Annotated in this window: 110 protein-coding genes and 7 pseudogenes (2 of these 117 running past the window's edge); 56 read left to right on the top strand and 61 right to left on the bottom strand. The window is 66.1% G+C overall.

Going from position 1 to position 110,922, the window contains the following annotated elements; genetic code table 11:
* A protein-coding gene (locus ROSELON_RS09320) for an Lrp/AsnC family transcriptional regulator (RefSeq protein ID WP_025312139.1) crosses the window boundary here: on the bottom strand, positions 1 to 449 show its 5' portion. It extends 52 nt beyond the left edge of the window; only the first 449 of its 501 coding nucleotides appear in the window; the start codon lies at positions 447 to 449; the stop codon falls past the left edge of the window.
* A gap of 251 nt (positions 450 to 700) precedes the next feature.
* Between ROSELON_RS09320 and trxB the strand changes: the two genes are divergently transcribed.
* On the top strand, positions 701 to 1,717 hold the full coding sequence (gene trxB / locus ROSELON_RS09315; protein ID WP_025312138.1) for a thioredoxin-disulfide reductase: 1,017 nt from the start codon (positions 701 to 703) through the stop codon (positions 1,715 to 1,717).
* Positions 1,718 to 1,949: 232 nt separating this feature from the next.
* Entirely contained in the window at positions 1,950 to 4,025 is a 2,076-nt protein-coding gene (locus ROSELON_RS09310; protein WP_025312137.1) for a bifunctional sulfate adenylyltransferase/adenylylsulfate kinase, read from the top strand.
* A 152-nt stretch (positions 4,026 to 4,177) separates the two neighbouring features.
* On the opposite strand, the gene ROSELON_RS09305 is transcribed toward ROSELON_RS09310, so the two are convergent.
* A complete protein-coding gene (locus ROSELON_RS09305) occupies positions 4,178 to 5,644 on the bottom strand; it encodes an MORN repeat-containing protein (protein WP_084613867.1) in 1,467 nt (488 codons plus the stop codon).
* A 169-nt stretch (positions 5,645 to 5,813) separates the two neighbouring features.
* On the opposite strand from ROSELON_RS09305, the gene ROSELON_RS09300 reads away from it, so the two are divergent.
* Positions 5,814 to 7,478, top strand: a complete 1,665-nt coding sequence (locus ROSELON_RS09300) for an NAD+ synthase (protein WP_025312135.1) — start codon at positions 5,814 to 5,816, stop codon at positions 7,476 to 7,478.
* Between the two features lie 48 nt (positions 7,479 to 7,526).
* Here ROSELON_RS09300 and ROSELON_RS09295 read toward each other — a convergent pair whose 3' ends face one another.
* On the bottom strand, positions 7,527 to 7,754 hold the full coding sequence (locus ROSELON_RS09295) for a DUF1150 family protein (RefSeq protein WP_025312134.1): 228 nt from the start codon (positions 7,752 to 7,754) through the stop codon (positions 7,527 to 7,529).
* A gap of 14 nt (positions 7,755 to 7,768) precedes the next feature.
* Positions 7,769 to 8,194 (bottom strand): Hsp20 family protein, encoded by a 426-nt coding sequence (locus tag ROSELON_RS09290; protein WP_025312133.1) that lies wholly within the window; start codon positions 8,192 to 8,194, stop codon positions 7,769 to 7,771.
* A gap of 211 nt (positions 8,195 to 8,405) precedes the next feature.
* Between ROSELON_RS09290 and ROSELON_RS09285 the strand changes: the two genes are divergently transcribed.
* The 3 genes from ROSELON_RS09285 (at position 8,406) to ROSELON_RS09275 (ending at position 10,310) form a co-directional block, all read left to right on the top strand.
* A complete protein-coding gene (locus ROSELON_RS09285; RefSeq protein ID WP_025312132.1) occupies positions 8,406 to 8,624 on the top strand; it encodes a YdcH family protein in 219 nt (72 codons plus the stop codon).
* A gap of 131 nt (positions 8,625 to 8,755) precedes the next feature.
* Positions 8,756 to 9,244, top strand: a complete 489-nt coding sequence (gene purE, locus ROSELON_RS09280) for a 5-(carboxyamino)imidazole ribonucleotide mutase (RefSeq protein WP_025312131.1) — start codon at positions 8,756 to 8,758, stop codon at positions 9,242 to 9,244.
* Positions 9,237 to 10,310 (top strand): 5-(carboxyamino)imidazole ribonucleotide synthase, encoded by a 1,074-nt coding sequence (locus ROSELON_RS09275; protein WP_025312130.1) that lies wholly within the window; start codon positions 9,237 to 9,239, stop codon positions 10,308 to 10,310. The genes purE and ROSELON_RS09275 overlap by 8 nt, the downstream gene beginning before the upstream one ends.
* 121 nt (positions 10,311 to 10,431) lie before the next feature.
* On the opposite strand, the gene ROSELON_RS09270 is transcribed toward ROSELON_RS09275, so the two are convergent.
* Positions 10,432 to 11,172 (bottom strand): lipase family protein, encoded by a 741-nt coding sequence (locus ROSELON_RS09270; RefSeq protein ID WP_025312129.1) that lies wholly within the window; start codon positions 11,170 to 11,172, stop codon positions 10,432 to 10,434.
* A gap of 77 nt (positions 11,173 to 11,249) precedes the next feature.
* Here ROSELON_RS09270 and ROSELON_RS09265 point away from each other — a divergent pair, with 77 nt between their 5' ends.
* Positions 11,250 to 11,702 (top strand): NUDIX domain-containing protein, encoded by a 453-nt coding sequence (locus ROSELON_RS09265; protein ID WP_025312128.1) that lies wholly within the window; start codon positions 11,250 to 11,252, stop codon positions 11,700 to 11,702.
* On the opposite strand, the gene ROSELON_RS09260 is transcribed toward ROSELON_RS09265, so the two are convergent.
* The 8 genes from ROSELON_RS09260 to groES form a co-directional block, all read right to left on the bottom strand.
* Positions 11,672 to 12,550, bottom strand: a complete 879-nt coding sequence (locus ROSELON_RS09260; protein WP_025312127.1) for a DMT family transporter — start codon at positions 12,548 to 12,550, stop codon at positions 11,672 to 11,674. The two genes, ROSELON_RS09265 and ROSELON_RS09260, sit on opposite strands and share 31 nt — an antisense overlap.
* A complete protein-coding gene (locus ROSELON_RS09255) occupies positions 12,547 to 13,368 on the bottom strand; it encodes an alpha-D-ribose 1-methylphosphonate 5-triphosphate diphosphatase (protein ID WP_342665276.1) in 822 nt (273 codons plus the stop codon). The genes ROSELON_RS09260 and ROSELON_RS09255 overlap by 4 nt, the downstream gene beginning before the upstream one ends.
* Entirely contained in the window at positions 13,280 to 13,678 is a 399-nt protein-coding gene (locus ROSELON_RS19050) for an amidohydrolase family protein (protein ID WP_342665275.1), read from the bottom strand. The genes ROSELON_RS09255 and ROSELON_RS19050 overlap by 89 nt, the downstream gene beginning before the upstream one ends.
* A 39-nt stretch (positions 13,679 to 13,717) precedes the next feature.
* A complete protein-coding gene (locus ROSELON_RS09250) occupies positions 13,718 to 14,899 on the bottom strand; it encodes a hypothetical protein (protein ID WP_025312126.1) in 1,182 nt (393 codons plus the stop codon).
* Positions 14,900 to 15,061: 162 nt separating this feature from the next.
* Positions 15,062 to 16,030, bottom strand: coding sequence for an NAD(P)-dependent oxidoreductase (locus tag ROSELON_RS09245; protein WP_156945914.1), 969 nt, complete (start codon positions 16,028 to 16,030; stop codon positions 15,062 to 15,064).
* Entirely contained in the window at positions 15,919 to 16,689 is a 771-nt protein-coding gene (locus tag ROSELON_RS09240) for an SDR family NAD(P)-dependent oxidoreductase (protein WP_025312124.1), read from the bottom strand. The genes ROSELON_RS09245 and ROSELON_RS09240 overlap by 112 nt, the downstream gene beginning before the upstream one ends.
* 128 nt (positions 16,690 to 16,817) lie before the next feature.
* Entirely contained in the window at positions 16,818 to 18,461 is a 1,644-nt protein-coding gene (gene groL, locus ROSELON_RS09235; RefSeq protein ID WP_025312123.1) for a chaperonin GroEL, read from the bottom strand.
* 66 nt (positions 18,462 to 18,527) lie between these two features.
* Positions 18,528 to 18,815: a co-chaperone GroES gene (gene groES, locus ROSELON_RS09230; RefSeq protein ID WP_025312122.1), complete on the bottom strand. Its 288-nt coding sequence runs from the start codon at positions 18,813 to 18,815 to the stop codon at positions 18,528 to 18,530.
* 236 nt (positions 18,816 to 19,051) lie between these two features.
* On the opposite strand from groES, the gene ROSELON_RS17460 reads away from it, so the two are divergent.
* Complete coding sequence (locus ROSELON_RS17460; protein WP_025312121.1) at positions 19,052 to 20,497, top strand: Hint domain-containing protein; 1,446 nt, start codon at positions 19,052 to 19,054, stop codon at positions 20,495 to 20,497.
* A gap of 94 nt (positions 20,498 to 20,591) precedes the next feature.
* Positions 20,592 to 21,515 (top strand): manganese-dependent inorganic pyrophosphatase, encoded by a 924-nt coding sequence (locus ROSELON_RS09220; RefSeq protein ID WP_025312120.1) that lies wholly within the window; start codon positions 20,592 to 20,594, stop codon positions 21,513 to 21,515.
* A 524-nt stretch (positions 21,516 to 22,039) separates the two neighbouring features.
* Here ROSELON_RS09220 and ROSELON_RS09215 read toward each other — a convergent pair.
* On the bottom strand, positions 22,040 to 22,642 hold the full coding sequence (locus tag ROSELON_RS09215) for a methyltransferase family protein (RefSeq protein WP_025312119.1): 603 nt from the start codon (positions 22,640 to 22,642) through the stop codon (positions 22,040 to 22,042).
* A gap of 164 nt (positions 22,643 to 22,806) precedes the next feature.
* Here ROSELON_RS09215 and ROSELON_RS09210 point away from each other — a divergent pair, with 164 nt between their 5' ends.
* The 5 genes and pseudogenes from ROSELON_RS09210 (at position 22,807) to ROSELON_RS09190 (ending at position 26,722) form a co-directional block, all read left to right on the top strand.
* Positions 22,807 to 23,679 (top strand): TIGR01459 family HAD-type hydrolase, encoded by an 873-nt coding sequence (locus tag ROSELON_RS09210; RefSeq protein WP_025312118.1) that lies wholly within the window; start codon positions 22,807 to 22,809, stop codon positions 23,677 to 23,679.
* Positions 23,680 to 23,809: 130 nt separating this feature from the next.
* The gene (locus ROSELON_RS09205) at positions 23,810 to 24,253 is read left to right on the top strand and encodes a MaoC family dehydratase (RefSeq protein WP_025312117.1); all 444 of its coding nucleotides are present in this window, start codon (positions 23,810 to 23,812) and stop codon (positions 24,251 to 24,253) included.
* 49 nt (positions 24,254 to 24,302) lie between these two features.
* Complete coding sequence (locus tag ROSELON_RS09200) at positions 24,303 to 25,229, top strand: bifunctional riboflavin kinase/FAD synthetase (RefSeq protein ID WP_025312116.1); 927 nt, start codon at positions 24,303 to 24,305, stop codon at positions 25,227 to 25,229.
* Positions 25,226 to 25,672, top strand: coding sequence for a YcgN family cysteine cluster protein (locus tag ROSELON_RS09195; RefSeq protein ID WP_025312115.1), 447 nt, complete (start codon positions 25,226 to 25,228; stop codon positions 25,670 to 25,672). Before ROSELON_RS09200 ends, ROSELON_RS09195 begins: the two co-directional genes overlap by 4 nt.
* Positions 25,669 to 26,722, top strand: a pseudogene (locus tag ROSELON_RS09190) (threonine aldolase family protein). The gene ROSELON_RS09195 and the pseudogene ROSELON_RS09190 overlap by 4 nt, the downstream one beginning before the upstream one ends.
* Before the next feature lie 143 nt (positions 26,723 to 26,865).
* On the opposite strand, the gene ROSELON_RS09185 reads toward ROSELON_RS09190, so the two are convergent.
* Positions 26,866 to 27,633 carry an alpha/beta fold hydrolase gene (locus ROSELON_RS09185; RefSeq protein WP_025312114.1) on the bottom strand — a complete coding sequence of 256 codons (768 nt, stop codon included), beginning with the start codon at positions 27,631 to 27,633 and terminating at the stop codon, positions 26,866 to 26,868.
* Entirely contained in the window at positions 27,630 to 28,229 is a 600-nt protein-coding gene (locus ROSELON_RS09180; protein ID WP_025312113.1) for a 2-hydroxychromene-2-carboxylate isomerase, read from the bottom strand. Before ROSELON_RS09180 ends, ROSELON_RS09185 begins: the two co-directional genes overlap by 4 nt.
* Before the next feature lie 143 nt (positions 28,230 to 28,372).
* On the opposite strand from ROSELON_RS09180, the gene ROSELON_RS09175 reads away from it, so the two are divergent.
* Positions 28,373 to 29,401 (top strand): ribose-phosphate pyrophosphokinase, encoded by a 1,029-nt coding sequence (locus ROSELON_RS09175; RefSeq protein WP_025312112.1) that lies wholly within the window; start codon positions 28,373 to 28,375, stop codon positions 29,399 to 29,401.
* A 16-nt stretch (positions 29,402 to 29,417) separates the two neighbouring features.
* Here ROSELON_RS09175 and ROSELON_RS09170 read toward each other — a convergent pair whose 3' ends face one another.
* The 8 genes and pseudogenes from ROSELON_RS09170 to ROSELON_RS09135 all read right to left on the bottom strand — a co-directional run bounded on the left by ROSELON_RS09170 (position 29,418) and on the right by ROSELON_RS09135 (position 36,500).
* The gene (locus ROSELON_RS09170) at positions 29,418 to 29,792 is read right to left on the bottom strand and encodes an H-type lectin domain-containing protein (RefSeq protein ID WP_342665274.1); all 375 of its coding nucleotides are present in this window, start codon (positions 29,790 to 29,792) and stop codon (positions 29,418 to 29,420) included.
* A gap of 139 nt (positions 29,793 to 29,931) precedes the next feature.
* Positions 29,932 to 30,348, bottom strand: coding sequence for a F0F1 ATP synthase subunit epsilon (locus tag ROSELON_RS09165; RefSeq protein WP_025312110.1), 417 nt, complete (start codon positions 30,346 to 30,348; stop codon positions 29,932 to 29,934).
* Positions 30,349 to 30,411: 63 nt separating this feature from the next.
* Positions 30,412 to 31,836, bottom strand: a complete 1,425-nt coding sequence (gene atpD, locus ROSELON_RS09160) for a F0F1 ATP synthase subunit beta (protein WP_025312109.1) — start codon at positions 31,834 to 31,836, stop codon at positions 30,412 to 30,414.
* A 53-nt stretch (positions 31,837 to 31,889) separates the two neighbouring features.
* Entirely contained in the window at positions 31,890 to 32,402 is a 513-nt protein-coding gene (locus ROSELON_RS09155; RefSeq protein ID WP_025312108.1) for a hypothetical protein, read from the bottom strand.
* A gap of 4 nt (positions 32,403 to 32,406) precedes the next feature.
* Positions 32,407 to 33,288 carry a F0F1 ATP synthase subunit gamma gene (locus tag ROSELON_RS09150; protein ID WP_025312107.1) on the bottom strand — a complete coding sequence of 294 codons (882 nt, stop codon included), beginning with the start codon at positions 33,286 to 33,288 and terminating at the stop codon, positions 32,407 to 32,409.
* Between the two features lie 31 nt (positions 33,289 to 33,319).
* Complete coding sequence (gene atpA / locus ROSELON_RS09145; RefSeq protein ID WP_025312106.1) at positions 33,320 to 34,858, bottom strand: F0F1 ATP synthase subunit alpha; 1,539 nt, start codon at positions 34,856 to 34,858, stop codon at positions 33,320 to 33,322.
* The gene (locus tag ROSELON_RS09140) at positions 34,859 to 35,425 is read right to left on the bottom strand and encodes a F0F1 ATP synthase subunit delta (RefSeq protein WP_407059653.1); all 567 of its coding nucleotides are present in this window, start codon (positions 35,423 to 35,425) and stop codon (positions 34,859 to 34,861) included.
* A gap of 317 nt (positions 35,426 to 35,742) precedes the next feature.
* Positions 35,743 to 36,500 (bottom strand): annotated as a pseudogene (locus ROSELON_RS09135) (methyltransferase domain-containing protein).
* A gap of 80 nt (positions 36,501 to 36,580) precedes the next feature.
* On the opposite strand from ROSELON_RS09135, the gene gloB reads away from it, so the two are divergent.
* From gloB to ROSELON_RS09120, 3 genes are all read left to right on the top strand, one after another.
* Positions 36,581 to 37,363, top strand: a complete 783-nt coding sequence (gene gloB, locus ROSELON_RS09130; protein WP_038650346.1) for a hydroxyacylglutathione hydrolase — start codon at positions 36,581 to 36,583, stop codon at positions 37,361 to 37,363.
* A 236-nt stretch (positions 37,364 to 37,599) separates the two neighbouring features.
* Positions 37,600 to 39,939 (top strand): ATP-dependent Clp protease ATP-binding subunit ClpA, encoded by a 2,340-nt coding sequence (clpA, locus tag ROSELON_RS09125; protein WP_025312103.1) that lies wholly within the window; start codon positions 37,600 to 37,602, stop codon positions 39,937 to 39,939.
* Positions 39,936 to 40,904 (top strand): M23 family metallopeptidase, encoded by a 969-nt coding sequence (locus ROSELON_RS09120; protein WP_038650344.1) that lies wholly within the window; start codon positions 39,936 to 39,938, stop codon positions 40,902 to 40,904. The genes clpA and ROSELON_RS09120 overlap by 4 nt, the downstream gene beginning before the upstream one ends.
* A gap of 6 nt (positions 40,905 to 40,910) precedes the next feature.
* Here the strand turns inward: ROSELON_RS09120 and ROSELON_RS09115 are convergent, their stop codons facing one another.
* The 3 genes from ROSELON_RS09115 to ROSELON_RS09105 form a co-directional block, all read right to left on the bottom strand.
* Entirely contained in the window at positions 40,911 to 43,121 is a 2,211-nt protein-coding gene (locus tag ROSELON_RS09115; protein ID WP_025312101.1) for a peptidoglycan -binding protein, read from the bottom strand.
* 5 nt (positions 43,122 to 43,126) lie between these two features.
* Positions 43,127 to 44,371: a hypothetical protein gene (locus tag ROSELON_RS09110; RefSeq protein WP_025312100.1), complete on the bottom strand. Its 1,245-nt coding sequence runs from the start codon at positions 44,369 to 44,371 to the stop codon at positions 43,127 to 43,129.
* Positions 44,372 to 44,450: 79 nt separating this feature from the next.
* On the bottom strand, positions 44,451 to 45,002 hold the full coding sequence (locus ROSELON_RS09105) for a gamma-glutamylcyclotransferase (RefSeq protein WP_407059681.1): 552 nt from the start codon (positions 45,000 to 45,002) through the stop codon (positions 44,451 to 44,453).
* 74 nt (positions 45,003 to 45,076) lie between these two features.
* Between ROSELON_RS09105 and ROSELON_RS09100 the strand changes: the two genes are divergently transcribed.
* A complete protein-coding gene (locus ROSELON_RS09100) occupies positions 45,077 to 46,078 on the top strand; it encodes a DUF2125 domain-containing protein (RefSeq protein ID WP_025312098.1) in 1,002 nt (333 codons plus the stop codon).
* Between the two features lie 84 nt (positions 46,079 to 46,162).
* On the opposite strand, the gene ROSELON_RS09095 is transcribed toward ROSELON_RS09100, so the two are convergent.
* The 4 genes and pseudogenes from ROSELON_RS09095 to ROSELON_RS09080 form a co-directional block, all read right to left on the bottom strand.
* The gene (locus ROSELON_RS09095; protein WP_025312097.1) at positions 46,163 to 47,110 is read right to left on the bottom strand and encodes an extensin-like domain-containing protein; all 948 of its coding nucleotides are present in this window, start codon (positions 47,108 to 47,110) and stop codon (positions 46,163 to 46,165) included.
* Positions 47,107 to 48,050: pseudogene (locus ROSELON_RS09090) on the bottom strand (prephenate/arogenate dehydrogenase family protein). The gene ROSELON_RS09095 and the pseudogene ROSELON_RS09090 overlap by 4 nt, the downstream one beginning before the upstream one ends.
* Positions 48,047 to 49,132, bottom strand: a complete 1,086-nt coding sequence (gene hisC, locus ROSELON_RS09085; protein WP_025312096.1) for a histidinol-phosphate transaminase — start codon at positions 49,130 to 49,132, stop codon at positions 48,047 to 48,049. The pseudogene ROSELON_RS09090 and the gene hisC overlap by 4 nt, the downstream one beginning before the upstream one ends.
* Positions 49,133 to 49,200: 68 nt before the next feature.
* Positions 49,201 to 51,393: a primosomal protein N' gene (locus tag ROSELON_RS09080; protein WP_025312095.1), complete on the bottom strand. Its 2,193-nt coding sequence runs from the start codon at positions 51,391 to 51,393 to the stop codon at positions 49,201 to 49,203.
* 75 nt (positions 51,394 to 51,468) lie between these two features.
* Between ROSELON_RS09080 and fsa the strand changes: the two genes are divergently transcribed.
* Positions 51,469 to 52,122: a fructose-6-phosphate aldolase gene (gene fsa / locus ROSELON_RS09075; protein ID WP_025312094.1), complete on the top strand. Its 654-nt coding sequence runs from the start codon at positions 51,469 to 51,471 to the stop codon at positions 52,120 to 52,122.
* 69 nt (positions 52,123 to 52,191) lie between these two features.
* Here fsa and ROSELON_RS09070 read toward each other — a convergent pair whose 3' ends face one another.
* A complete protein-coding gene (locus ROSELON_RS09070) occupies positions 52,192 to 53,259 on the bottom strand; it encodes a YeeE/YedE family protein (RefSeq protein ID WP_025312093.1) in 1,068 nt (355 codons plus the stop codon).
* A 359-nt stretch (positions 53,260 to 53,618) separates the two neighbouring features.
* Between ROSELON_RS09070 and ROSELON_RS09065 the strand changes: the two genes are divergently transcribed.
* Genes ROSELON_RS09065 through ROSELON_RS09055 form a run of 3 tightly spaced genes read left to right on the top strand, consistent with a single transcriptional unit; the run spans position 53,619 to position 56,035 of the window.
* Positions 53,619 to 54,350, top strand: a complete 732-nt coding sequence (locus ROSELON_RS09065; RefSeq protein ID WP_025312092.1) for a DUF484 family protein — start codon at positions 53,619 to 53,621, stop codon at positions 54,348 to 54,350.
* A gap of 4 nt (positions 54,351 to 54,354) precedes the next feature.
* Positions 54,355 to 55,290 carry a tyrosine recombinase XerC gene (locus ROSELON_RS09060; RefSeq protein WP_025312091.1) on the top strand — a complete coding sequence of 312 codons (936 nt, stop codon included), beginning with the start codon at positions 54,355 to 54,357 and terminating at the stop codon, positions 55,288 to 55,290.
* A 52-nt stretch (positions 55,291 to 55,342) separates the two neighbouring features.
* Positions 55,343 to 56,035, top strand: a complete 693-nt coding sequence (locus ROSELON_RS09055; protein ID WP_025312090.1) for a CDP-alcohol phosphatidyltransferase family protein — start codon at positions 55,343 to 55,345, stop codon at positions 56,033 to 56,035.
* Here the strand turns inward: ROSELON_RS09055 and ROSELON_RS09050 are convergent.
* From ROSELON_RS09050 to ROSELON_RS09035, 4 genes are all read right to left on the bottom strand, one after another.
* Complete coding sequence (locus ROSELON_RS09050) at positions 56,032 to 56,298, bottom strand: hypothetical protein (protein WP_038650342.1); 267 nt, start codon at positions 56,296 to 56,298, stop codon at positions 56,032 to 56,034. The genes ROSELON_RS09055 and ROSELON_RS09050 overlap by 4 nt on opposite strands.
* Positions 56,299 to 56,375: 77 nt before the next feature.
* Positions 56,376 to 57,173 (bottom strand): inositol monophosphatase family protein, encoded by a 798-nt coding sequence (locus ROSELON_RS09045; protein WP_025312088.1) that lies wholly within the window; start codon positions 57,171 to 57,173, stop codon positions 56,376 to 56,378.
* Positions 57,174 to 57,301: 128 nt separating this feature from the next.
* A complete protein-coding gene (locus ROSELON_RS09040; protein WP_025312087.1) occupies positions 57,302 to 58,081 on the bottom strand; it encodes a glycerophosphodiester phosphodiesterase family protein in 780 nt (259 codons plus the stop codon).
* Positions 58,078 to 58,983 (bottom strand): LysR family transcriptional regulator, encoded by a 906-nt coding sequence (locus ROSELON_RS09035; protein ID WP_025312086.1) that lies wholly within the window; start codon positions 58,981 to 58,983, stop codon positions 58,078 to 58,080. Before ROSELON_RS09035 ends, ROSELON_RS09040 begins: the two co-directional genes overlap by 4 nt.
* Positions 58,984 to 59,076: 93 nt before the next feature.
* On the opposite strand from ROSELON_RS09035, the gene metF reads away from it, so the two are divergent.
* The 5 genes from metF (at position 59,077) to ROSELON_RS09010 (ending at position 64,263) form a co-directional block, all read left to right on the top strand.
* Complete coding sequence (gene metF, locus ROSELON_RS09030; RefSeq protein WP_025312085.1) at positions 59,077 to 59,943, top strand: methylenetetrahydrofolate reductase [NAD(P)H]; 867 nt, start codon at positions 59,077 to 59,079, stop codon at positions 59,941 to 59,943.
* A 225-nt stretch (positions 59,944 to 60,168) separates the two neighbouring features.
* Entirely contained in the window at positions 60,169 to 61,359 is a 1,191-nt protein-coding gene (locus tag ROSELON_RS09025) for an aspartate aminotransferase family protein (protein WP_025312084.1), read from the top strand.
* Positions 61,360 to 61,393: 34 nt separating this feature from the next.
* Complete coding sequence (gene argF / locus ROSELON_RS09020) at positions 61,394 to 62,320, top strand: ornithine carbamoyltransferase (RefSeq protein ID WP_025312083.1); 927 nt, start codon at positions 61,394 to 61,396, stop codon at positions 62,318 to 62,320.
* A gap of 46 nt (positions 62,321 to 62,366) precedes the next feature.
* Entirely contained in the window at positions 62,367 to 63,332 is a 966-nt protein-coding gene (locus ROSELON_RS09015) for an alpha/beta hydrolase (protein WP_025312082.1), read from the top strand.
* Positions 63,325 to 64,263 carry a DMT family transporter gene (locus ROSELON_RS09010; RefSeq protein WP_025312081.1) on the top strand — a complete coding sequence of 313 codons (939 nt, stop codon included), beginning with the start codon at positions 63,325 to 63,327 and terminating at the stop codon, positions 64,261 to 64,263. Before ROSELON_RS09015 ends, ROSELON_RS09010 begins: the two co-directional genes overlap by 8 nt.
* On the opposite strand, the gene ROSELON_RS09005 is transcribed toward ROSELON_RS09010, so the two are convergent.
* Positions 64,241 to 65,293 carry a serine hydrolase domain-containing protein gene (locus ROSELON_RS09005; RefSeq protein WP_025312080.1) on the bottom strand — a complete coding sequence of 351 codons (1,053 nt, stop codon included), beginning with the start codon at positions 65,291 to 65,293 and terminating at the stop codon, positions 64,241 to 64,243. The two genes, ROSELON_RS09010 and ROSELON_RS09005, sit on opposite strands and share 23 nt — an antisense overlap.
* 38 nt (positions 65,294 to 65,331) lie before the next feature.
* A pseudogene (locus tag ROSELON_RS09000) lies at positions 65,332 to 66,119 on the bottom strand (ABC transporter permease).
* 180 nt (positions 66,120 to 66,299) lie between these two features.
* Between ROSELON_RS09000 and ROSELON_RS08995 the strand changes: the two are divergent.
* Positions 66,300 to 66,914, top strand: a complete 615-nt coding sequence (locus ROSELON_RS08995; protein ID WP_025312079.1) for a GcrA family cell cycle regulator — start codon at positions 66,300 to 66,302, stop codon at positions 66,912 to 66,914.
* A 24-nt stretch (positions 66,915 to 66,938) separates the two neighbouring features.
* Here the strand turns inward: ROSELON_RS08995 and ROSELON_RS08990 are convergent, their stop codons facing one another.
* The 4 genes from ROSELON_RS08990 to ROSELON_RS08975 form a co-directional block, all read right to left on the bottom strand.
* Positions 66,939 to 68,060 carry a hypothetical protein gene (locus ROSELON_RS08990; RefSeq protein ID WP_156945913.1) on the bottom strand — a complete coding sequence of 374 codons (1,122 nt, stop codon included), beginning with the start codon at positions 68,058 to 68,060 and terminating at the stop codon, positions 66,939 to 66,941.
* A gap of 344 nt (positions 68,061 to 68,404) precedes the next feature.
* A complete protein-coding gene (locus ROSELON_RS08985) occupies positions 68,405 to 68,827 on the bottom strand; it encodes a hypothetical protein (RefSeq protein ID WP_156945912.1) in 423 nt (140 codons plus the stop codon).
* Positions 68,828 to 68,943: 116 nt separating this feature from the next.
* Positions 68,944 to 69,444, bottom strand: a complete 501-nt coding sequence (locus tag ROSELON_RS08980; protein WP_025312076.1) for a transglycosylase SLT domain-containing protein — start codon at positions 69,442 to 69,444, stop codon at positions 68,944 to 68,946.
* An 11-nt stretch (positions 69,445 to 69,455) separates the two neighbouring features.
* The gene (locus ROSELON_RS08975; protein ID WP_025312075.1) at positions 69,456 to 71,513 is read right to left on the bottom strand and encodes an AsmA family protein; all 2,058 of its coding nucleotides are present in this window, start codon (positions 71,511 to 71,513) and stop codon (positions 69,456 to 69,458) included.
* 151 nt (positions 71,514 to 71,664) lie between these two features.
* Between ROSELON_RS08975 and rimO the strand changes: the two genes are divergently transcribed.
* A complete protein-coding gene (gene rimO / locus ROSELON_RS08970) occupies positions 71,665 to 73,035 on the top strand; it encodes a 30S ribosomal protein S12 methylthiotransferase RimO (RefSeq protein ID WP_025312074.1) in 1,371 nt (456 codons plus the stop codon).
* Between the two features lie 55 nt (positions 73,036 to 73,090).
* Entirely contained in the window at positions 73,091 to 73,435 is a 345-nt protein-coding gene (gene cutA / locus ROSELON_RS08965; RefSeq protein ID WP_025312073.1) for a divalent-cation tolerance protein CutA, read from the top strand.
* On the opposite strand, the gene ROSELON_RS17455 is transcribed toward cutA, so the two are convergent.
* From ROSELON_RS17455 to ROSELON_RS08950, 3 genes are all read right to left on the bottom strand, one after another.
* A complete protein-coding gene (locus ROSELON_RS17455) occupies positions 73,420 to 73,701 on the bottom strand; it encodes a DUF6455 family protein (RefSeq protein WP_217520145.1) in 282 nt (93 codons plus the stop codon). The two genes, cutA and ROSELON_RS17455, sit on opposite strands and share 16 nt — an antisense overlap.
* Before the next feature lie 58 nt (positions 73,702 to 73,759).
* Positions 73,760 to 74,014 carry a DUF6455 family protein gene (locus ROSELON_RS08955; protein ID WP_025312071.1) on the bottom strand — a complete coding sequence of 85 codons (255 nt, stop codon included), beginning with the start codon at positions 74,012 to 74,014 and terminating at the stop codon, positions 73,760 to 73,762.
* 125 nt (positions 74,015 to 74,139) lie between these two features.
* Entirely contained in the window at positions 74,140 to 74,742 is a 603-nt protein-coding gene (locus ROSELON_RS08950) for a M48 family metalloprotease (protein WP_245605314.1), read from the bottom strand.
* Between the two features lie 208 nt (positions 74,743 to 74,950).
* Between ROSELON_RS08950 and ROSELON_RS08945 the strand changes: the two genes are divergently transcribed.
* Positions 74,951 to 75,340 (top strand): thiol-disulfide oxidoreductase DCC family protein, encoded by a 390-nt coding sequence (locus ROSELON_RS08945; protein ID WP_025312069.1) that lies wholly within the window; start codon positions 74,951 to 74,953, stop codon positions 75,338 to 75,340.
* A gap of 9 nt (positions 75,341 to 75,349) precedes the next feature.
* Positions 75,350 to 75,586, top strand: coding sequence for a hypothetical protein (locus ROSELON_RS08940; RefSeq protein ID WP_025312068.1), 237 nt, complete (start codon positions 75,350 to 75,352; stop codon positions 75,584 to 75,586).
* Positions 75,587 to 75,607: 21 nt separating this feature from the next.
* On the opposite strand, the gene ROSELON_RS08935 is transcribed toward ROSELON_RS08940, so the two are convergent.
* On the bottom strand, positions 75,608 to 75,871 hold the full coding sequence (locus ROSELON_RS08935; protein ID WP_038650340.1) for a DUF167 family protein: 264 nt from the start codon (positions 75,869 to 75,871) through the stop codon (positions 75,608 to 75,610).
* A 98-nt stretch (positions 75,872 to 75,969) separates the two neighbouring features.
* On the opposite strand from ROSELON_RS08935, the gene ROSELON_RS08930 reads away from it, so the two are divergent.
* The 4 genes from ROSELON_RS08930 (at position 75,970) to ROSELON_RS08915 (ending at position 78,894) form a co-directional block, all read left to right on the top strand.
* Positions 75,970 to 77,076: a class II histone deacetylase gene (locus ROSELON_RS08930; protein ID WP_025312066.1), complete on the top strand. Its 1,107-nt coding sequence runs from the start codon at positions 75,970 to 75,972 to the stop codon at positions 77,074 to 77,076.
* Positions 77,077 to 77,163: 87 nt separating this feature from the next.
* Positions 77,164 to 77,868, top strand: a complete 705-nt coding sequence (locus tag ROSELON_RS08925; protein ID WP_025312065.1) for a CoA transferase subunit A — start codon at positions 77,164 to 77,166, stop codon at positions 77,866 to 77,868.
* Positions 77,868 to 78,491, top strand: a complete 624-nt coding sequence (locus ROSELON_RS08920; RefSeq protein WP_025312064.1) for a 3-oxoacid CoA-transferase subunit B — start codon at positions 77,868 to 77,870, stop codon at positions 78,489 to 78,491. Before ROSELON_RS08925 ends, ROSELON_RS08920 begins: the two co-directional genes overlap by 1 nt.
* Before the next feature lie 13 nt (positions 78,492 to 78,504).
* Positions 78,505 to 78,894, top strand: a complete 390-nt coding sequence (locus ROSELON_RS08915) for an acyl-CoA thioesterase (RefSeq protein ID WP_025312063.1) — start codon at positions 78,505 to 78,507, stop codon at positions 78,892 to 78,894.
* Positions 78,895 to 78,900: 6 nt separating this feature from the next.
* Here ROSELON_RS08915 and ROSELON_RS08910 read toward each other — a convergent pair whose 3' ends face one another.
* Positions 78,901 to 79,758 carry a lytic transglycosylase domain-containing protein gene (locus ROSELON_RS08910; protein WP_025312062.1) on the bottom strand — a complete coding sequence of 286 codons (858 nt, stop codon included), beginning with the start codon at positions 79,756 to 79,758 and terminating at the stop codon, positions 78,901 to 78,903.
* Positions 79,759 to 80,053: 295 nt separating this feature from the next.
* On the opposite strand from ROSELON_RS08910, the gene ROSELON_RS08905 reads away from it, so the two are divergent.
* The 18 genes and pseudogenes from ROSELON_RS08905 (at position 80,054) to ROSELON_RS08820 (ending at position 97,166) form a co-directional block, all read left to right on the top strand.
* Complete coding sequence (locus ROSELON_RS08905) at positions 80,054 to 80,281, top strand: hypothetical protein (protein ID WP_025312061.1); 228 nt, start codon at positions 80,054 to 80,056, stop codon at positions 80,279 to 80,281.
* Positions 80,282 to 80,384: 103 nt separating this feature from the next.
* Complete coding sequence (locus ROSELON_RS08900) at positions 80,385 to 80,612, top strand: hypothetical protein (protein WP_025312060.1); 228 nt, start codon at positions 80,385 to 80,387, stop codon at positions 80,610 to 80,612.
* 101 nt (positions 80,613 to 80,713) lie between these two features.
* Positions 80,714 to 80,941 carry a hypothetical protein gene (locus tag ROSELON_RS08895; RefSeq protein WP_025312059.1) on the top strand — a complete coding sequence of 76 codons (228 nt, stop codon included), beginning with the start codon at positions 80,714 to 80,716 and terminating at the stop codon, positions 80,939 to 80,941.
* Positions 80,942 to 81,240: 299 nt separating this feature from the next.
* Entirely contained in the window at positions 81,241 to 81,486 is a 246-nt protein-coding gene (locus ROSELON_RS08890) for a hypothetical protein (RefSeq protein WP_025312058.1), read from the top strand.
* Between the two features lie 253 nt (positions 81,487 to 81,739).
* Entirely contained in the window at positions 81,740 to 82,564 is an 825-nt protein-coding gene (gene cpaB / locus ROSELON_RS08885; RefSeq protein ID WP_025312057.1) for a Flp pilus assembly protein CpaB, read from the top strand.
* Between the two features lie 179 nt (positions 82,565 to 82,743).
* A complete protein-coding gene (locus ROSELON_RS08880) occupies positions 82,744 to 84,138 on the top strand; it encodes a type II and III secretion system protein family protein (protein WP_025312056.1) in 1,395 nt (464 codons plus the stop codon).
* A 56-nt stretch (positions 84,139 to 84,194) separates the two neighbouring features.
* Positions 84,195 to 84,800, top strand: a complete 606-nt coding sequence (locus tag ROSELON_RS08875) for an OmpA family protein (protein ID WP_038651227.1) — start codon at positions 84,195 to 84,197, stop codon at positions 84,798 to 84,800.
* Positions 84,801 to 85,018: 218 nt separating this feature from the next.
* Positions 85,019 to 86,296, top strand: a complete 1,278-nt coding sequence (locus tag ROSELON_RS08870; protein ID WP_025312055.1) for an AAA family ATPase — start codon at positions 85,019 to 85,021, stop codon at positions 86,294 to 86,296.
* A gap of 9 nt (positions 86,297 to 86,305) precedes the next feature.
* Complete coding sequence (locus ROSELON_RS08865; protein WP_025312054.1) at positions 86,306 to 87,796, top strand: CpaF family protein; 1,491 nt, start codon at positions 86,306 to 86,308, stop codon at positions 87,794 to 87,796.
* A gap of 6 nt (positions 87,797 to 87,802) precedes the next feature.
* Entirely contained in the window at positions 87,803 to 88,771 is a 969-nt protein-coding gene (locus tag ROSELON_RS08860; protein WP_025312053.1) for a type II secretion system F family protein, read from the top strand.
* Positions 88,772 to 88,827: 56 nt separating this feature from the next.
* Positions 88,828 to 89,808 (top strand): type II secretion system F family protein, encoded by a 981-nt coding sequence (locus tag ROSELON_RS08855; protein WP_025312052.1) that lies wholly within the window; start codon positions 88,828 to 88,830, stop codon positions 89,806 to 89,808.
* Between the two features lie 113 nt (positions 89,809 to 89,921).
* Entirely contained in the window at positions 89,922 to 90,494 is a 573-nt protein-coding gene (locus tag ROSELON_RS08850) for a tetratricopeptide repeat protein (RefSeq protein ID WP_051508384.1), read from the top strand.
* Positions 90,495 to 90,547: 53 nt separating this feature from the next.
* The gene (locus ROSELON_RS08845) at positions 90,548 to 91,402 is read left to right on the top strand and encodes a tetratricopeptide repeat protein (protein ID WP_025312050.1); all 855 of its coding nucleotides are present in this window, start codon (positions 90,548 to 90,550) and stop codon (positions 91,400 to 91,402) included.
* Between the two features lie 3 nt (positions 91,403 to 91,405).
* A complete protein-coding gene (locus ROSELON_RS08840; RefSeq protein ID WP_025312049.1) occupies positions 91,406 to 91,912 on the top strand; it encodes a prepilin peptidase in 507 nt (168 codons plus the stop codon).
* 81 nt (positions 91,913 to 91,993) lie between these two features.
* Positions 91,994 to 93,314: pseudogene (locus ROSELON_RS08835) on the top strand (ATPase).
* 109 nt (positions 93,315 to 93,423) lie between these two features.
* Positions 93,424 to 95,840: pseudogene (locus tag ROSELON_RS08830) on the top strand (ligase-associated DNA damage response DEXH box helicase).
* Between the two features lie 75 nt (positions 95,841 to 95,915).
* Positions 95,916 to 96,581 (top strand): ligase-associated DNA damage response endonuclease PdeM, encoded by a 666-nt coding sequence (pdeM, locus tag ROSELON_RS08825; RefSeq protein ID WP_025312048.1) that lies wholly within the window; start codon positions 95,916 to 95,918, stop codon positions 96,579 to 96,581.
* 138 nt (positions 96,582 to 96,719) lie between these two features.
* Positions 96,720 to 97,166 carry a PaaI family thioesterase gene (locus tag ROSELON_RS08820; RefSeq protein WP_198020741.1) on the top strand — a complete coding sequence of 149 codons (447 nt, stop codon included), beginning with the start codon at positions 96,720 to 96,722 and terminating at the stop codon, positions 97,164 to 97,166.
* Between the two features lie 170 nt (positions 97,167 to 97,336).
* Here the strand turns inward: ROSELON_RS08820 and ROSELON_RS08815 are convergent, their stop codons facing one another.
* From ROSELON_RS08815 to ROSELON_RS08805, 3 genes are all read right to left on the bottom strand, one after another.
* Positions 97,337 to 99,013 (bottom strand): formate--tetrahydrofolate ligase, encoded by a 1,677-nt coding sequence (locus ROSELON_RS08815; RefSeq protein WP_025312046.1) that lies wholly within the window; start codon positions 99,011 to 99,013, stop codon positions 97,337 to 97,339.
* Between the two features lie 283 nt (positions 99,014 to 99,296).
* Complete coding sequence (locus ROSELON_RS08810) at positions 99,297 to 99,827, bottom strand: MOSC domain-containing protein (protein WP_342665272.1); 531 nt, start codon at positions 99,825 to 99,827, stop codon at positions 99,297 to 99,299.
* Positions 99,828 to 99,920: 93 nt separating this feature from the next.
* Positions 99,921 to 100,520, bottom strand: coding sequence for a hypothetical protein (locus ROSELON_RS08805; protein ID WP_025312044.1), 600 nt, complete (start codon positions 100,518 to 100,520; stop codon positions 99,921 to 99,923).
* 218 nt (positions 100,521 to 100,738) lie between these two features.
* Between ROSELON_RS08805 and ROSELON_RS08800 the strand changes: the two genes are divergently transcribed.
* The gene (locus ROSELON_RS08800; protein WP_025312043.1) at positions 100,739 to 101,029 is read left to right on the top strand and encodes a sll1863 family stress response protein; all 291 of its coding nucleotides are present in this window, start codon (positions 100,739 to 100,741) and stop codon (positions 101,027 to 101,029) included.
* Between the two features lie 87 nt (positions 101,030 to 101,116).
* Here the strand turns inward: ROSELON_RS08800 and ftsH are convergent, their stop codons facing one another.
* The 11 genes and pseudogenes from ftsH to ruvB all read right to left on the bottom strand — a co-directional run.
* Complete coding sequence (gene ftsH / locus ROSELON_RS08795) at positions 101,117 to 103,030, bottom strand: ATP-dependent zinc metalloprotease FtsH (RefSeq protein ID WP_025312042.1); 1,914 nt, start codon at positions 103,028 to 103,030, stop codon at positions 101,117 to 101,119.
* Positions 103,031 to 103,108: 78 nt separating this feature from the next.
* On the bottom strand, positions 103,109 to 104,386 hold the full coding sequence (gene tilS / locus ROSELON_RS08790; protein WP_025312041.1) for a tRNA lysidine(34) synthetase TilS: 1,278 nt from the start codon (positions 104,384 to 104,386) through the stop codon (positions 103,109 to 103,111).
* Positions 104,383 to 105,216, bottom strand: a complete 834-nt coding sequence (ybgF, locus tag ROSELON_RS08785; RefSeq protein ID WP_025312040.1) for a tol-pal system protein YbgF — start codon at positions 105,214 to 105,216, stop codon at positions 104,383 to 104,385. Before ybgF ends, tilS begins: the two co-directional genes overlap by 4 nt.
* 4 nt (positions 105,217 to 105,220) lie before the next feature.
* The gene (gene pal / locus ROSELON_RS08780; RefSeq protein ID WP_025312039.1) at positions 105,221 to 105,745 is read right to left on the bottom strand and encodes a peptidoglycan-associated lipoprotein Pal; all 525 of its coding nucleotides are present in this window, start codon (positions 105,743 to 105,745) and stop codon (positions 105,221 to 105,223) included.
* 76 nt (positions 105,746 to 105,821) lie between these two features.
* Positions 105,822 to 107,156 (bottom strand): Tol-Pal system beta propeller repeat protein TolB, encoded by a 1,335-nt coding sequence (gene tolB / locus ROSELON_RS08775; RefSeq protein ID WP_025312038.1) that lies wholly within the window; start codon positions 107,154 to 107,156, stop codon positions 105,822 to 105,824.
* Between the two features lie 58 nt (positions 107,157 to 107,214).
* Positions 107,215 to 108,339 carry a hypothetical protein gene (locus ROSELON_RS08770; RefSeq protein ID WP_025312037.1) on the bottom strand — a complete coding sequence of 375 codons (1,125 nt, stop codon included), beginning with the start codon at positions 108,337 to 108,339 and terminating at the stop codon, positions 107,215 to 107,217.
* Positions 108,340 to 108,346: 7 nt separating this feature from the next.
* Entirely contained in the window at positions 108,347 to 108,823 is a 477-nt protein-coding gene (gene tolR / locus ROSELON_RS08765; RefSeq protein ID WP_025312036.1) for a protein TolR, read from the bottom strand.
* Entirely contained in the window at positions 108,823 to 109,515 is a 693-nt protein-coding gene (gene tolQ, locus ROSELON_RS08760) for a protein TolQ (RefSeq protein ID WP_025312035.1), read from the bottom strand. The genes tolR and tolQ overlap by 1 nt, the downstream gene beginning before the upstream one ends.
* A 112-nt stretch (positions 109,516 to 109,627) precedes the next feature.
* Entirely contained in the window at positions 109,628 to 110,038 is a 411-nt protein-coding gene (gene ybgC / locus ROSELON_RS08755) for a tol-pal system-associated acyl-CoA thioesterase (protein ID WP_025312034.1), read from the bottom strand.
* 31 nt (positions 110,039 to 110,069) lie between these two features.
* Positions 110,070 to 110,723: a hypothetical protein gene (locus ROSELON_RS08750; RefSeq protein WP_038650333.1), complete on the bottom strand. Its 654-nt coding sequence runs from the start codon at positions 110,721 to 110,723 to the stop codon at positions 110,070 to 110,072.
* A gap of 118 nt (positions 110,724 to 110,841) precedes the next feature.
* Positions 110,842 to 110,922: pseudogene (gene ruvB, locus ROSELON_RS08745) on the bottom strand (Holliday junction branch migration DNA helicase RuvB) (it continues 943 nt past the right edge of the window).

Raw genomic sequence — 110,922 nt, 5'->3', positions numbered from 1 at the left:
GTGTCCTTGGCCGCGCGAATCACAAGCGAGGTACGCACGCTGGCCACGTTCGGCGCCGCGGTCAACTCGCCGGTCAGAAAACTCTGGAAGGTGGACAGATCGGGCGCCACGCATTTGAGAATGAAATCGATCTCGCCATTGAGCATGTGACATTCCCGCACCAGCGGCCAGTCATTGCACTGCTCTTCGAAGGCGACGAGGTCCGTTTCGGCCTGGCTGTTCAGGCCGACCATGGCGAACACCTGGACCTCGAACCCCAGCTGACGCGGATCGACATCCGCATGATAGCCCCGGATGAACCCCGCCTCTTCCAGGGTGCGTACACGGCGCAGGCAGGGCGGGGCCGATATGCCGACCCGCTTGGCCAGTTCGACATTGGTCATGCGACCATCCTGCTGCAGTTCGGCCAGGATCTTTCGGTCGATCGGATCAAGCTTTGTGCTGGGCATGTCTGGCCTCTCCGTCGGGTGCCCAATTTCGTTTCTGACGAGATGATGAGCGCTTGCGCAATATTATTTCACGCTTGCGCAACATATGGAATACACTTGTCCAAGATGCAAGCCGCAAGACCGTCGCCTCTTGCGCGATTTCGGGGGCCTTTAACTGCGGCGGACACCTGTCTATATCGGCGGGGTCCGTGAGGCCGCCAATGACGTAGCCAAATCATCCCATGACGACAAGCCCCGGGGGGTTCCAGCACATGTCCGACACTCGCCATACCCGCGTTCTGATCATCGGCTCAGGCCCGGCCGGCTATACCGCCGGCGTTTACGCAAGCCGCGCCATGTTGGAGCCGATTCTGGTGCAGGGCATCCAGCCCGGCGGCCAGTTGACCATCACCACCGAGGTCGAGAACTGGCCCGGCGACACCGAGGTGCAGGGCCCCAACCTGATGGTTCGCATGGAAGAGCATGCCCGCGCCATGGGCACCGAGATCATCTCGGACCACATCACCGATCTCGATCTGTCCAGGCGGCCCTTCACCGCCACCGGCGACAGCGGCACCACCTACACCGCCGATGCCGTGATTCTGGCCACGGGCGCGCAGGCGAAATGGCTGGGCCTGCCGTCGGAGGAGCACTTCAAGGGCTTCGGCGTGTCGGCCTGCGCCACCTGCGACGGGTTTTTCTATCGCGGGAAGGAGGTTGTGGTGATCGGTGGCGGCAACACCGCCGTGGAAGAGGCGCTTTTCCTGACCAATTTCGCCTCGAAAGTGACGCTGATCCATCGCCGCGACGAGTTGCGGGCCGAAAAGATCCTGCAGAACCGCCTGATGAAGAATCCCAAGGTCGAGATGCTGTGGAATCACACGGTCGAAGAGGTTGTCGGCAGCGACAATCCCCGCGGCGTCGAAGGCGTGCGCGCCCGCAATGTTCAGACCGGCGAGATCACCGAGGTGCCCTGCGACGGGTTTTTCGTGGCCATCGGCCACGCCCCGGCGACCGAATTGGTCAAGGACCAGCTCGAGTTGCACAATGGCGGCTACGTCAAGGTCGAGCCGGGCACGACCCGCACCTCGATTGCCGGTGTTTTCGCAGCGGGCGACCTGACCGATCACGTCTATCGCCAGGCCGTGACCAGTGCGGGCATGGGCTGCATGGCGGCGCTTGATGCCGAAAAATGGCTTGCAGAACAAGATGGTGAGACCACGACCGCGGCCGGTGCCTATGCCGCCGTCACCGATCGAGCCGAGGGCGAGGTCGGCGCCGCCGAGTAAGCCGCCGCCCGACCCGTGCCCGGTTCGGGCGCGGCGGGACCAGACCCTGTTTGCATTGCGCCCCGCATCGCACAAACCGTGCTGCGGGGCGTTTTCGTGCCGTTGTCGCGTCGGCCGCTCGGATCATGCCCAGTGCGCGAGATCTGCCCTTTTCAGCCAAAAGTTGAAATTCGCTCTTTTCTGCGGATGCGAGATGTGACATGTGTTCAGCATTGAACACACATGGCCCACGATGTCCGCAACCACGCCCCAACCCCATTTGCCGGAAGACGATCAGCTCTTCCGCCTTCTGCGCCAGCTCGATACGGCGCCGGACGCGTCGCAGCGCGCGACGGCGCAGGCGTTGGGAATCAGCCTCGGGCGGCTCAACGCCCAATTGCGGGCCGTTGCCGAGGCGGGATTGGTCAGGATCACCGACCGTCCCGGCCCCGACAAACGACAGCGCTATGCCTATGCGCTGACCTCGCGCGGGGCGGCGGAAAAGGCCCGCCTCACCGATCGCTTTCTTGCCCGCAAGCTTGCCGAATACGACGCGCTCCATGCCGAACTGACCGGCAGCGGCAGCGGATTTCTTTCCTCCAAACCCAGGATTCAAGTCATGCAGAACCATCACGCCCCGATTCAGGAACTCTACGTATCGCCTGACAGCGCCCAGAAACTGAAACGCGAGGCCGCCGATTTGCCCTCGTGGGATCTGACGCCGCGCCAGATCTGCGATCTCGAGCTTTTGATGAATGGCGGCTTCAACCCGCTTAAGGGCTTTCTTGGCAAAGACGATTACGAAGGCGTTGTCGAGAACATGCGCCTGGCCGACGGCACCCTGTGGCCCATGCCGATCACGCTGGACATCTCGGACGACTTTGCCGCGACGGTCGAAGAAGGTCAGGACATCGCCCTGCGCGATCAGGAAGGCGTGATCCTGGCCATTCTGTCGATCAGCGACAAATGGATCCCGAACAAGGCACGCGAAGCCGAAAAGGTCTATGGCGCCGATGACATCGCGCATCCGGCCGTGAACTACCTGCACAACACCGCCGGGTCGGTGTATCTGGGTGGCGCGATCACCGGCATCCAGCCCCCGATCCATTATGATTTCCGCGCCCGCCGCGACACGCCGAACGAATTGCGCGCCTATTTCCGCAAGCTGGGCTGGCGCAAGGTCGTGGCCTTTCAGACGCGCAACCCGCTGCACCGCGCGCACCAGGAACTGACCTTCCGCGCCGCGAAAGAGGCGCAGGCCAACCTGCTGATCCATCCGGTCGTCGGCCTGACCAAGCCGGGCGATGTGGATCACTTCACCCGCGTGCGCTGCTACGAGGCGGTGCTCGACCAATACCCGGCCGCCACCACCACCATGTCGCTGCTGAACCTGGCCATGCGCATGGCCGGCCCGCGCGAGGCTGTCTGGCACGGCATCATCCGCAAGAATCACGGCTGCACTCACATGATCGTCGGGCGCGACCATGCCGGCCCCGGCAAGAACAGCGCCGGCGAGGATTTCTATGGCCCCTATGATGCGCAGGACCTGTTCCGCCAGCATCAAGAGGAAATCGGCATCGAAATGGTCGATTTCAAACACATGGTCTATGTGCAGGAGCGCGCCCAGTACGAACCCGCCGACGAGATCGAGGATCGCGACAATGTCACGATCCTGAACATCTCGGGCACGGAACTGCGCCGCCGTCTGCGCGAAGGTCTCGAGATCCCCGAATGGTTTTCGTTCCCCGACGTCGTCAAGGAACTGCGCCGCACCTCGCCGCCGCGCTCGAAGCAGGGCTTCACCGTGTTCTTCACCGGGCTCTCCGGGTCGGGCAAGTCGACCATCGCCAATGCGATCATGGTCAAGCTGATGGAAATGGGCGGCCGCCCGGTCACGTTGCTGGACGGGGACGTGGTGCGCAAACACCTGTCGTCGGAGCTTGGCTTCTCGAAGGAACACCGCGACATCAACATCCGCCGCATCGGCTATGTCGCCTCGGAGATCACCAAGAATGGCGGCATCGCGATCTGTGCGCCCATCGCGCCCTATACCGCGACCCGCCGCGCGGTGCGCGAAATGATCGAGGCCTACGGCGCCTTCGTCGAGGTGCATGTGGCCACCAGCCTTGAAGAATGCGAACGCCGCGACCGCAAGGGCCTCTACCAGCTGGCGCGCGAGGGCAAGATCAAGGAATTCACCGGGATCTCGGACCCCTATGAGGCCCCCGAGGCCGCCGAACTGGTCGTCGATACCGAAGGCATGGATGTCGACTACTGCGCCCAGCAGGTCCTGCTGAAGCTGGAAAGCATGGGCCTGGTGGCCGGCTGATCCGGCAGATCGCCAAACCGATCATGATGGTGGCGCCCCGTGGCGCCATCATCGAAAACGCCGCAAGGGTCCGGTGACCCCTGCGGCGTTTTTCGTTGGCCCGCGCGATCAGGCACAAGGGGCCGGATGCTGGCGGGCAACCCTGGGCTTGGTTATTCCGTCTCCGGCGCGGTTTCGGTCGTATCCGGTTGGACGGCCGGCGTCGGGGCCGTGTCCGCCTCTTCGCCGGACAAAAGGCCGTTTTCCCAATCGCCCTCGATCACCTCGCCCGAGGCGTAACGCATCGTACCCGCGCCCTGGCGCCGGCCATTCACGAACATGCCCTCGTAGACATCACCGTTTGCATAGGTGGCCGTGCCCATGCCGTTGATCTCGCCGCCCTGCCATTCGCCGACATAGGTGAACCCATCGGGCATGGTCAGGGTGCCCTGCCCTTCGCGTTGACCGGCCACGAATTGCCCATCGTAAACCGTGCCGTCCGCATAGGTGGCCACCCCCTGCCCGTGGCGCAGGCCGTCCTCCCACGCCCCTTCATAGCGGTAGCCGTCGGGATGGCTCATGACCCCCTGCCCATGCTGGCGGGCATTGACGAACTCGCCCTCGTAGACCAGCCCGTTGGCATAGCTGGCCGTGCCAGTGCCCTGGATCACGCCATCGACCCATTCCCCTTGGTAGGAGGACCCATCGGGATAGCTGATCGCGCCGGTGCCATGGGCGAGGTCATTGCGGAATTGACCCCCATAAACCGAGCCGTCGGGATAGGTCACTTGACCCGTGCCCGAAATGCGCCCTTCGCGCCATTGGCCCTGATAAACATATCCATCGGCCCCGGTGAAGGTGCCCTGGCCGTGGCGGCGATCGTCGGCGAACTCCCCCTCGTAGATGTCGCCATTGGCATAGGTCACGCGCCCCTCGCCCTGACGCTGCCCGTTGACGAGGGTTCCGGTATAGACATCGCCGTTGGGTTGCGTCAGCGTGCCGTCGCCATTGATCTGCCCCTCTGCCCACGCGCCTTCGTACACGACGCCATCGGCCATCTCGAGGCGTCCGGTGCCCGATCGCTGACCGGCTACGAACTGGCCGGAATAGACCGCACCATCGGGATAGGTGATCGTGCCCTGCCCGTCTTTCAGCCCGTTCGACCACTGCCCCTCGTAGCGATAGCCGTTCGGCCCCGTCATGACCCCCTGGCCATGATGCAGAGCGTTCTGGAACTCGCCCGTGTAAGCGACGCCATTGGAATAATTGGCCGTGCCTGTGCCTTCGATCCGCCCGTCGACCCATTCGCCCTCGTAGGTCGACCCGTCGGCGAATGTGATCGTGCCGGTGCCATTGGGACGACCTGCCAGGAACGCGCCCTCGTAGACGGACCCATCGGGAAAGCGGGCAACGCCCTGACCGCGGATTTCGCCATCCACCCATTCGCCGGTGTATTCATACCCGTTGGGCAAGCGGTAGGTGCCGGTGCCATGCTGCACGCCGTTGCGGAACTCGCCCTCGTAAATGCCGCCATTGTCGTATTGCTGGATATCGACAGTATCCTGCGCCAGCGCACCCGTCGCCGCCAACGCAACGCCAAGACCGGCCGCAGCCCCCTTGGCCCAAATCCCGCTTTGCACCTTGTGTGCCCCCCTGTGTCGGAGCCGGTTTCCCTTTTCGCTGAACAAGCTAGGTGACGCTTCGCGTGCGCGCAATGTCTTTCCCCGACACTGTGGGCCAATGGCTTGGCCCCGCGCATGGGTCTGCTATGACAGGGCCCGCGACCAGACCGCAGAGGCAGGAAACCCGATGTCCGACAGATTTCGCCTGACGCTGGCACAGATCAACCCGACCGTGGGGGATTTGCGCGGCAATGCCGGCATCGCGCACGCGGCATGGGACGAGGCCAAGGCCGCCGGCGCGGACATGATCGCGTTTCCCGAGATGTTCATCACCGGCTACCAGTTGCAGGATCTGGTCAAGAAGCCGGCCTTCGCGATGGATGTGCAACGCGTGCTCCAGGATCTTGCGGCGGATTGCGCGGATGGACCGGCCATCGGCATCGGCGGCCCCCTGCCCGGCGGGGCCAAGCCCTTCAACGCCTATTTCGTGCTACAAGGCGGCAAGATCGACGCGACGGTCCTCAAGCACCACCTGCCGAACTACGCCGTCTTCGACGAAAAGCGCTACTACTATGCGGGCGATCCCGCCGGCCCCGTGCGCGTCGGCCCTGTGCGGATCGGCATGCCGATCTGCGAAGATGCCTGGTTCGAGGATGTGACCGAGACGCTGGCGGAAACGGGGGCCGAGATCCTGTTGGTGCCCAACGGCTCGCCCTATCATCGGGGCAAAATGGGCATCCGTCAGGCACAGATGGTCGCCCGCGTGATCGAGACCGGCCTGCCGCTGGTCTACCTGAACCTGCTGGGCGGGCAGGATGACCAGGTCTTTGACGGGGCCTCCTTCGTGCTGAACCCGCACGGGGTGCTGACGCATCAGTTGCCGGCCTTCGAACCCACCTTGACCCATGTCGATTTCGAACGAGGCGCCGAGGGCTGGCAAGCTGTCGAGGGCGACAAGGCCCGCCTGCCCGACGCATGGGAGGCCGACTATCACGCCATGGTGCTGGCCTTGGGCGATTACATGCGCAAGGCGGGGTTTTCCAAGACGGTGCTCGGCCTGTCGGGCGGGGTCGACTCGGCGCTGGTGGCGGCCATCGCGGCCGATGCGTTGGCCCCGGAAAACGTACGTTGCGTGATGCTGCCCTCGAAATACACCTCCGCCATGTCGCTGGAAGATGCCGGGGAAACCGCTCGGCGCCTTGGCTGCAAGCTGGACACCGTGTCCATCGCGGGGGCGCATGACGCGGTCGGCGATGCCCTGTCCGACCTGTTTGCCGGGATGGCCCCCGACGTGACCGAGGAAAACATACAGTCGCGGCTGCGCGGTGTGATGCTGATGGCCATTTCGAACAAGTTCGGGGAAATGCTGCTCACGACCGGCAACAAATCCGAGGTCGCCGTCGGCTATTCGACGATCTACGGCGACATGGCCGGCGGCTACAACCCGATCAAGGACCTCTACAAGACGCGCGTGTTCGAGACCTGCCGCTGGCGCAATGCCAATCACCGCGACTGGATGGCCGGCCCCGAGGGCGAGGTCATTCCCCCACGCGTCATCGACAAACCGCCCACCGCCGAGTTGCGCGAGGATCAGAAGGACGAGGACAGCCTGCCGCCCTATTCCGATCTCGACGTCATGCTGGAAATGCTGATCGACAAGGAGGCCAGCGTCTCGGACGTGGTCGCCATGGGCTATGACCGCGCGACCGTGAAAAAGATCGAAAGCCTGATCTACATCAACGAATACAAACGCTTCCAGGCCGCGCCCGGTGCCCGGCTGACCGAGCGTGCCTTCTGGCTGGATCGCCGCTACCCGATCGTCAATCGCTGGCGCGACACGCTGGACGAATGACAAAGGGCGCCCGATCGGGGCGCCCTTGCGTGAAAGGTTCCGGTCCGGTCAGTGGACGCTGACCGGAGTCATGTCGTTCTGACGTGCAACCACAAAGGCCAGCTTGCGGTCCTTGACCAAGGCCAGCTGCTCGCCGGTTTCCGAGCCGATGGCATACACCTCGTCCAGGCCCTCGGCCTGTTCGCGCACCTCTTGCGGCAGGTCCGCGACGGCAATCTTGCGGATGTAGACGATGGGCCGCCCCTGGGTTTCGGCGGCAGAATTGCGTGCGTTCATGGCGTCACCCTTTCTTACTGCTCCGCCTTGGCGGAATTGATGCGGATCGTTTGCACGACACTGTCGGGCACGGCCCGTTTCAGGTCGATATGCAGCAGCCCATGCTCCATCGACGCGCCCGCCACCTCGACGCCATCGGCAAGGACGAAACTGCGCTGGAACTGTCGCGCCGCGATCCCCCGATGCAGAAAGACGCGCGCGTCATCGTCGTCGCGATGCTTGCCGCGGATCACCAGCTGACGGTCTTCGACGGTGATGGACAGGTCAGCATCGGCGAACCCCGCCACGGCCAGCGTGATGCGATAGGCGTTTTCGCCACGCTGTTCGATATTGTAGGGCGGGTAGCCATCGTTGCCGGATTTCGCGGTGCGTTCCACCAGGCGTTCCAGCTGGTCGAACCCCAAAAGAAAAGGGTGCGACCCAAGGGTAAGTTTCGTCATCAGGCACATCCTTTGCATGAAAGCGATCTGCGGTCGAACGCCGCCCCGGTCATCGGCAACGGCGCGCTCGAGGAAAATATGGGGGTCAAAGGCGGTTTGCGCAAGATGCCGCCGCGCTACCACGCGTGACGGGCTTTGCGCTTCGGACCTTTAGGTGTATCGTCCTGAGGCTGATCCCACGCGCGACGGATCAAGGGGACGACCGATTAACATGAACGCACCCACCGAGATGAGCCACGAAGACGTTTTGCGCGTCAAACTCGAGGTATTGCGCCGCGAACATCGCGATCTCGACGCCGCCATCGGCGCGCTGCAAGAGGCCGTCAACCCCGATCAACTGACGCTGCGCCGCCTGAAAAAGCAGAAGCTCGCCCTCAAGGACGAAATCTCGCGCATCGAGGACGAGCTGACCCCGGACATCATCGCATGATGGGGCCCGCAAGGGCCGGTCACTGAGCGCGGCACGCCCCACCCGCCGCGCCACGGACGCTGCTGCATTGCGCCGCCTTTTCCGGTCGCTATAGTGCGCCGCTCAACATGCTGGCGGATGGAGTTTGGCCGATGGCGGAAATCGAAGTGGGCATCATCATGGGCAGCCAGTCGGACTGGCCTACCATGAAGGAAGCGGCCGAGGTTCTCGACGCTTTGCAGGTGCCCTACGAGACGCGGATCGTCTCGGCCCATCGCACCCCCGACCGCCTTTGGGACTATGGCACATCCGCCGTCGATCGCGGCCTCAAGGTCATCATCGCCGGTGCCGGCGGGGCGGCCCACCTGCCGGGCATGATGGCGTCGAAAACGCGGGTCCCGGTGATCGGCGTGCCGGTCCAGACGCGCGCCTTGTCCGGCGTCGACTCGCTCTATTCAATCGTCCAGATGCCACGCGGCTTCCCCGTGGCCACGATGGCTATCGGGGCCGCTGGCGCCTGCAACGCCGGCTTGATGGCGGCCGGCATCCTCGCCACGTCGGACCCGGCACTGGCCGGCCGCCTCGATCGGTGGCGCGCTGATCTGTCGGCCTCGATCCCCGAGGTGCCCAGCGATGACTGACCCCCTCCCCTCGGGCGCGACCGTCGGCATTCTCGGGGGCGGGCAATTGGGCCGCATGCTGGCCATGGCCTCGGCCCGCCTCGGCTACAGAACCCATATCTTCGAGCCGGGCGCCGCCCCCGCCGCCGATGTGGCGCATGAATGGACGCAAGCGGCCTATGACGATGACGGGGCGCTTGCCCGCTTTGCCGCCGCCTGCGACGTCATCACCTACGAGTTCGAGAATATTCCGGCCCCGGCCCTCGATATCCTGTCGGCCGAAACGCCCCTCTTCCCCTCGCGCCGCGCGCTCGAGGTCAGCCAGGACCGGCTGACCGAAAAGACCTTTCTCAGCGGGCTGAACCTGAAGGTCGCCCCGTTCGCCGCCGTCGAGACCGCGGCCGATCTGCCGGCCGCCCTCGCACAAACCGGCGTCCCGGCCATCCTCAAGACGCGCCGCTTCGGCTATGACGGCAAGGGCCAGGCCCGCATCAAGGCCGAGGACGAGGCCGCCGCCGCGCTGGCGACCCTGAAAGGCGCCCCTACGATCGCCGAGGGATTCGTCGATTTCTCGATGGAAATCAGCGTGATCGCCGCGCGCGGTCAGGATGGCGCCGTCGCCGCCTATGATCCGGGCCAGAACCTCCACCGCGACGGAATCCTGGCCACGACGACCGTCCCGGCCCCCATTCCCGCATCGCTGAGAACCGACGCGGTGCTCTTGGCCTCGCGCATCCTGACAGACCTGAACTACGTGGGCGTGATGGGCGTCGAACTGTTCGTGACGGCTGCGGGACTGGTCGTGAACGAGATCGCCCCCCGCGTTCACAATTCCGGGCACTGGACGCAGGCGGGCTGCGCCGTCGATCAGTTCGAACAGCACATGCGCGCCGTGACCGGCTGGCCGCTTGGCGATGGCGCACGCCACGCCAACGTGACCATGGAAAACCTCATCGGCGGCGAGGTCGCGCGCGCGCCCAACCTCGCCGCCGAGCCGGGTGTCCAGGTGCATCTCTACGGCAAGGCGGAAACCCGCCCCGGCCGCAAGATGGGTCATGTCAACCGCATCACCGGCCCGTCAGGCTGATCGCCCACCCCTTCCCTTCATCTTGGCCAAAAAAACTCCCGCGCGGAGCGCACAAGCGCCGCAAGGGGCTCGATGCCCCTTGCGGCGCTTCGCCGGGCGACGGCGACGCCGGCGCAAACCCTCACTCGATGATCTCTTCCACCGCGTCGAAGAATTCCATGTCGTGATCGAACACGCCACTGCGCAGAAACGTCACGACCTCGGCGATCACCAGCGGACTGTTCATCATGAACGTATGGGTGACGGGCAGCACGATGTGATCCGCCATGCCGGTGACGCGGGTCCGGTCCACGGCGACCTTGCCGTCATCCGGCCCGGGAATGAGGGCGGAATAGATCGGGTTCAGCGTCCGATCCCCGGCGATCACACCCAGGTCGAAATCCACATCCGGCAGTGAACGCGGCAGATCCTCGTCCCCGGTGCCAAGCTGCATGCCGGCCGGGCCGTTCATCCATTCGAACGGCTCCAGCGGCCCCAGGACATCGACCAGTTCCGAGCCGCCATTTGGCGGGGCCAGCATCACCACACGCCCCAGCCGCGCGGGACGATGCGCGGCGATCCAGTAGCGCAGCAGGATTCCCCCCATGGAATGGGTCACGAAATGCACACGCTCGGCCCCACATTGGGCCATGGCCGGCAACAGGGTTCGCGGCGCAAGCTCGGCAATGGACGCGCGGGTCGAGGGATATCCCCGGTTGACGACACGGTAGCCCTCGGCCTCCAGCGCCTCTTCCATCAGAAGGAGCGACGCCTCGGTCCGCGCCAATCCGTGCAGCAGGACCACGCACTCCTGCGCGCGCGCCGACGACGCGGACAAGACGATGGCAAGCAGAACGGCGAGAGAAGCGAAAGACCGGCGCATGGACCAGAGATAGGGCACCCGCGCGCCCTTGCCGAGGGGGCTTGCCGCCGACGCAGCGTCACGGCAGGCTCGCGCCCATGTCACGCCCCGGAAACCGCCCCCGACTGGCCGTGCGCGGCCTGCTCCTGATCGAGAACCGGCTGCTCCTCGTCAACGCCTGGGGGGGCGGGAAATCCGACCTGCTTTGCGCGCCCGGCGGCGGGGTCGAGCCGCATTCCTCCCTGCCCGAAAACCTGATGCGCGAGTTTCACGAGGAAACCGGCCTGACCGTCGCCGTCGGCGCGCCATGCCTTGTGAACGAGTTCCACTCGCGCAGCCGCGATTTTCACCAGGTCGACGTGTATTTCCGGGTGTCGCTGGTCTCGGGCGATCCCCGTGCGCCCTGGACCGATCCCGAAGGGATCGTGACACAACGCATCCTCGCCAGCCGCGCCGACATGGCGCGCCTGCGCTACAAGCCCGACAGCCTGCCCGACATCGCCTGGGGCGACAGTGTCGGCTATGACGCCCTGGAACCCCTGATCATGTGAAATGCGCCAAGGCCGTACGCGATGCCGCCCAGGGTCAGCGCCCCGGCCCCCAGCATGCGCAGGCTCAGCCCCTCGCCCAGCAGGGCCACGCCCGCGGCCGCGGCGATGACCGGCACCGACAGTTGCACCAGCCCGGAAACCGAGGGCGCCATGCGCGGCAGAACCGCATACCACAGCGCATAGCCCAACCCCGAGGTGATCGCGCCCGACACCACCGCCAGCGCCACCCCGTAACTCGTCGGCGGGCTCGCCTCGGGCGACGCGGGCAACAGCAGCACGGGCAACAGGCAGAGCGGCGCGGCCCAGGCGAAATTGGCCGCGGTTTCCGCCAAAGGGTCGGTCGCGCCGCGCCCGGCCAGCGAGTAGACGCCCCAGCCCACCCCGGCCGCCAGCATCGCGGCCGCGGCCATGGGCGGCACGCTGATCGCGCCGGCAGGCCAGATCAGCCACCCCAACCCTACAAGCGCCACCGCCGCCCCGATCCAGCGCCGGGCGGGCGGGCGATCTCCGCCGACGACGCCCCCGGCGAACATCGTGACCTGCACCGCCCCGAACAGGATCAGCGCCCCGAGGCCCGCATCGATCTGCACATAGGCGACGGAAAAGCCCAGCAAGTACAGCGTCAGCGCCCCGGCCCCGACGACACGCTGGGGCCGCAGGACAGGCACGCGGCGGCGCCGCGCCAGCACCAGCGCCGACAACATGATCGCGCCCGAGACGGCGCGCAGGATGGCAAAGGACAGGGCGTCGATCTCGCCCCCTCCGACCGCGGCGCGATTGAGGATCGAGTTCGCGGCAAAGGCCAGCATCGCCAGGCTGACGAGGCCGATCAGGCGCGCGGCGCTCATCCGATCATCCGTGCGGCCAGATCGCCCGCAAGCCAGGTGACCTGTCCCCCGGCAATGGTAGCGTGGACCTGGCCCAGATCCGGGTCGGTGATCAGCAAATCGGCGCGTTTCCCGGGCATCAGCGCGCCCCGATCGTGCAGACCGATCATCTGCGCCGGCCGCAAGGACACCAAGGCCCAGGCATCGCGCAGCGACCAGCCCAGCGCGACCAACTTGCCGGCGGCGGCGAAGGGGGCCGGATAGAAGTAATCGGAACACAGGGCATCACAAAGCCCGTCCTGCAGCAGATCGAGGGCCGAGATCGATTTCTTCTTGTGACTGCCGCCGCGGACCACGTTGGGCGCGCCCAGGATCACGGGGTCGCCCGCGGCGGCCGGGGCTCGGGCCATGGGAAATTCGGCGATCCGTGCCCCCATCTCGCGCCATGTCGTCCGGTCTTGGGCGGTCCTGTCGTCATGGCTGCCCATCCGTATGCCACGCGCGGCAAGATCTGCGCAGAAGGCCGGCAGCTTGGCGCGGATCTCGGGCATGGCGTCATGCAGGGATTGCATCAGCGCCCGATGCGTCTCGGGCGAGCGGCCGGATTTCAGCGCCTGCCCCTGGAGCGACGGGGGGCGCTTGCCGCTGGCCAGCGCGTCATGCGGCAGGTGGTCGTTGAACACCACGAAGGGGATTTCGTAATCGTCGATGAAGTCCAGAACCTCGCCCGTCTCGATCATGCACCCCAGTTCAAGGCGCAGCTGATAGATCAGCGCGGCGCGTTCCCTGTGCGTCCTCAGCGCCTCGGCCAGACGTTTCGCGAAGGCAGGTGCGCGCATCCCCCCCTCCCCATGACCAGTATTGCGCCAGGACGGCGGTGGTGATGCCATTGGCGGCCAGTTCCGCCTCGAGCCCGCGCAGACCGGGACCCAGATCCCCGACGAGGCCCCGGCGCGGCGCGACATGGCGTTCGAACCCGTCGCCGTGCAGGTCCACGATGCCCGGCAGAACCAGATAGCCCGACAGGTCGATGCGCCGCGCCTGCGGCGCTTGGGTGATCACGCCGCCCGCAATCGACAGCGACGCGATGCCGACGCCCTCAGGCGTCAGCACGCGGGCCTTGTCGAAGGTGAGGCATTGGCCGGTCATGCCCGCCCAATGCGCGATTTCCCCGACGAAGGGAACCCCTCAGGGCATCGGTTCGGGCGCGGGATCAGACCCGCCACTATCGCCCTTGTCATTGCGGCGGGCGCGATAGCTGTTCACCAAAGCCCCCAAGCCGTAAAGCGCCAGCGCCATGACGAACAGCCACCCAAGCAAGGGGATCAAGGCGACCACCCCGGCCAGAACCGCGCCCAGAGCGGCCAGCCCGACCTTTGGCAACGTGTCGGTCGGCATCGCGTTGCCCAGCTTCAGCCAGATGGCAACGCCCAGCACATAGGACCCCAGCACATAGCCGGCATAGGCCAGCGCCGCGCCGATCAGGAAAGCCGCCGGAAGAAGTGGCAGGCCGAAGATGGTAAAGGCCAGCACCACCCCCGCGCCCCAGATCAGCGACAGGGTTCCGAACCCCCAGGCAAGGCTGCGGCCCGGCTCGGCCAGGGCCCTTTCGCGCCAATGGATGACCCGCTCGGGCAGGACGACGATGGCCACGGCGGCGATGACGGCGACGAGCAGCACGCTGAACGCGAAGCCACGGATCGCGGCGGCCCAGCCTGCGCGGCGCAGATCGCGCATCGAGGGACCGACATCGCGATCCCAACCTTCGATATCGCGCAACTCGATCCGGTCGGCCGGCACCACGGCCTCGGGGATCGCGGGGGCGTCGCCTTCTTCGGCATAGAGGATAAGCTGCCCGGTGATGCGGGCGTCATCGCCAAACTCGATCTCGCCGGCCGACAGCATCACATCGCCTTCGATCGTGGCATCAAGGTCCAACTCGTCGGCGGCCAGAATCGCCGACCCGCCCACCGCGCCGGACAGGCTGAGGTCCGAGGCGAAGGCGCGCAGGTTCCCCCCAAGTGTCGTCTCGATCTCGACATCGGCCCCGAACACCGAGACGGGCCCGTCTATCGCCGCCTCGACGTCGATCTCGTAACCGGCCGCATAAAGCGCCCCGGCGACGGGCGCCTCGATACTCAGGCGCCGCCCGGCCATATGGGCGGCGCCGTCGACATCGGCCGACAGGGTGACCTCTTCTCCGGCAGCGAAGAGATCGCCGGTCGTGGTCTCGTCGATCTCGACATCCCCACCGGCGATGTAGCGGTCATCGGCAAAAACGGTGGTGGCCGTCTCATCCTCCTGCGCCGTCGCGGCCAATGGCAGCACGACAAGGGCGGCAAGAACGGCAGCTATGACGTTTCGGGGCATCCTGGACCTCCGGGTTCCGAACAAGGCACATGCGTGCCGGAACCGGGGATGTCAGGCGGGATTCGGCCGCCACCAAGGCCGGCCAGCACGGACGCCACGCTGCGCCAGGTCGGGCCCCGGCGCCTTGATCTGCCTCATGGCATGGTGCGGCCGGGCGACTCGTCAGGCGTTGTCATAAGCGTGCGGCAATTGCATGGCGACATCCGCATCGGCCAGGCCATCGGCGATCCCGGTTTGCCACAGCGCGTCGGCCAGGGCGAGGGTTGCGGCCTCGACACCCAGTTCCGTCGCGACCTGCCGAAACACGGCGTTATCCTTGGCCACGCCGGAAATCGGGAACCCGACGCCATCCTCGTGGCCCAACATCCTCGGCAGACGCGCGGTCAGCATGGGTGTTCCCGCCGGCCCCTTGGCGATGATGCGCAGCGCCGTCTCGAACGGCAGTCCCGCGCGCTTTGCGATCCGCATCATTTCGGCCAGGGTCGCGAAATACCCCTGAAGCACCCCGTTGTTCACGATTTTCATCGCCACGCCCGTGCCAAGCGGCCCGACATGCGCCAGTTTGTCGGATAGAACCGCGCCGATCGGCGCGAAACGCTCTGCGGCGGCGGTATCGCCACCGACAAAGATCCCGCATTCCCCTTCTGCGACCAGTTCGGGCCCGCCCGAGATCGGGGCGTCGAGGATCGAGGCCCCCTTCGCGGCGACATCCGCAGCGCGGCTTTGCACCTGCTGCGGCGACACGGTCGAGGTCTCGACGATCAGTTTCCCGTCGAGCGGCAGCCCAAGCACCGTGTCGAGCACCGCCGCCACAGCCGCATCGTCATAAAGCGACAAGATCAAGGTCTCCGAGGCCGCGACCAGATCCGGAAGGGTTTCGGCCCGCGCGATCCCCAATGCCTCGGCGCGCTCGGGCGTCAGCCCGGACCGCGTCCATCCGGCGACGGGATGGCCTTGGGCGGCCAGTCTTGCGGCAATGGCCGACCCCATGCGGCCGAGCCCGACAATACCGATCTGGTTCATGCGAAGTCCCCCTTTGCGCGCACTGCCGGCAACCCGATGCCGGTGCTTTCGAACCCGCCATCGGCCGAGATCAATTGCCCTGTCACATAGCTCGCCTTGTCGGAACACAGAAAGGCGATGACATGTGCGATCTCGTCCTCCGCCCCGTAGCGATTGAGCGGGATGGCGTCGTGATAGGCGTCGATGATCTCTGGCGTGTGGACGGCCATGGCCAGTTTCGTGCGCACCGGCCCCGGCGCGACACAATTCGCCCGGATGCCGTATTCGCCCAGTTCCGCCGCCTGTTGCTGGGTCAGGTGGATGACCGCCGCCTTCGAGGTGCCATAGGCCACCCGCAGGGTCGAGGCGCGCAACCCCGAGATCGACGCGATGTTCACGATCGCGCCGCGTGTCTTTTTCAGATGCGGGATGGCGGCCTGCGAGCACAGGAACACGCCGTCGAGATTGGTCTCCATCACCGTGCGCCAGCGGGCAAAGCTCGTGTCCTCGATCGGGCCGAAATCGGCCACGCCTGCGTTGTTCACAAGGCAGTCGATGCGACCGAAATGCTGGATGGTTTCGGCCATGATCGCATCCACCTGTTCGGGGATCGACACGTCGTAGGGAAGCGGCAGGACGCGCTCCAACCCGTCTGCGGCGCGCTGCAGTTCCTCGGCATCGCGGTCGACCATGGCGACGGACAGCCCTTCGGCGAGGAACAGATGCGTGGTGGCAAGCCCGATGCCCCGCGCCGCCCCGGTCACGATTGCGGTTTTGTGGTCTGACACGCGCGCCCCCCTCGCTTCGTTGCGTCACGGACGCTAGCCGCGGCGGTTGATGAAGGAAAGGCACCTTTCAGACATGACAAAGGCCCGCGCGATGGCGGGCCTTTGCGTGTTCGACTGCGGCAGCAGGATTACATCATGCCGCCCATGCCGCCCATGTCGGGCATGCCGCCACCGGCGGGTGCGCCCTCTTTCTGCGGCTTGTCGGCAACCATGGCCTCGGTGGTGATCAGCAGACCAGCGACCGATGCAGCGTCTTCCAGCGCAGTGCGGACCACCTTGGCGGGGTCGATGACGCCGAACTTGAACATGTCGCCATACTCTTCCGACTGGGCGTTGAAGCCGAAGGCCAGGTCGTCGCTTTCGCGGATCTTGCCGGCCACGACCGAGCCGTCGACGCCGGCGTTCTCGGCGATCTGGCGCAGCGGAGCTTCCAGCGCGCGGCGCACGATGGCGATACCGGCATTCTGGTCGCTGTTTTCACCCGACACACCCTCGAGCGACTTGGCACCCTGCACGAGGGCCACGCCACCGCCGACCACGATGCCTTCCTGAACGGCGGCACGGGTGGCGTTCAGCGCGTCGTCGACACGGTCCTTGCGCTCTTTCACTTCGACTTCGGTCATGCCGCCAACGCGGATGACGGCCACACCGCCGGCCAGTTTGGCGACGCGTTCCTGCAGCTTTTCACGGTCGTAGTCCGAGGTGGTCTCCTCGATCTGCTGACGGATCTGGGCGACGCGCGCCTCGATCTCGGCCTTTTCGCCGTGACCGTCGACGATGGTCGTCTCGTCCTTGGTGATCTGGATCTTCTTGGCGGTGCCAAGCATGTCCATCGTCACGTTCTCGAGCTTCATGCCCAGATCTTCCGAGATCACCTGGCCGCCGGTCAGGATCGCGATGTCCTGCAGCATGGCCTTGCGGCGATCGCCGAAGCCCGGCGCCTTGACGGCCGCAATCTTCAGACCGCCGCGCAGCTTGTTGACCACGAGGGTGGCCAGCGCTTCGCCTTCGACGTCCTCGGCGATGATCAACAGCGGCTTCTGCGACTGGATCACCGACTCGAGCAGCGGCACCATCGGCTGCAGCGACGAGAGCTTTTTCTCGTGCAGCAGGATCATGCAGTCTTCCAGCTCGGCGATCATCTTGTCGGGGTTGGTCACGAAGTAGGGCGACAGGTAGCCGCGATCGAACTGCATGCCTTCGACGACTTCGGTCTCGGTCTCGAGGCCCTTGTTCTCTTCGACGGTGATGACGCCGTCATTACCGACCTTCTGCATCGCGTCCGCGATCTGACGGCCGATTTCCTTCTCGCCGTTGGCCGAGATGGTGCCGACCTGGGCGACTTCGTCGCTGTCGGCGACTTCGCGGGCGGCATTGCGGATCTGCTCGACGACCTTGGCGGTGGCCAGGTCGATGCCGCGCTTGAGGTCCATCGGGTTCATGCCGGCGGCGACCGACTTCATGCCTTCCTTGACGATGGCCTGCGCCAGAACCGTCGCGGTGGTGGTGCCGTCACCGGCCTCGTCATTGGTGCGGCTGGCCACTTCCTTGACCATCTGCGCGCCCATGTTCTCGAACTTGTCCTCAAGCTCGATTTCCTTGGCGACCGACACACCGTCCTTGGTGATGCGGGGCGCGCCAAAGGATTTCTCGATGACGACGTTGCGGCCTTTGGGGCCGAGGGTGACCTTCACCGCATCGGCGAGGATGTTGACGCCTTTGAGCATGCGGTTGCGGGCATCGGTGTCGAACTTGACGTCCTTAGCAGCCATTTGGGGCTCTCCTTGGAATTGGGTTGAATGCTTGGAATTGGACCGGGCGCGGACGCGCCCCTACACTCAGGCGATGATGCCGAGGATGTCCGTTTCCTTCATGATCAGCAGTTCTTCGCCGTCGACGGTGACCTCGGTGCCCGACCACTTGCCGAACAGGATGCGATCGCCTTCCTTGACGTCCATCGCGATGCGGTCGCCATCGTCGTCACGGGCGCCGGCGCCCACGGCGACGATCTCGCCCTCGGCGGGCTTTTCCTTGGCGCTGTCGGGGATGATCAGACCGCCCTTGGTCTTTTCGTCGCTTTCAACACGGCGGACCAGCACACGGTCATGCAGCGGTTTGAATGCCATCTGTCGAACTCTCCTCTGGGTTCGGTTGTTCTTTCGTTGGCACTCTCTCGGTATGAGTGCCAACAGCGCGGAGATAGGCAGGCCGCCAGCGCGTGTCAACAGCCCGTTCCGCGTCACCGGCCAAATTTATCACGCTGCCGCCGAGCCGTATCTTTCGTGGCAAATCCATGGCATAGTGCAAAGGGAGATCGGGGCCCACCCCGACGAATGAGGCAGTTTTTCGATTTGGCGCGTTCATGGCCACCATCAATGGAACACCGGGCGACGACAAGCTGAACGGGTCGTGGCAGGACGACGATATCGACGGCGATGCCGGCGACGATACCCTGCGGGGCAAGTCCGGCAACGACAGCTTGTCGGGCGGCACCGGAAACGACTCGCTGGACGGCGGATCGGGTGCTGACACCCTGCTGGGGGGTGACGGCGATGACGAACTTGATGGCGGGTCGCAGGACGACCTGCTGCAAGGCGGGGCTGGCAACGACACGCTGGACGGCGGATCCGGCGCCGACACGATCGAGGGCGGCGATGGCGACGACCTGATCGAGGCCGCCAGCCAGGATGACGTGATCTCGGGCGGCGACGGCAACGACACGATCGAGGGCGAGTCGGGCGATGACCTCGCCTCGGGTGGCGATGGCGACGACCTGCTTGAGGGCGCGTCAGGGGCCGACACGCTTTTCGGCGGCGCTGGCAACGACACCATCACGGGTGGCAGTGGCGATGACGTGCTGACAGGTGGCGCCGGCGACGATGTCATCGACGCGGGTGGCTACGGCGGTGGGTCGGACACCATCGTTTTCACCGTCGGCGACGGCAACGACACGATAGACGGGTTCAACCCGGCGTCGGACGTTATCCATGTGGGGGGTGTTGCCCTCGAGGATGTGATCCTCACGGCAACCGAAGACCCGCAGGTCTGGGTGCTGAGCTTCGACGGGGTAGAGGGCACCTCGCTGACCTTGGATTTCACCCATTACTGGAATGAAGGCCTGACGGTTGAAGACCTGATCGACAACGTCGTGAATATCGAGGCGGCGCCCCTGCCCGAAGATCCCTACGAGACGCCGATCTGCCTTGCGGCGGACACCAGGATTCGAACAGCGCGCGGCCAGGTCGCGGCCTGCGCGCTGCGCGAGGGCGACATGGTCGCGACGCTGGATGCGGGGTGGCAGCCGGTGCGACTGGTGCTGCGCCATACGGTGCTGGCCGCGGAGATGCCGGGCAACAAGGCCCTGCGGCCCGTCACGATCCCGGCCGGATCATTCGGCAACGGCCTGCCACGGCGCACGATCCGGGCTTCGCGCCAGCATGCGTTCCTGGCCACGGACCTGCGCGACGACAGTACTGAGGTGACGATCCGGGCGGCACATCTGGCGGAACACCTGAAGATCGCGACGCTTGGACCCGAGGCTCCGGCACAAGGCGTGACCTACGTCCACCTGCTGCTCGACGCCCATCACCTGATCGAAGCCGAGGGGGTCTGGACCGAGACGATTTTTTCCGGGCCGATGGCCATGGCAAACGATCCGGTCCTGCGCCGCTTGATCGCCGGGCGCCACCTTCCCGAGATGACCGAACGGGCACGGCCGCTGCTGCTGCGCCGCGACCTGCGCGCATGGGACGGCTATGCCCTTGGACGTGCCACGGCACATCCCGATCGCAAGCCGCGCGCAGCGTAACGGCCAATGTCCCACAACACCCGTGACACCGACCGCGCGCTTTGCTAAGCGGCCCGCGACCGAGCGCAATTTCCGCCGAAAGGGACTTTTCGTCATGACCACGCTAGTTTTCGGGCACAAGTCGCCCGACACCGATTCCACCGGGTCGCCCATCATCTGGGCTTGGTATCTGAACGAAGTCAAAGGCGGCGACGCCGAGGCCGTTCTGCTGGGTGAGCCCAACACCGAGGCCGCCTTCATGCTTGACAAGTGGACCCTGCCCAAGCCGCGGATCATCGACGCGGTCGAAGCCGGTCAGCCTGTTGTCATCGTAGATACGAACAATCCGGCCGAACTGCCCGCCGCGATCAATGACGCGGACATCACCGCCATCATCGACCATCACAAACTGGTCGGCGGGCTGGAAACCAAGGGCCCCATCGACATCCGCATCGAACCCGTCGCCTGCACCGCGACCATCATGTACAAGATGATCGGCAAGGACATGGCCCAGGCCCCGGCCTGGGTGAAGGGCACGATGCTGTCCTGCATCCTGTCGGATACGCTGGAATTCCGCAGCCCCACCACCACCCAGGAAGACCGCGCCATCGCCGAGGCGCTGGCCCAGGAGTTGGACGTCGCCATCCCAGCCTATGCCGCCGAGATGTTCGCGGCCAAGTCGGACGTATCGGCCTTTTCCGACGCCGAGCTGCTGCGCATGGACAGCAAGGAATACGAGGTCGGCGGCAAGAAATTCCGCGTCAGCGTGCTGGAAACCACCTCGCCCGAGACGGTCCTGTCGCGCAAGGACAGCCTGATGGCGACCATGCCGGCCGTGGCCGAGGAAGATGGCGTCGATCAGGTGCTGCTGTTCATCGTCGACATCCTGAACGAGGAATCGACCATGCTTCTGCCCAATGACCTGACGCGCCAAGTCGCCGAAAAGAGCTTTGCCACCGTCTGCGGAGATGGCGACACGGTCGTGCTGCCCGGCGTGGTCAGCCGCAAAAAGCAGATCATCCCGAACCTCGCGGTGTAGGTCGTCAGATTTCACACCGGGTGAAGCAATCAAGGCGGCCGCTTGGGCCGCCTTTTTTGCAGGTGCTCAGCCTGTCGCGAGTGAGCCTTCGCCACGAAAGGCCGGGGGCGACACCGCGATCATCCCTGCCACCTTTACCCAACCCCGACCGCGTCGGTCGGGGTTGGGGGCGGACCTGCGGATATCTGACCCACGCCCCCGTGCGCGGGCCCGGCCCCAACGACCGGATCGGCGGGCGGCATGGTCCGGCATGTCGCCCTCGGGCCGGATTGGATGCGACACGCCCCCCCGGCTGTTACGCATCATCAGACCGCGCCATCGCCATACAGCGCGCGGCGCGACCGGATGGCACCCGCACGCCATGCCATTCGCGGTCGGCGGCACCGCGACCTCAGCGGGTTTCAAGGCGCCGGAGTGCGAATAGGACAATCATCAGGACATCGACACCCTGTTGCTGCGGCCGCGCGCCCGGCATCGATGCGCCGACATAAGAGAGCAACGTGCCACCAGGCTTCTGCCCGCATTCAGTTTCCCAGCAGGGCGGCCCGGGCCCGGCCCAGGCTGCGCGCGTCCAGAAACCGCGGCGTCCGTTTCATGTAGTGCAGAAAGGCACGCCCGTATCCTCGGATCAGCCAGCGTTCCTCGTTGACGGCGAACAGCCAGTAGATCGCCAACAGCCCCATCGCCATCGCAAGGGCCGCCCATGTTCCCGCAGCGATCGTCAGGCCCGACGATTCTATCAGTGATGCCACGTAGCCGGGATTGCGCGATAGGGCATAGGGCCCCTCGGTCACCAGACCTTCGGTGCCGAAATACGTGTTCTTGCGCCCCAGCGTGGCATAGGCCCTGACCGAGGCCCAATAAGCGCCGATCATGATCGGGATGCCCAGCAGATAGCGGGGCCAACCGCCCAGGCCGGCCTGCCAGATGGATAGTGCGGCCACCGCCAGCAGCGCCGCGCAATAGATCCGAAACAGGGACAGCACAACCACCTTGCGGACCGCATCGCGCGCCGGCCAGAAGCCAAGCGTCGGGCTCAGAAACGTGGCCATCAACACCAGCACCAATGTCAAACCAGCCGCCCCTCCGACGCAAAGGGCGATCCACATCCCCGTCATCAGGCTCATGACTGCATCCTTCACACATGTGTCACCGGTCTCGGGGCGCAGCGTGACAGGATTTCTTGAAGGTTTTTCGACACGGCCACTGCCCGCGCCATATTCCGGGGTTCGGGGCTGGCCCCCCTGCCCCATCCGCCTTATGCAACGCCCGTTCGCCCAAGGAGCCCCCCATGACCCAGATCATCGAATCCCTGTCCGAGATTTCCGACCGCTACGACGTGCTGTTCTGCGACCTCTGGGGCTGCGTGCATAACGGCCTCGAGCCTTATGCCGAAGCGATCGACGCGATGCGCGCCTTCAAGGCCAAGGGCGGTACGGTCCTGCTGCTGACGAACTCGCCGCGGCCGCGCGCCAGCATCGAGCGTCAATTGAACAAGATGGGTCTGCCCAAGGACACCTGGGATGTCATCGCCACGTCGGGCGACAGTGCGCGGCTGGCCATGTGGCGCGGCGCCGTGGGCGAAAAGGTTTATTTCATCGGAGAGGATCACGACGAAGGATTCTTCCGCCCGATGGAGCTGGCCGAAGATGCGGTCGACATCACCCGCGTTCCACTGGCCGAGGCCGACGGGATCGTCTGCACCGGCCCCTTCGACCCTATGGCAGACCCGTCGGTCATGCGGCCCGAGTTCCTGTTGGCCAAGACGCGCGGCCTGAAATTCCTGTGTGCGAACCCCGATATCGTCGTCGACCGCGGCGAGACCCGCGAATGGTGTGCCGGGGCGCTTGCGCAGCTCTATACCGAGATGGGGGGAGAGAGCCTGTATTTCGGCAAACCGCACCCCCCGATCTACGATCTGGCGCGCCGCCGCTTGCAACAATTCGGGCGCCCCGCCTCGACCGAGCGGATTCTGGCCATCGGAGACGGCATTCGGACCGATGTGTTGGGCGGCATGGGCGAAAGCATCGACACGGTCTTCATCACCGGCGGCCTGGCGCGCGAGGAAACGGGCACCCAGCGTCAGCCCGATCCGGAAAAACTGCAGGCTTTTCTAACAGATGCGCAGCTTTCCCCGACCTATGCCATCGGCATGTTCCGCTGAACGAAAGGAGAGTGCGCGCAACATAATTGCGACAAAACCGTCTCGTATCGGCATTTTCTTACTTTCCGCATTGCAGAATCCCGCTATCTTGCCGTAAGAGGACGCCATGATGGCAAAGGAGACGGTAGACATGCTGGACAACATGCCCCGCGGCACCATCGTGATCGAGGATCTCGAGGTCGGAATGACCCGCACCTTGACCAAGGTCGTCACTGATCGCGACATCGAGCTCTTTGCCGAAGTGTCCACCGATCGCAATCCCGTCCATCTCGATGACGATTACGCGCAGGACACCATCTTCGAGGGCCGTATTGCCCATGGCATGCTGACCGCCGGCCTGATCTCGGCGGTGATCGGCGAGCAACTGCCGGGCCATGGTACGGTCTATCTGGGCCAGTCGCTGAAATTCATGGCGCCCGTGCGCCCCGGTGATCTTGTGACGGCCGAGGTCGAGGTGTTGGAAATCGACTATTCCAAGCGCCGGGTGAAACTGGCCACCCATTGCCGCGTTGGCGACACTGTAGTGGTCAAGGGCGAGGCCAACGTGCTGGCCCCCTCGGGCAAGTTCGACTGACACCCCCACCCCGCTTGTGCTCGGGTCTGTGCGCGGGTAAGCCCGCCCCATGCGGATCGTGCGCGACTATCAGTTTGTTCGTCCGGAAGAGCGCGGCGCCTCGGTGGCGATCGGCAATTTCGACGGTGTGCATCTGGGCCACCAGCATGTGATCGACCTGGCCCGGCGCGATGCCGCGCCGCTTGGCATCGTCACCTTCGAGCCGCATCCGCGGGCCTTCTTCGCCCCCGACGCCCCGCCCTTTCGCCTGATGAATGCCGAGGCGCGATCTCACCGGCTGGCCAAGCTGGGCGTCGAGGTACTGGCCGAACTGCCCTTTGACCGCAACCTGTCCAGCCTGACCGCCGAGGCCTTCGCCCGCGAGGTCCTGGCCGAAGGCCTTGGTGTCAGCCATGTTGTTGTCGGGGCCGATTTCTGTTTCGGAAAGGGACGCGCCGGGACCGCCGAGATGCTGCGCGACATGGGCCGCGAGATGGGGTTCGAGACAACCATCGCGCCCCTATTGCAAGGCGATCTGGGGGCGGTCTCCTCGACGGCGATCCGCAATGCCCTCTCCGAAGGGCGTCCGCGCGACGCCGCCGCGATGCTGGGCCATTGGCACCGCATCGAAGGCCCGGTTCTGCACGGCGAAAAACGCGGCCGGCAATTGGGCTATCCGACCGCGAACATGGAACTCGACGGTCTGCATGTGCCAAAGGCCGGCGTCTATGCCGTGCTGGTCGATGTCCTCTCGGGGCCCCATGCGGGCAGCTACCGCGGCGTCGCCAATCTGGGCATTCGGCCCATGTTCGAACGCACGGTGCCGAACCTCGAAAGCTTCCTGTTCGATTTCGCCGGCGATCTCTATGAACAGCACCTGTCGGTCGGCCTAGTCGACTACCTGCGTGGCGAGGAAAAATTCGACAGCCTCGATGCCCTGATCGTCCAGATGGACCGCGACAGTGAACAGGCGCGCGCGGCGCTGGAGCGTGCATGAGACCCCGCTTCTGGGAGCGCGTGCCGATGGCCCGCATGACGCCCGAGGAATGGGAGGCGCTGTGCGACGGCTGCGGCAAGTGCTGCCTGAACAAGCTGGAAGATGAAGACACGGCCGAGGTCGCCCTGACCCGCGTCGCCTGCCGGCTGCTCGACGACCAGACCTGCCGCTGCGGCCAATATGAGATCCGCAAGCAACTGGTCCCCGACTGCATTCAACTGACGCCGCAGACCATGGCCGAGGTCGCCTATTTCATGCCCGAAACCTGTGCCTACCGCCTGCTGCACGAGGGCAAGCCACTGGCCTGGTGGCATCCGCTGATCTCGGGCGACCCGGAAACGGTGCATCAGGCCGGCATCTCGATGCGCGGCATAACGGTGCCCGAGTTTGAGGTGCCCGAAGAAGACTGGGAAGACTACATCATCGAGGAGCCGGGAACATGAATTTCGCATCCGACAACACAGGGCCCGCCCATCCCAAGGTGATGGAGGCCCTTGCCCGCGCCAATGCGGGCTACGCGATGCCCTATGGCAACGACCCCCTCAGCGCCGAGGCCGCCGAGGCGGTGCGCACGCTGTTCGAGGCCCCCGAGGCCGCCGTTCACCTCGTCGCCACCGGCACGGCGGCGAACTCGCTGGCGCTTGGCGTCATGACCAACCCCTGGGATGCCGTCTTCTGCCACCGCGTCGCCCATGTCGAAGAGGATGAATGCGGCGCGCCCGAATTCTTCACGGGTGGCGCCAAGCTGACCCTGATCGACGGCGCGGATGGCAAGATGACGCCCGAGGCGCTGGCCCGCGCGATCGAGCATACCGGCGACAAGGGCGTGCATGGCGTGCAGCGCGGCCCGGTCACGATCACCCAGATCACCGAGGTCGGCACCGCCTATACGCTCGACGAGATCCGCGCCCTGACCGACGTGGCGAAATCCTTCGGCCTCAAGACCCATCTCGACGGCGCGCGGTTCGCCAATGCCTGTGCCGCGCTCGGCTGCCACCCCGGCCGAGATGACGTGGAAGGCCGGGATCGACGCGGTCAGCTTCGGCGGCACCAAGAACGGCTGCCTCGGCGTCGAGGCGGTCGTCCTGTTCGACCCCGCGCTGTCCTGGGAATTCCAGCTGCGCCGCAAACGCGCCGCGCATCTGTGGTCGAAACACCGCTACCTCGCCGCTCAGATGCTGGCCTATGTCACCGGTGACCTCTGGCTCGAGACGGCCAAATCCGCCAATGCCCGTTGCGCCGATCTGGCCCGCGCCCTGCGCGACATCCCGCAGGCGCGTCTGCACCACGATCCGGCCGGCAACATGATCTTCGCCGACCTGCCCCGTGGCGCCCACAAGCGCGCGATGGAGGCCGGCGCGCAGTATTACCTCTTCCCCTTCCAATCCACACTCGAGGGCCCGGAAGAAGAGCCGATCCGCTGCCGCCTCGTCACCGACTGGTCCTGCACACCCCAAGACGTCACACGCATCGCCGACCTGTGGCGCGGCTGAAACCCAGGCCCAAACCTGCCCCATCTTTATCCTTCAAATATGCAGGCGCGCGGCACGCGCAACAGCGCGGCAAGGGGCTCGATGCCCCTTGCAGCCCTCCGCCACGGCGACGCGCGATAGCGCGGCGCAAACCCTCCGGGAATTCAGGATAGAACCCTTCGGATCTCGGCTGCCACCCGGTCTGGATGGGTGATCGGCAGCATGTGCCCCGCCCCCTCGATCCCCACGCGGCGCGCATCCGGCAGTCCGGCCGCCAAAGCCGCCTGAATCTCTCCGATCACCGGCGGCGATGCGCTCCCCTCGATCAACAGAACGGGGCAACGCACCCGGTCCAGTCGCGGCAGCAGCGCCGCGCGATCGAGGCTCAGGGCCGGGTCGCTGGCCGCAATCACCCAGATCCGGTCGGCCATGTAGCGCTGCTGCGCCGCCTGCATCGCATCATAGGGAACGCCACCGCCCCAGACGTCCAGAAACTGCCGCGCCGCACCGGCCATGTCGCCCGCCGCGATCCGTTCCTCCATCCCCGCCAGCGTCGCGGCATGGGCGCGCCGGCCCGGGCTGTTGCCCGCGGCGGCGAACAGAACCGGCTCGATCAATGTCAGGCTGGCCACGCGATCGGGGTGCTCGACGGCCAGACGCAAGGCGACGGTGGCGCCGAAACTGTGACCGAACAGATGGCCGCGCCCGTCGGGCAGAAGCGCACGGGCTTGGGCCGTCACCTGATCATGGTAATCCTGCGACGCATCGCGTTCGGGTCCCCGCCCATGACCGACCAGATCCGGCGCGGTGATGCGCAATCGGTCCGACAACGCGCGCCCCACGCCATCCCAGGCCGCCGCATGGGCCAGCGAGCAGTGCAGCGCCAGCGCCGCCTCGCCCGCGGTGCCCCAGTGGCGGAGCCCTGCGTTCAAAGCTTGCCCGACAGGAACAGATCCAGATCCTCGACCCGGTCCTGCCCCCAGAAATGCTCGGCCCCATCGACCACCCAGAACGGCGCGCCGAAGACACCGGCCTCGACCGCGTCCTCGAGATTGCGGCTGTAGATCTCGGCCCCCGCCAACATCCCCGAAAACGCGAGGCCGGGATCAAACCCCGTCTGCTCCAGCGCGGCCTTGATCACGTCATCCTCGGCGATGTCCTTGTCCTCGACCCAGCAGGCATGGCTGATCGCATGGACAAGTCCGAACAGGTCGCCACCGCCTGCGCTCTGCGCCGCGATGATGGCATAAGAGGCCGGGGCCGCGTTGGTCGGCCAATGCGCGGGCTGGATATTGATCGGCAACCCGGACTTGCTGGCCTGCCGCCGCAAGTCCTGCTTGCGATAGGCCTGCCGCGACGGATGACGCTCGGCCGGGCGTACGCCCCCGGTGCGATCGAACAGCGCCATGATATCCAGCGGCTTGAAGGTCACCTCGGCCCCGTGGCGCGCAACCACCTCGCGAAACCGCGGCCCGGCCAGGTAGTGAAACGGGGAAAGCACCGAAAGGTAATAGTCGATATGGGCCATGTGCCGCGCGCTCCTCATTTGGCTTTGCGCGCAGCCTAGGCGGGTGCTAGGGGGTGTCAACCGATCGCAGGTCGCCTGTTGGGGGGCGGCGGCGTGCGTCCGGCCTCGAACACCAAGGGACAGACCAGGGGACCGCTGCCGCCATGCCTTCGACCGAACCCAAGCTCATTTCCGGAAACGCCAACAGGCCCCTGGCCGAAGCCATCGCGCGCCGCATGTCCATGCATCGCGGCATGCAGGTGGGTCTTGTCGATGCCCGCGTCGAACGGTTCAACGATCAGGAAATCTTTGTCGAGGTCTACGAGAATGTCCGCGGCGAGGACATGTTCATCATCCAGCCGACCTCGAAACCGGCGAATGACAACCTGATGGAGTTGCTGATCATGGCCGATGCGCTGCGACGCTCCTCGGCCGCGCGCGTCACCGCCGTGATCCCCTATTTCGGCTATGCCCGGCAGGATCGCCGCACCAAGGCCCGCACCCCGATCAGCGCGAAACTGGTCTCGAACCTGATCACCCATGGCGGCGTCGAGCGCGTGTTGACCATGGATCTGCACGCCGCCCAGATTCAGGGGTTTTTCGACATTCCGGTCGACAACCTTTATGCCAGCCCGATCTTCGCCCTCGACATCCTGCACCAGTTCGATGGCGACATGTCCGACGTTATGGTGATCTCGCCCGATGTCGGCGGCGTCAGCCGCGCGCGTGAACTGGCCACCCGTATCGGCGCACCTCTGGCCATCGTGGACAAGCGCCGCGAAAAGGCGGGCGAAGTCGCCGGCATGACCGTGATCGGCGACGTGACCGACAAGAAATGCATCATCGTCGACGACATCTGCGACACGGCCGGCACGCTGTGCAAGGCGGCCACTGTCCTGATGGAGGCCGGCGCGACCGAGGTGCATGCCTATACGACGCATGGCGTCCTGTCGGGCCCCGCGGTCGAGCGGATTTCGAAATCGGTGCTGAAATCCATGGTCATCACCGACACGATCGAGGCATCGGACCCGGTGAAATCCTGTCCCAATATCCGCATCGTGCCGACGGCGCCCATGCTGGCGCAGGCGATCGTGAACATCTGGTCCGGCACCAGTGTGTCGTCACTGTTCGACACCGCCAGCCTGGTGCCGATCTACGAAGGGCTCTACCCGCGCGGTATGTGGGGACGGTAGGGGCCCAGCGGCGCGCCTAATCGACATCCCAGATATCGTCATCGGGCAAGGGCCCGATGGCCATCCAGTCGGCCCTGACCCGCGCGATCCGGCTGTCGCCCCAAGTCCGGAACACCATGTCGAACCCCTGCGGCGTGATGTTTTCGGCGCGCAGATCCGCGCGCTGATTCGTCTGCCCCTCGGTGTCCCACATCCCCATCGAGACATGCACCACGGGGGCCGTGCTGAACGCCTCGCCGAAGGTCACGGCGACGCGCGCCTCGCGCGGGCCTTCGGCCGACCACATCGGCCCGTCATGCTCGAAATCGCTGAACATGATCTCGGCCCCTTGCGCGACACCGAGGAGATGGCTGGCGAAGCGTTTCATGCGTTCCGTTTCGATCTTTGGCATGGCGGCGGATGGCGCGCGTCACGGCCCGGCGCCGCCCACCTCGATACAGAGCGTAGGGCCCTGCACGCCCCGGGCAAAGAAAAACCCCGCACGCCATCGGGCGTACGGGGCAATGCGTCACGTCGGGCCAAGGCAGCGCTCAGATGCGGATGTGGTCACCCAATGCAACCATGTCCGACAGCAGCTTGGCCGCGTCATCGACCGGCCCCGGCTCGTTCTTGAACGTGTCCTTGGCCTTTTCATGGGCGGCCCGGAACTCTTCCACGAGGCTTTCATGCGTCTCGCGGTCCAACTCGCCCTTGGGCATGGCGCGTTCGGCCAGGACCGTCACCGATGTACCCGAGATGTCGGCGAATCCACCCAGCACGATATAGTCATCGGTGCCCGAGGCATGGGTGACCGACAGAACGCCGGGACGCAGCGTGGTGATGGTCGGCGCGTGATCGGCCATCGCGGTCAGGTCGCCCTCGGCGCCCGGGATGCGCACCTCGGAGGCCTCGACCGACGCGAGGCGCCGTTCGGGGCTGACGAGATCGAATTGCATCATCTCTGCCATGATATCCTCCGTTCAGGACCCGTGAACGCGGGGACGCGGCAGGCGCCCCCGCACGGGGTTTGATCAGGCAGCCTCGGCGGCCAGTTTCTCGGCCTTGGCGATCACCTCGTCGATGCCGCCCACCATGTAGAAGGCCGCCTCGGGCAGGTGGTCGTATTCGCCGGCGACAACCGCCTTGAACGAGCGGATCGTGTCCTCGAGCGGAACCTGCACACCGTCCGACCCGGTGAAGACCTTGGCCACGTCGAAGGGCTGCGACAGGAAGCGCTGGATCTTGCGGGCACGGGCCACGGTCAGCTTGTCCTCTTCCGACAATTCGTCCATCCCGAGGATCGCGATGATGTCCTGCAGCGACTTGTAGCGCTGAAGGATCCCCTGCACGTCACGGGCGACTTGGTAATGCTCTTCGCCCAGGATCTGCGGATCCATCAGGCGCGACGAGCTGTCGAGCGGGTCCACGGCCGGGTAGATGCCCAGTTCCGAGATGGCGCGCGACAGAACGGTCGTGGCGTCGAGGTGGGCAAAGGTCGTGGCCGGGGCCGGGTCGGTCAGGTCGTCCGCGGGAACGTAGACGGCCTGGATCGACGTGATCGAGCCCGACTTGGTCGAGGTGATGCGTTCCTGCATCGCGCCCATGTCGGTGGCGAGCGTCGGCTGATAGCCCACGGCCGAGGGAATACGACCCAAGAGCGCCGACACCTCGGAGCCCGCCTGCGTGAAGCGGAAAATGTTGTCGACGAAGAACAGAACGTCGGTGCCGGACTGGTCGCGGAACTGCTCGGCCAGCGTCAGGCCGGTCAGCGCAACGCGGGCACGGGCCCCCGGAGGCTCGTTCATCTGGCCGTAGACCAGGGCCACCTGGCTTTCCGACAGGTTGTCGGGCTTGATCACGTTCGACTCGATCATCTCGTGATACAGGTCGTTGCCTTCGCGGGTCCGTTCACCCACACCGGCGAACACCGAGAAGCCCGAGTGCACCTTGGCGATGTTGTTGATCAGTTCCATGATGAGAACCGTCTTGCCCACGCCGGCGCCGCCGAACAGGCCGATCTTGCCGCCCTTGGAATAAGGGGCCAGCAGGTCAACCACCTTGATGCCGGTCACGAGGATCTCGGACTCGGTGGACTGGTCGTTGAACTCGGGCGCCGCCTGGTGAATTGCGCGCTTCTCGTCCGCTTCGACAGGGCCGCCTTCGTCGACGGGCTCACCCACGACATTCAGGATGCGGCCAAGCGTGGCGTTGCCGACAGGCACCATGATCGGCGCGCCGGTGTCGCTGACCTCCTGGCCGCGCACTAGGCCCTCGGTCGCATCCATGGCGATGGTGCGCACGGTGTTCTCGCCAAGGTGCTGGGCCACCTCGAGCACCAGACGCTTGCCGCCGTTGTCGCATTCGAGAGCGTTGAGGATCTCGGGCAGGTGATCGTCGAATTGCACGTCAACGACAGCGCCGATGACCTGCGTGATTTTTCCGACTGCATTCGCCATTTTGTCGTGTCTCCGCTTTTCAGGGCACGCTGGCCCAAAACCTTCAGTTTAATTCAAGCCAGTGCCTTCAGCTCGGTCGTCCCGAGGGTGTCCAGCTTTTTATAGTAGTTCGCCAGTTCGCGCATAAGCCGCATGGCGATGTGCGATCCCTCGGCTTTGGTTGAGGTGCGCACGATGAGTTTTTGGCCGCTGATCAAATGCAGGATCAGAAGACCGGTGCTCTGCGGCCCGCGGGCGGCCTTGGTCATTCGCCAAGCGATCAGCCCCCCAATGGCCGCAAGGATCAATGCAGAAAGCATTTCACTCAGTTCGAGGCCAAAGCCGATGTTTCCTTCAAGCGCTGACAGCGCGTCGCCAAATGTCTGCCAGAACCAGCGCGATTCGAGTGTGAAGACGTAAACCCCACCGACCATGAGCGCCAATGACCCCCAGATCAACACAGGTTTCTTGACCTCGTCCGAGGCTGCAGTTGCGAGCATCAGGTCGCCAAACGGCACGGTGCCGTTCGGCCACACGATCCGGTCACCGACCGTCTCGAAATCCTTTTGCTCGAACCGTGCGCTCATGCCGTCAAAGAGCCTCTGCGCCCGAGATGATTTCGATCAGCTCGTTGGTGATGACGGCCTGACGCGACCGGTTATACTGGATCGTCAGGTTCTCGATCATCTCGCCCGCGTTGCGCGTGGCGTTGTCCATCGCGCTCATCCGCGCGCCCTGTTCGGACGCGCCGTTTTCCAGAAGCGCGGTGAAGATCTGGGTGGCGACGCCGCGCGGCAGCAGATCCTCGAGAACGGCCTCTTCCGAGGGTTCGTAATCGTAGAGCGTCCCGGCCTCGTCGGCGCCGTCCTCAACATCGTCGAAACTGGCGGGGATGATCTGCTGCTCGGTCGGGATCTGACTGATCACCGACTGAAAGCGGTTGAAGTAGATCGTCGCGACGTCGAACTCGCCGGCATCGAAGCGATCGAGCAGGTTGGCCGCGATCTCGGCCGCATTGGCATAACCCAGACGCTTCACCTCGCTCAGGTCGACATGGCCGACGAAGAGATCGGCATGGTCGCGCTTGAGCTGCTCGCGGCCTTTCTTGCCGACGGTCAGGATCTTGATCGTCTTGCCAGCGGCCCGCAGGCTGTCGATGCGCTGACGCGCCTTGCGTACGATGGTCGAGTTGAAACCGCCGCACAGACCGCGCTCGGCCGTCATCACGACCAGCAGATGCACGTCGTCCTTGCCCGTCCCGGCCAGCAGGCGGGGCGCGCTTTCGGACGCGCCCACCGAGCGGGCGAGGCCGCTCATGACGGCCTCCATCTTCTCGGCATAGGGGCGCGCCATCTCCGCCGCTTCCTGCGCACGGCGCAGTTTCGCGGCGGCGACCATCTGCATCGCCTTGGTGATCTTGCGGGTCGATTTGACCGACTCGATCCGGTTCTTCAGGTCCTTAAGGCTCGGCATGTGCCTTTACCTCTCTCGATCAGGTTCCGGATCAGGCGAAGTCTGCTGCGAACTCGTCGATCGCGGCTTTCAGCTTGTCGGCTGCATCACCCTTGATCTTCGGATCCTCATTCGTGATCCAGTCCAGAACATCCTGCTTTTTCGACCGCATGAAGGTCAGCAGGGCCTTTTCAAAGCGGCCCACATCGCTGACCGGCAGGTCATCGAGGTAGCCGTTCGTGCCGGCGAAGATGACGCAGACGATTTCGGCGTTGGTCAGCGGCGAATACTGGGCCTGCTTCATCAGCTCGGTCAGGCGCGCGCCGCGGTTCAGCAGACGCTGGGTTGCGGCATCGAGGTCCGACCCGAACTGTGCGAAGGCCGCCATTTCGCGGTACTGCGCCAGCGACAGTTTCACCGGGCCGGCGACCGAGGACATCGCCTTGGTCTGGGCCGAAGAGCCGACGCGCGACACCGACAGACCGGTGTTCACCGCCGGGCGAATGCCCTGGTAGAACAATTCGGTTTCCAGGAAGATCTGGCCATCGGTGATCGAGATCACGTTGGTCGGAATAAAGGCCGACACGTCGCCGCCCTGGGTCTCGATAACGGGAAGCGCGGTCAGCGAACCGGCGCCGTTGTCTTCATTCAGCTTGGCCGACCGCTCCAGCAGGCGCGAGTGCAGGTAGAACACGTCACCGGGGTAGGCTTCACGCCCCGGCGGACGACGCAGCAGCAGCGACATCTGGCGATAGGCGACGGCCTGTTTGGACAGGTCATCATAGATGATCAGCGCGTGGCGGCCATTGTCGCGGAAGTATTCGGCCATTGCCGTCGCGGCGTAGGGCGCGAGGAACTGCATCGGCGCGGGGTCCGACGCGGTGGCGGCCACGACGATGGAATATTCCATCGCGCCGCTTTCCTCGAGCTTCTTCACGAGTTGCGCCACGGTCGAGCGCTTCTGCCCCACGGCGACGTAGACGCAGTAGAGCTTCTTGCTCTCGTCGTCGCCGGCGGCGTCGTTGTAGGATTTCTGGTTCAGCATCGTGTCCAGCGCCACGGCGGTCTTGCCGGTCTGGCGGTCGCCGATGATCAACTCGCGCTGGCCGCGGCCGATCGGGATCATGGCGTCGATGGCCTTGAGGCCGGTTGCCATCGGTTCGTGCACCGATTTGCGCGGGATGATGCCCGGTGCCTTCACGTCGGCGACACGACGCTCGGAGGCTTCGATCGGGCCCTTGCCGTCCAGCGGGTTGCCCAGGCCGTCCACGACGCGGCCCAGCAGGCCGTCACCGGCGGGCACGTCCACGATCGAGTTCGTGCGCTTGACGGTGTCGCCTTCCTTGATGTCGCGGTCCGAGCCGAAGATCACGATACCGACATTGTCGGCCTCGAGGTTCAGCGCCATCCCCATGATGCCGCCCGGAAACTCGACCATTTCACCGGCCTGCACGTTGTCGAGGCCATAGACGCGGGCGATCCCGTCGCCCACCGAGAGCACGCGCCCCACTTCGGCCACTTCGGCGTCCTGGCCAAAGCTCTTGATCTGGTCCTTTAGGATCGCAGAGATCTCGGCTGCTTGGATACTCATTTATCCGACCTCTTTCATGCTGTTCTGGAGGGTGTTGAGCTTGGAACGGATCGACGTGTCGATCATCTTCGAGCCCACCTTGACGACAAGACCGCCGATGAGCGCTTCATCGACGGTCGCATTCAGTTTCACATCCTTGCCGACCGACGCCGAAAGCGCCTGCTGCAGGTTGTCCGATTGCGCCTTGGTCAGCGCCTTGGCCGACACGACATCGGCAGTGACCTCGCCCTTGTGTTCGGCGATCTGTTCGCGCAGCGCCGCCAGAAGGGCGGGCAGCACGAACAGACGGCGCTTTTCGGCCATCAGACGCAGGGTATTGCCGGCGATCGGACCCAGCGACATCGCATCGGCAAGCTTGCCAATGGCGAGCCCGGTTTCCTCGCGGCCGTAGACGGGCGACGAAATCAGGTCACGCAGATCTGCGCTTTCGGTGAGGGCCGCGCCAAGCGCGTCCACATCGGCCTCGAGCGCGCTGAGCGCTCCATCCTCTTCGGCGAGTTCGAACATTGCGGTCGCGTAACGCGCGGCAATGCCGGTCGAGATCGAAGCTGGTTCGCTCACGTCCACCCTTTCACATGGTTGGCCCGGGCGGTGGCGGTCTGCACCTCCGGGCAAGTTCGCGTGACGGACGCGGTATCCGTCGTTTCCCCTGAAATCGCGGTGGATGTAGCAGAGCGTTTCCCCTGCTGCAACCGCCACGCGGCAACAGAGGCAAACCAGAAAACCGCGCCTTTTCAGAGTTATGGCGAGAGCGGGCTCGAATGCGACGGTTTGAAGCGAACAGAAAGTGGCATTCTGGTCACAGCCGGATCACGATTCTGCGCGCCCTGTTAGCGCAAGCGGCGCCATGCGCGGGGTGCAAGGCCGGGTTGCGTTTGCGCCCGTCAGACGGAATTGCGCCCCGTGGCCCCCGCCGGTTGAGGCGCCCCTTCGAGCACACGCAACGGGCGCCGCACCCGTTCCGCCAGCCCCGGACCGGTGGGCGCGTAGACGCGTTTCGAGGCCTCCAGCAGGATCACGCCGCCCGCTCGGTAACTCGACAGCTTGGCGCCCATCCGCTCCATCATGTCGGCCGACCGCATCCAGAAACGCCGCTCCGAGGGTGGGGCGAACAAGGCGGCGGCGTGCCGCTCGGGCACGAAATCGTGGCGCTTGAGTTGCGCCTCGAGCTGTCCCAGCGAATAGGGCCGGCCAAAGCCGAACGGCGTCGCGTCGCGCCGCGCCCACAGGCCGCCGCGATTGGGCACGATGAACAGCGCCCGTCCCCCCGGCCCCACACCCGAGCGCATTCATCGAGAACGGCCGACGGGTGTTCCGAGGTTTCCAGCCCGTGCAGGCATACCAGCTTGTCGGCGTGGCCCGTCTCCATCGGCCAGAGGTTTTCGCGGCACAGGACCGAAACGTTTTCCATGCCCGCGGGCCAGGGCATGACCCCCTGCTCCGCCGGCATCAGCCCGACGACCCGCCGCGCATCGGCCAGATACGGCCTGAGGAGCGGCACCGCAAAGCCGAAGCCCACGACCGTCTGCCCCTTGGCCTCGGGCCACAGGGTCAGCATCCGGTCGCGGATTGCCTTTTGCGCGATCCGGCCCAACCTCGTCCTGTAGTAAAACTGGCGCAGGTCCAGCACGTCCAGATGCATTGCACTTCCCATCGCTCTGCGCGAGGCTGACGGCCCGCGCCGCCCCCCCCCCGACCTTACTCAGCCAAAGGCGAAATTCCATGCCCGAGATCACCCCAAGCGCCGAAATCGTGACCGTGCCCTGCCTGCAGGACAATTATGCCTTCCTGCTGCACGACAACGACACCGGGGCCACCGCCCTGATCGACGCGCCCGAGGCAGACCCCATTCACACGGCGCTCGAGGCCCGCGGCTGGACGCTTACCGATATCCTGATCACGCATCACCATTGGGACCACGTCGATGCCGTGACCGACCTGCGCACCACCACGGGCGCGCGCGTCTGGGGCGCAAGGGCCGACGCGGCCCGCCTGCCCCCGCTCGACCATGCGCTGGCCGAGGGCGACACGGTCAGGATCGGCGCGCTCGAGGGCCGGGTCATGGATGTCTCAGGCCACACGGTCGGCCACATTGCCTATCATTTCCCGACAGCCGGCGCGGTGTTCACGGCCGACAGCCTGATGGCCCTTGGGTGCGGGCGCCTGTTCGAGGGCACGGCCGAGCAGATGTGGCACAGCCTGTCGAAACTGGCCGCGCTGCCGCCTGACACGCTGGTCTGCTCGGGCCATGAATACACGCAGTCGAACGCGCGCTTCGCCCTGACCATTGATCCCGAGAACGCAGCGCTTATCTCTCGGGTCGAGGCCATCGACCGGGCCCGTGCCGCCGGGCAGGCGACCGTGCCGTCGATCCTTCGGGACGAGCTTGCCACGAACCCGTTTCTGCGCGCCTCGCAACCCGGGATCGCCGACAGACTGGGCATGGCGAATGCGGACCCCGTCTCGGTTTTCGCCGAGATCCGCGCCCGCAAGGACAGGTTCTGAGCCAGGTCGCGGCCCCGGCAAAACGGTCGGCCGATTCAACCCTGCCTGATCCATGGGCAGACCGCTGCGACCGATGCGCCGGAAATCAAGGGCTTGTGCCTAATCTCGTTGCGGACACAGGGCTTTGAGCAGAAATTTCTTGAAACGCGACGATAAAAACCAAAGCTTAATCATATGAGGCCATGATCGAGTGGCGGCCACGGCCCCGACTCGATGACACCGAAAGGAGCACAGCTGTGCCGTCTTTTTCGAACACCCTAGAGCAGGCCATTCACGCTGCCCTCGCCAACGCGAATGCACGCCGTCACGAGCTTGCCACGCTGGAACATCTTTTGCTGGCGCTGATCGACGAACCCGACGCCCAGAAGGTGATGAAGGCATGCAGCGTCGATCTTGAGGAATTGCGCCAGACGCTGGTCCAGTTCATCGAAGACGATCTGTCGACCCTCGTCACCGATGTCGAAGGGTCCGAGGCTGTGCCGACCGCCGCGTTTCAACGCGTGATCCAGCGCGCGGCCATCCATGTGCAATCCTCGGGTCGGACCGAGGTCACCGGGGCGAACGTTCTGGTCGCCATTTTCGCCGAACGCGAAAGCAATGCCGCCTATTTCCTGCAAGAGCAGGACATGACGCGCTATGACGCGGTCAACTTCATCGCCCATGGCGTGGCCAAGGACCCGTCCTATGGTGAACAGCGCCCCGTGACCGGCGCCACCGAAGAAGACAGCGACAGCGGCGGCCCCGCGGCACAGGCCGCAGGCCCCGAGGGCGAGCAGAAGGAATCGGCGCTGGCCAAGTATTGCGTCGATCTGAACGCCAAGGCCGTGAAGGGCGATGTTGACCCGCTGATCGGTCGCGACCACGAGGTCGAACGCTGCATCCAGGTGCTGTGCCGCCGGCGCAAGAACAACCCGCTGCTCGTGGGCGACCCCGGCGTCGGCAAGACCGCGATTGCCGAAGGTCTGGCCAAGAAGATCGTCGAGGGTCAGACGCCCGAGGTTCTGCAAGGGGCCACGATCTATTCGCTCGATATGGGCGCGCTGCTGGCGGGCACCCGGTATCGCGGCGATTTCGAAGAGCGGTTGAAAGCGGTCGTCAAGGAACTCGAAGATCACCCCGACGCGGTGCTCTTCATCGACGAGATCCACACCGTGATCGGAGCGGGCGCCACCTCGGGCGGGGCGATGGACGCCTCGAACCTGCTGAAGCCTGCGCTTCAGGGTGGCAAGCTGCGCTGCATGGGCTCGACCACCTACAAGGAATTCCGCCAGCATTTCGAAAAGGACCGCGCGCTGAGCCGCCGGTTCCAGAAGATCGACGTGACCGAGCCGTCGGTGGAAGACGCCGTGAAGATCCTCAAGGGCCTGAAGCCCTATTTCGAAGAGCATCACGACATCAAGTACACCAGTGACGCGATCAAGACGGCGGTCGAATTGTCGGCGCGCTACATCAATGACAGGAAACTGCCGGACAAGGCCATCGACGTGATCGACGAGGCCGGGGCCGCCCAGCACCTGGTGGCGGAATCGCGGCGCCGCAAGACCATCGGCGCCAAGGAAATCGAGGCCGTCGTGGCCAAGATCGCCCGCATCCCACCCAAGAACGTCTCCAAGGACGATTCCGAGATGCTCAAGGATCTCGAAAGCACGCTCAAGCGCGTCGTCTTCGGCCAGGATGCGGCCATCGAGGCCCTGTCCAGCGCCATCAAGCTGGCCCGTGCCGGCCTGCGCGAGCCGGAGAAGCCCATCGGCAACTACCTGTTCGCCGGCCCCACCGGCGTCGGCAAGACCGAGGTCGCCAAGCAACTGGCCGACACGCTGGGCGTCGAGCTGCTGCGCTTCGACATGTCGGAATACATGGAGAAACATGCGGTCAGCCGCCTGATCGGTGCGCCTCCGGGCTATGTCGGGTTCGACCAGGGGGGCCTGTTGACCGATGGGGTCGATCAGCATCCGCATTGCGTGCTGCTGCTCGATGAAATCGAGAAAGCCCACCCGGACGTGTTCAACATCCTCCTGCAGGTGATGGATCACGGCACGCTGACGGATCACAACGGCCGGTCGGTCGATTTCCGCAACGTGATTCTGATCATGACCTCGAATGCGGGCGCCGCGGAACAGGCCAAGGCTGCCATCGGCTTCGGCCGCGATCGCCGCGAGGGCGAGGACACCGCCGCGATCGAGCGGACCTTCACGCCCGAGTTCCGCAACCGCCTCGACGCCGTGATCTCCTTCGGTCCGCTGCCGAAAGAGGTGATCCTGCAGGTCGTCGAAAAGTTCGTCCTGCAGCTCGAGGCGCAGTTGATGGATCGCAACGTGACCATCGACCTGACCAAGCCGGCGGCGGAGTGGCTGGCGGACAAGGGTTACGATGACAAGATGGGCGCGCGTCCGCTCGGCCGCGTGATCCAGGAGCACATCAAGAAACCCTTGGCCGAGGAACTGCTGTTCGGCAAGCTGGCCAAGGGTGGCAACATCACGGTCGGCGTCAAGGATGGCAAGATCGACCTGCGGATCGACGAACCCGGCGCGCGTCGCCTGTCATCCAAGAAGCCGCCCCTTCTGACGGCGGAATGATCCCGCGCCTGATCTGCATGACGGCGGCCCTGCTTTGGGCCGCCGTTTTGCCGTCGCCCTTGCGCGGAGATGCGCCTGCGCTGCTGTTCCCGGTGGACTGCACATTGGGCGACACCTGTTTCCTGCAGCAATTCATGGATCGCGACCCGGGACCGGGCTGGCGCGATTTCACCTGCGGCCCGGCCAGCTATGACGGGCATACCGGCACCGACATCCGCGTGGCGGATCTGGCAACCATGCGCCAGGGCTGGGCCGTGCGCGCCGCGGCCCCCGGCACGGTACGGGCCATCCGCGACGGCGTCCCGGATGGCGGCACCGCCGCTGCGCCGCAAGGGCAAGGATGCGGCAACGGGGTGGTGATCGACCATGCCGAGGGATGGCAGACTCAGTATTGCCACCTCGCGCAGGGATCGGTCACCGTCACGCCGGGCCAGGCGGTCGCCGCGGGGGCCGTGTTGGGCGAGATCGGGTATTCCGGCATCACCGAGTTTCCGCATCTGGAATTCCTCGTGCGGCACAACGGCGTGCTGGTCGACCCGTTCGACCCGAGCGACCTGTCGCGTTGCGGCATGGGCGTCGACCCGCTCTGGGCCGAGCCGATCGCCAGCACGGCAAGCGGCGTTCTAAGCGTCGGCTTCTCCGATGCGGTTCCGGAATTTTCGGACATCCGCGCCGGAACGGCGAACGCAACCTCCCTCGACCGAACGGGACCGGCCCTTGTGCTCTGGGGGTTTGTTTTTGGCGGGCAGGCCGGAGACATCCTGCGCCTGGAAATCCGCGACCCGGAAGGGGCCGCGTATCACCGTCAGGAGGTCGTGCTCGAGCGCACACAGGCCGAGCTGTTTCGCGCCTCGGGTCGCCGCATATCCGACAGCCTGCCGGCGGGGGAGTATACCGGCACGGTCACCTTGATCCGCGACGACATCGAGATCGACACGCGGACAACGCACATCCCCGTGCGATAAGCCGTCTCAGCGTTCGGTCAGTTTCAACTCGATCCGGCGGTTCTGCGCCTGCCCTGCATCCGTCTCGTTCGACGCGATGGGGGAATATTCGCCAAACCCCGTCGCGGCCAGACGGTTAGGCGGAAAATCGAGATCCTCGGTCAGGTAGCGCACCACGGACAGAGCGCGCGCCTGGCTGAGTTCCCAGTTGTTCGCGAAATCCGCATTCGGGCGAAGCTGCTGATCATCGGTATGGCCATCGACGCGCACGATCCAGTCGATGGCCTGCGGGATGTCATCGGCGATATCGAGAAGCAGCGTGGCGACATTGTCGATCTGGGCCAAACCCTCGGGCGACAGATCGGCCGAGCCGACCTCGAACAGCACCTCCGAGGAGAACACGAACCGGTCGCCGACGATGCGCACGCCTTCGCGCCCCTCCAGCAGATCGCGGAGACGGCCGAAGAACTCGGACCGATATCGCTCAAGCTCTTCCGCCTCGGCCAACAGACGCGCGGCCTCGGCGGCCTCGAGTTCCGCGCGGGCGCTTTCTTCGGCGGCCAGTTGCGCCAGGGCGGTGTTCAGGCGCGCGCCAAGCGCCTCGATCTGCACCTGAGCCTCGGCATCCCGGGACTCGGAATCGTCCAGCAAGGTTTCGAGCGCGCCAAGTTGCTGGCGCAATGCCGCGACCTGTTCGTTCAGCAATGTCACCTGCCGCGCACTTTCGGCCGAGGCTGCCTCGGCGGCTTCGAGTTCGCGATTGGCCTGCGCCAGAAGGGCCTCGCGCCGGTCGGCCTCATCCAAGGCCGTGCCTTGCGCGGCCTCGGCGGCCAAGCGCGCGGCCAGCGCGTCGGCCAGTTGCGCCTCGAGTTGCGACAGGGTCGCGTCGCGCTCGGCCAGGGTTTGCGACAGCGTCTCGGCGCGGTCCTCGGCGGCGGCGGTTTCGGCATCGCGCGCGGCGATCTGGGCCTCGGCCTCGGCAATGCGGGCTTCGAGTTCGACAAGGCGCGCGGCAGCCGAGGCTTCGGCGGACTCCAGTCGTGACAGCGCCAATGCCAATTGCGTTTCCAGATCGCTGAGGCTGCGGGATTGCTCGGCCCCCTGCTCTTCAAGCCGCGCCAACTCTGCCTCGGCCTGGGCCAGCTGCGCCTCGAGCGTCTGAGCGAGATCGCCCTGGCTGTCGGCCTGCGCCAACGCCGCGGCAAGCCGGGCGGCCAGATCCTCGCGGGCGGCCTCGGCCGCGGCCAGCAGCGTCAGGGTTTCCTCGGCCCGGCGGCGCTGTTCCTCCAGCGCCAGCGTCATCGCCGTCAGTTCGGCGTCCGCATTCTGCAAACGCTCTCGCAACGCCTCGGCCGCGGCCGCCTCGGCCAGACGCGCGGCCTCTTCCTCGGTCAGCGCGGTTTCGGCCTCGGCCAGCCGTTGGCGCAAGGCCTCGGCTGCGGCCAATTCGGCCAGACGGGCGGTCTCTTCGGCGCTCAACGCGGCCTCGGCCTCGTCAAGCTGCGCCTCGAGCGCCGCCAGACGCGCGCGTTGCGCCTCTTGCGCAGCTTGCGCGGTGTCGAGGTCTTCTTCCAGTGCGGCGGCGCGTTCGCGCACCGCCTCGCTGTCCTCGAGCGCGGCCAAAGCCTGCGCCAGCGAGGTTTCCCGCGTCGCCGCCTCGGCCTCAAGGTCGTCGATCAGCGCTTGCAGCGCCTCGCGCCGGGCCGCGGCAAGGCGTGCTTGCTCGGCGGCCGCGTCGATTTCCGACCGCGCTTGCGCCAGCGCCAGTTGCAGCGCCTCGGCCCTGCTCATGGCGTCGGCGGCGTCGGCCTCGGCGGTGTCGCGGGCGGTGGCCAGATCGCGGTTCTCGGCCAGCAGTCCCGCGACCTGCTCTTCGAAATCGACCAGACGCGCCGCCTGTGCCTCGGTCTCGGCGGTCAGCGCGGTGATCAGTGCGGCCTGCGCGGCGACCTCGTCGCGCGCAGCGGACAGATTGCCCGACAAGGTGGCCACACGGCTTTCCAGTCTGTCGGCCCGGCCCGTTTCCAGACCCAACGCTTCGGAGAGTTGATTGAGCTGTGCGTTCAGCGCGGTCAGTTCGTCATCCTGGTTGGTGATCTCTTCGCGCAGCACGTATTGCACCACCATGAAAATGGTGAGCAGGAAGATCATGACCATCAGCAGCGCGGTGATCGCGTCCACGAAACCCGGCCAGATCGCCCCGGAAAAACGGCCCCCCGAACGGCGGTGAAAGGCCATGGCCCCTAGCCTCCGGCGTCGGGCGTGTCACCCGCGGGCGACGGGGGCGCGGAGCGCGGGGCGGGCCGTCGCGCGGCCATTGGTGCGCGCGCCGCCTGGGTCAGGCTGCGCAAGGCATCGGTCAGGCCGGCGATATCCTCGCGCAACAGGCTGACATCCAAGGCCCGCCCCTCGCCCAGCTCTTCGAAGATCTGGAACAGCTGCACGTCGATCGACCGCAGGCGCATGCGGCTTTCCTCATCCAGCCCGTGCTCGGTGCTGGCCTGCGACTCGATCACCTCGGCCAGGCGCTCCTGCGCGGTGGCAAGCCGTCCCGCGGCCTCGATCTGGCCGCTGCCCATCAGCTCGGTGAACGCACCCAGCCTGTTGGCCAGATCGGCCAGCCGCGCATCGGTTTCGGCGCGGCGCGCTTCGGATTGCGAATACAGGCTCTGGAGCGTCTCGACCTGATCGACCATATGGTCCAGCACGGTGGCGATGGCACCGCGGTCGACGCCGCCTTCGCCCTCGCCCGAGGAAAAGCTGACGCGCGTGATCGAGGCCAGCCATTCCTCCATCTCGCGGTAAAACCGGTTCTGCCCATGGCCCGCGAACAATTCCAGCAGCCCGACCACCAACGAGCCAGCCAGCCCAAGCAGCGACGAGGCAAAGGCCGTGCCCATCCCGCCCAGTTGATCCTCGAGCCCATCCATCAGACGGCCGAATACGGCCAGGCCTTCCTCGCCCTCGGTCGGCTGCAGCGACCGTATCGTCTCGACAACGGCGGGAACGGTCGTGGCCAGGCCAAAGAACGTTCCCAGAAGGCCCAGGAAAATCAGCAGATTGGCGATGTAGCGCGTGATATCCCGGCTTTCTTCCATCCGCGCGCCAACCGAGTCGAGGATCGACTTGGACGTGGCCGGTGTGATCTGCATCCGCGCGCCGCGCAGCCTCACGATCCCGGTGGCCGCCGCCAAAAGCTGCGGCGGCTTCTCGACCTCGTCCTGCGCGCCCGCGCCGGCCACCTGTTCGATCCACGCGACCGAGGAAAACAGTTGAAAGACCTGCCAGAAACAGGCGAACACGCCGATCACGAACACCACGCCGATGGTGCCGTTCAGATACGGGCTGGACAGGAACACCGGCTCGACTCGCGGCCAGACAAGCACGCCCCCGGCAATGACGCAGCCTAGGATCAGCAGCATCAGGACGATTTGCCGGGTCGGTCGTATGATGCGTGGCGCCCCCGCGCCGTCGGCTCTGCTCGCCATGGCCCTCTCAGCCACTTCTTGGTGTTTACGCGTCGCAGACTACTACTGCTTGCGTCATATTCCAATGGCAGACCACGCGTCAGGGCGATTTCAGTTGCGCCACCCGTGTTTCCAGCCAATCCAGATCGGCATCGGCCAGGCCCAGTTCGCGCAGATGGGCGGCCGTGTTGAACAGGTATTCGTCGTTCGGCCCGCGCCCGCCCGTGGCATGCGCAATGATCTGCGCCTGCTGCTCGAGGCTGAGCGTGCCGCGATACTGATCGTGGGCGGCGTCGATCACATAGGTCAGAACGTCCGGCACATCGGTGCCGCTGTCGTGCAGGCGCACATTCTGGCGCGTTTCGATATAGGCCGAGGACGCCAGTTCCCGCTCGCGCAGATAGGCAAGGGTTTGCGTGGCATAGCGCCGTTCGACCCGAAATGCGACGCCGTCGCAATGCGCCCCCTCGGCGGCATCGAGCGCCAGCACAAGGCCCGGCCGTTCGACGGTGCCGCGATGGTGGATCGACGACATGCAAAACGACCGGTGCCAGCCATTCAGGCGCGCGACACGGGCCTCGGCCACCGGAAAACCGGGGTTCCACAGAAGCGACCCGTAGCCGAAGACCCACATGTCATTCTGCACCTGCATCACCATTCCCGTGGCCCTTTGCGTTCGGCACGGCTATATCCGGCCATGTGGTGCAGGGTGAAGGGGCGAAAACCATGCGGCGGCTGATTTTCGGTCTGGTGGTGCTGACGGCGCTGGCAAGCGGCTGGTGGGCCTTTTACGCCTGGAGCACGGAACGGGTGGTGTCGCAATGGATGGCCGCCCGCGAGGCCGAAGGCTGGCTCGCGCGCTATGCGGACCTGTCGGTCGAGGGGTTCCCCACCCGCTTCGACACCAGGCTGCGCGACCTGGAACTGGCCGATCCCGACACCGGTTGGGTCTGGCGGGTGCCCGAACTGTTCCTTGGCCAGCGCGCCTTGCGCCCCGATCATCTGCGGGCGATTTGGCCACGGGAACAGGTGCTGTCGTCCTCACGCGAAAGCGTCACCATCCGGTCCGAGGTCATGCGCTCGGAGTTGGATGTCCAGCCCGCGGCGCAGTTCGCGCTGGATGCCTCGGTCACCGAGATGCAGGGGGTCGAGGTCGCCTCGACGGAGGGGTGGTCGATGTATCTGTCCGACGGGCGATTGACCGGCCAGCGGGTCGAGGGCACGGACGATACCTATGACGTCGCCTTCGTCGCCGAGGGGCTGGAGCCGCCAGGCCCCATGGCGGCGCTGCTGGATCCCGCCGGCGTCTTGCCGCAGCGGATCGGGACGGTGACCTACCGCGCGCGGATGGCCTTTGACCGCCCGTGGGATCTGCGCGCCATCGAAGAGCGGCGGCCCCAGATCAGCCAGATCGCGCTCGAGGACATGTCGGCCCAATGGGGCGACATGCTGTTTCGCGCCACCGGCGCCGTTGATGTCGATGCGGCGGGCCAGCCCGAGGGCGACATCGCCGTCCGGGCCGAAAACTGGCAAAGCATGGTCGAGCTGGCGGTCAATGCCGGGGCCATCCCGCAGCAATTGCAGGGCAGCATCGAGGCCGTTCTGGGCATGGTCGCGGGCCTGTCCGGGCGGCCCGAAAACATCGACGCGACGCTGTCGTTCCGGGACGGGCGGGTGTTCCTCGGGCCGCTGCCACTGGGACCTGCACCGCGGCTGATCTTGCAATAGAGTTTTTTACAAACGGACAAGATCACAGGGTTTTCCACAGGTTTATCCAAAGAAACCTGTTCAAGACGCCACAAACATCCCGGCCTAGCGGCAATAGGGCCCGCCGCGATAGGATGCGACGTCAAAGTGGAAATGGTCCTGGTGGAACCGGTCCGAATTGGGCCCCAGCACCGTTCCGAAGGTGCCGCAGGCGGCGCGGTGCATCTCTTGCAGCAAGGGGCCCGCGCGGCGATCGCGCCAACCGCCGAGCACCGTCAACTCCGTTCCGTTGGCAAGGCCGATGCCGGCGATATCCACCGCGTTGCCGCGGGCATGCTCGCTCAGCCTGGCGCCCGCCTGCGAGTTTCGTGTGCGGCAGGCGTATGAGGCAACCACCCGGATATTCGACACCCCGCCGCCGCTCCGCCCCACCGTCGGCACCACACTGCCGCGCACCCATTCCTGAAAGGCGCGCGCCGTGGTGCAATTTATGGTGGCCGGCTGCGTCAGCGGGATGCCGTCGATCGCCCGCAGGCGCACAGGCTCGGCAATGCCGCACCCCGAGATGCGGCCCGTGATCGCCTCGAGCCGGTCGCCCTCCAACCCGCGCACCCCGCAGAGCTGGCCGCGCTGGCCGGGTTGGGCGACCCGCGCCGGTGTCTGACGGGTGGCCGAGGCGCGCACGCGCCCCTCCAGCCCCTGGGGACGCAAGGACGGTCGCAGCGATTGCACCACGGCCAGCGCCGTCGCATTCCGCCCGGCACCCTCGCGGGGCCGGTCCGGTGTGGCGGCCAGCACCGCCGCCACGGCTGGCATGGTCGCGACGGGCGGCGGATCGGGCACCGCCGCTGCGCCGGGCCGCGCCTGTGGCCTGAGCGATCGGCGCGGGGCCTGCGCCGTGGCGCGCAGCGTGACCCGCGTGACATCAACCGGGGCGGGTGTTTCGGGAATCGCCCGCATCACCGGTCGTGGCGACCTGTCGGGGGCATCGGCAGCGGCGCCCGCGGCGGCAACGATCAGGCCAGCCGCCAGGATCGCTGCCGCCCGCCTCACTTTTCCGCCCCTTCATCAGCCCGCGCCTTGGCCGGCATCCGGCCAAAGTCGGGCGCGTCGGTATCCTGCCCGGCCTCGATGATGCCGCGACGGATGGCGCGGGTGCGGGTGAAATAGTCGAACAGGTGGTCGCCATCGCCGGTACGGATCGCGCGTTGCAGGGCGAACAGTTCCTCGGTGAACCGGCCGAGGATTTCAAGCGTCGCATCCTTGTTCGAGAGGAACACATCGCGCCACATGGTCGGATCGCTGGCCGCGATCCGGGTGAAATCGCGGAAACCCGCGGCGGAATACTTGATGACCTCGCTATCGGTCACGCGGCGCAGGTCGTCGGCCACACCCACCATCGTATAGGCAATCAGGTGCGGCGTGTGGCTGGTCACCGCCAGCACGAGGTCATGGTGATCGGCGTCCATTTCCTCGACATTGGCGCCGCACCCTTCCCAAAGCGCGCGCAGCCTGGCCACGGCCTCGGGGGCGGTCCCAGGATCGGGGGTCAGCAGGACATAGCGGTTGTCGAACAACTCGGCAAAACCGGATCGCGGGCCGGAATGTTCCGTCCCGGCCAGCGGATGACCGGGGACGAAATGCACGCCCTTGGGCAAATGCGGGGCGACGGCGGCGATCACGTCGCGTTTGACCGAGCCGACATCGGTGATGGTGGCGCCGGGGGCCAGATGGGGGGCGATTTCCCTTGTGACGGCCTCCATCGCGCCGACCGGCACGGCCAGCACCACCAGATCGGCATCTTTCACCGCTTCGGCGGCGGTGTCGACGATCCGGTCGCACAGGCCGATCCGCGCGCGATCTGCCTCGTCTCAGCGGACCGCGCGGTGCCGACAATCTCGCCCGCAAGGTCCGCACGCCGCATGGCATGGGCCATCGACCCGGCGATCAGGCCCAGGCCGATCAGGGCGACGCGGGTGTAGATCACGCTCATGCCGCCCCCTTGAAGCTGCGCAGCGCATCGAGGACACGGCTGTTGTCCTCGGGGCGGCCCACGGTGATGCGCAGGCATTGCGGCATGCCGTAGCTGCGCGGGTGACGCACGATGATGCCTTGTGCTTTCAGATACGCATCGACGGCGACGGCCTCGGCCTCGTCGGCGAAGCGGGCCAGGACGAAATTGGCATGGCTGTCGTCACAGCCGATCCCCAGTTGGCGCAAGCCCCCGGTCAGGCGCGCGCGTTCCTCGGCGTTGACGCGAATACACTCGGCCACCCAATCGGTGTCGCGCACTGCCGCCTCGGCCCCCGCCAGCGCAATGCCCGACAGGTTGAAGGGCCCGCGGACGCGGTTGAGCACATCGACGATCTCTTTCGGGGCATAGCCATAGCCCACGCGCAGCCCGCCCAGGCCATAGGCCTTGGAGAAGGTGCGCGTCATCACGACGTTCTCACGCGTCTCGACCAGCGATTTGCCGCCGTCATAGCCCTCGGTGAACTCGGCATAGGCCCCGTCCAGGATCAGCAGACAGACCTTGGGCAAGCCCTCGGCGAGGCGGGCCAGATCCGCCATCGGGATCAGGGTCGCGGTCGGGTTTGCGGGGTTGGCGATGAAGACCAGCCGCGTCTTGTCGGTGGCCATGGCCAGCAGCGCGTCGACATCGACCATCCGCTCGCGTTCGGGCGCCACGACCGGCGTGGCCCCGGCGGCCAGCGCGCTGATGCGGTACATGCCGAAGCCATGGGTGGTATACAGCACCTCGTCCCCCGGCCCGGCATAGGCCTGGCAGAGGAAATGGATGATCTCGTCCGAGCCGACACCGCAGATGATGCGGTCGGCATCGAGGTCATACACCTCGGCGATGGCGGCGCGCAGCGCGGCGTGATCGGTCGAGGGGTAGCGATGCGCCTGCGTGAGCGCGCCTTGCATGGCCGCGACGGCGGCGGGCGAGGGGCCGAACGGGTTTTCGTTCGAGCTGAGCTTCAGTGGCTCGGCCTGGCCCTCGATCTGCGATTGACCGCCCTGATAGAGCGCGATGTCGAGGATGCCGGGCTGCGGGCGGATCTGCGTGGCCATGTCACAAGTCCTGATACGCAAGGAGTTCGCGGGGTTCTAGCGAGAGTCTGGCGCCGAGGGAACCGCAATCAATAGAAGCTTTGCGGGTCGATATCGACAGAAAGACGCAGATTGGCGGGCAGTTTCACCCCACCGGTCCACCACCGGATCGCCCCCTGCAGCGCGACGCCCTTGGGCGCCTTGACCAACAGGCGCACGCGATGCCGGCCGCGCACACGGGCAATCGGGGCCGGTGCGGGGCCATAGACCACCGCGCCCACGGCGCGCAGCGCGTCGTCATGGCGCGCCAGATGGCTGCCCAGATCAAAGGCGGCCGCCGCCTCGGGGGCGCTGATGATGATACCGGCAAGCCGGCCATAGGGCGGCATGCCGGCCTGTTCCCGCTCGGCCGCCTCGGCGCGCCAGAACCCTTCCTCGTCGCCCGACAGGATGGCGCGGATTACCGGATGCTCGGGCTGGAAGGTCTGCAGCAGGGCCACGCCGCGTTTCTCGGCCCGCCCGGCGCGGCCCGCAACCTGTCGCATCAGTTGAAAGGTCCGCTCGGCCGCGCGCAGATCGCCACCCTGAAGGCCCAGATCGGCATCGACCACGCCCACCAGCGTCAGGCGCGGGAAATTGTGCCCCTTGGCCACAAGTTGCGTGCCGATGATGATATCGGTGTCACCCTGTGCGATGTCCTCGATCTGGGCCTTCAGCGCGCGGGCCGAGCCGAACAGGTCAGAGGACAGGATCGCCAGTTTCGCATCGGGAAAGGCGCGCGCGGCCTCTTCGGCCACACGTTCGACGCCGGGGCCGACAGCGGCCATTTTCCCTTCGACCCCGCAGGAGGGGCAGGCCGTCGGCAGGGGTTTCGTCTCGCCGCATTGGTGACAGACGAGGCGTTTCTGGAACCGGTGTTCGACCATGCGCGCGTCGCAATGGTCACACCCCACCTGCGCCCCGCAGGCCCGGCACAGCGTCACCGGGGCATAGCCGCGCCGGTTAAGGAACAACAGCGCCTGTTCACCGTTCTGGATGCGCTTGGCAACCTCGGACACGAGCGTCGGAGACAGCCAGCTTTGCGCCGGCAGATCCTGCATGCGCATGTCGATGGCGGCCATCTCGGGCAAGACCGCTTCTCCGAACCGCGATGTCAGGTCGAGCCGCGCGTATTTTCCCGCCTCGGCATTGGCCCAACTTTCCAGCGACGGCGTGGCCGAGGCCAGCACGACCTGCGCGTCGTTCAGGCTGGCGCGCAGCACGGCCATGTCGCGGGCATTGTACAGCGCGCCTTCCTCCTGCTTGTAGGAACTGTCGTGTTCCTCATCCACGACGATCAGGCCAAGGTCGCGATAGGGCAGGAACAGCGCGGATCGTGCGCCCACAACCAGTTGCGCGGCCCCCTGCCCCACCATTTTCCACGCGCGGCGGCGTTCGGTCATGGTCACGCCCGAATGCCATTCGGCCGGTTTCGCGCCGAACCGCGCCTCGACCCGCGTCAGAAACTCGCTGGTCAGCGCGATCTCGGGCAGCAGAACCAGCGCCTGACGGCCCTGCCGCAGGCATTCGGCCACGGCCTCGAGATAGACCTCGGTCTTGCCCGAGCCGGTGACGCCTTTCAGCAAGGTCGTGCCGTATCGGCGCGATGCCATGGCCGTGCACAGCGACGCCGCCGCGCGGGCCTGATCCTCGGTCAGCTCCTTTCCGGGCAAGTCGGGGTCCAGCGGCAGGTAGGGTGCATCGCGCGGCGTATCGGCCTCCTCGACCACGCCCTGTTTCGCCAGCCCCTTGATGACCGAGCTCGACACGCCCGCAAGGCTGGACAGTTCCGACAAGGTGAACCCCAAACCGCCATACTCGACCAGCGTGTCGATCACGCGGCGCCGCGCCTCGGTCATGCGGTCAGGCTCGCCCTGCCCCAGCCGGTAGATCTTGCGCATCGAGGGCGGATCGCTCAGGCCCGGCACCCGCGTCGCCAGCCGCAGCATTTGCGACAAGGGCGTCAGCGTGTAGGCCCCGGCCTTTTCCAGGAAATCCCGCAACTCGGCGCGCATGGGTGCTGCATCGAGCACGCGGTTGACCGCGCGCAGCTTGGCCGCGTCGAAATCGCCCGCCCCCTCGCCCCAGACCACGCCCAGCACCTTGCGCGGCCCAAGCGGCACCTCGACGAAGGCCCCCAGCCAGCAGCCCCCCTCGGGTGCGCGGTAATCCAGAACGCGGTCCAGCGGCTCGGGCGTCAGGATGCCGACGCGCGCGCCTTCCTCGAAATACTCCCGGCTCATGCCTTTTCGCTGCCCGACCCTTGCGCTAGAAGGCCGCCAGATGACCATGGCCTGCCCGCGAAAGGAAGCCGAGCGATGAAATTCTTTGTGGATACCGCCGATATCGACGCCATCCGCGACCTGTCGGAACTGGGGATCGTGGACGGGGTGACGACGAACCCCTCGCTGATCATGAAATCCGGCCGCGACATCAAAGAGGTGACCAAGGAGATCTGCGACCTGATCGATGGTCCCGTCAGTGCCGAAACCGTGGCACTGGACGCCGAGGGCATGGTGGCCGAGGGCCGCGAACTGGCCAAGATCGCCGACAACATCGCCATCAAGGTGCCGCTGACCTGGGAAGGGCTGAAGGCCTGCAAGACGCTGTCGGGCGAGGGCCGCATGGTCAACGTGACGCTGTGCTTCTCGGCCAACCAGGCGTTGCTGGCCGCCAAGGCGGGCGCGACGTTCATCTCGCCCTTCATCGGGCGGCTCGATGACCTGAACCTCGACGGAATGGACCTGATCGCCGAGATCCGTCAGATCTACGACAATTACGGGTTCGAGACCGAGATCCTCGCCGCCTCGATCCGCAATGTGAACCACATGAAAGAGGCTGCCCTGATCGGGGCCGACGTGGCGACCGCACCGCCGGGCGTCATCCACGCGATGGCCAGCCATGTGATGACCGACAAGGGCCTCGATGCCTTCATGAAGGACTGGGCGAAGACGGGTCAGAAAATCCTCTGATCCGCCGCTCGGTGGAAACGAACAGGGCGGCCGATCGGCCGCCCTTTTTGGTTGCCGCAGCGCTGCGGGTTATTCGGCCGGAACAGCCCCGTGATCGGTGCGCGGCTGGCCGCCGACCCGCGCCTCGACAACCCCCGCGCCCCACATGCCCGCGACGATCGACACCAACGCCAGGATTGCCGCAACCGACAGGGTCGGCACACCGGCCAGCCCGGCGCCCACGGTGCAGCCGCCGGCCAGAACGCCGCCCACACCCATCAGCGCCGACCCCGACAGGGTGCGCCCCATCTGAACGGGGCTGCTGAACGCCTCCCAGGCAAAGCGGCGCGCTGCGATGGCCGCGACGAGCGCTCCTGCCAGCACACCGCCGATCAGACCCACGCCGAACCCCGGCTCGATCAGGCTGGCCGCGACACCCCAGAACAGGGAATCGGCCCAGGGCTTGGTAAAGGACAAGCTTTCCAGCGCGATCGGGTCGAACTCGTCATGAAGGACGAAGCCGGTCCCGACCCAGCCCAAGGGGGCCAACGTCCCCAACAGGGCTGCGCCCGCCAACAGCCAAGCCCCCGCGCCCGAGCGCCACGCAACCACCAGCGCCGCGGCCGCCAGGAGCGCGGCCCAAACCGTGGCGCCCCCCGGCAGCGCCCCAAGCCCGACCTGTGCGCCCAGATCGACCGTCATGGCCGACAGGCCGCTGCGCAGCGGCGCAAGGGCCCCTTGAAGGGTCGCGTGGGCAAAGACCGCAAAGACCAGCAAAGCCGTCAGCGCCCGCAGATTGCCCGCCCCGCCGAGCACCGTCAGCCGCGAGATGCAGCCCCGCGCCAGCACAGCGCCCACCCCGAACAGCAGACCGCCCACAGTGATGCCTGCGACGGGCAGCGCCGAGACGTGGAACCTGTGCGCATCGAACGAGACCCAGCCGAGCGCGACAGCGGCCTGCGTCCCGAGGATCGAAACCGCCAGCGCCATGGCCCAGACGCCGCGCGCCGATGCACGCTCTTCGACAGGGCCGACCACCGCGCGCCGCAAGCAGAACTGCGTCAGCTGCGCCAGGGCACCGAAGGCGAGGCCAAGGGCAAGCCCAAGCCACAGGGCGGCCGCGCGCGGCGACATTTCCAGACCAAGGGTTTCGTACATGTGTCTCTCCGGAAGATCGGGGGTGGCGAAGCAGTCTCCGGGCGGCATGTAGACGGTCTGATCCGTCCCGCAAGCGCGCCCCGAAGGACACCGTTCGCCTGCTCCGCAAGGCTGCAGAACATCCGTTCTTCAGCCCTGGCACCGAGGCGACCCGGAAAGAGCGTTCCCCCGGAATTGCGGATCGCGCGGACCTGTTTGGCACCACAGCCCGGTGGCGTGGCACCGCCCTCGGGGCACTACTGCAACAACGGCCTGCAACCACCTCTGTCCATGGCAAAAAAACTGGCCCGACGCGGCCAGCCCATGCTATGTGCGGCGGTAACACGGTGTGAAACCGACCAAAGACACGAGGCAGACCAGTGAGCAGCGAACAGGCCGGGGCGCAGCCCGGATATTTTGACGATTGGCGCGAACGTGTGATCTCGGACCCCGAGTTGATCCTCGAGGACCGCGACCTGATGCGGGCGCTGATCTCGGCCAATGACCGCCAGATGGGCGGCAATATCGTGGACATGCGCGGCATCGCGATGGAGCGGCTGCAGAACCGGCTCGACCGGCTCGAGGATACGCACCGCTCGGTCATCGCGGCGGCTTATGAAAACCTGGCCGGCACCAACCAGGTGCATCGCGCCATCCTCAGCCTCATGGATCAGCGGGATTTCACCGAGTTCCTCAAGGCGCTCGGGACGGATGTGGCCGGGATCCTGCGGGTCGATCGCATGCGGCTGGTGCTCGAATCCGCCGAAGCGACCGAAACCGAGGCCCCGCGCGTGCAGAAGCTCGAGGATGTGCTGACGGTCGTCGCCCCCGGTTTCGTCGAAAGCTATGTCACCGGCGGGCGCGACATTCCCCACAAACAGGTGACATTGCGCCAGGTGGGCACGGGGTGTCAGCGGATCTTTGGCGAGGAAGCCGCCACATGGATCAAGTCCGAGGCGCTTTTGCTGCTGGATCTGGGGCCGGGGCGGCTGCCCGGGCTGCTGGTCATGGGGGCCGAGGACCCGCACCAGTTCCGCCCCAGCCAGGGCACCGATCTGCTGACCTTCTTCACCGGGGTGTTCGAACGCCTGATGCGGGGATGGCTGGACTGAGGCGATGAGCCTTGCGCTTTCCCCCGTTCTGCGCGACCTGCTTGAGGGCTGGTTGACCCATGAACGCGCGATCAAGGGCGCGTCCGGGGCGACGGTGGCCGCCTATGGCGCGGATGTCGGCGGGTTTCTGGTTTTTCAGGCCGAGCATCTCGGCGGGAACGCGACGCCCGCCGCCCTGCGTCGGCTTGGCCCGCGCGAGATGCGGGCGTGGATGGCGGGACAGCGCGCGCGCGGTGTGGGCGCCAGATCATTGGCCCGGCGCCTGTCCGCGGTGAAGGGCTTCTACAAATGGTGGGCGGAGCGGGACGGGTTCGACGCCTCGGCGATCTTGTCCATGCGCGCGCCGAAACACCAGCGCCGCCTGCCCCGCCCCCTGACCGAGGAGGGCGCCAGCGACATGATCGCTAGCGTTGGCGAACAGGACGCGCGCGACTGGGTCTCGGCCCGCGATGTTGCGGTGGTGACCCTGCTTTACGGATGTGGCCTGCGGGTTTCCGAGGCCCTGGGATTGGACGGCGGCCTCATCCCCCTGCCCGAGGCGCTGCGCATTCGTGGCAAGGGCGGCAAGGACCGGGATTTGCCCGTCCTGCCGGCGGCGCGGGCCGCCGTCGACCGCTACGCGGCGCTGTGCCCGCATGATCTGTCGCCGGGGACGCCGCTGTTTCGCGGCATTCGCGGCGGCGCCCTCGGCCCGCGGGCCGTGGCCCGCGTGATGGAGAAGGCACGCCTGCAACTGGGGTTGCCGGCAAGTGCGACGCCGCATGCGATGCGCCACAGCTTCGCCACCCATCTGCTGAATGCCGGGGGCGACCTGCGCGCGATCCAGGATTTGCTGGGCCATGCATCGCTTTCGACGACACAGGCCTACACCGCGGTGGACAGCACCCGCCTGCTCGAGGTCTATGCCGCGGCCCACCCATCGGCCCGCAAGCGCCCGTGACCTGTCACAGGACGGTTGCATGTGCCGCGCCAAGCGGGCATCACGACAGCCCATGACACCACGCTTGCAGGCTCTGTCCGTTCACCTCTTCACGGCCCTTGGCGCGGCCCTCGCCATGCTGGCCCTTCACGAGGCGTTCGAGCGCGATTGGGCGATGATGGCCATCTGGCTGGCCGTGGCCTTTGTCGTGGACGGCATCGACGGGCCCCTGGCGCGCAGCGTCGACGTCAAGCGCAATTTCGCCGAAATCGACGGCGTGTTGATGGATCTTATCATCGACTTCCTGACCTATGTCGTCATTCCGGCCTACGCGCTTTATGCCTCGGGCCTCTTGCCGGGATGGGCGGGCTGGATCGCGGTTCTGACCATTCCGGTGGCCAGCGTCCTGTATTTCTCGGACACGCGCATGAAAACGGCGGACAACAGTTTCGCGGGCTTCCCCGGCTGCTGGAACATGGTGGTTCTGGCCCTGCTGGTGGTCACGCCGCCCTGGTGGGTCACGGCGGGGCTGGTCGTTTTGCTGAGCGTGGCGATGTTCCTGCCGCTGAAATTCATCCACCCGGTACGGACGGATCGGTGGCGCTGGCTGTCGCTGCCGGTGGCGCTGGTCTGGACGGGGGGCATCGCCTGGGCGGCCTGGATCGGCTTTGCCTCGAATCCGGCGCTGACAATGACGGTGGCAATCACCTCGGTCTATCTGCTGTTGGCCGGGATCGTGCAGCAGGTGGTCCCGCAACGGCGCTAGCCGCCTTCGCCCACCCCGTCGCCGGCGGCCTGTGCGGCCTGTTCGGCGCGAAACGCATCCCAGTCCTCGAACCGCGCGCGCAGGGGGATGTCGCCCAATCGCTCGGAAATCCGCGTGGCAAGGTCCTCGACCCCGGCCGACACCTCCGAGATCACGGCCAGCCCCAGCGCCACGCTCGCGGCGGTCATCACCACCCAATCGACCGCAACGGCGCCGCTGTCGCAGCGCAGAAACCCCCTGCAATGGTCAACCACACGATCCATGCGGGCCCAATACCGGCCGATTCGGTCGTTTCTGTGGCCCAAGTGCTCGAACGGGGGGGCGCCCCGGCCGGCAGGGGTCAGTCGCCGCGATCGCGGATAATCTTGGAAAAACTGTCGAAAATCGGTTCCGAGGCGGCCAGGACATGGCCATCGGTCAGCACGTCCTGCCCCTCGCGGATCGGTTGGACCAGGCCGCCCGCTTCCTTGACCAGCAAGATCCCCGCGGCGACATCCCAGGCGTCCAGGCCGCGTTCCCAATAGCCGTCATAGCGGCCCGCCGCGACATAGGCGAGATCCAGCGCGGCCGAGCCCCAGCGCCGCACGCCTGCGCAGGTCGGCATCAACCGCGCGAGATCCTGCAAGGTGGCGGGCAGATACTTGCCGCCGCCAAAGGGCACACCCGTGGCAAAGACCGACTCGATCAATCGGTTGCGGCCCGAGACACGCAAACGCTGGCTGTCATTCAGCCAGGCACCGGCCCCTTTCTCGGCATAGAACATCTCGTCCTTGGCCGGATCATAAACGACGCCCGCGACGATCTCGCCCTTGTGTTCCAGGGCGATGGACACCGCCCAATGCGGCATGCCGTGCAGAAAGTTCGTAGTGCCGTCCAGCGGATCGACGATCCAGCGCCGCGTCGGATCCTTGCCTTCGATCTCGGTACCTTCCTCGCCGAGGAAGCCGTAATTTGGGCGGGCCTCCATCAACTCGCTGCGGATGATCTCTTCGGCGGCGCGATCGGCGCGGCTGACGAAATCGCCGGGACCCTTGGAGGAGACCTGCAGGTTCTCGACCTCGCGGAAGTCCTTGACGAGGCTGCGCGCGGCCTTGCGCGCGGTCTTGATCATCACATTGAGATTGGCGGAGCCTTGCATCGTCTCGATCCTTCGCAAACTGCCCGCGCGCCATAGCCGAGCGCGCAGGGCTTGCCAAGGGTCCGTCCTGATCGAGGCGCGCGCGATCCGGGCAAAGCGGGCCCGGCAGACGCGATGCGCCGAACCCGTCAGCGCGTGCCCGCCCGGCCCGTCCATTGCCCCCGGCGGTCCAGCACATCGCGCAAGACGGTGGGGCGATCGGTCATGATGGCGTGGACGCCCAGATCCAGCAGCCGCGCCATCTCGACCGGGTCGTCGACCGTCCAGACCTGGATGTCGATCCCCCGCGCGGTCGCCGCGCGCAGGACCCCCGGCGTCACCACCGGAATGCCCCGGAACACCGGCGGCACCTGCGCCACGGCAAAGCCGGGCCGGCGCATCGGGAGACCCTGACCCGCCAGCCACAGCGCCAGAACACCCGCCTGTCCGGGCGACCAGCACAGGCCAGGCCCCAGCATCGCGCGGATCGCCGCCGTCCGCTTGACCGCGAAGGACCCCACACAGACCCGCGCCAGCGCGTCGGCCCGGCGGATCACCTCGGCCAGCGGCGCGGCGACGCGGTCGCATTTCAACTCGAAGGTGACATGCAGATCGGGAAATGAGGCCAGAACCTCCTCCGCCCGCGGGATCGCGGCGCCGCCATGGGTGCGGATGCGGGCGATGTCGGACCAGTCCAGATCGGCGATGCGCGCCGTCTCGCCGGTCATCCGCGCGAAACTCGGGTCGTGATGGATCACGGCGACCCCGTCGCGGGTGGCGTGCACGTCGGTCTCGATATGGGTGAACCCAAGATCGACCGCGCGGGCGAAGGCCTCCATCGTGTTTTCCTCGGCCTCGCGCGCGCCGCCGCGGTGGGCCACCGCGGTGGGCGTCGGATGGTCGAGAAAGGGGTGCCGCGCGCCGGTCATGCGCGTTGCAACTTGGGCGGTATGGTGCGGCACAGGCGCAGCACATGCGCCATGAACGGTTTCGAGGTGTCGTCGGCCCGTGTCGCGCCATACATGCGCCGGGTCAACCCGGCCTCGGTCAGCGGGCGCGTCACGATCGACTCTGGCGTGCGCGGGTCGCGCACGACCCAGTCGGGCAAAACCGCCACACCCCGCCCCGAGGCCACAAGCAGCATCATCACGGCCGAAAGTTCGACCTGCCGGATGCTGCGTGGTTCGACCCCCGCCGGAAACAACAGCGCGCTGAACACGTCGAGGCGCGCACGCTCCATCGGGTAGGTGATCAGCGTCTGATCCTCGAAATCCTCGGCGGAGATGTAGTCCTTTTTCGCAAGCGGATGATCCCGGGCGCAGACGAAAACGGGCTCGTAATCGAACAGCGGGGTGAAATCGACGCCGGGCAGATCCTCGGGATCGGCCGAGATCACCAGATCGACCTCTTCGCGCAACAGGGCGGGCAGCGCCTCGAATTGCAGGCCGGGGCGGATATCGACATCGACATCGCCCCAGGCGAGGCGAAACGCCTCGAGAACCGGCAGCAGCCAGTCGAAACAGGCATGGCATTCGATCGCGATATGCAGCCGCCCGGTCTTGCCCGAGCGCAGACCTTCGAATTCCTCCTGGACGGCTGCAATGCGTGGCAGGACGTCCTCGGCCAGGCGCAAGAGCTTCAGTCCGGCGGGCGACAACCGCATCGGTTTCGAGCGGCGGACGAACAACTCGAGTCCGGCCTGATCCTCCAGCCCCTTGATCTGGTGGCTGAGCGCGGATTGCGTGATGTGCAGACGCTCGGCCGCCCGCGCCAATCCGCCTTCTTCATGGATGGCCTTGATCGTGCGAAGATGTCGGAACTCGAGATGCATATGCGGCTCATGTTGATGATGAGTTTTATGAATTTGTCGCAACCATCCGCATATGCGACAAAGCTGGACGAGAAATCAAGGATCCCGATCGCCATGACCCCGCCTCGCGTCTCGTTCGAGTTTTTCCCGCCCAAATCGCTGGAGGCGTCGTTCCGCTTGTGGGAGACACTCGGCGTCCTGGCCCCGCTGGCCCCGGAATTCGTATCGGTCACCTATGGCGCCGGCGGGACCACGCGCGCGCTGACCCATGATGCGGTCAAGACGATCCACAAGCATTACGGCGTGCCGGTGGCCGCGCATCTGACCTGCGTGGACGCGACCCGCGCCGAGACGCTGGAGATCGCCGAAAGCTACGCCCAGGCCGGCGTGACGCAGATCGTGGCCCTGCGCGGCGACCCGCCTCAGGGCCAGGGCACGTTCACGCCCCATCCCGACGGGTTCGCCAGTTCCATCGAGTTGATCGAGGCCCTGGCAGACACCGGCAAGTTCACCCTGCGCGTCGGCGCCTATCCCGACCCCCACCCCGAGGCGGAGGGCCTGCAGGCCTGTGTCGACTACCTCAAGCGCAAGATCGACGCCGGTGCGCACGAGGCGATCACGCAGTTCTTCTTCGAGGCGGACGCCTATTTCCGCTTTCGCGATGCCTGTGCCGATGCGGGCATCACGGCCAGGATCATCCCAGGCATCCTGCCCGTGAACAACTGGACCCGCGTGCGCCGCTTTGCCGAGGCCACGGGCGCGGTGATCCCGGCCTGGGTGGACGAGGCTTATGACAAGGCCATTCGCGACGGGCGCGAGACGCTGCTGTCGACCAGCCTGTGCGCCGAGCTGTGCAGCACGCTGATGGAAGGCGGTGTCGAGGACCTGCATTTCTACACGCTCAACACGCCGGACCTGACGCGCGATGTTTGCGCCGCGCTTGGCGTGACGCAACCGGTGGACCTGTCCGAAGTCGCGTGAAAGAACGGTTTTCCTGACGGATTTCGCCGCGCTTTCAGCGCGTCGACCCGCGCGGGGGCTCTGCCCCCGCACCCCCGGAGTTTTTCCGCCAAGATGAAGGGGCATGTCCGTGGGCGGTGTCTTCATCAGGCGCGGCACTTGACCCCATCACCGTCTCTGAATTGACTTCGCGACAGGCCTCGGGCAAGCCGGGGCCTTCACATGGTCAACCCCAGGAGACAGAAGATGATCTCGCCGGTTCTGCCAAGCTATGCGCGCGCGCCGCTTTCCTTCGTCAAGGGCGAGGGGTCTTGGATGATCGAGGCCGACGGACGACGTTTCCTGGATTTCGGGTCCGGCATCGCGGTGATGGCGCTGGGTCATGGTCACCCGGCGCTCGTGGACGCGCTCAAGGCGCAGGCCGACAAGCTGTGGCATACCTCGAACCTTTACACCGTGCCCGAGCAGGTGGCGCTGGCCGAGCGGCTGGTCGAGCATACATTCGCCGACACGGTGTTCTTTTGCAATTCGGGGACCGAGGCGGCGGAACTGGCCATCAAGATGGCCCGCAAATACTGGCACGAAAGCGGTCAGCCCGAGCGGTCGACCATCCTGACCTTCGACGGGGCCTTTCACGGCCGGTCGATGGCCGCGATCTCGGCGGCCGGGTCGGAAAAGCTGACCAAGGGGTTCGGTCCGCTGCTTGAGGGGTTCGAGCATCTGCCCTTCGGCGATCATGACGCCCTGCGCGCGGCCGCCGCCCAGCCCCATGTCGGCGCCATCATGGTCGAGCCCGTCCAGGGCGAAAGCGGCATCCGCCCGCTGCCCGATCAATGTCTGAAAGGGCTGCGCGATCTGTGCGACGAACACGGGCTGCTCTTGATCCTCGACGAGATCCAGTGCGGCATGGGCCGCACCGGTCGCCTTTTCGCCCATGAATGGGCCGGGATCGCGCCGGACATCATGCTGGTGGCCAAGGGGATCGGCGGCGGCTATCCGCTGGGCGCGCTGCTGGCCACCGAGGGCGCCGCCAAGGGCATGACGGCGGGCACGCATGGCTCGACCTATGGGGGCAACCCGCTGGGATGCGCCGTGGGCGCGGCGGTGATGGACGAGGTCACCCGCGAGGGGTTTCTCGACGAGGTGAACCGCAAGGCGGGGCTCTTGCGCCAGAAGCTGGAGGGGCTGGTCGCGGCCCATCCCGAGGTTTTCGACGAGGTGCGCGGCGCGGGCCTGATGATCGGGGTGAAGTGCAAGGTCACGAATACCGACATGGTTCAAGCCGGCTACGAGGCCGAGGTTCTGACCGTGCCGGGCGGCGACAACGTCATCCGCGTGTTGCCCGCGCTGACCATTTCCGAGGACGAGATCGCCGAGGGCGTCGCGCGGCTGGACGCCGCGGCCTCGGCGCTCGAACGACAGGGCGCGCCCGCCTGACCCCTCGCCCCCAATAGATGAAAAGACCGTTCCGATGACCCATTTCCTCGATATCGACAAGACAGACCCGGCCGACCTGCGGGCCATGATCGACCAGGCCGCCACGATGAAGCAGGCCCGCGCCGGTCGCCCCAAGGGCGCCCCCGATGACGACCAGCCCCTGAAGGACCGCATGGTGGCGCTGATTTTCGAGAAACCCTCGACCCGCACGCGCGTCAGCTTTGACGTCGGCACGCGGCAGATGGGCGGGCAGACCATGGTCCTGTCGGGCAGCGAGATGCAGCTTGGCCATGGCGAAACGATCGCCGACACCGCCCGCGTGCTGTCGCGCTACGTGGATCTGATCATGATCCGCACCTTCGAGGATGACGTGCTGCTGGAACTGGCCGAGCATGCCAGCGTGCCCGTCATCAACGGCCTGACCAATCGCAGCCACCCCTGCCAGATCATGGCCGATATCCTGACCTACGAGGAACATCGCGGCCCCATCGCGGGCAAGAAGGTCACGTGGTGCGGGGACGGCAACAACGTCTTTGCCAGCTTCGCCCATGCCGCCGGGCAGTTCGGCTTCGACCTGACCTTTGCCGGCCCGGAAACGCTGGACCCCGAGATGACCTTCATCGAGGAGGCGCGCGCCAAAGGGTCGAAGGTCGAGATCATCCGCGACCCCGCACGCGCGGTCGAGGGGGCCGATCTGGTCGTGACCGACACCTGGGTCAGCATGCATGACAGCCAGTCGGCCAAGGAGCGCCGCCACAACCAGTTGCGCCCCTACCAGGTGAATGCGCAGTTGATGGCGCATGCGAAACCCGACGCGCTGTTCATGCATTGCCTGCCCGCCCATCGCGGCGAGGAAGTCACGAACGAGGTGATGGACGGCCCGCAATCGGTGATTTTCGACGAGGCCGAGAACCGCCTGCACGCGCAAAAGGCGGTCATGCGGTGGTGCCTCGGCCTGTGAGGTCGCTGACCTGTCCTGCCCGGCTCGACGCAGCGCGTGGGCACCCATGGTCCGTTTGATCCTGACCCTGATCGCCCTTTTGGCGTCGCCCGTTGCGGCCGAGACCCGCGAGATCGCGGCCGAAGGGCCCGCCGGCCGGCTGGCCGGAACGCTCGAAACCCCGCAGGGCGTGGCGCAGGCCGCCGCGCTGATCCTGCCCGGATCGGGCCCGACGGATCGCGACGGGAACAACCCGTTGGGCAGTTTCGCGCACAGCTACCGCATGCTGGCCGAGGCGCTGGCCGAGCGCGGCATCGCCACGGCCCGGATCGACAAGCGCGGCATCGGCGACAGCGACGGCGATGGCAACGATGTCAGCCTTGCGGCCTATCGCGCCGACACGGCGGCGTGGGTCGCCACCCTGCTGGATGCCACCGGGGCACCCTGCATCTGGCTGATCGGCCATTCCGAGGGGGCGCTGCTGGCCATCGACGCGGCAGGGCTGCCCGACATTTGCGGCCTTGTCCTGCTGACACCCCCCGGACGCCCCATTGGCGCGCTGGTGCGCGACCAACTGGCCGCGCAACCCGCCTCAGCGCCGCTCGTCCCCCTCTTCGACCGGGCGCTCGCGGCGCTTTTGGCGGGCGAGGCGCCCGATCCGGCCAGCCTGCATCCCGGCCTTGCGCCGCTGTTCGCCCCCGAGGTGCGGGCCTATTTCCGAGAGCTGGCTCAGTTCGACCCGGCGGCGGCTTTGGCCGGGACCGACCTGCCCGTCCTGATGATCCACGGCGATGCCGACCTGCAGGTGCCCCCGTCCGAGGCCGCCCCGCTGGCCGCGGCGCGCCCGGATGCCACGCGCCTGACGCTCGGGGGGCTGAGCCACATGCTCAAATCCGTCCTGACGCTGTCCGAGGCCGGGTCGGTCGCCGCCTATCTGCAGGCCAACATGCGCAGCTACCGCGACCCGACCTTGCCGCTGCATGACGATCTCGTCCCCGCGATCACCGATTTCATCGGGGCGGCCCGTGACTGAACCGCAGGCCCCGCAGACCGCCATTCCGCCGGCGGCGATCACGCCGACGGGCCCCGCGCCGAACCCCGGTCTGGCGGTTCTGCTGATGATCTGTGCGACCGCCTTCATCGCGGCGACGACCCTTCTGGCCAAGGCGCTTGGCACCGAGGCTCTGGGCGACCCGCTGCACCCGCTGCAGGTCAGCCACGGGCGGTTTCTGTTCGCTTGGATCGCCATCGCGACCACACTGGCCGTGCTGCGCCCGCGCCTGATCCGGCCCGATTGGGCGCACCATGTGGGGCGTACATTGTGTGGCTGGGGTGGGGTTTCGCTGATGTTCGCCGCCGCTGCGATGATCCCGCTGTCGGATGCCACGGCCATCAGTTTCCTGAACCCCGTGTTCGGCATGATCCTGGCCATTCCGTTTCTGGGCGAGACGGTGGGCAAATGGCGCTGGCTGGCCGCGGCCATCGCCTTTGCCGGGGCGATGATCCTGATCCGTCCGGGGACCGAGGCGATGCAGCCCGGCGCCCTGCTGGCCCTAGGCGCGGCGCTGTGCCTTGGGTTCGAACTGATCTTCATCAAGCGGCTCTCGGGCCGCGAGGGGCCGCTGCAGATCCTGTTCATCAACAACTCGCTGGGGCTGGTCATAGCCAGCCTCGCGGTCCTCGCGGTCTGGCAGCCGCCCAGCCCGGCGCAATGGGCCGCGCTGGCCGGCCTGGGCCTGGCCATGGCTTGCGCGCAAGCCTGTTTCGTCAATGCGATGGCGCGCGCCGATGCCAGTTTCGTGACGCCGTTTTCCTACCTGACGCTGGTCTTTGCCGCGCTTTACGATGGCGTGATCTTTGGTGTCCTTCCGACACCCCTCAGCGTGGCGGGGGCCAGCATCATCATTGCGGGTGCGGCCCTTCTGGCGTGGCGCGAGCAGGTCAATCGCCGCAAGCGAGCCTGAGCACCGCATCCCCCGCCGCGCCCACCGGCCCGTCGACCAGCCCCATGGCCGCTGCGTTCACCGCGACGAACCCGGCGCAGCCCCGCGCGGGATCGACACGGGCATTGGCAAACCACATCGTGTTCGAGCCCGAGTGCCGCAGGATGCCATCCACCGCGACCCAGCCCAGGGCGTAACTACCGGGGCCATCCGCGCGGTGCAGGCGCGCCCAACTCTCTGCCGACAGGAAATCGGGGTCGCGCCGTGCATGGGCCGCCAGATAGCGCAGCATGTCCGGCGTCGAGACATGCACCCGGCCCGCCGGCCCCAGCGCCGAGATGTTGTCGGCGCGCGGTCCGGGCGGCACCGGGCGCGGCCCGCCCAGCAGGCTCATGCGGTGCCCGGCGGGCTGTGCGCCCAAGGGGGGGCCGAACCCTGCGCTGTCCATGCCGAGCGGCCGGAAGACATGCTCTGAAATCAGCATCTCCCACGGGGCGCCGCCGGCCACCTCGAGCAGGGCGCCGGCCACGACATAGCCTGCGTTCGAGTAGTGAAATCCACCGCGGGCGGGGCGCGGCGCCTGCCCCACAACCTTCGCCACATAGGCCGATCGCGGGCCATCGCCCAGCCGCAGGGCCGCCAACATCCCGAGATTGGCCCGCATCCCCGAGGCATGGCGCAACAGCTCTTCCAGCGTGACGTCGCGCCACTCCTGCCGCATGTCGGGAACGACTGGCCCAAGCACCGCGCCGATGGGGGTCGACCAATCGACCGCGCCCGCGTCAACCATACGGGCGGCCAGCGTCGCGGTCATGGATTTGGTCAACGACCCCAGATGCCACAGGTCCGCCGCCTCGACCGGCGCGTCCGCGTCGCTCCGCCTGACACCGGCGACGGCGACATCCTGGCCCCGTGGCGACACCCAGCCGACCGCGGCCCCCGGAATGGCGGGATGCCTGACCAGGGCCTGCGCGATATCGGGCAAATCGGCCTTGGCCGGCAGTGGGGCAAGACCCGCGAATAGGGCCGCAAGCAGAGCAGGCATGCGCATCGCCTCCACGTGGGATCCCACGGCCCTCGGGGCAAGCCTCAGCTTTTCAGACGCCACCCGCTGCGGAACCACGACCAGGCCAGGCCCCCGACGCCGGCGGTTGCGGCAAGGGCCACGAGAAACCCCTTTTCCGGGGCGCTGTCCGAAACGCCCAGAACGCCGAAACGCACCCCGTCGATCAGATAGAAGACGGGGTTCCAGTGGCTGAGCGTGTTCAACACGGGCGGCAGCGCCTCGATCGAATAAAAGGTCCCCGACAGAAAGCTGAGTGGGATCACGATGAAATTCGTGATCGCGGCGATCTGGTCGAATTTCTGCGCGATGATGCCCGCCACAAGCCCAAGCGCACCGAGAAACGCCGCGCCGAGCGCCACAAACGCCAATGCCCAGAGCGGATGCGCCACGCCGACCCCGACAATCGGAAACAGCACCACGGCAATCGCCAGGGCCACGAGAACACCGCGCGCCGACCCCCCCCACGAACGTAGCCGGTCACCAGTTCGCCCGCCGACAGGGGCGGCATCAGCGTGTCGACGATATTGCCCTGGACCTTGGAAATCACGATCGACGAGGACGTATTGGCAAAGGCGTTCTGGATCACCGTCATTGTCAGGATGCCGGGCGCGATGAAATGCAGGAAACTGACGCCCATCACCTCGCCCCGCTGCGGACCGATCGCGATCGAGAAGATCAGCATGAACAACCCCGCCGTCACCACAGGCGCCAGCAAGGTCTGCGTCCACACCGCCAGAAAGCGCATCGTCTCACGCCGGATCAGCGTGCCCAGGCCCAGCCAGTTGACGCGGCCAAAGCGTCGCACGCCCATGTCGCGCGCATGGGTCAGTCCTGTGTCATTCATCGGCTTGCCGTCCCCTTGTCAGTCCGTCGGCCCCCAGAGGTGCCTTGCCCTCGGGACATGGCAGCTTAGAATGGGGCTTTCAATATCGCGGCGCGCGGCCCATATGAGGCCTCGAGCCGGAAACGCGCGCAAAAGCGAGGAATACGCATGTCCTGGACCGAGGAACGGGTCGAGCTGCTAAAGAAGATGTGGGGCGAAGGTCAATCGGCAAGCCAGATCGCCAAGGAACTGGGCGGCGTCACCCGCAATGCCGTGATCGGCAAGGTGCATCGCCTCGGCCTGTCCAACCGTTCGGGCGGCGGCGGCACGACCGCCAAGGCGGCCCCTGCGAAAGACGCCGACGCCAAGCCGGCGGCCCCGAAACCGGCGAAGAAACCCGCGCCCGAGCCCACGCCCGAACCGGCCACGGCGGCTGAACCGGCGGCCAAGTCCGAGCCCAAACCCGAGCCCGCGCCGCGCCCCTCGAACGTGACCCCCCTGCGCAAGGCGATCGTGCCGGCGGGCCAGCCCCTGCCGCCGCAGCCCTCGGCCAATGAAATCAGCCCCGAGGCGCTGGCCAAGCAATCCGAGGTCGAACGCCACGCCAAGCGGCTGACCCTGATGGAGCTGACCGAGCGGACCTGCAAATGGCCCATCGGCGACCCCGCGACCGAGGATTTCTATTTCTGTGGCCTGCCCGTGCAACAGGGCAAACCCTATTGCGAGGCCCATGTCGGCGTCGCGTTCCAGCCCATGAGCAGCCGCCGCGACCGCAAGCGCTGAGCCACGGCACAGACACGGGCGGCGTCAGTCGCGCCGCCCGACAAGGCCGGTCAGCACCGCGGCCGCCAGCGCGGTGATGATCCAGCCCGCCCCCTGGAAAAACCAGCGCGAGTAGAAGGCGGCCTTGCCCAGCACCCCGCGTTCTGTGCTCGGGCGCCACGCCTCCTCCTGCCCCAGCGCGTCGAGCGGGATGAACAGGTCCAACCCGTAAAGCAGCGGCTGGAACGTCTCGTAATCCTGCGCCGTCGCGCTGCCCTCCTGCCAGATCTGCACCGGCATCCGAGCATCGCCCGCCTCATGCGCCGCCACCGCGCCCAGCCAATCGGCGGAGGTCAGCACGATATCGGAATTCGGCGCGAACTGCCCGGCCTCGTAGGTAAAATGCGCCAGACCCGAGGCCAGCAGGACCAGCACGATCGAGACCCCAAGCGCCCGCGCCGGGCGGTGACCATAGCCCGCAAGCAGCCAGAACAGGAAGTCGACAGGACGGCCAACCAGGGTCATAGCCCATCGCAGTATCTCCCTCGGGCTGTCATTCTGTTTCCAACGCCATTCCCGCATGGCGCGTCGCTGACGTTTTTCGCGGTCCACCAACACAAGTGCCGCCCCGGTGCGGTCGCCTTGCGCCCTAAGAATCGTGGCAAGCTGCACATGTGGCTGTGGGTCAAAGGCCGGGCCGACCTGTGTTTCCTGCCGCTTGGCCAGCCCCTCCTGCGCCCGCCCCAGCCACGCGATCCGCTCGGTCACCGACATCGACCCGTCGATCCGGTCATAGCGGAACCCGTGAAGGATCAGAGTGTCCACGCCCTCCCAACTTGCCCGGTCATCGCGCAACGACCCGACCCGCGCCTCGGTCAGGTCGATCTTCCGTCGCGCCCCGGTGACGTTTTTCCAGAAGAACCCATGGCCGATACGGGCCGCTTCAAGGCCGATCCCGTCCCCGATCTCGGCCCCAGTGACCACCAAGGCCCCAACCACGTCGGCTCGCGCGAAATCCACCTCCGCCGTCGCACGAAACCCGCCTTTCAGAAACACATCCGCCCCGATCCGCGCGGCATTGCACGTCAGCGCAAGGCCCTCCGTAGCCTCAAAGGTTCCGCCAACCGAGGCCAATTGCCCACCGATCTCGGCGCCGCGAAAATTCACCCCCGCCTTCGCTCGGAACCCGTTGCTCAGGGATACATTCGATCCAAGCCGCACGGCGTCGCAGTTCAGAGCCTGGCCCTTTTTAGCCTCGAAGGCCCCGCCATCGCATGCCAATTGCCCGCCGATCTCAGCGCCACCAAAATTCACTTCCGCCCTCGCCCGGAATTCTTTGATTAGGAAAACAGAAGCGCCGATCCGCGCGCCGTTGCAGTTCAGCGCCCGGCCTTCCGTTGCCTCGAAGGCTCCACCAGTGCAGGCCAAGTGACCGCCGATCCGCGCGCCGCCAAGGTCCACCCCCGCCCCTGCTTTGAACCCCTCGCGCAGATGCACATTGTCCCGCGTGGTCAGTTGTTGCAGGTCCAGCCCCTGCGGCGCGGCGCAGCCGGGCAGGAACAGCGCCCCGATACGCGCGGCATGAAGATTGGCGCGCTCCGGCAGGAGGCAATCTTGCAGCCATAGGCCAGCGGGCTCTGGCAGCTTTCAAGGTCCAGCACCCCGTCGATCCAGCCGCCCATGATCCGTACGCCGTTGGGGTGCGGGCGCGCGCCGCGCGGCCTGTCACAGCCGCCCAGCATCAGGTAGCGGATCAGCCCTGCGCGCACCCGTCGGTCTGGGTCGGAACAATCCGGCGGCAGGTCGGTCTTGCCCGGCAGCCCGGCCGGGGCACCTGTCTGGCAGCAGTCTAGCAGGCGGTGCTCCAGCGCGCTCCACGCCAGGTTACCTTTTACCTCGTCGATGCCGGGGCGGTACATCTCGATACTCGTCATACGCCCGATCATGGCCGCGCAGACGCATGGCGCAAGGGCTTTCGCCGCCCCGGCCCCGCTGCGCGGTGTATGTACGGGCTGTGTACAGGATGTGTACGGGCTGTGACGCCAAAAAATCAGCGGCAATGGCGGGCGATCTCGCGGTCGTTCAGGCCGGTTTCCACCAGCAGGCAGCGGTTGCGCGCCTCGTAGTAATAGCCGCGCGCATACCACATGACCGCCGCGTCGATATCGCCATCCGAGACCAGCCACGCCCCGCGCAAGTATCTGCCTGCAAAGGTCAAATTGACCTCCGGGTCGAGCAGTTCCTCGGGCGGCCCCCTGTGCCCCATCGTCCTGGCGGTCTGCGGCAGGATCTGCATCAGCCCCCAATAGGGCCCGTTGCGGGCATCGGCGCGGTAGTCGCTTTCGCGCTGGATGACGCGGTGCAGCAGCGCCTCGGGAATGTCGTGAACCTCAGCATATCGCCGCACCAACCGGCGCATTTCGGGCGTCTCGCCGGGATAGAGATCCGCCGTCATGCGGGCCTGCGTGGTCGCACGCGCGTCGGTGTCGCCGAAAAATCCGCCGCCACACCCGGCCAGGGCCACCACAAGCGCCAGCATCCCGGCGCGCATCAGAAAACCTGTCACTCTACCCCCTGTTCCACGGGCTCTTCGGCAGGTGCCCCGCCGAACAGGCGCAGCAACTGCTCGCCGATTTGCTCGTTGATCCGCTCCTCGACCTGCGCCTCGATTTCCGCGCGCCCGTCGCCCTCCTGGATATCGAGGCCGAGCGCCTCGTTCGCGCGGTTGCGCGCCTCTTCCTCCAGACGAGCCTGTTCCGCCTCGAGCCGTTCCTGCGCCTCTGCCTCGAGCAGGGCGCGCTGTTCCTCCAGTTCCTGCTGGGCGAGGTATTCCAGATCGGGGCGAATGCGCGGCCCCGACCATGGCCCCGAGATCAGAACCGGCACCTGCACGCCCGCCACCCCGGCCTCGTCGCGCAGCACACCGGGGATGACGCGATAATCCAGGGTCTGCGCCCCAAGATCGACGCGCCCCGCGCCGCGCACCTCGCCCCAGGGGGCATCCAGAAGCAGGTCATCGTTGTCCAGGATGCCGCCCGCGATGGTGAAATTCGCCTCGATGCGGTCATAGACCGTGCGCTGCCCCTCACCCTGATAGGAGGTGTCCAGATTGCGGATCACGCCGGCAAGGTCAAAGCCCCGGATCGCGCCGGCCCCAAAGGCGAGATCGCCCTGCCCCTCGAGCCCGTCCATGATCGCCGCAAGGTCGTTGCCCACGCCCAGAAATTCCAGGCTGGCGCTGCCGGACCCTTCAAGGCGGTCCCACTCCGCGAAATTCACGAGCAAGGGGTTCAACTGCACATTGGCCAGCAACAGATCCCCGCCGACCGACAGGCCGCCGCGTCCGTTGACGACGAACTGGCCGGCCAGTTGCCCGCCAAAGGCCGCGACCCGCGCAATGTCGAGCACCAGCCGCCCGCGTGTCAGCGTGGCGTTCAGCTCGACCGGTTCCAACATGGCGTGGCCCAGATCGAGCGCGCCCACGACAACCGACACCTCGGCATCCGCCGCGAAAAGGCCGCTCACGTCGATCGGATCGCGCGACCATCCCCCGTTGCCGCCGCCGGCATCGCCACGCGACGCCCCGCCACCGCCCGCCAGCCCCGCAAGCGCAAGCCGATCCGCCGCCAGCCTGCCACGGATCATCGGGCGGTCGTCGCCCGGCAGCATGTCGAGATTTGCCGCGATCTCGTTTTCGTCGAGCCGGATGCGCCCGTCGCGCAGATGGGCACTGCCCTCTTCGGTCACGGTGACCTGCCCCGAGGCCGCGATGCGATTGCGGCCAAGCCCCGCCGGCACATCCGGCGCCGCCACCCCGGCCAGGCCCAGAAGCGGCGCCATATCGGTGGCGTCCAGCGAAATCGCGCCGGCAAGCGCCGGGGTTGTCGCGACAACCCCCTCGAAACCGGCCGCGCCGCCCGGCCATTCAAGGGCAAGCGTGGCATTGCGCACCTGGCCGGCCAGCAAACCGGTCAACCCGTCCACCGTCGCCTCGACCGACAGCGCGGCCCCATTCACATCGGCGCTGGCCACCAGCGACGCGCGCGCCGCCCCCTGGGGCAGCGAGACTGTCGCGCTGAGATCCGAAACCGTGATGTCCTGGCCAGCCGCCTCGTCGATCCAGCGCACCCGCCCCTGCGTGATCGTCGCGCGATCGAAACCGATGGACGCCAAGCCACCGGATGCATCTGCGCCCTCGGCCATGGTCTGGCCCTCGGGCCCCTCTTCCGCACTGTCGGCGCCGAAATCCCAGCTGACCAGACCCGACGCATCGCGCATCAAGACGATGTCCGGGCCGATCAATTCAGCCTCTTCCAAGGTGATCCGGCCGGAGAACAGACTGTTCCAGGCCACCCCGACATGCAGGGCATCCGCCGCGATCAGGGGCCCGGCCGCGACCCAATCGGGGTTGCCGACGCGCACCCCTTCGGCGCGAATGCCCAGATGCGGCCAAAGCGTCGGCCGTACGGGGCCGGTGATCGCCACCTCGCGCCCCGTCGCGGTCGCAATACGGTCGGTCGCCACGCTGGCAATCCGCTCGGCGGGCAGGATGAACAGGGTCGCGGCCCCCAGCAGTGCCACGGCCATGATGCCCACGACGGCCCTGATGATCCAACGCATCTGCTCTGCCTGCCCTTTCCGTTTTGGCCACTTAGCCACAAACCGCGCCCATGTGCATCCTTATTGACGTGCCGGGCCGCGACCGGCGGCAGGCCGCCGCCGATCGCCTTGGCCCTTTCCGGACCGGCGCGAAGCCGCTATCTGGCAGGCCATGAGCACGAACCCGCCCGATCTGCGCCCCGACCTTGCGCCCCGCGCCCGCATCACCGAGGCCGCCCGACCCGGCCAGCCGACCATCGGCATGGTCAGCCTGGGCTGTCCCAAGGCGCTGGTGGACAGCGAACGCATCCTGACCCGGCTGCGGGCCGAGGGCTATGCGATCAGCCCCGACTATGCCGGCGCCGATGCGGTGATCGTGAACACCTGCGGGTTCCTCGACAGCGCCAAGGCCGAAAGCCTCGATGCCATTGGCGAAGCGCTGACCCAGAACGGTCGGGTCATCGTCACCGGCTGCCTGGGCGCCGAGCCCGATTATATCACCGGCGCGCATCCCAAGGTTTTGGCCGTCACCGGGCCGCACCAGTACGAGCAGGTGCTGGACGCCGTTCATGCCGCTGTCCCGCCAGACCCGAACCCTTTCGTCGATCTGCTGCCCGCCGCCGGTGTCAAGCTGACGCCGCGCCATTACAGCTACCTCAAGATTTCCGAGGGCTGCGATCACAAGTGCAAATTCTGCATCATCCCCGACATGCGCGGCCGCCTGTCCTCGCGCCCCATTGCGGCGGTAACGCGCGAGGGGGAAAAGCTGGTCGCCGCCGGGGTCAAGGAACTGCTGGTCATCAGCCAGGACACCTCGGCCTATGGCACCGATTGGAAGGGGCGCGACAGCAAGTTTCCGATCCTCGACCTTTCCACAGAGTTATCCAAGATGGGCGCTTGGGTCAGGCTGCATTATGTGTATCCCTATCCACATGTGCGCGACCTGATCCCGATCATGGCCGACCCGTCGAACGGGCTGCTGCCCTATCTCGATATTCCGTTTCAGCATGCCCATCCCGACACGCTGAAGCGCATGGCGCGGCCCGCCGCCGCCGCGCGCACGTTGGACGAGATCGCGGCCTGGCGGCGCGCCTGCCCGGACATCACCCTGCGGTCGACCTTCATCGTGGGCTACCCCGGCGAGACCGAGGCCGAGTTTCAGACCCTGCTGGACTGGATGGACGCGGCGCAGCTCGATCGGGTCGGCTGTTTCAAGTACGAAAACGTCGCCGGGGCGCGGTCGAATGCCCTGCCCGATCACGTGCCCGACGAGGTCAAGGACGACCGCTGGCACCGGTTCATGGAAAAGGCGCAGGCGATTTCCGAGGCGAAACTCGCTGCCAAGGTCGGACAGCGCATGACCGTTCTGGTGGACGAGATCGACGCAGACGGCGCGACATGCCGCCCCATGGCCGACGCCCCCGAAATCGACGGCAATCTCTTCATCGACGAGGGGCACGAGGGCCTTGCCCCCGGCGATCTGGTCGAGGTCGACGTGGACGAGGCCAGCGAATATGATCTGTGGGGCAGGCCCGTGCGCTGACGCGCCGCCGTTTCCCCCTGCCCCTGTCGTGCCATTGCAGAACGGACATACCCCGATGGACCGGACCGATGCGACGATGATCCACGTGACCACAACCTGTGCCGATATCGGGCAGGCGAGGCAGATCGCGCGCGCCCTGTTGCAGCCGCGGCTGGCCGCCTGCGTCACCATCACGCCCGGTGTGCTGAGCCTGTTTCACTGGCAAGGGCGCATCGAAGAAGACAGCGAGGTTACCCTCGTGGCCAAGACCCTGCCTGCGCATCGGGCGGCCGTCGTGGCCGCGATCGGGCAGGCGCATCCCTACGATCTGCCGGTCATCACCTGGGAAACCGTTGGCACCACGCCCGAAGCACAGGCCTGGTGCGCCGCCGAAACCGGCGGCGTTCAGGCGTCGGACTGACTGCCGATCACGGCGTCGAACATCTCGGCGTTCGGGCAGGCACGCGGCACCGTGGCCTCGCCGGCCGATTGCGTCTGCATCCAGCAATCACACCCGTCGGCCCAATTGCACCCGCGGCAGCGTTCGACCATGCCGGCCCAATCACCATGCGTGATCCGGCCCTCTTCCAGCGCCCGCTGCAGATCGGCGCCCGAGATATCGGCCATGCCGACAGCCAGCCAGTAATGCCGGCGTGTGTCGCCCAGTTTATGAGTTGTCCCGGTCATCATCGTATCAGGGTCCCTCCGATACCGGCCCGCGCCAGCGCACGCGGGCGACTGCGCCTCAGCGCTGCGCCAATTCGCGCAACGACCCGCGATTGCGGCAGTATCCCGGCGCCTCATCGGCACTGCCATTGCCCAGCAACCATTCCTTGCAGGCGGCAGGGTCGGTGCACCCGGTGCAGGCCATCAGCATGTCGGTGCGCCCCTCGGGCGTCAGGTCACCGCGCAATTCGGCCTCATCAAGGTCGGCCCCCAAACTGGTGGCCATCCGGTTCATCAGATCTTCGTGCCGGTCCAGCGTCTTCTTGCCTTGCATGACGCCCCCTCTGATAAGATTGGCGTGGAGAAGAAACAGGGCCATGGGCCGCGTTTTATCACCGCGCACCCTAGACGACACTTGCGGGGCCGCCTTGACGCAGATCAAGGCCGATTTCGGCGGATCTAGGGGGCTTGCAATTGGGCAAATGTGCGCTGCACGACCGCGGCCCGTTCGGCATTGGGGGGATGGGTGGCCAGAAACGCCACCCCCGGATCCGGCAGGCGCGAAAAGATCTGCGCCCCGGCGACCGGGTCGAACCCTGCGCGCCAAGCGATCAGCGTGCCGATCGCATCGGCCTCAAGCTCGGCGGCTTGCGAATAACGCCGCGTGCCGACGAAGGCACCCAGTTCCGCCGCCTCGATCACCGTGCGCCGGTCCGCACCCTGCGCGGCGGCGATCCCACCGAGAATGCGCGCCCCTTCGGCCGCGGATTGCGCCTGCCGGTCACGATGGCGCGCGATGTGGTGGCCCGCTTCGTGGCCGATCACGAATGCCAGTTCGTCCGGCCCTTCCATGCGCGCCAGCAGCGCGGCCGTCATCAGGATCAGGGGCTGCCCGGATCGGTCCGAGGTCTGGAATGCATTGGCGCCATTGCGGGGGTCGGTGTCGATCAGGATACGGAAATCGCAGATCTGGTCCGGGGTTTCGGCCCGACACAGCGCTTCGGCCACCGGCTCGACCGTCCGGGTCACCTCGACCACCCTCTGCGGCGAGAGCGTGGGCACCGGCGTCGGGCCGCCACCGGGCCCCGCCGACGGTGTCGGCGCCCCACATGCTGCAAGCAGCAGTGCGGACAGCAAGCCGACCCAAATGCGCAGAGCCTTCGCCAACATCATGCGATGGAAATTGGCCGCGCCCGGCGCCTCGTCCAGTGCCCTCACGCAGTTGTGGTCGCCATCGGCTGGGCAGGGCGCCGTCCGTGCCTAGCTATGCATGATGGAACCTGTGCATATCCTTTATAACGACCGCTGCCCGATCTGCCGGGCCGAGATTTCCCATTACCAGGCGCGCGCCAGCCGTGCCGAGGCCCCGCTTGTGTTCGACGATCTGAACACGACCGACCTGGCGGGATGGAAGCTGACCCCCGATCAGGCCAAGCGTCGGATGCACGCGCGTTTGCCGGATGGGCGCATCGTGTCCGGGGTGCCGGCCTTTGCCGAAATCTGGACGCGCCTGCCCGGCATGGGCTGGATGGCGCGCGCCGTGCGGCTACCGATCGTGCGCCCCCTTGCGGCCTTTGCTTACAACCGCATCGCGGCGCCGTGGCTCTATCGTCGCCACCTCAAACGCGAAGCGCTGGACGGCGAGACGTCCCAGCCCTAATCTGCCCCCATGTTCACGATCGAGCACGATTTCGACGCAACCGTTGTCACCCTTGTGGATGAGGGCGAAACCCCGCTGAACGAAGATGTGACCGTCACGGCCTTTGCCGAATGCGTCACCGTCGAACAATGGGACCCACGCACCGACAGGGTCGAAAAGGTCACCCTGTCCCTTGCGCAATTGCAGGATCTTGCGGCGGCGCTGGATCTGCCCGAAGGGGTCTATCGCCTCCGCCCCGAGCCCTGACGCGCGGTCCGTTACAGCTGCTCAATCCACGCGCACCACCTTGTCGCGGGCGTGGCCCCTGCGCAAGATGCTCAACCGCGCCCTGGGCACCCTCATGGCCTTGGCCAGCAGCCTGAGCGCTGCGGCCTTCGCCGCCCCCTTGTCGGGGGGCGCGATGACATGGACCGGCAGTCGGCCATCCGCGTCCCGCGCGATCCGATCGCGCGCGGCCTTGGGCGTCACGCGCAGCGCAATCTCGTGCCGATCCACAGCCAGACAGGCCAAATCGGACAAGTTGCATGCCATTTACCAACCTTTCCCCAAGCCCATGCACAGGGCGATGACACCCATTGCAGCCCCGATGGACGGGCGGCATAGTCCCGCAAACACCATCGGAGGGCCATATGCGCACAGGGTTTTTCTGGGACGAACGTTGTTTCTGGCACTCGGGTGGCAATTACAGCTTCCTTGTGCCGGTCGGCGGCTTGATGCAGCCCTCGGTCGCGGGCGGTTTGCCGGAAAACCCGGAAACGAAACGCCGGCTGAAGAACCTGATGGATGTTACCGGCCTGCTGGCCGAACTCGAGGTGCGCTCGGCCGCCCCTGTGACCGAGGCGGACCTGCTGCGCGTCCACCCGCACGACTATGTCGAGGCGTTCCGCGAGGCCGCGGCGGCGGGCGGCGGCGAGTTGGGCCTGCGCACACCGTTCGGCCCCGACGGGTTCGACACGGCCTGCCTGTCGGCTGGTCTGGCCAAGGCCGCCCTTTTTGCCACCCTGCGCGGCGAGATCGACAACGCCTATGCCCTGTCGCGCCCGCCGGGCCATCACTGCCTGCCGGATTTTCCGAACGGGTTCTGCCTGCTGGCCAATATCGCCATCGCGATCGAGGCCGCATTCGATGCGCGCATGGTGGACCGTGTCGCGGTGATCGACTGGGACGTGCATCATGGCAACGGGACCGAGGCGATTTTCTACGACCGCGACGACGTTCTGACGATTTCCCTGCATCAGGAACGCAATTACCCGGCCGATACCGGCGGGTTTGACGATCGCGGCACGGGGTCGGGCGACGGCGCCAACCTGAACATCCCGCTGCCGCCCGGCGGCGGGCATGTCTGCTACACCGAGGCGATGGCGCGGCTTGTGATCCCGCAACTGCACGCCTTTCAACCCGACGCCATCGTTGTTGCCTGCGGTTTCGATGCCTCGGCGGTCGATCCGCTGGCGCGCATGATGGCGGGATCTCACACCTTTCGCGCCCTGAACGAGATGACGATGGAGGCCGCGGCCGACCTGTGTGACGGGCGCCTCGTGCTGGTGCACGAAGGCGGCTATTCCGAGGCGCATGTCCCCTTTTGTGGCCATGCCGTGATCGAGGCGCTGTCGGGCAGCACCATCACCGCCGAAGACCCCTTGGCCGCGCGCATCAATCACCAACAGCCGGGCCCGCGTTTCGATGCCTTCTGCCGTCACCTGATCGCCGAAATGGAAGAGGCCCTGGCGCCGTGAGAGACGCCGCGGCGCGGCATCGCCGTTGACACCGGGCCGCGCCCGCGCGAGGGTGCGCGCGGTTTTCGAGAGGGGGAACAACGACCCATGAAAAAGGTTTACGGCTCAGCCGACGAGGCGCTGGATGGCCTCTTGCATGATGGCATGCTGATCGCCGCGGGGGGCTTTGGCCTGTGCGGCATTCCCGAGCTATTGATCGACGCGTTGGTCAAGTCCGGCGTCAAGGACCTGACCGTGGCATCGAACAACGCGGGTGTCGATGATTTCGGGCTCGGCAAGTTGCTGGCGACCCGGCAGATCAAGAAAATGATGTCGTCCTATGTGGGCGAGAACGCCGAGTTCATGCGCCAGTACCTGTCAGGCGAGCTTGAGCTGGAATTCAACCCGCAAGGCACCCTGGCCGAGCGGATGCGCGCCGGCGGCTGCGGCATCCCCGGTTTCTACACCAAGACGGGCGTGGGCACCGTCATCGCCGAGGGCAAGGACCACAAGGAGTTCGACGGCGAAACCTATATCATGGAAAAAGGCATCTTTGCCGATCTCGCCATCGTCAAGGCCTGGAAGGCCGACGAGACGGGCAATTGCATCTTCCGCAAGACGGCCCGCAACTTCAATCCGCCGGCGGCCATGTGCGGAAAGGTCTGCGTGATGGAAGTTGAGGAAATCGTGCCGGTTGGCAGCCTCGACCCCGACCACATCCATCTGCCCGGCATCTACGTCCATCGCCTGGTTCAGGGCGAGCACGAGAAACGGATCGAACAGCGCACGGTGCGCAAGCGGGAGGAAGCCTGATGCCCTGGGACCGCAACCAGATGGCCGCACGCGCGGCCGAGGAACTCGACGACGGGATGTATGTGAACCTCGGGATCGGCATCCCGACGCTGGTCGCCAACTATGTCGGCGACAAGGACATCACCCTGCAATCGGAAAACGGCATGCTGGGCATGGGGCCCTTCCCCTTCGAGGGCGAGGAAGATCCCGACCTGATCAATGCCGGCAAGCAGACGATCACCGAGTTGCGCCGCACGGCGTATTTCGACAGCGCCCAAAGCTTTGGCATGATCCGGGGCGGCAAGATCGCGGCGGCGATCCTGGGCGCGATGGAAGTGTCCGAAAAGGGCGATCTGGCCAACTGGATGATCCCCGGCAAGCTGGTCAAGGGCATGGGCGGCGCGATGGATCTGGTGGCCGGCGTGGGCCGCGTGATCGTCGTGATGGATCACACCAACAAGCATGGCGACAGCAAGGTCCTCAGGGAATGCACCCTGCCCCTGACGGGCAAGGGCGTGGTGGATCGGATCATCACCAATCTCGGCGTGCTGGATGTGACGCATAAGGGGCTTCACATCGTCGAATGCGCCGATGGCGTCAGCCGTGACGACATCCGCGCCGCCACCGAGGCCACGATTGTCTGAGCGCGCGCCCGGCATGCCCGAGCAGCCATCGGGCACCCTGACGATCCAGACCGTGCCGATGCCCGCCGATACCAACTCGGGCGGCGACGTGTTCGGGGGCTGGGTCGTCAGCCAGATGGACATCGCGGCCGGAACGACGGCGGCGCAGCGGGCCAGGGGCCGTTGCGCGACCGTCGCCATCGAGGCGCTGAGGTTTCACGCCCCCGTTCTGGTGGGGGACCTGTTTTCGGTCTATTCGCAGATCGTGAAGACCGGGCGCACCTCGATCACCATGCATATCGAGGCCTGGGTTCAACGCCAGCGCAGCGGCGAGCACCTGATGGTGACCGAGGGGGATTTCACCTTTGTCGCCATCTCCGATTCCGGCGTGACACGCCCCTTGCCCGCCGAAACGCCGGACTAAAGCCGGTCACTGCACCGCGAGCGGCTGAAACACACAGCCATCCGACACAAGCTCGGGCGGGGTGCGGCACAAATTGCGGGCCATCTCCCACGCGGCCAGCACGCGGGGCACATAGGTGCGCGTCTCGGCGTAGTCGGGCACCCCGCCCGCGCGCCGCACCGCCCCCTCGCCCGCGTTATAGGCGGCCAGCACCAGGATCGGGTCGCGGTCGAAAGTGCCCATCAACCAATCCAGATAAGCGATCCCGCCCGTGATGTTCTGAAGCGGGTCGAAGGCATCCACCACCCCGAAGCGCGTGGCCGTGTCCGGCATCAACTGCATCAAGCCCTGCGCGCCGGCAGGACTGGTCACCTGCGCCCGACCCGCGCTTTCGACGGCCATGACAGCCAGCGCAAGCGCCGGCGAGATCTGCGTGCCGATCGACGCGCGCAACAGGTCACGGCCATGGGTATCCGCCAGACGATGCAGATCGTTCAGCCGCGGCGTTCCCAATGTCGCCACTTCGGAGGCCGAAGCCAGATGGCGCCGGGCGGCCCAATATCGGGCCGGGTCGGCGGGCAGCTGCGGATCGACCACATCCCAGAACCATGCCGCGCCCATGGACCGGTCCGATGCGGCACCACCCGATGGCCCCGAGGGCGTTGCAGCCGCCACCTGTGACATCGGTTCAGGTCCGGGCGTCAGGAAATTGTCACCGGGACGGATCTGAACGGTGATGCGCGGGCCGGCATGCCCCGCCTCGGGCGCGGTGATCCGGCGAAATGTATCCTGCGCCTCGGGCGCTGCCGTCTGCGCAAGCATGATCGTGGGCCAGCCGATAACCCCCACGGTCAACAACGCCCGGAACATGGAAAACTTCGGCATCCGCCGGTCTGCACAAGAAGGCATGGGCCTGTCCATTTAGCTCGATCGGGCCTGTCGCCCTTGTTTTATTGACGTAGATGACCGCGCAGCGGCCCTTATGTCCAATTCTTTCTTCAGTGTTGACGCAGGGGCAGCCTCAAAACAACCCCGGAGAATTCTCGGAAAATTCTAACGAGTGCCCCAATCCCGCCCCGATCCGGGGGGATAAATCAACCCATCGAAGCGGTGAGGGCAGCACCCCAAACGTCCCGATCCAAAAGACAACGAACTTAATGAGCTACTGGAGACCGAACACATGAACGCTCTGATCAAGAACTTCGCCAAATCCGAATCCGGTGCCGTGACCGTCGACTGGGTCGTGCTGACCGCAGCCATCGTTGGCCTGGGCCTCGCCGTGATGGCCGTCGTCTCGGGCGGCATCAACGACCTGTCGGACGACATCAACGACGGTCTGGCTGGCATCGCGCTGGAAGACGAGTTCGGCGCCGACGACATGACGCTCGAGCTCGGCGCAGCCGACTGAGCCTGACACCTGACGCCCGCCGGGGGCGACCCCCGGTGGGCCCGGACCCCAATGACCTTGCAGGAGCGCCCCTGACCCTCCTGCGCATCGAAAGGAAAAGACCATGACCAACCTGTTCAAGAACTTCGCCAAGTCCGAATCCGGTGCCGTGACCGTCGACTGGGTCGTGCTGACCGCAGCCATCGTCGGCCTGGGCCTGGCCGTGATGGCCGTCGTCTCGGGCGGCATCAACGACCTGTCGGACGACATCAACGACGGTATGGCCGGCCTCGCGCTGGAAGACGAGTTCGGCGCCGACGACATGACGATCGAATTGGGCGCAGCAGACTGAGCCTGACACCTGACGCCCGCCGGGGTGCCCCCGGTGGGCCCGGACCCCAATGACCTTGCAGGAGCGCCCCTGACCCTCCTGCGCATCGAAAGGAAAAGACCATGACCAACCTGTTCAAGAACTTCGCCAAATCCGAATCCGGTGCCGTGACCGTCGACTGGGTCGTGCTGACCGCAGCCATCGTCGGCCTGGGCCTCGCCGTGATGGCCGTCGTCTCGGGCGGCATCAACGACCTGTCGGACGACATCAATGACGGCCTGGCCGGCATCGCGCTGGAAGACGAGTTCGGCGCCGACAACATGACCCTCGAGCTCGGCGCAGCCGACTGAACGGTTCATATTCCACGGGCGCCGTCAAACGCGCACACGTGATCTGACATTGCAGGGTCGCGGCCGGATGGTCGCGACCCTGTCGCCATTTGGATGGCTCCAGTTTTCGGAAAAGCCTGACCACTCGGCGTGGTGGCACCGTCGCTCTGCCACATTCCTGCCCTGCGATTTCGGTCAATCTGGCCCTGCGCTACCGGCGCCGGTGCAGAACGCACCCGGCCCGTTCGGATCGCGACACATCTCGCGGATGACGGCCGACTTCCAATCACATCGACATCTGATGAGCAGGAGTGCTGATAATGGCCTTTTCGCAGTTCAAAACCTTTCTTTCCGACGAGTCGGGCGCGGTCACGGTCGACTGGGTCGTGCTGACGGCCGCCATCGTGGGCCTGGGCCTGGCGGTCATGGCCGTCGTGTCGGGCGGGATCGAGGACCTGTCCTCGAACATCTCGGACGGGATGACCAACATGGAGCTTCAAGACCGCATGACCGACGGTGGCGGCCTCGAAACCTCGCTGGGGGGCGGTGAAACGACCGATCCGTAATCGCACCCCGTGCGCGTGCATCCCGCGGATTGGCGCCTTGCCACCGACGGATGCAGAGAAGCTGCGAATGGCGACCCTTGGGGTCCTTCTCCTGGGGTCGCCATTCAACATCCAGGGCGTGACCATTTTTTCGCCAGATTCTTGCGGCACAGTCGGCCATGGCAAAGTGGCCTGCGCATGATGCGCGCGCCCGCCAACAAGAAAAACAAGACGCCAGACGGCGATTGAGAGCAGACAGAAGGGAAACGCGGCCATGCGCTTGATCTTTATCCTCGTGCTTCTGGTCGGAGTCGGCCTTGCGGCCTTTGCGGTGTCCGTCGCCAAGGACCGCTTTGACCAGTACCAGACGGCCCTGAACCAGCAACGCAGCGCCATCGTGCCCACGACCGAGGTTTTCGTGGTGACGCGACAGGTGCGCTATGGTCAACGCCTGCGCCCCGACGATGTCGAGGCCATCCGCTGGCCGGCCGACCATGTGCCATTCGGCGCCTTCACCGAACACGAAGACATCTTTCCCCCCGACAGCACCGAATTGCGCACCGTCTTGCGCGTGATGGAACAGGACGAGCCGCTGTTGCGCAGCAAGGTCACCGCCCCCGGCGAGGATGCGGGCGTCGCCTCGCGGCTTGCCGAAGGGATGCGCGCCCTGGCGCTGCGGGTCGATGTGACCTCGGGCGTGTCGGGGTTCCTGCGGCCCGGCGACCGTGTCGATGTCTACTGGACCGGCAATGGCCGCGAGGGCGAGCGGATCACGCGCCTGATCCGCTCGAACGTGCAGATCATCGCCATCGACCAGATCGCGGACGAGGATCGCAACAATCCGACCGTTGCGCGGACCATCACGGTCAGTGCGGCCCCCGGCGACATTGCCGCGCTGACGCAGGCGCAAGCCTCGGGGTCGCTGACACTGGCGCTGGTCGGCGTGGGCGATCAGACCGAAAGCGAAGAGGTCGAGGTCTCGACCAGTCAACTGCTCGGCGCCGTCGAAATCACGCCGAATGCCGCCCCCGAAATCTGCACCGTTCGGGCCCGACGCGGTGGCGAGGTGGTGGTGACCCAGGTGCCCTGCACCAACTGACCCTCAGACCCGAGACACCCCGATCGCCGGCGCAAGGCCCCTGCCTTGCGTCGGCGAAAGCACATCAAGACAGCGATGCAACATCGTGATTCTTGCAAGAAAAACAAAAATGGTGCATTCTTGACTGAACGGGCACCCAAAAGAACAACGCCCGACCGAGGCATAGAGGCAGGTTCACCATGCGTGTGACGTCCATCCTGAGTGCGGCCCTGATGGGTTTGTGCGCGGTTTTTTCCCAACCCGACATGGCGATTGGGCAAGGCCTGCGCGTGTTGGAGGGCGCCACCTCGGCGACCCTGCGCGTCCCGATGAACCGGGCCGTCGTTGTCGAGAGCGAGGGCCTGTTCGCCGAATTGTCGGTCGCCAATCCCGCGATCGCGGATATTGCGACATTGTCGGAACGCTCGATTTATGTGCTGGGGCGGTCGCCCGGCCGGACGACGATGACGCTGTTGTCGGCCGAAGGCAGCCTGATCGCCAATGTCGAGATTCACGTGGTGCCCGATATCGCCGAGCTGCGCGAGCGCCTGCGCGAAATCCTGCCCGGCGAACCCATCGAGGTGCGCACCGCGAATGACGGGATTGTCCTGTCCGGTACGGTCGGCTCGGCACGGGCGGTCGATAGCGCAGTGCAACTGGCCGAACGCTATGCGCCGAACGGCGTGTCCAACCTGATGCTGGTCGGTGGCACACAGCAGGTCATGCTCCAGGTCCGCTTTGCCGAGATGCAGCGCAGCGTCAGCCGCGAATTGTCGACCTCGCTGGGCCTCAGCGGCACGAACGGGGACCTGGGATCGGTGATCGGCACCGGCGGTGCCGACCTGACCGGCGCCACGAATTTCGGGTTGAACGGCACCCTGCCCCCCGGTCAGGCCGGGCGCGAGGGCGGCATCGGCGTCAGTTTCGGCGCCGGATCGATGCAGTTGAACATCCTGCTCGAGGCGCTCGAATCGAACGGACTGGTCCGGACCTTGGCGGAACCCAACCTGTCGGCCCTGTCGGGCAGTACGGCGACCTTCCTGGCCGGCGGTGAATTCGCGGTGCCGGTTCGGGACGAAGACGGCGGAACCTCGGTCGAATTCAAACCCTTCGGCGTGGACCTGGTATTCCTGCCCACGGTGGTGGATGGCGACATCATCAACCTGCAGGTCGATGCCGAGATCTCGTCGATCGGGACATTCACCACCCAGGGCGACATCCCTTCGCTCAGCACGCGCCGCGCCACGACCACGGTCGAAATGCGCGATGGGGAAAGCTTTGCCATCGCGGGGCTGTTGCAGGACGATTTCCGCAGTTCACTTGGCGAAGTGCCCTGGTTGAGCGATCTGCCCATCCTCGGCACGCTGTTCCGCTCGTCCAGCTATCAACGCGAACAATCCGAACTGGTCATCATCATCAGTGCCCATCTCGTCACCCCCGTGCGGGGCGAGGCGCTGGTGCTGCCGACCGATCGCGTCGCCATTCCGACCGAGAACGAATTGTTCTTCCAAGGTCGCGTCGAAGGACGTGGCACCGCCGCTGCCGATGTTGCGGCGCAGGATTTCACCGGTTCCTACGGTTACGTGATGGATTGAGCCAGAACATGACACGCGCCCTGCCCCCCTCCGACCTTGCCCCCCTCACGCGCCCCATGTCGCGGCGCGCATTTGCCGGCGGCGCCATGGTCGCCCTCACCCTTGGCCTGACGGCCTGTGGCACCGTGAACCGGCCGCTCGGTCATCATCTGGACCCCGACGGCGGTTTTGGCGACGCAACCCGCAACAACATCGCCTTCCATACGGGCGAATTGCAGTACGGCGAAATCCTGGGCGAACGCTTTGCCAACGAGGTGCCGACCACGATCAATTTCGCGTTCAATTCCGCCACGCTGGATGAAAACGCCCGCGCGATCCTGCGTCAGCAAGCGCGCTTCATCCGGCATTTCCCCGAGGTGCGGTTTTCGGTCTACGGGCATACCGACCTTGTCGGCAGCCAGGCGTATAACCAACGCCTCGGGCTGCGCCGCGCCCGCGCCGCGGTCAACTACCTGGTCAGTCAGGGCATCGATCGCAGCCGCCTCGAGGCGCTGGTGTCACTGGGCGAGACGCAGCCGATCGTCGCCACGCAAGAGCGTGAGTTGCGCAACCGGCGCACCGTGACCGAGGTCACCGGCTTTGTCCAATCGCACCCGATGGTGCTGGATGGCGAATACGCCCGCATCATCTACCGCGCCTATACCGGGGCCGGCGAGGATTAATCCGGGCTGAGGACAGATCGGTCCGGCTTTGGCCGATCTGCAAACAGAATCCCCAATTTCCGTCCTATTGTTGCCCACATTGCGCAGCACCTTCCCGAGTGAAGTGGTCCGCCCATCGCCCTGAGATGGCACGACCGCCTTCCCCAAGCGGGCACAGCAGACCCGTACCAGGGGGAAAACGACGATCCGGGCCACCGGACCAATTTGGGAATTGAGCAATGAGCAGCGGTCTAGCACTGCGATCCGAACCGGCGCCGATTGTCGCCTGCACCGTATCGCGCAACGTACAACGCTTTGACCTCCTGATCGAGGACATGGAAGCCGACCTTGGCGAGGGCTGGGGCGATCTCGGGTTTGGCGAGATCTGCACCTTTCTGGCCCAACCCGAAGCCGACGACCTGTTGTTCATCGCCATGGCCATCGATGCCGAGGACGAGGCCGATATCGGGCACCTGGGCGAGATCATCCGCACGGCGCGGGCCCGCGACGTCCGGGTCATTCTGGTGGCCGACGGGGTATCGCCGGCCACGCTGCACCAGCTGCTGCGGATGGGGGCGTGCGATTTCCTCCCCTACCCGCTGGCCGAAGGTGCCCTTCACGACGCCATCGAAAAGATGCGGACCGCGCCCGAGACAGGCGCAGCACCCCAGCCCGATGCGATCGAAGGCCCCTCACCCGCCCGCCCGGTCGAGGCCGGCCCCTCGCTGGATGGCGACGGTGCGATCTTTGCCGTGCAGAACCTTGCCGGGGGCACCGGGGCCAGCACATTGGCGGTGAACCTCGCCTGGGAATTGGCGGTCGCCGACAAGAAAAAGCCGCCGACGGTCTGTCTGCTGGACCTGGACCTGCAATATGGCTCGGCCGCGACCTACCTTGACCTGCCGCGGCGCGATGTCGTCGTCGAACTGCTGCAAGAGGCGCAATCGATGGATGTCGACGCCTTTCGCCAGGCGCTGGTGAGCTATGGCGACAAGCTGTCGGTGTTTACCGCGCCGCCCGAGATCCTGCCGCTGGACATCATCGGCCCGCAAGAGGTGGACGCGCTGCTGACCTATGCGCAGCAATGTTTCGATATCGTGATCGTCGACATGCCGCGCAGCATCGTGATGTGGACCGAGACGATCCTGAACCGCTCGGACATCTTTTTCGCCACGCTCGAGCTGGATCTGCGCTCGGCCCAGGATGCGATGCGGTTCATCAAGGCGCTGCGGTCCGAGGATCTGCCCCTGGAAAAGGTGCAATATGTTCTGAACCGCGCCCCCGGCATGACCGACCTGGCCGGGAAAAGCCGCGCCAAGAAGATGAGCGAAAGCCTGGGTGTCGAGATCGCCACCCACCTTCCCGAAGGCGGAAAGCCCGTGATGGCGGCCGGCGACAACGGCCAACCGCTGGCCGAAGCGTGCCGCAAGAACCCGTTGCGCAAGGAAATCGCCAAGCTGGCCGGCGGGCTGTTCACCGCCATGGTCTCGGACGCTGTCAGCGCAAAGAAAAGGTAAGCCACCGCGATGTTTTCGAAATACCGCAAACCCACATCGACACCGGCATCAGATGGCGCGGCCGCCCCGGTAACGGATCTGCGCGCCGCCGTCGCCGCGGCCAAGGCCCCCGCCGATGCCGAACCGGCCGCCCCCGCAGCCAAGGCGACGGTCACGCGCAAGGCGACCCCGGCCGAAGCGACGGCGACCCCGGCCGCCCCCTCGTCACAGGACAAGGAAGACAAGCGCCGTCAACGTCTCGACGAGATCAAGACCGAGATGCATCATCGGCTGCTCGACAACCTGAACCTGTCGGCCCTGGAAACCGCCAAGGAAAGCGAGTTGCGCGCCGAGATCACGGCGATCACCAGCGAACAGTTGGCCGAAATGGGCATGGTGCTGAACCGCGAGGACCGCCAGACCCTCAATGTCGAACTGTTCGACGAGGTCACGGGCCTTGGCCCGCTGGAACCGCTGCTCAAGGACGACACCGTCAACGACATCCTGGTGAACGGCCCGAACCGGGTCTTTGTCGAACGGGCGGGCAAGCTGACCCTCAGCGATGTGCGCTTCAAGGATGAACGCCACCTGTTGCGCATCATCGACAAGATCGTGTCGGCAGTGGGCCGCCGCGTGGACGAGTCGAACCCCTATGTCGACGCCCGCCTCAAGGATGGCTCGCGTTTCAACGCGATGGTGCCGCCCGTGGCCGTGGATGGCAGCCTCGTCTCGATCCGCAAGTTCAAGAAGGAAAAGCTGGGCGTTGACGACCTGGTGAACTTCGGCGCCTTCTCCGAAGAGATGGCCGCCTATCTGCAGGCCGCCGTGGCCACGCGCCTCAATGTCATCGTCTCGGGCGGCACGGGGTCGGGCAAGACGACCACGCTCAACGCGCTGTCGTCCTTCATCGACAACAAGGAACGCATCCTGACGATTGAGGATACGGCGGAACTGCAACTGCAACAGATCCATGTGGGCCGGATGGAAAGCCGCCCGCCCAATGTCGAGGGCAAGGGCGCGGTCACGCAGCGCGACTGTCTGCGCAACGCGCTACGGATGCGCCCCGACCGCATCATCGTCGGCGAAACCCGCGGCGAGGAAGTCATCGACATGTTGCAGGCCATGAACACCGGCCACGATGGCTCGATGACCACGATCCACGCCAACAGCGCGCGCGATGCCTGTTCGCGCCTTGAGAACATGGTGGCCATGTCGGGCATCGAGATGCCGATCAAGGCCGTGCGCGCGCAGATCTCTTCGGCTGTGAACCTGATCGTGCAGGCCAGCCGCCTGCAGGACGGCTCGCGCCGGATGGTGTCGATCACCGAGGTCACCGGCATGGAGGGCGAGGTCATCTCGATGCAGGAGGTGTTCCGCTATCAGCGCACCGGCCTGAAACCCGACGGCACCATCATCGGCCATTTCACGGCCTGCGGCGTGCGGTCCCATTACGCCGACCGCTTCCGCCAGTGGGGCTATGACCTGCCGACCTCGATTTATGAACCCGTAGCGGCGGAGTGACCTGACATGCAGCTTTCCATCGAACCGCTCATCTATATCGGCATCTTCGTCGGCGTCATCCTGCTGGTCGAAGGGGTCTATCTGGCCGTTTTCGGCAAGACCATCAGCCTGAATGCACGCGTGAACCGCCGCCTGTCCATGTTGGAACAGGGCACCTCGCGCGAGGATGTCCTGGCCAAGCTGCGCAAGGAGATGGACCAGCACAAGGGCAAGGTGCGCGTGCCCTTCTACTCGCTGATCGCGGACAAGGCGCAAAAGGCCAACATCGCCTTTTCACCCGAGCAACTGATGCTGGTGATGGCCGGCATCACCGTCGCCGCCTTTCTGGCGCTGACGATCCTGACCGGCGCGGGCTTTGCCATTCGGCTGCTGGTGTCGGTCGTGATGGGGGTCGGGGCCGTCTATTACTGGGTGAACTCCAAGGCCTCCAAGCGCATCGCCGCGCTGGAAGAGCAGTTGCCCGACGCGGTCGAACTGATGGTGAGGTCCTTGCGCGTCGGTCACCCGTTCGTCTCGGCGGTGGCGACCGTCTCGCGCGAGATGTCGGACCCGCTGGCCTCGGAACTGGGCGTGATCGCCGACGAGGCCGCTTATGGCCGCGATATCTCCGAGGCGATCCGGGCCATGGCCGAACGTCTCGACATCCAGGATTTGCGGTTCCTCGCCGTCGCCGTCGGCATCCAGCAGAAATCGGGCGGCAATCTGGCCGAGATCCTGCAAGGTCTGGCCGACGTGATGCGCGCACGCTTCAAGCTGTTTCGCAAGGTCAAGGCGATCACCTCGGAGGCGAAGTTCTCCGGCACGTTCCTGTCGTTCTTCCCGATCATCGCCCTGATCGGGATCAACGTGATGAAACCCGACTACTATTCCGACGTGATCGACACCCCCGCCTTCATCCCGGCCTGCGCGGTCGTGGCCGTCATGCTGGGCGTCAACATGATCTTCATGCGCATGATGGTGAACATCAAGGTCTAGCCCGGTTCACGGACCGGCCCGACCCGAACAGACACTAGCGAGCAGGACACGCAAGAATGGACCAGATCCGGAAAATCATCGACGATGCCGATGCATGGCTCGTTGCCCAGTTCGGGGAAATGGGCCCCCTGTTCGCGGCCGGCTTCCTTGGGGTTCTGCTGATCCTTCTGGTGCTGCCGGCCCTGCTGCAAAAACGCAATGATCCGTTCTCGCGCCTGAACGCGCCCTCGGAAGACCCCGAGCAAGGAAAAGCCGCCGCGCGATTGCGGGTGGGCGGCAAGGATCAGCGTCTCGACCGGTTCAGCCAGTACCTGCAGCCGCAGGACCAGGAGGAACTGTCGAACTCGCAACTGACGATGATGCGCGCGGGCTACCGCTCGAAAGGGGCGGTGCAACTGTTCCACCTCGCCCAGTTGGTGGGGGGCATCGGCGGGTTGATCCTGGGCACGCTTTACGTGCTGATCGCCGGAGGCGGCGGATCGGCGCAGAACTCGATCCTTGCGGTTCTGATGCCGGGTTGCTTGGGCTATTACGCGCCGAAATACTGGGTCAAGCGCCGCCTGCAATCGCGTCAGGAGGAAATCATTTCGGGCTTTCCCGACGCGCTGGACCTGATGCTGGTCTGTGTCGAGGCCGGTCAATCGCTGGATCAGGCCATCAACCGCGTCGCCACGGAAATCGAAAGCTCCTACCCCGCGCTGGCGGAAGAATTCCTGATGGTCGCCTACGAGATGAAGGCCGGCAAGGACAAGACGCGCGTCCTGCGCGACATGGGCGAACGGGTCGATGTTCAGGACATCAACAGCTTCGTGACGACCCTGATCCAATCGGCCACCTTCGGTACCTCGGTCGCCGAGGCGTTGCGCGTCTATGCCGGCGAGATGCGGGACAAGCGCGTGATGCGGGCCGAGGAAAAGGCGAACAAACTGCCGACCAAGCTGACGCTGGCGACCATGATGTTCTGCGTGCCGCCCCTGCTGATCATCCTGATCGGGCCGTCGGTCTATGGTATTGCCGTGATGCTGGGCGACGGCTGAGGGCAGACATCGCCCAGGATCACCGCTAGAGTGATCGCCACCGATGCAACAGCATCCGAGGGCCGGACGAACCGGCCCCGCCCGAGCAGATCGAGAACCGGGAGATCCATCCCATGACACCCTTTCGCATCCTTGCCGCCGCCAGCCTTGCAGTGATCGTCGGCGGTCTGGCGGCCTGCACGCCCACCGGGCCGCTGTCGGACGCGGACCCCGAGGCACCGGGCATCGAGACAGGGGTCGAGGGGGTTGACGGGTTGACTGTCGGGCACCGGTTGATGGCGTCGGGCGAATACCGGCTGGCGATCCGCGCCTATTCGCGGGCGGCGGCGACGATCGGGTTGACCGTCGATGTGCTGTCGGCGATCGGGTCGGCCAATCTGCGCCTCGGGCGCATCGGCCAGGCCGAGGACCTCTTGCGGCAGGCCCTCGATCAGGACCCGGATTTCGTGCCGGCCCTGAACAATCTCGGCGTCGTCCTGATGGAGCAGGGCGAGTATGGCGAGGCACGGCGCGTCTTTCAGCAGGCCTTTGCCCTCGATAGTGGCCGTTCGGACGCGCTTCGCGACAACTTGAGACTGGCTATCGCGCGCATGGAAAATCCGGTATATGCTGAGATCAACGGAGAAAACCGCTTTGACCTGATACGTCGCGGACCGGGTGTTTACGAGCTTCTCGAAACGCCATGAGCCCCAAAAGAACGGCGACAGGACCAAGTTGGACGAGCAGAATGAGGCAGACCATGGTTCCCGATTTCCGGATCATTCCGGTCCTGTGCGCCGTTTTGAGCGTGGCGGCCTGTGACGACACGGGCGGTGCCGATGTCAATCGCGGCCTCGATCCCCTGAACGTCATCGACGAGACGAACCTGTCGGACATCATGTTGACGGCTGCCGCCCCGGCCGAGGCCGTGACCTATTTCCAGGGCGCCCTCGAACAACAGCCCGAGCGCATCGACCTGCGCCGCGGCCTTGCCAGCAGTCTCGTGCGGGCCGGTCGCGCGGGCGAGTCGCTTGCGCATTGGCGCCAGGTGGTCGCCGATGACACGTCGCTCGATCAAGACCGGCTCGACTATGCCGACGCCCTGATCCGCACCGGCGATTGGGACGAGGCGGAACGGCAACTCGACCTCGTACCCCCCACGATGGAGACCTACGAGCGCTACCGTCTCGAGGCGATGGTCGCCGACAGCAACCAGGAATGGGACCGCGCCGATGCCTTTTACGAAACCGCCGCCGGGTTGACGACCCGGCCGGCCAGCGTGCTGAACAACTGGGGTTTTTCGCGCATGAGCCGGGGCGAGTTCACCGCCGCCGAAGATCTGTTCATGGAGGCGATCTCGTACGATCCGGACCTGTTCACCGCCAAGAATAACCTGGTCATGGCGCGGGCCGCACAGGGCAACTATCAGTTGCCGCTGGTGCGCATGTCGCAGATCGAGCGGGCGCAGCTCTTGCACACGGCCGCTCTGGCCGCGATCCGGCAGGGCCAGACCGAGACGGGCCGCGCCCTGCTGGCCGAGGCCATCGACACGCACCCCCAACATTTCGACGCAGCCGTGCGCGCCCTGCGCGCCCTCGACGCGGAGGTCCTTTGACCGATGAGCACTCTTGCCCTGACCTTTGAACAGTCCCTGTGGTTCCTGCCCCTGGCACTGCCCATCTGTATCTGGGTGGCCCTGTCCGACCTGCGCGAGATGCGCATTCCGAATGTTGCGGTCCTGTCGCTGACGGCCGTGTTCCTGGGGGCGGGCCTGATCGTCCTGCCGATGGATGCCTACCTGATGCGCCTTGCGCAGCTGGGTATTGTTCTGGTTGCAGGCTTCATCATCACCTCGCTCGGGCTGGCCGGGGCCGGCGACAGCAAGTTCGCCGCTGCCATGGCCCCCTTCATCGCACCGGGCGATTACCTGTTTTTCTTGATGCTGTTCAGCCTGGTGCTGATCGGGTCCTGGGTGACGCATCGCGGGGCGGGGCGGGTGCCCGCCGTGCGCCGCGCCACGGCCGACTGGGCCTCGTGGGACCGGGGCAAGCTCTTTCCGATGGGCGTGGCGCTGGCCGGGGCGCTGGTGATCTACCTTGCCCTCGGGCTGCGTGCCGGTCTCTGATCACGGCAGCGCCATTCTCTCGCCCAATTCGGACGGCACCCTGATCCAAGCACAAGCTGGACCAAGGTGGGAGCCGTCCGAATGAACATGCAGACCGGGGCCGTTGACGGGTTCGCGCCGCCACCCCTGCGCAGCCTGAAAGACACCGGCCTGACCGTCGTGATGATGCGTGACATCCTGCTCAAGACGGTCTTTCGCAAGAATGTCGAAACCGCGACCGAGATCGGCCAGGCCATTTGCCTGCCGCTGCCGCTGACCCAGCAACTGATCGACATGTCGCGCGAGATGGGGCTGATGCAGGCCACCGGCACCCTGCACGCCACCTCGTCGAACGAGATGGGCTTTCAACTGACCGATACCGGCAAGGCCCGCGCCCTCGATGCGCTGTCGCAATCCGAATATTACGGCGCGATGCCCGTCCCCCTTGAAGATTACAAGGCGCAGACCCGGCGACAGTCGGTCAAGAACGTGCAACTGACGCGTGACCGCCTGCTGGGGTCGATGGGGCACCTGATCCTGCCCGACGGGTTGATCGACCAGCTTGGCCCGGCCGTCGGCTCGGGCCGGTCCGTCCTGATGTACGGCCCGCCGGGCAACGGCAAATCCTCGATCGCCGAAGGCATCCGCGCCGCGATGGGCGACAACATCTACATCCCGCAGGCCGTGACCTATGCCGGGCAGGTCATCACGCTCTATGACCCGATCGTGCACACGCTGGTCGAGGAAAAAGCACGACACGAGCGGCAGCCCCCTGCGCAAGGCCTCGGCCCGCTATGACACGCGCTACCTGCTATGTACCCGCCCCACGGTGATGACGGGCGGCGAGCTTACACTGTCAATGCTCGATCTGAACTACAACGCGGTCAGCCGGACCTACCAGGCGTCGCTGCAACTCAAATCGACCGGCGGCGTCTTTATCGTGGACGACCTGGGCCGTCAGGACGAACCGCCCCAGGCGCTGATCAACCGATGGATTGTTCCGATGGAGATGGGCTACGACATCCTCGCCCTGCAATCGGGCGAGAAGTTCGAAGTGCCCTTCGACACGCTGGTGGTGTTCTCGACCAACTTTCACCCCAACAAGATCTTCGACCAGGCCGCCCTGCGCCGCATCTTCTTCAAGGTCAAGATCGACGGCCCGACGCAAGACCAGTTCCTGAAGATCCTCGCCATGGTCGCGCGCAAGAAAAAGGTCCCGCTGGACGAGAAATCGCTGCTGCACCTGCTCAAGGTGAAATACCCGACGATCCAGAACGTCTTTGCCAATTACCACGCCAATTTCCTGCTCGATCAGATCATCGCGATCTGCGAGTTCGAGGGCATCCCCTACCAGATGCGGCCCGACCTGATCGATCGTGCGTGGCAGAACCTCTATGTCGACGAGGAAGACATCGTGCATTGAGGCGCGGACCGCCGGAAAACCCTTCTCGAAGGGTTTTCGTCCCCGCAAATCCTGCGCCGAAGGATTTGCCCCCTCGCCGCGCGCCCCGACCCACTCTATCTAGGGGCGCATGACGGCGCTCCCCCCTGCGATCAATGGATGGTTCGAGGCCCGCGGATGGTCCATCCACCCGCACCAGCGCGACATGCTGGCCGCCGCCGACCAGCCCTGCACCCTGCTGATCGCGCCAACGGGGGGCGGGCAAGACGATGGCGGGGTTCCTGCCGACCCTCGCCGAACTGTCGGACGGCGCACACAAGGGGCTGCACACGCTCTACATCTCGCCGCTCAAGGCGCTGGCGGCCGATATTCGCCGCAACCTGACCGGCCCGATCACCGAGATGGGCCTGCCCATCCGCGTCGAGGACCGCACCGGCGACACCCCATCCTCACGCAAGAAACGGCAGCGCGCCGACCCGCCGCATATCCTGCTGACGACGCCTGAATCGTTGGCCCTGATGACATCCTACGAGGATGCGCATCGCACCTTCGCGGGGCTCGAGCGCGTCATCGTCGACGAGATCCACGCCCTGGCCGAAAGCAAGCGCGGCGACCAGTTGATGTTGGCGCTGTCGCGCCTGTCTGCGCTTGCCCCCGGCCTGCGCCGCGTGGGCCTGTCGGCCACGGTGGAGGACCCGCAGGCCATCGCCCGGCTGCTTGCCCGCCACCCCGACCCGTGCGAGATCCTGATGGCCGACCCCGGCCCCGACCCCGACATCACCATGCTGCACACGACCGAGCCGCCCCCGTGGTCGGGCGGCGGCGGGCGCTATGCCATCCCGGCCGTTCTGGAGGAGGTCAGGAAACACCGCACCACGCTGATCTTTCACAACACCCGCGCCCAGGCCGAGATCTTCTTTCATCACCTGTGGCTCGCCAACGAGGATCAACTACCCATTGGCATCCATCACGGCGCCCTGGCCCGCGAACAGCGCGAGCGCGTGGAACAGGCCATGACCGACGGCCAGCTCAAGGCCATCGTCTGCACCGGCACGCTGGATCTGGGCATCGACGTGGGGGGATGTGGACCTGGTGATCCAGGTGGGCGCGCCCAAGAACGTCAAGCGCCTGGTGCAACGGATCGGACGCGCCAACCACCGCTATAACGCGCCCTCAAAGGCGCTGATCGTGCCGGCCAACCGCTTCGAGGTGATCGAATGCATCGCCGCCCTCGCCGCGGTGCGCGACCATGACCTCGACGGCGAGGCGCGCGGCCCCGGCCCGCTGGACGTGCTCTGTCAGCATATCCTGATCCGCGCCGCCGCCGGGCCGTTCGGCGCCGATGACCTTTATGCCGAGGTCCTCACCACCGGCGCCTATGCGCAGCTCTCGCGCGACCTCTTCGACCGCTGCCTCGATTTCGTGGCGACGGGCGGCTATGCCCTTCGCGCCTATGACCAGTGGCAGCGCCTGCTGCAACGGCCCGACGGCCAGTGGCAGCTGCGCGACCCGCGCGCGACACAACGCATCCGCATGAATATCGGCACCATCGTGGATGCCGACAAGATGCAGGTCCGCCTGCACAAGACCCGTGGCGGCAAGCCCCTGGGCGAGGTCGAGGAATATTTCGCCTCGCTCCTGCGCAAGGGCGATACCTTTCTGATCGGGGGCGAGATCGTGCGCTACGAGGGGATGCGCGAAATGGTGGTCGAAGTGACGCGCACCCCTACGCAAAAGCCCAAGATCGCCACCTTCATGGGCACGAAATTCGCCACATCCACGCAACTCTCCGACCGCATCCTCACCATGTTCCGGCAGGACGACTGGCCCGACCTGCCCAGCCACACGCGCGAGTGGCTGCACCTGCAACGCCGCGTCAGCCGTCTGCCCGAACGCGACCGGCTGCTGGTCGAAAGCTTCCCCCATGACGGACGCGAGCACCTGGTGGCTTACGGGTTCGCCGGGCGCAACGCGCAGCAAACCTTGGGCCTGCTGCTGACCCAACGGATGGAGGCGCAGGGCCTGAACCCGACGGGCTTCGTCGCGACCGATTACGCGACGCTGATCTGGGGGCTGGACGCCGTGACCGATGCCGCGCCGCTGTTTTCGCGCGACAACCTGGTCGAGACGATGGAGACATGGCTGGCCGATAACGCGGTGATGAAACGCACCTTCAAGGGCTCGGCCATCATCGCCGGGCTGATCGACCGCAACATGCCCGGCGGCAAGCGCAAGACCGGGCGGCAGGCGACCTTTTCGACCGATATCCTCTATGACACGCTGCGGAAATACGATCCCGACCACCTGATGCTGCGCATCACGCGGGACGAGGCGATGCGCGGTCTTGTCGATTTCGGCCGGATCGAAGGGATGCTTGCGCGCATCGGTGACCGCATCGACCACCTGCGCCTGACCCGTGTCACCCCGTTGGCTGCGCCGCTGTTCCTCGAACCCGGCCGCGTGCCGATCCAGGGTCTGGCCAGCCAGCGCCTGCTGGAAGAGGAAGCGACCCGGCTGATGCAGGCCGCCGGGCTGACGGTCGCCTGACGCGGCCCCTGCGGGGTGGCTGCTGACGGCGCGAATGGCTTGCGTCGCCCGGAGCGGCATGGCATCGAACAGACCATGAACAATCTGCCTGTCACGTTTTGCGGCGAAGCCCTCGAGGCGCTTGGTTCGGGCGGCCTGTTCTGGCCCTCACGGCGGCTGTTGGTGGTGTCGGACCTGCATCTGGGGAAATCGGAACGCATGGCGCGGCGCGGTGGCGCCATGCTGCCGCCCTATGAAGGTGCCGAAACGCTGGATCGCCTTGCACGCGATATCGACCGCACGGCCCCCGCGACGGTGATCTGCCTCGGCGACAGTTTCGACGACACCGCCGCGGCCGAGGCGTTGGATGATGCCACGCGTGGCAGGTTGGGGGCGCTGATGGCCGGACGGACGTGGATCTGGATTGAAGGCAACCACGATCCCGGCCCGATCGCCCTCGGCGGTGACCACCTGCTGCACTACCAGGCCGGGCCGCTGGTCTTTCGCCATATCGCGACACCGGACGCAAGGGGCGAGCTTTCTGGGCATTATCACCCCAAGGCCCGACTGAGCCTGCGCGGCCGATCGCTCAGCCGCCGCTGCTTCCTGATCGACGCATGCCGGATCATCCTGCCCGCCTACGGGGCCTATACAGGCGGGCTGGCCTGCGACCGGCCCGAGCTTTCAGGCATCATGCGCGACGATGCCCGCGCCATCCTGCTGGGCAGCCCGCCGGTCATGATCCCGATGCCACGGCGCTAAGGCACGGATCGGATGCCTGGTCGCCCCGCAATCCCAACTCGGTCCGCGAAAGGCAACATCCCCTAGGGCAACGCCGCAAACCCGTGCAAGATCGCTCGGGTTCCGCCCTGCCCCCAACCTGACGTCGAAAGGCCCCTCATGCCCCGCCCCGAAAACGCACCGCATCCGCTGACCCCGGCAAAGGAAACCGAAATCCGCGACAGCTTTGACCGTCAGGCCATGATGAAAACCATCGGCGCGCGGATCGACGCTATCGCGCCCGGTCGCGTGACCCTGTCGCTTCCCGTATGCGCGCAGATCGGGCAACAACACGGCTATGTCCATGCCGGCGCCAGCTTTGCGCTCGGCGACAGCGCCGCGGGGTATGCGGCGCTCAGCCTCATGCCCTTGGGGGCAGAGGTGCTGACCGTGGAAATGAAGATCAATCTCATCGCCCCGGCGGCCGGCCGCCGCTTGATTGCCACGGGCGAGGTCGTCAAGGCCGGCCGCCGCCTTTTGGTGACACGGGCCAACCTGCAGGCCGAGGCCGCGGATGGCAGCCTGCGCGAGGTCGCTCTTTTGCTAGGCACCATGATCCCCGCCTGAACCAAAGGCCGATCATCGGGACCAGCGCAAAATCCGCCCCGCTGCGGCCATTTCTTCTTGGAAAAAATACCTCCGGGGGCAGCGGCCCCACGGGGCCGCGCGGGGGCAGCGCCCCCGGCGCACTCCGGGGGTTCAAGGCCCCCGGAGTGCGCTCGCGCGCGCCTGTCCCGTCAAAACAACCCGTCGATCGCGCCGTCGAGATCCAATCCGATGGTTTCGGCCGCTGGCACACGAGGCAGCCCGGGCATTGTCATGATCTCACCGCAAATCGCCACGACGAACCCCGCCCCCGCCGAAAGCCGCACCTCGCGTACCGGCACGCTATGACCTTCGGGCGCGCCACGCCGGGTCGGGTCGGTCGTGAACGAATACTGCGTCTTGGCCATGCAGACCGGCAGATCGCCATAGCCGGCCTCCTCCCACGCCGCGAGTTGGTCGCGCACCTTCTGGTCGGCCGTGACTTCGGCGGCATGGTAGATCGACTTGGCCACGGTCTCGATCTTCGCGAAAAGCGGCATCTCGTCCGGGTACAGGGTCGTGAACTCCGCCGCGCCGCTGTCGGCCAGGTCGACGACCTTTTGCGCCATCTCCTCGATGCCGGCGCCGCCATCGGCCCAGTGCCTGCAAACGATCGCCTCGGCCCCCTGCGCGGCCACATGGGCCTTGACCGCGGCGATCTCGGCCTCGGTGTCGCCCGCGAAATGGTTGATGCCGACGATCACGGGCACGCCAAAGCGTTTGATGTTCTCGATATGGCGGCCAAGGTTGGTGCATCCGGCCTCAACGGCGGCGATGTTCTCGGCCCCCAGATCGGCCTTGGTCACGCCCCCGTTCATCTTCATCGCGCGCACCGTGGCGACCAGCACCACCGCATCTGGGGCCAATCCCGACTTGCGGCATTTGATGTTCATGAACTTCTCGGCCCCCAGATCGGCGCCGAACCCCGCTTCGGTCACGACGTAATCGGCCAACTTCAGCGCCGTGCGCGTCGCAATGACCGAGTTGCAGCCATGGGCGATATTCGCGAAGGGTCCGCCATGGACGAAGGCGGGGTTGTTTTCCAGCGTCTGCACCAGGTTGGGCTGCATCGCATCCTTCAACAGCACGGTCATCGCGCCATCGGCCTTGAGGTCCCGGCAATAGATCGGCGTCCGCGCGCGCGTATAGGCCACGATCATGTCGCCCAGACGCCGCTGCAGATCATCCAGATCGGCGGCCAGGCACAGGATCGCCATCACCTCGGAGGCGACCGTGATGTCGAACCCCGTCTGCCGCGGAAAGCCGTTCGACACCCCGCCAAGCGAGGTCACGACATCGCGCAGCGCCCGGTCGTTCATGTCCAGCACACGACGCCAGGTGACGCGCCGCTCGTCGATACCCAGATCGTTGCCCCAGTAGATATGGTTGTCGATCATCGCCGACAGCAGGTTGTGGGCGGCGGTGATCGCATGGAAATCCCCGGTGAAATGCAGGTTCATGTCCTCCATCGGGACGACCTGCGCAAAGCCGCCCCCCGCGGCCCCGCCCTTCATGCCGAAATTCGGGCCCAGGCTGGCCTCGCGGATGCAGATCGCCGCGCGCTTGCCGATGCGGTTCAACCCGTCACCCAGACCCACCGTCGTGGTGGTCTTGCCCTCGCCCGCCGGGGTCGGGTTGATGGCCGTCACCAGGATCAGCTTGCCATCGGGCCGATCCGCCAGCGAGGCGATGAAATCCTGCCCCACCTTTGCCTTGTCGTGACCATAGGGGATCAGCGCGTCGGACAGGATGCCCAGTTTCGCGCCGATATCCTGGATGGGCTTCTTGCGTGCCTCGCGGGCGATTTCGATATCTGTCTTGAACGCCATTTCGGGCGGCTCCCTTCCGCTGAACGTCTCCCTGGCTTCGGCTATAGCGGCTGCCTCATCCGGTCAAACCGACAATTCCGACATATGCGCTCGTATGACCGTCACGCCCGGGGGCACATGCCGTGACGCGGAACTTTTTCGCAATCAATCGGGTTTTGTCCGTGACTGCCACAAACGAACGGAGGCGAACAGATGCGCCCGTCCATGCCCTCGATCCTGATTTTCACCGGCGCCCTTATGGGCATGCTGCCCGGACTGGCCCTGGCGATGCTGTGATGCGCTGTCACTGCCCGCGCGCGGCGTCAAGATGCGGCCACGCCGGTTGATCGGGCACATGCAACCGCAGGCTTGCCCCCAAAGTGATCGCGCCCGGCCGTTCGACCCACGCCGTCACCCCGCGGCGGTTGCGCGCCGCCGGCCTGAACCTTTTTCCCATACCCGGATGCTGCCGCTCGATCACGGCTGACACCAGGTGGCAAGGCCGGTTTTCCATATCGATCACAAGGCAGGTGCCCGTGGCCTCGTCCTGCAAGCGGGATGACGGCTGGATCAGCGTGAAATCGGGGATCCCCGCGATCACCATGCTGGCCCCGAACCATTCCGGCTCAAGACGATCCAAACCCATGTCATGGGCAATGGCGCTCAACTCCTCGGCCGAGAGGATGGACACCTGTCTCACATTCGCAATTTCGGTGCCCCTGGGGTGCTGAGCCGTGACACGGCTGCAGGATGGCCGGGTCAGCCCGGCATGGCTCTCCTCGGTCGGGCCGCCGAACGCGAACTGCAACTGGCCGGTGGCCGAGGTTTCGAGCATGGCGTCTCGATCGGCATTTTGGCCAAGCCATGCGACGCGCGCCGTGTATGTCGTAGGTTTGAGTGCGGGCATGAGGGGACCTTGACCGTTTCACTATCTGCGGGTCGATTGGGCAAGGCTGTGCACCCCGAAAATGATTGCAGACACCAGAAGAAGCGAGAAGAGCAATTCCAGGACTTCTTCTCCCATCGTGATTTTCAGATGCATTGCATCATTCACCTCGATCCCGATGTGCCGCAATCTGGGCCCGATCCCGTCGAGGAGCGTCGAGAGAAACGCGAATACCAATGCGGCGACGACAAGCCACGGCCAAATCCGCTTTTCCCGCATCGCAGCGAAGAACTTTCCGAACCCGCCGAACACAACAAACAGTACCACACCCAGAATTGACGTCATGGCGATCGCACTGACCACCTTTTGCCAAAGCGGGGCATCGCTTGAGAAGATCTCACCGCGCAACAGGCCCGGATCGAACCACCAGTTGTGGAAATCCAGTTCACGCAGCGCCAGCAAAAGAAAGAACAACGCAAGAGGCCATGTCATCGCTTTCAGGTAAGCTTTGGAAAACAGCGCGAAGCCCGCAGCATAAAGCCAAAGCAAGAGCGAGGCGCGTTCCATGCCGCCGTGTTCTTCGGTGAACGTCACCTCTACGCCGTGGCGCAGCAAGCTTTGCGCGACGATCACGACCACCATGAGGGCCGCGACAAGAAACGACGACGGGATTTGCCTTTGCAATTGGACAGCTCCTTTCTGCGAGGTTCGCCTGATCCCACGGCCCCGTGCTTCGACAACCGCCGCTGCGGTCGCGCAGGCTTTTCTGCGGGTCGCTATCGTTACTACAGGCGCGGGCGTATCCACAAGCAAATGCGCCGTGTTAGGTTGTCGGTATCCACAACGCGAGGATTGCGACCATGAATCAGGAAGAATTCGTAGAAAACGCCAAGAAGCAACTCGAAACCTGGCAAGCGGAAGTGAAGAAGATGCAGGCCGAGATCGAGAAGTTGCAAGCCAAGGGGCAAGAGCATCTCAAGGCGCAGCTCGACCAGATCGAAGAGCAGCGCAAGGCCGCCCAAAGCCAGTTGGAGCAGATCGGGCAGGCCAACATGGAGGCCTGGCAAGAAATGCAATCCGGCTTTCAGGAGGCGTGGAAGGCCATGGAAAAGGGCATGAGCGAAGCCCGCAAGAAGTATTCCGACGACTGATCGCAGGACGCCGCCGCGGGCGGCCGCCAAAGAAAATGCCCCGGTCCAATGGGCCGGGGCATTTTTCTTGTCATATTGCGGCGCCGGTCAGGCCGACGGCTCGGGCTCCATCCCCGGGTCGGGGTCGGCCTTGGGCTTTTTCGTCTTGGGAACGGCCGTCAGCGACGGGGTGCCCCCGGTCGAGGTGTCGTCGCCGTCATCACCACGATTCAGCGGCTCGCCATTGATCACCTTGAGGATCTCGTTGCCGGTCAGGGTCTCGTATTCCAGCAGGCCCTGAGCCAGACGCTCGAGGTCTTCGCGCTTTTCGGTCAGGATGCGCTTGGCCGTCTCATAGCCTTCATCGACCAGCTTCTTCACCTCGGCGTCGATCCGCTTCTGCATCTCTTCGCTGTGGTTCGTGCCGCCGCCATAAGCACCCAGGTAGGATTGCTGCTCGTTGGCGTAATCGATGTAGCCCAGGTCCTCGGCATAGCCGAATTGCGTGACCATCGCGCGCGCGATCTTCGACACTTGCTGAATGTCGCTGGCGGCACCGCTGGTCACGTTTTCCTTGCCGAAGACCAGTTCCTCGGCCACGCGCCCGCCCATCGCCATGGCGATCTTGGACGTGTATTTGGTGTAGCTGACCGAAAGCTGATCGCGCTCGGGCAGCGACAGCACGAGGCCAAGGGCCCGTCCGCGCGGAATGATCGTCGCCTTGTGGATCGGATCGTGATCGGGGACGTTCAGCCCGACAACGGCGTGGCCGGCCTCGTGATAGGCGGTCAGTTTCTTCTCGTCCTCGGTCATGACCATGCTGCGGCGTTCGGAGCCCATCATGACCTTGTCCTTGGCGTTCTCGAAGTCTTCCATCGTGACGAAGCGACGGTTCACGCGGGCCGCCATCAGGGCCGCCTCGTTCACCAGGTTCGCAAGGTCCGCACCGGAAAAGCCCGGCGTGCCGCGCGCGATGATGCGCAGATCGACATCGGGGCCAAGCGGCACCTTGCGGGCGTGGACACCCAGAATGCGCTCGCGGCCGCGAATATCGGGGTTGGGCACCTGCACCTGGCGGTCGAACCGGCCGGGGCGCAGCAGCGCGGGGTCGAGCACGTCGGGCCGGTTGGTGGCCGCGACGATGATGATGCCCTCGTTCGCCTCGAACCCGTCCATCTCGACCAAAAGCTGGTTCAGCGTCTGTTCGCGTTCGTCATTGCCGCCGCCATAGCCCACGCCACGCGAGCGGCCCACGGCGTCGATTTCGTCGATGAAGACGATACAGGGCGCGTTCTTTTTCGCCTGTTCGAACATGTCGCGCACACGGGACGCACCGACACCGACGAACATCTCGACAAAATCGGAGCCCGAGATGGTGAAGAAGGGCACGCCCGCCTCGCCCGCGATGGCGCGAGCCAGCAGCGTCTTACCCGTGCCCGGAGGGCCGACCAGCAGCGCACCTTTCGGGATCTTGCCGCCAAGGCGGCTGAACTTCTGCGGGTTGCGCAGGAACTCGACGATTTCTTCCAGCTCTTCCTTGGCCTCGTCGATGCCAGCGACATCGTCAAAGGTCACACGCCCGTGCTTTTCGGTCAGCAGCTTGGCCTTGGATTTGCCAAAGCCCATGGCACCGCCACGGCCGCCGCCCTGCATCCGGTTCATGAAGAAGATCCAGATGCCGATCAGCACCAGAACCGGCAGCCACAGCGACAGCACGCTGAGGAAGCCCGACTGCTCCTGCGGCTGTGCCTCTATGCGGACATCGTTTTCAAGCAGCACTTCGGTCGTCTGTGCATCCGCCGGCGCCACGGTGCCAAAGCTGCCATCGGCGGTGGTGAACTGGATGTTTTCGCCATCCAGCGTGGCCGACTGCACCTGGCCGTTTTCGACCTGCTGCACGAAGTCGGAATAGGCCACGCCGCGCGCATTCATCTGCGACTGGCCGCCCGAGAACAGGTTGAACAAGGCAAGGATCAACAGGAACAGGATGACCCAGAATGCGATATTTCGCGCGTTGCCCAAAGGGAATCTCCTCAAATTCGGTGACGGGGGAACACCGCACCCGCGTTGCCACATAAGATAGAGGCAGAGGCGCTGACTTCAATGCGGAATGAACCCTGCGGCAAATGGGCCGCCGACAGGCCCAAAGGCCACTTCTGCAGGGTTACCATGCCCGAGTACGGGGCAGCTCACAAGCCCGGCATCGTCGAACAGGGCCGGAAGGCTGCGCGCCGCCGCAAAGCACGCACCGGTTTTCGCCGTCTCGCCCAGCTGTCCCCAGCCATCCGGCCCCAGCGCGCGCAGCGTCAATCCGGGGTAGGACGCGGCCAGCCGCCACCGCGTGTCCCACAGCGCGCCCGACACGGCCGGGGTCGAGAGCGTGGCCACCGCCTTGAACTCGCGAAACAGATGCAGATGGGTTTTCGATACACGCAGCTCGCAGCCACCCAACGTGCCGCCGCCCCCGGCCAGCGCCCGGTCCAGAACGGCCTCGAGCGCCGTAGCACGCGGGCGGTAAGACGCGCTCGCGATCCAGCCCAGACCCGCGGCCAGCAGCCGCAACTGCGTTTCACGGTCGAGCGCGGCAAACCCGTCCCGCGCGATCCACAGATCGCCGGTCGGACGGCCGTCCACCGCGCCCTCGGTCACGATCCGCGCGGCCGCCTCGCCGGTCCGGCGCATCAACGCCGTCCGCGCGCGCGCCATGCGCGACGCGGTTTCAACCAAGCCCTCGGGCGTCAGGCCATAGTCCGACAACAGCGCCAGCACCTGCCGCGTCCGCACGCGATCGAACCTCGGATCCGCGTTTGACGGGTCTTCGACCCAGTGCCCCTTGAGCGTTGTCAGGTAGTGGCGCAGGTCCTCGCGCCGTTCCCGCAGCAGCGGGCGCAGCACCACCATGCCCGAGGACAGGCGCCGCGTTTCGGCCATGCCCGACAGACCATCGACGCCCGAGCCGCGTTTCAGCCGCATCAGGACGGTTTCCGCCTGGTCATCGAGGGTGTGCGCAAAGAGGATATGGGCCATCTCGCCGCGCCAGGCGTCGATCAAGGCCAGGCGCGCGCGCCGGGCTGCATCCTGCAGGTTTCCCTGACCGTCCCAGCCATGCCAGCGCAGCGTGTCATGGGGCCAGCCGAGTGCGGCGCATTCGCGGGCGACCATCTCGACCTCGGCGGCACTTTCGGGGCGCAAACCGTGATCGACCGTCACCACCCGCAACCGCACACCCCAGTCGCGGGTCCAGTTATGCGCCAGCGTCAGCATCGCCATGGAATCGCCACCACCCGACACGGCCAGACCGATCTGCGCCGGAAACTCAGGCCCCAGAAGCTGCCCCATGCGCGCGGCGAAGCGATCTTGAAGGGAGGTGTCGGTCACAAACACCCAAGGCGCGACATCTCGGATTGCGCCTGCGCCACGGCCGGTGAGTTGGGATAGCGGATCGCCACTTCGCCCAGGGTCACGCATGCCTCTTCGGCCTGACCCAGACGCCCCAGCGCAATGCCCAGCCGCGTCAGCGCCTCGGGCGCGCGCTGCCCCTCGGGGGCCGCGGTGAAACTGTCGAGATAGGCGCGCGCGGCCTGATTCCACGCATCTTGCGCGGCCTCGGCCTCGCCACGCAGGAAATGCGCCTCGGCCGAGAGCGGCCCACCGGGATAGGTCTGGGTGAAGCTTTCGAAGGCGGTCGCGGCCTCGGCGTAATCGCCCGCCTCGAAGGCCGCGCGCGCCCGGTCGAAATCGTCCTGCTCGGCCACGGCCAGTTGCTGACCACTGCCGCCGGCCGCGCCGGTACCGGGCGCAAGACCGCCGCCGCCGGTCGCCGGCACCTCGACCCCGCCCAGGTTCGGCGTATCGCCCAGGCTGGCGATGTCGCAATCGGGCTCCAGTTCGCACAGGCGAAACTCCAGATCGCCGACGCGGTTCGTGCCATCGGTCACGACCCGGTTGATGCGCAGCTGCAACTCTTCGGTCAGGGCGGTCAGCCGCCGCAATTCAGCCTCGATCGCGTCCATCCGCACCAAGGCGGGGCCGCTTGCGCCGCTGCCGCTTGCGCCGCCGGTCGTGTTCAACTCGCGACCCAGCCTCTGCAACTCGACATAGAGCACCGACAGTTCCTGCCGGATATCGGCCAGGGTTTCGGCGCTCTGCGCCGGAGCGAGGCCGGGCAAGGCCATGGCCATGGCGGCAGCGATCAGCGTGCGGCGCATCCGGTCAGACCCCAGGCCCGGCCGAAATGACCGTCACCGCGCGACGGTTCTGGCGATAGCAGGCTTCCTCGGAACAGATCTCGAGCGGGCGCTCCTTGCCATAGCTGATGGTGCGCAGCCGGGCATCCGGAATACCCTGCGACACCAGGTAGTCCCGCACCGCCGAGGCGCGGCGCGCCCCGAGGGCGAGGTTGTATTCCCGCGTGCCCTGCTCATCGGCGTGCCCCTCGATCAGGGCGTCGTATTCGGGGTTGTCGCGCAGCCAGCGCACCTGCGCATCCAGGGTGGCCCGCGCCGCCGCCGTCAGCGTGGACTGGTCCACCTCGAACAACACACGGTCACCGACGACGGTGTTGAAATAGGCCGGGCTGCGCGGGTCCGAGGCCGCGCCGGTGCCGCCGGCGCCGCCGCCGCGCAATTCGATGGCGTCATCTCCGCCAAGCCCGCCCTGCGAACAGGCGGCCAGCGACAGGGCGGCGGCCACCAGGGCGGTGCGCGCGGCGAAACGGGATGTCAGGATCGGGGTCATTTGGCTCGGGTCCTCGGGGTTCGTGTTTTGAGGAAAGGTATCACGGGGCGCGCGGCCCCGTCCATGATGGTGACGATCAGCGCAAGAGCGGCGACCACGCCGGGTCGGAGGCCATGCCGGGGGTCGCGACCCGTTGCAGGTTGCGCCCCGAAATATCGACGGAATAGACCGCCGGTGCGCCATTGGCCCCCGCCGTTTCGCGGGTGAACATGATGACACGCCCGTTCGGCGCCCATGTCGGGCCCTCGTCCAGAAAACTGGCGGTCAGCAGCCGTTCCTCGGCCCCGTCGATGCGCATCACGCCGATGTGAAAGCGCCCGCCCTCCTGCTTGGTGAAGGCGATGTAGTCGCCGCGCGGCGACCAGACGGGCGTGCCATAGCGCCCCGAGCCCTGGCTGATGCGGGTCGCCTCGCCGCCATTGGCGCTCATCACGTAGATCTGCTGCGTGCCCGAGCGGTCGGACTCGAACACGATCCGGCTGCCATCGGGCGAAAAGCTGGGCGCGGTTTCGATCGAGGGGGCGTTGGTCAACTGTCGGCGCGTGCCTGTGGCAAGGTCCAGCATGTAGATATCGGTGTTGCCCCCCTGTTCGAGCGAGAACACCACCTGCGTGCCATCGGGCGAGAACCGCGGCGAAAAGGTCATGTTGCCCGCCGGGATCGCCTCGAGCGGGCGGCGCGTGACGGTGGCCACGTCCATGATATAGACCTGCGGCGTGCCGCCTTCGTAGCTGGTATACAGGATGCGATCGCCCTGTGGCGAGAAACGCGGCGCAAGCACGAGGCTGCGGCTGTCGGTCAGGAACTGCACGTTCGCGCCATCGTAATCCATGATCGCCAGCCGCTTGAGGCGGGCATTTTTCGGACCCTCCTCGTGGATGAAGACCACGCGCGTGTCGAAATATCCCGTTTCGCCCGTGATGCGTTCATAGACCTGATCGGCGACGGTATGGGCCATGCGACGCCAGCTTTCGACACTGCCGGAAAACTGCAACCCCTCGCCCAGGGGCGCCTGCGAGAACACGTCGAACAGGCGGAAACGGACCACGATGGTGCCATCGCCCCGCGCCTCGACCGAGCCGGTGATCAGCGCCTGCGCGTTGATCGCCTGCCAATCGGCATACTGCACGGGCGACGCGAAATTGGTGACGGTCGAGATGTAGGCATCGGGCGGGATCTGCCGAAACAGGCCCGTGCCGCGCAAATCGGCGGCGATGACACGGGTGATATCGGCGGCCACATCGCCCGCCGCCCCGTTTTCGGCAATGAATTGCGGCAGCGCGAACGGCAGGGGTTCGATGACGCCCTCGGTGATTTCCAACCGCAGGGGGCCGTTCTGCGCGCTGGCCGACAGGGGCAGTGCCGCCAACAGCGCAACCGCGACAAGCGTCTTCAATACTCTGAACACAATGGACCTCCTGCCGCTGGGGCGGCGTCTGGACTGAGGATATGGCGATTCCCGCAACGGGTCATCTCAGGCGCATCCCCTCGGGGTTGAAAACCAGTTCGACCTGCTGCCAGCGGTCATAGCTTTCCTCGGGCAGGTCATAGCCGTTGGTGCCGCAGCGGATGATGGCGCGCCGGGCGGCCTCGTAGGCCTGTTGCGCGGCGGCCGACGAGCCGCCGGAAAACTCGATCAGGCGTATGCTGCCCGTTTCCGGGCGACCGTCGCGTGCCATGTCGAACCCGACGACGACGGTCGTGCCCAACGCCTCGGTCGAGAGCGCACCCACGTTCCAGCAGGCCTGCACGGCGATGCGGAAGCCGTCGCGCACCCCCTGGCTCAGCGGCGGCCCCGAGGGCGCGGCGGGCGGTGGCGCCTCGACGGCCTCGGCCACGGCGCTGGCGATGGCATCGGCCAGCGGGTCGTCGGCGGCGGGCGCGGTGTCCTCGGGGTCCGGCTCGGGCGTGGGCGCATCCGTGGCGACATCGACCGGCGCGGGGCGCGCGGGCCGGGCCGTGGGCCGCGGCGAGGCGGTCGGCGCAACGGGGCCGCCCGCGGGGTCTTCGGCCTCGGTCACGATCTCGGTTGTCGCCTCTTCGGGCGCGGTCTGGACCGCCTCGTCGGACGGGGCGGCGCTGATGTCGGGCGAGACGGGTTGATCCAGCACCTCGGGCGCGGTCTCGACACCGGGCTCGGGGGCCGGGGCGGGTACGGGGGCGACACGCGGGGCTTCGCGCGGGGTGGGCGTGTCGCTGGGGGGCAGGTCCGGAGCGCCGGACGGCACCGGCAGTGCGGCGACCTCGTCGGTCACCTCGGCCTGCGGCGCGGGTGGGACCGGCTCGGGCGCGGTCTCGGGTGCGGGGGCGGCGCTTTCCTCGGGCCGCGCACGGGGCGGCGGGGCCTGTTCGGGGGCCAGCGGTTCGGGGGCGGCGGCCTGGTCCTCGGCCTCGGGCTGGGCGATGGTTTCGATCGCCACCGGCGTGGGCACGGTGCCTTGCGTCAACGCCTCGAACTCGGCGGTGGACAACAGGGTCACGCCGGTCACCTGAAACTCGGTCTCAGGCGTGCTGCGCAGCAGGTTCCCCCCGATTGCGACCCATAGCAGGATCGCAACGTGGATCGCCGTCGAAGCATAGAGCGACCGGCGCATGGCCCCGTCACTCCCCGGACCCGTCGAGGCGCGGCCCGCCGGAATCCGTCACCAGCCCGATCTCGCGGAACCCGCCGGCGTTCAGCGCGCCCATGATCGTCATCACGCGCTCATAGGGGATCGACCCGTCGGCCCGCAGGAAAACGCGCGGGCTGTCGCGTTCCGACGCGATGGCCTGCAGGCGTGCCACCAGTTCCGACTGCGCCACCTCGGTGGTCTGTATCAGCACGGTGCCATCGGGGGCCAGCGTCACGGTCAGGGGTTCTTCATCCTCTGACGGCAGCGCCTCGGCCGAGGTGTCGGGCAGGTCGATGGGCACGCCCACGGTCATCAGCGGCGCCGAGACCATGAAGACGATCAACAGCACCAGCATCACGTCCACGAAGGGGGTGACGTTGATCTCGGACATGGGGCGGCTGGCCACGCGCCGCGCCCGCCCCCGCCGACGGCGCGGCCCTGCATTATGTCCGACAGACGCCCCCATCAGTCGAGCTGCCGCGACAGAAGGGTCGAAAACTCGTCGGCGAAGCCCTCGTAGGTCGCCACAAGCGCTTCGGCGTCATTCGACAGCTTGTTGTAGAGGATCACGGCCGGGATCGCGGCCAGCAGCCCAAGCCCCGTGGCCAGCAAGGCCTCGGCGATACCGGGCGCCACGACCGCGAGGGATGTGTTGCCGGAAATCGCGATTTCCTGAAACGACCGCATGATGCCCCAGACCGTGCCGAACAGGCCCACGAAGGGGGCCGTTGCGCCGGTGGTCGCCAGAAAGGTCAGGCCGCTGGTCAGCCGCTCCGCTTCGCGCGAGATGGCGACATCCATCGACCGGTCCACGCGCTGCTGCACGCCCGGGATCAACGCCCCGTCATCGCGCAGGGATCGCCGCCATTCGGTCATGCCGGCCACGAAGACGCGTTCGGACGCGCTGGCCGGCGCATCGGCCACCTGGTCGTAAAGCTCGTCCAGCGGTTCGCCCGACCAGAACGCGGCGTCGAAGGCCGCCGCATTGGCCCGCGCCCGGCGATACATCGCGATCTTCGAGAAGGTGATCGCCCACAGCCAGACCGACGCCGCGATCAAGGCGATCATCACAAGCTGCACGATAAAGGACGCGCGGAAAAACAGCGCGATCAGCGTGAAATCCGCCTCCTGCGCCAACGCGAGCGTTTCTGTTTCCATGATGGCTTAAATCTTCCTCTGCCCGGCCCCAAACGGTCTCGGACGCTGTTTTCAGCGCCTCATTAGGGCAACAGTTTACCAGTTTGTAAGGGGCTTGGCGAACACTTCTGCTTTATTCGCCGTCATCCGCCGCAATCGCGATGAGTTTTGCGCGAATATCCGCCGGAAGGCGCGTCGCCCGCCCCGCCGCGTTCAGCACCACGACCTTGGTGACGGCCTCCAGCAGCACCTCGTCGCCGCGCAACACACGCTGCGGCATGTCAAAACTGGCCCCCTTGAGCGGCCCCATGCGCGTCTCGACGCTCAACAGATCCTCGAAATGCGCCGGCCGCAGATAGTCGGCCTCGACCCGTCGGACGGCAAAGACCAACCCCTGCGCCTTCATCTCGACCTGGCTGATCCCGGCCGCGCGCACCATCTCGGACCGGCCGCGTTCAAGGAATTTCAGGTAGTTGGCGTAATAGACGATCCCGGCAAGGTCGGTGTCTTCGTAATACACGCGGATCGGGTGGCGATGGATCATGAGCTCGACATGCCCCCGATCCCGGCCCCGTTCAAGAGGGGCGCGGCAGTCTTGCGGCCAGTCGCAAGGCGTGGGGCGGATCGGTCGCAGCCACCGGCATGACCGGATCATAGGCCGCGCGGATCACATCGGCGATCTGCGGTTTCAGGACGGCGGGGCCGTCCTTTTGCACCACGGCCAGTGGCGACGTCCCGAGAAACGCCGTGTCGGACCACAGCAGGATCGTTTGCACCACCTGGCTGAGGGCGATGGTTTCGGCCGGGACCGCCGACATGGCCTCATCCATGCAGATGAAAACGAACGCGGCCTTGATGCCCCCGGCTTCATCGAACCGAAACGATCGGTACTGGTTCGCGTCCGCGTCTTGCAGGCGCGCCACGATACCGGGCAGATCGGGCAACAAGCGGTCGAGGTTGGGTGTTTCGACCAGTTCCGACCAGTCGCGGATGAAAAAGACCATCAGGTTCGCGCCCAATTCCGGGTCGGTCTCGGCCATCTTGTGCCCGGCCAAGGCGACGACGGCCTCGATCGCGCCTTTCAGAATCGAGACGGTCTGATCCTCGACGCCGAAGACGACGGGCACGATGGGCCGCCCCCAGCGGGCGAACAAATACTGGCCATCGGCGCGGGTGAACAGCGCCTCGATCTCGGGGGGCGACAGCGGGTCGAGTGTTGCATCGGTCATGGGCAACAGGGTCAATCGCGTCAGGCTTAAAGGGTCAAGAGGAGCCAGCGTTTTCGCTTGCGAAAACGCGGAAAACTCGAGTTTTCCGGACAGGATTTCTCGAGAAATCCTGCACCGCTCAGAACAGATCGCCCTGACCCGGCGGCTTGGGCGGGGCGAGACCCAGATGCGTCCACCCTTTGTGCGCCAGCATCCGGCC

It is taken from the genome of Roseibacterium elongatum DSM 19469, from assembly GCF_000590925.1.
GTDB classification, from domain to species: domain Bacteria; phylum Pseudomonadota; class Alphaproteobacteria; order Rhodobacterales; family Rhodobacteraceae; genus Roseibacterium; species Roseibacterium elongatum.
The sequence above is the reverse complement of the archived record's forward strand: the minus strand, read 5'-3'. Positions and strand labels throughout refer to the sequence as shown.

What these genes read in the sequence shown, in the direction of transcription:
- trxB (WP_025312138.1), top strand. Translation starts at nt 701, where the DNA reads ATGTCCGACACTCGCCATACCCGCGTTCTGATCATCGGCTCAGGCCCG.
- ROSELON_RS09310 (WP_025312137.1), top strand. Translation starts at nt 1,950, where the DNA reads ATGTCCGCAACCACGCCCCAACCCCATTTGCCGGAAGACGATCAGCTC.
- ROSELON_RS09300 (WP_025312135.1), top strand. Translation starts at nt 5,814, where the DNA reads ATGTCCGACAGATTTCGCCTGACGCTGGCACAGATCAACCCGACCGTG.
- ROSELON_RS09295 (WP_025312134.1), bottom strand. Translation starts at nt 7,754, where the DNA reads ATGAACGCACGCAATTCTGCCGCCGAAACCCAGGGGCGGCCCATCGTC.
- ROSELON_RS09290 (WP_025312133.1), bottom strand. Translation starts at nt 8,194, where the DNA reads ATGACGAAACTTACCCTTGGGTCGCACCCTTTTCTTTTGGGGTTCGAC.
- ROSELON_RS09285 (WP_025312132.1), top strand. Translation starts at nt 8,406, where the DNA reads ATGAACGCACCCACCGAGATGAGCCACGAAGACGTTTTGCGCGTCAAA.
- purE (WP_025312131.1), top strand. Translation starts at nt 8,756, where the DNA reads ATGGCGGAAATCGAAGTGGGCATCATCATGGGCAGCCAGTCGGACTGG.
- ROSELON_RS09275 (WP_025312130.1), top strand. Translation starts at nt 9,237, where the DNA reads ATGACTGACCCCCTCCCCTCGGGCGCGACCGTCGGCATTCTCGGGGGC.
- ROSELON_RS09270 (WP_025312129.1), bottom strand. Translation starts at nt 11,172, where the DNA reads ATGCGCCGGTCTTTCGCTTCTCTCGCCGTTCTGCTTGCCATCGTCTTG.
- ROSELON_RS09265 (WP_025312128.1), top strand. Translation starts at nt 11,250, where the DNA reads ATGTCACGCCCCGGAAACCGCCCCCGACTGGCCGTGCGCGGCCTGCTC.
- ROSELON_RS09260 (WP_025312127.1), bottom strand. Translation starts at nt 12,550, where the DNA reads ATGAGCGCCGCGCGCCTGATCGGCCTCGTCAGCCTGGCGATGCTGGCC.
- ROSELON_RS09255 (WP_342665276.1), bottom strand. Translation starts at nt 13,368, where the DNA reads ATGCGCGCACCTGCCTTCGCGAAACGTCTGGCCGAGGCGCTGAGGACG.
- ROSELON_RS19050 (WP_342665275.1), bottom strand. Translation starts at nt 13,678, where the DNA reads ATGACCGGCCAATGCCTCACCTTCGACAAGGCCCGCGTGCTGACGCCT.
- ROSELON_RS09250 (WP_025312126.1), bottom strand. Translation starts at nt 14,899, where the DNA reads ATGCCCCGAAACGTCATAGCTGCCGTTCTTGCCGCCCTTGTCGTGCTG.
- groL (WP_025312123.1), bottom strand. Translation starts at nt 18,461, where the DNA reads ATGGCTGCTAAGGACGTCAAGTTCGACACCGATGCCCGCAACCGCATG.
- groES (WP_025312122.1), bottom strand. Translation starts at nt 18,815, where the DNA reads ATGGCATTCAAACCGCTGCATGACCGTGTGCTGGTCCGCCGTGTTGAA.
- ROSELON_RS17460 (WP_025312121.1), top strand. Translation starts at nt 19,052, where the DNA reads ATGGCCACCATCAATGGAACACCGGGCGACGACAAGCTGAACGGGTCG.
- ROSELON_RS09220 (WP_025312120.1), top strand. Translation starts at nt 20,592, where the DNA reads ATGACCACGCTAGTTTTCGGGCACAAGTCGCCCGACACCGATTCCACC.
- ROSELON_RS09215 (WP_025312119.1), bottom strand. Translation starts at nt 22,642, where the DNA reads ATGAGCCTGATGACGGGGATGTGGATCGCCCTTTGCGTCGGAGGGGCG.
- ROSELON_RS09210 (WP_025312118.1), top strand. Translation starts at nt 22,807, where the DNA reads ATGACCCAGATCATCGAATCCCTGTCCGAGATTTCCGACCGCTACGAC.
- ROSELON_RS09205 (WP_025312117.1), top strand. Translation starts at nt 23,810, where the DNA reads ATGCTGGACAACATGCCCCGCGGCACCATCGTGATCGAGGATCTCGAG.
- ROSELON_RS09200 (WP_025312116.1), top strand. Translation starts at nt 24,303, where the DNA reads ATGCGGATCGTGCGCGACTATCAGTTTGTTCGTCCGGAAGAGCGCGGC.
- ROSELON_RS09195 (WP_025312115.1), top strand. Translation starts at nt 25,226, where the DNA reads ATGAGACCCCGCTTCTGGGAGCGCGTGCCGATGGCCCGCATGACGCCC.
- ROSELON_RS09180 (WP_025312113.1), bottom strand. Translation starts at nt 28,229, where the DNA reads ATGGCCCATATCGACTATTACCTTTCGGTGCTTTCCCCGTTTCACTAC.
- ROSELON_RS09175 (WP_025312112.1), top strand. Translation starts at nt 28,373, where the DNA reads ATGCCTTCGACCGAACCCAAGCTCATTTCCGGAAACGCCAACAGGCCC.
- ROSELON_RS09170 (WP_342665274.1), bottom strand. Translation starts at nt 29,792, where the DNA reads ATGCCAAAGATCGAAACGGAACGCATGAAACGCTTCGCCAGCCATCTC.
- ROSELON_RS09165 (WP_025312110.1), bottom strand. Translation starts at nt 30,348, where the DNA reads ATGGCAGAGATGATGCAATTCGATCTCGTCAGCCCCGAACGGCGCCTC.
- atpD (WP_025312109.1), bottom strand. Translation starts at nt 31,836, where the DNA reads ATGGCGAATGCAGTCGGAAAAATCACGCAGGTCATCGGCGCTGTCGTT.
- ROSELON_RS09155 (WP_025312108.1), bottom strand. Translation starts at nt 32,402, where the DNA reads ATGAGCGCACGGTTCGAGCAAAAGGATTTCGAGACGGTCGGTGACCGG.
- ROSELON_RS09150 (WP_025312107.1), bottom strand. Translation starts at nt 33,288, where the DNA reads ATGCCGAGCCTTAAGGACCTGAAGAACCGGATCGAGTCGGTCAAATCG.
- atpA (WP_025312106.1), bottom strand. Translation starts at nt 34,858, where the DNA reads ATGAGTATCCAAGCAGCCGAGATCTCTGCGATCCTAAAGGACCAGATC.
- gloB (WP_038650346.1), top strand. Translation starts at nt 36,581, where the DNA reads ATGCCCGAGATCACCCCAAGCGCCGAAATCGTGACCGTGCCCTGCCTG.
- ROSELON_RS09120 (WP_038650344.1), top strand. Translation starts at nt 39,936, where the DNA reads ATGATCCCGCGCCTGATCTGCATGACGGCGGCCCTGCTTTGGGCCGCC.
- ROSELON_RS09115 (WP_025312101.1), bottom strand. Translation starts at nt 43,121, where the DNA reads ATGGCCTTTCACCGCCGTTCGGGGGGCCGTTTTTCCGGGGCGATCTGG.
- ROSELON_RS09110 (WP_025312100.1), bottom strand. Translation starts at nt 44,371, where the DNA reads ATGGCGAGCAGAGCCGACGGCGCGGGGGCGCCACGCATCATACGACCG.
- ROSELON_RS09105 (WP_407059681.1), bottom strand. Translation starts at nt 45,002, where the DNA reads ATGCAGGTGCAGAATGACATGTGGGTCTTCGGCTACGGGTCGCTTCTG.
- ROSELON_RS09100 (WP_025312098.1), top strand. Translation starts at nt 45,077, where the DNA reads ATGCGGCGGCTGATTTTCGGTCTGGTGGTGCTGACGGCGCTGGCAAGC.
- hisC (WP_025312096.1), bottom strand. Translation starts at nt 49,132, where the DNA reads ATGGCCACGCAGATCCGCCCGCAGCCCGGCATCCTCGACATCGCGCTC.
- ROSELON_RS09080 (WP_025312095.1), bottom strand. Translation starts at nt 51,393, where the DNA reads ATGAGCCGGGAGTATTTCGAGGAAGGCGCGCGCGTCGGCATCCTGACG.
- fsa (WP_025312094.1), top strand. Translation starts at nt 51,469, where the DNA reads ATGAAATTCTTTGTGGATACCGCCGATATCGACGCCATCCGCGACCTG.
- ROSELON_RS09070 (WP_025312093.1), bottom strand. Translation starts at nt 53,259, where the DNA reads ATGTACGAAACCCTTGGTCTGGAAATGTCGCCGCGCGCGGCCGCCCTG.
- ROSELON_RS09060 (WP_025312091.1), top strand. Translation starts at nt 54,355, where the DNA reads ATGAGCCTTGCGCTTTCCCCCGTTCTGCGCGACCTGCTTGAGGGCTGG.
- ROSELON_RS09055 (WP_025312090.1), top strand. Translation starts at nt 55,343, where the DNA reads ATGACACCACGCTTGCAGGCTCTGTCCGTTCACCTCTTCACGGCCCTT.
- ROSELON_RS09050 (WP_038650342.1), bottom strand. Translation starts at nt 56,298, where the DNA reads ATGGATCGTGTGGTTGACCATTGCAGGGGGTTTCTGCGCTGCGACAGC.
- ROSELON_RS09045 (WP_025312088.1), bottom strand. Translation starts at nt 57,173, where the DNA reads ATGCAAGGCTCCGCCAATCTCAATGTGATGATCAAGACCGCGCGCAAG.
- ROSELON_RS09040 (WP_025312087.1), bottom strand. Translation starts at nt 58,081, where the DNA reads ATGACCGGCGCGCGGCACCCCTTTCTCGACCATCCGACGCCCACCGCG.
- ROSELON_RS09035 (WP_025312086.1), bottom strand. Translation starts at nt 58,983, where the DNA reads ATGCATCTCGAGTTCCGACATCTTCGCACGATCAAGGCCATCCATGAA.
- metF (WP_025312085.1), top strand. Translation starts at nt 59,077, where the DNA reads ATGACCCCGCCTCGCGTCTCGTTCGAGTTTTTCCCGCCCAAATCGCTG.
- ROSELON_RS09025 (WP_025312084.1), top strand. Translation starts at nt 60,169, where the DNA reads ATGATCTCGCCGGTTCTGCCAAGCTATGCGCGCGCGCCGCTTTCCTTC.
- argF (WP_025312083.1), top strand. Translation starts at nt 61,394, where the DNA reads ATGACCCATTTCCTCGATATCGACAAGACAGACCCGGCCGACCTGCGG.
- ROSELON_RS09015 (WP_025312082.1), top strand. Translation starts at nt 62,367, where the DNA reads ATGGTCCGTTTGATCCTGACCCTGATCGCCCTTTTGGCGTCGCCCGTT.
- ROSELON_RS09005 (WP_025312080.1), bottom strand. Translation starts at nt 65,293, where the DNA reads ATGCGCATGCCTGCTCTGCTTGCGGCCCTATTCGCGGGTCTTGCCCCA.
- ROSELON_RS08995 (WP_025312079.1), top strand. Translation starts at nt 66,300, where the DNA reads ATGTCCTGGACCGAGGAACGGGTCGAGCTGCTAAAGAAGATGTGGGGC.
- ROSELON_RS08985 (WP_156945912.1), bottom strand. Translation starts at nt 68,827, where the DNA reads ATGACGAGTATCGAGATGTACCGCCCCGGCATCGACGAGGTAAAAGGT.
- ROSELON_RS08980 (WP_025312076.1), bottom strand. Translation starts at nt 69,444, where the DNA reads ATGCGCGCCGGGATGCTGGCGCTTGTGGTGGCCCTGGCCGGGTGTGGC.
- ROSELON_RS08975 (WP_025312075.1), bottom strand. Translation starts at nt 71,513, where the DNA reads ATGCGTTGGATCATCAGGGCCGTCGTGGGCATCATGGCCGTGGCACTG.
- rimO (WP_025312074.1), top strand. Translation starts at nt 71,665, where the DNA reads ATGAGCACGAACCCGCCCGATCTGCGCCCCGACCTTGCGCCCCGCGCC.
- cutA (WP_025312073.1), top strand. Translation starts at nt 73,091, where the DNA reads ATGGACCGGACCGATGCGACGATGATCCACGTGACCACAACCTGTGCC.
- ROSELON_RS17455 (WP_217520145.1), bottom strand. Translation starts at nt 73,701, where the DNA reads ATGACCGGGACAACTCATAAACTGGGCGACACACGCCGGCATTACTGG.
- ROSELON_RS08955 (WP_025312071.1), bottom strand. Translation starts at nt 74,014, where the DNA reads ATGCAAGGCAAGAAGACGCTGGACCGGCACGAAGATCTGATGAACCGG.
- ROSELON_RS08945 (WP_025312069.1), top strand. Translation starts at nt 74,951, where the DNA reads ATGATGGAACCTGTGCATATCCTTTATAACGACCGCTGCCCGATCTGC.
- ROSELON_RS08940 (WP_025312068.1), top strand. Translation starts at nt 75,350, where the DNA reads ATGTTCACGATCGAGCACGATTTCGACGCAACCGTTGTCACCCTTGTG.
- ROSELON_RS08935 (WP_038650340.1), bottom strand. Translation starts at nt 75,871, where the DNA reads ATGGCATGCAACTTGTCCGATTTGGCCTGTCTGGCTGTGGATCGGCAC.
- ROSELON_RS08930 (WP_025312066.1), top strand. Translation starts at nt 75,970, where the DNA reads ATGCGCACAGGGTTTTTCTGGGACGAACGTTGTTTCTGGCACTCGGGT.
- ROSELON_RS08925 (WP_025312065.1), top strand. Translation starts at nt 77,164, where the DNA reads ATGAAAAAGGTTTACGGCTCAGCCGACGAGGCGCTGGATGGCCTCTTG.
- ROSELON_RS08920 (WP_025312064.1), top strand. Translation starts at nt 77,868, where the DNA reads ATGCCCTGGGACCGCAACCAGATGGCCGCACGCGCGGCCGAGGAACTC.
- ROSELON_RS08915 (WP_025312063.1), top strand. Translation starts at nt 78,505, where the DNA reads ATGCCCGAGCAGCCATCGGGCACCCTGACGATCCAGACCGTGCCGATG.
- ROSELON_RS08910 (WP_025312062.1), bottom strand. Translation starts at nt 79,758, where the DNA reads ATGCCGAAGTTTTCCATGTTCCGGGCGTTGTTGACCGTGGGGGTTATC.
- ROSELON_RS08905 (WP_025312061.1), top strand. Translation starts at nt 80,054, where the DNA reads ATGAACGCTCTGATCAAGAACTTCGCCAAATCCGAATCCGGTGCCGTG.
- ROSELON_RS08900 (WP_025312060.1), top strand. Translation starts at nt 80,385, where the DNA reads ATGACCAACCTGTTCAAGAACTTCGCCAAGTCCGAATCCGGTGCCGTG.
- ROSELON_RS08895 (WP_025312059.1), top strand. Translation starts at nt 80,714, where the DNA reads ATGACCAACCTGTTCAAGAACTTCGCCAAATCCGAATCCGGTGCCGTG.
- ROSELON_RS08890 (WP_025312058.1), top strand. Translation starts at nt 81,241, where the DNA reads ATGGCCTTTTCGCAGTTCAAAACCTTTCTTTCCGACGAGTCGGGCGCG.
- cpaB (WP_025312057.1), top strand. Translation starts at nt 81,740, where the DNA reads ATGCGCTTGATCTTTATCCTCGTGCTTCTGGTCGGAGTCGGCCTTGCG.
- ROSELON_RS08880 (WP_025312056.1), top strand. Translation starts at nt 82,744, where the DNA reads ATGCGTGTGACGTCCATCCTGAGTGCGGCCCTGATGGGTTTGTGCGCG.
- ROSELON_RS08875 (WP_038651227.1), top strand. Translation starts at nt 84,195, where the DNA reads ATGTCGCGGCGCGCATTTGCCGGCGGCGCCATGGTCGCCCTCACCCTT.
- ROSELON_RS08870 (WP_025312055.1), top strand. Translation starts at nt 85,019, where the DNA reads ATGAGCAGCGGTCTAGCACTGCGATCCGAACCGGCGCCGATTGTCGCC.
- ROSELON_RS08865 (WP_025312054.1), top strand. Translation starts at nt 86,306, where the DNA reads ATGTTTTCGAAATACCGCAAACCCACATCGACACCGGCATCAGATGGC.
- ROSELON_RS08860 (WP_025312053.1), top strand. Translation starts at nt 87,803, where the DNA reads ATGCAGCTTTCCATCGAACCGCTCATCTATATCGGCATCTTCGTCGGC.
- ROSELON_RS08855 (WP_025312052.1), top strand. Translation starts at nt 88,828, where the DNA reads ATGGACCAGATCCGGAAAATCATCGACGATGCCGATGCATGGCTCGTT.
- ROSELON_RS08850 (WP_051508384.1), top strand. Translation starts at nt 89,922, where the DNA reads ATGACACCCTTTCGCATCCTTGCCGCCGCCAGCCTTGCAGTGATCGTC.
- ROSELON_RS08845 (WP_025312050.1), top strand. Translation starts at nt 90,548, where the DNA reads ATGGTTCCCGATTTCCGGATCATTCCGGTCCTGTGCGCCGTTTTGAGC.
- ROSELON_RS08840 (WP_025312049.1), top strand. Translation starts at nt 91,406, where the DNA reads ATGAGCACTCTTGCCCTGACCTTTGAACAGTCCCTGTGGTTCCTGCCC.
- pdeM (WP_025312048.1), top strand. Translation starts at nt 95,916, where the DNA reads ATGAACAATCTGCCTGTCACGTTTTGCGGCGAAGCCCTCGAGGCGCTT.
- ROSELON_RS08820 (WP_198020741.1), top strand. Translation starts at nt 96,720, where the DNA reads ATGCCCCGCCCCGAAAACGCACCGCATCCGCTGACCCCGGCAAAGGAA.
- ROSELON_RS08815 (WP_025312046.1), bottom strand. Translation starts at nt 99,013, where the DNA reads ATGGCGTTCAAGACAGATATCGAAATCGCCCGCGAGGCACGCAAGAAG.
- ROSELON_RS08810 (WP_342665272.1), bottom strand. Translation starts at nt 99,827, where the DNA reads ATGCTCGAAACCTCGGCCACCGGCCAGTTGCAGTTCGCGTTCGGCGGC.
- ROSELON_RS08805 (WP_025312044.1), bottom strand. Translation starts at nt 100,520, where the DNA reads ATGGTGGTCGTGATCGTCGCGCAAAGCTTGCTGCGCCACGGCGTAGAG.
- ROSELON_RS08800 (WP_025312043.1), top strand. Translation starts at nt 100,739, where the DNA reads ATGAATCAGGAAGAATTCGTAGAAAACGCCAAGAAGCAACTCGAAACC.
- ybgF (WP_025312040.1), bottom strand. Translation starts at nt 105,216, where the DNA reads ATGCGCCGCACGCTGATCGCTGCCGCCATGGCCATGGCCTTGCCCGGC.
- pal (WP_025312039.1), bottom strand. Translation starts at nt 105,745, where the DNA reads ATGACCCCGATCCTGACATCCCGTTTCGCCGCGCGCACCGCCCTGGTG.
- ROSELON_RS08770 (WP_025312037.1), bottom strand. Translation starts at nt 108,339, where the DNA reads ATGCGCCGGTCGCTCTATGCTTCGACGGCGATCCACGTTGCGATCCTG.
- tolR (WP_025312036.1), bottom strand. Translation starts at nt 108,823, where the DNA reads ATGGGGGCGTCTGTCGGACATAATGCAGGGCCGCGCCGTCGGCGGGGG.
- tolQ (WP_025312035.1), bottom strand. Translation starts at nt 109,515, where the DNA reads ATGGAAACAGAAACGCTCGCGTTGGCGCAGGAGGCGGATTTCACGCTG.
- ybgC (WP_025312034.1), bottom strand. Translation starts at nt 110,038, where the DNA reads ATGATCCATCGCCACCCGATCCGCGTGTATTACGAAGACACCGACCTT.
- ROSELON_RS08750 (WP_038650333.1), bottom strand. Translation starts at nt 110,723, where the DNA reads ATGACCGATGCAACACTCGACCCGCTGTCGCCCCCCGAGATCGAGGCG.